General features: G+C 65.5%; 94 protein-coding genes (2 of these 94 cut by a window edge). 52 read left to right on the top strand and 42 right to left on the bottom strand.

The window, feature by feature from the left end; all coding sequences use genetic code 11:
- The 4 genes from ACF07D_RS00985 to ACF07D_RS00970 all read right to left on the bottom strand — a co-directional run.
- A protein-coding gene (locus ACF07D_RS00985; RefSeq protein WP_391503569.1) for a primary-amine oxidase crosses the window boundary here: on the bottom strand, positions 1-1,688 show its 5' portion. 421 nt of this gene lie to the left of the window's left edge; 1,688 of the gene's 2,109 nt are visible here — the first part of the coding sequence; its start codon is at positions 1,686-1,688; its stop codon lies beyond the left edge, outside the window.
- Between the two features lie 121 nt (positions 1,689-1,809).
- Positions 1,810-2,745, bottom strand: coding sequence for a helix-turn-helix domain-containing protein (locus ACF07D_RS00980; RefSeq protein WP_391503568.1), 936 nt, complete (start codon positions 2,743-2,745; stop codon positions 1,810-1,812).
- 79 nt (positions 2,746-2,824) lie between these two features.
- Entirely contained in the window at positions 2,825-4,201 is a 1,377-nt protein-coding gene (locus tag ACF07D_RS00975; protein WP_391503567.1) for an FAD-binding oxidoreductase, read from the bottom strand.
- Between the two features lie 100 nt (positions 4,202-4,301).
- Entirely contained in the window at positions 4,302-5,093 is a 792-nt protein-coding gene (locus ACF07D_RS00970; RefSeq protein WP_391503566.1) for an IclR family transcriptional regulator, read from the bottom strand.
- A gap of 104 nt (positions 5,094-5,197) precedes the next feature.
- Between ACF07D_RS00970 and ACF07D_RS00965 the strand changes: the two genes are divergently transcribed.
- Together ACF07D_RS00965 and ACF07D_RS00960 are read left to right on the top strand one after the other, a co-directional pair.
- Positions 5,198-7,381 carry a malate synthase G gene (locus tag ACF07D_RS00965; protein ID WP_391503565.1) on the top strand — a complete coding sequence of 728 codons (2,184 nt, stop codon included), beginning with the start codon at positions 5,198-5,200 and terminating at the stop codon, positions 7,379-7,381.
- A 312-nt stretch (positions 7,382-7,693) separates the two neighbouring features.
- Positions 7,694-9,073, top strand: coding sequence for an MFS transporter (locus ACF07D_RS00960; RefSeq protein WP_391503564.1), 1,380 nt, complete (start codon positions 7,694-7,696; stop codon positions 9,071-9,073).
- 186 nt (positions 9,074-9,259) lie between these two features.
- Here the strand turns inward: ACF07D_RS00960 and ACF07D_RS00955 are convergent, their stop codons facing one another.
- The 3 genes from ACF07D_RS00955 to ACF07D_RS00945 form a co-directional block, all read right to left on the bottom strand.
- Positions 9,260-9,946: a hypothetical protein gene (locus tag ACF07D_RS00955; protein WP_391503563.1), complete on the bottom strand. Its 687-nt coding sequence runs from the start codon at positions 9,944-9,946 to the stop codon at positions 9,260-9,262.
- 929 nt (positions 9,947-10,875) lie between these two features.
- Entirely contained in the window at positions 10,876-12,768 is a 1,893-nt protein-coding gene (locus ACF07D_RS00950) for a thiamine pyrophosphate-binding protein (RefSeq protein ID WP_391503562.1), read from the bottom strand.
- A gap of 142 nt (positions 12,769-12,910) precedes the next feature.
- A complete protein-coding gene (locus tag ACF07D_RS00945; RefSeq protein ID WP_255809423.1) occupies positions 12,911-13,636 on the bottom strand; it encodes an IclR family transcriptional regulator in 726 nt (241 codons plus the stop codon).
- Between the two features lie 136 nt (positions 13,637-13,772).
- Between ACF07D_RS00945 and ACF07D_RS00940 the strand changes: the two genes are divergently transcribed.
- Positions 13,773-15,680 (top strand): FAD-dependent monooxygenase, encoded by a 1,908-nt coding sequence (locus ACF07D_RS00940; protein WP_255809424.1) that lies wholly within the window; start codon positions 13,773-13,775, stop codon positions 15,678-15,680.
- A 50-nt stretch (positions 15,681-15,730) separates the two neighbouring features.
- On the opposite strand, the gene ACF07D_RS00935 is transcribed toward ACF07D_RS00940, so the two are convergent.
- The gene (locus tag ACF07D_RS00935) at positions 15,731-16,183 is read right to left on the bottom strand and encodes an Lrp/AsnC family transcriptional regulator (protein WP_119282882.1); all 453 of its coding nucleotides are present in this window, start codon (positions 16,181-16,183) and stop codon (positions 15,731-15,733) included.
- 103 nt (positions 16,184-16,286) lie between these two features.
- Between ACF07D_RS00935 and ACF07D_RS00930 the strand changes: the two genes are divergently transcribed.
- Positions 16,287-17,369, top strand: coding sequence for a Glu/Leu/Phe/Val dehydrogenase dimerization domain-containing protein (locus ACF07D_RS00930; RefSeq protein WP_391503561.1), 1,083 nt, complete (start codon positions 16,287-16,289; stop codon positions 17,367-17,369).
- Positions 17,370-17,509: 140 nt separating this feature from the next.
- Positions 17,510-18,412, top strand: coding sequence for a serine hydrolase (locus ACF07D_RS00925; RefSeq protein ID WP_391503560.1), 903 nt, complete (start codon positions 17,510-17,512; stop codon positions 18,410-18,412).
- Between the two features lie 88 nt (positions 18,413-18,500).
- Here the strand turns inward: ACF07D_RS00925 and ACF07D_RS00920 are convergent, their stop codons facing one another.
- Positions 18,501-19,343, bottom strand: coding sequence for a M55 family metallopeptidase (locus ACF07D_RS00920; protein ID WP_255809428.1), 843 nt, complete (start codon positions 19,341-19,343; stop codon positions 18,501-18,503).
- Positions 19,344-19,555: 212 nt separating this feature from the next.
- Here ACF07D_RS00920 and ACF07D_RS00915 point away from each other — a divergent pair, with 212 nt between their 5' ends.
- The 10 genes from ACF07D_RS00915 to ACF07D_RS00870 all read left to right on the top strand — a co-directional run bounded on the left by ACF07D_RS00915 (position 19,556) and on the right by ACF07D_RS00870 (position 32,820).
- Positions 19,556-20,578 (top strand): ABC transporter permease, encoded by a 1,023-nt coding sequence (locus ACF07D_RS00915; protein ID WP_391503559.1) that lies wholly within the window; start codon positions 19,556-19,558, stop codon positions 20,576-20,578.
- Positions 20,575-22,446 (top strand): dipeptide/oligopeptide/nickel ABC transporter permease/ATP-binding protein, encoded by a 1,872-nt coding sequence (locus tag ACF07D_RS00910; RefSeq protein ID WP_391503558.1) that lies wholly within the window; start codon positions 20,575-20,577, stop codon positions 22,444-22,446. Before ACF07D_RS00915 ends, ACF07D_RS00910 begins: the two co-directional genes overlap by 4 nt.
- Positions 22,443-23,222, top strand: a complete 780-nt coding sequence (locus tag ACF07D_RS00905; RefSeq protein WP_255809432.1) for an ABC transporter ATP-binding protein — start codon at positions 22,443-22,445, stop codon at positions 23,220-23,222. Before ACF07D_RS00910 ends, ACF07D_RS00905 begins: the two co-directional genes overlap by 4 nt.
- 139 nt (positions 23,223-23,361) lie before the next feature.
- Positions 23,362-24,957, top strand: coding sequence for an ABC transporter substrate-binding protein (locus ACF07D_RS00900; RefSeq protein ID WP_391503557.1), 1,596 nt, complete (start codon positions 23,362-23,364; stop codon positions 24,955-24,957).
- Between the two features lie 101 nt (positions 24,958-25,058).
- Positions 25,059-26,483 (top strand): serine hydrolase domain-containing protein, encoded by a 1,425-nt coding sequence (locus ACF07D_RS00895; protein WP_391503556.1) that lies wholly within the window; start codon positions 25,059-25,061, stop codon positions 26,481-26,483.
- On the top strand, positions 26,483-27,958 hold the full coding sequence (locus tag ACF07D_RS00890; RefSeq protein WP_391503555.1) for an amidohydrolase family protein: 1,476 nt from the start codon (positions 26,483-26,485) through the stop codon (positions 27,956-27,958). The genes ACF07D_RS00895 and ACF07D_RS00890 overlap by 1 nt, the downstream gene beginning before the upstream one ends.
- Before the next feature lie 61 nt (positions 27,959-28,019).
- Complete coding sequence (locus tag ACF07D_RS00885) at positions 28,020-29,141, top strand: M20 family metallopeptidase (protein WP_391503554.1); 1,122 nt, start codon at positions 28,020-28,022, stop codon at positions 29,139-29,141.
- Positions 29,138-29,953: a GNAT family N-acetyltransferase gene (locus ACF07D_RS00880; protein ID WP_391503553.1), complete on the top strand. Its 816-nt coding sequence runs from the start codon at positions 29,138-29,140 to the stop codon at positions 29,951-29,953. Before ACF07D_RS00885 ends, ACF07D_RS00880 begins: the two co-directional genes overlap by 4 nt.
- Positions 29,953-31,053: an o-succinylbenzoate synthase gene (gene menC, locus ACF07D_RS00875; RefSeq protein ID WP_119282893.1), complete on the top strand. Its 1,101-nt coding sequence runs from the start codon at positions 29,953-29,955 to the stop codon at positions 31,051-31,053. The genes ACF07D_RS00880 and menC overlap by 1 nt, the downstream gene beginning before the upstream one ends.
- A 54-nt stretch (positions 31,054-31,107) precedes the next feature.
- Entirely contained in the window at positions 31,108-32,820 is a 1,713-nt protein-coding gene (locus tag ACF07D_RS00870) for a PucR family transcriptional regulator (protein ID WP_391503552.1), read from the top strand.
- Between the two features lie 83 nt (positions 32,821-32,903).
- On the opposite strand, the gene ACF07D_RS00865 is transcribed toward ACF07D_RS00870, so the two are convergent.
- The 3 genes from ACF07D_RS00865 to ACF07D_RS00855 form a co-directional block, all read right to left on the bottom strand.
- Positions 32,904-34,259 carry an NAD-dependent succinate-semialdehyde dehydrogenase gene (locus ACF07D_RS00865; RefSeq protein WP_255809439.1) on the bottom strand — a complete coding sequence of 452 codons (1,356 nt, stop codon included), beginning with the start codon at positions 34,257-34,259 and terminating at the stop codon, positions 32,904-32,906.
- A 129-nt stretch (positions 34,260-34,388) separates the two neighbouring features.
- The gene (locus ACF07D_RS00860) at positions 34,389-35,324 is read right to left on the bottom strand and encodes a DUF4349 domain-containing protein (protein WP_391503551.1); all 936 of its coding nucleotides are present in this window, start codon (positions 35,322-35,324) and stop codon (positions 34,389-34,391) included.
- A gap of 54 nt (positions 35,325-35,378) precedes the next feature.
- Positions 35,379-36,605 carry an MFS transporter gene (locus tag ACF07D_RS00855; RefSeq protein ID WP_391503550.1) on the bottom strand — a complete coding sequence of 409 codons (1,227 nt, stop codon included), beginning with the start codon at positions 36,603-36,605 and terminating at the stop codon, positions 35,379-35,381.
- Between the two features lie 147 nt (positions 36,606-36,752).
- Here ACF07D_RS00855 and ACF07D_RS00850 point away from each other — a divergent pair, with 147 nt between their 5' ends.
- Entirely contained in the window at positions 36,753-37,214 is a 462-nt protein-coding gene (locus tag ACF07D_RS00850) for a hypothetical protein (protein ID WP_391503549.1), read from the top strand.
- Positions 37,215-37,229: 15 nt separating this feature from the next.
- On the opposite strand, the gene hrpA is transcribed toward ACF07D_RS00850, so the two are convergent.
- Complete coding sequence (gene hrpA / locus ACF07D_RS00845; RefSeq protein ID WP_391503548.1) at positions 37,230-41,180, bottom strand: ATP-dependent RNA helicase HrpA; 3,951 nt, start codon at positions 41,178-41,180, stop codon at positions 37,230-37,232.
- 60 nt (positions 41,181-41,240) lie between these two features.
- Here hrpA and ACF07D_RS00840 point away from each other — a divergent pair, with 60 nt between their 5' ends.
- The 3 genes from ACF07D_RS00840 (at position 41,241) to ACF07D_RS00830 (ending at position 44,127) form a co-directional block, all read left to right on the top strand.
- Positions 41,241-42,077, top strand: a complete 837-nt coding sequence (locus ACF07D_RS00840; RefSeq protein WP_391503547.1) for an aldo/keto reductase — start codon at positions 41,241-41,243, stop codon at positions 42,075-42,077.
- 101 nt (positions 42,078-42,178) lie between these two features.
- Positions 42,179-43,003 carry a serine hydrolase domain-containing protein gene (locus tag ACF07D_RS00835; RefSeq protein WP_391503546.1) on the top strand — a complete coding sequence of 275 codons (825 nt, stop codon included), beginning with the start codon at positions 42,179-42,181 and terminating at the stop codon, positions 43,001-43,003.
- An 83-nt stretch (positions 43,004-43,086) separates the two neighbouring features.
- Positions 43,087-44,127 carry a malate dehydrogenase gene (locus ACF07D_RS00830; protein WP_391503545.1) on the top strand — a complete coding sequence of 347 codons (1,041 nt, stop codon included), beginning with the start codon at positions 43,087-43,089 and terminating at the stop codon, positions 44,125-44,127.
- Between the two features lie 24 nt (positions 44,128-44,151).
- Here ACF07D_RS00830 and ACF07D_RS00825 read toward each other — a convergent pair whose 3' ends face one another.
- Entirely contained in the window at positions 44,152-44,814 is a 663-nt protein-coding gene (locus ACF07D_RS00825; protein WP_391503544.1) for a TetR family transcriptional regulator, read from the bottom strand.
- Between the two features lie 85 nt (positions 44,815-44,899).
- Between ACF07D_RS00825 and ACF07D_RS00820 the strand changes: the two genes are divergently transcribed.
- A complete protein-coding gene (locus ACF07D_RS00820) occupies positions 44,900-46,741 on the top strand; it encodes a hypothetical protein (protein ID WP_391503543.1) in 1,842 nt (613 codons plus the stop codon).
- Between the two features lie 9 nt (positions 46,742-46,750).
- On the top strand, positions 46,751-48,172 hold the full coding sequence (gene argG, locus ACF07D_RS00815; protein WP_119282903.1) for an argininosuccinate synthase: 1,422 nt from the start codon (positions 46,751-46,753) through the stop codon (positions 48,170-48,172).
- Between the two features lie 544 nt (positions 48,173-48,716).
- On the opposite strand, the gene ACF07D_RS00810 is transcribed toward argG, so the two are convergent.
- On the bottom strand, positions 48,717-48,965 hold the full coding sequence (locus ACF07D_RS00810; protein ID WP_042543325.1) for a WhiB family transcriptional regulator: 249 nt from the start codon (positions 48,963-48,965) through the stop codon (positions 48,717-48,719).
- 226 nt (positions 48,966-49,191) lie between these two features.
- Here ACF07D_RS00810 and ACF07D_RS00805 point away from each other — a divergent pair, with 226 nt between their 5' ends.
- Positions 49,192-49,590: a hypothetical protein gene (locus tag ACF07D_RS00805; protein ID WP_391503542.1), complete on the top strand. Its 399-nt coding sequence runs from the start codon at positions 49,192-49,194 to the stop codon at positions 49,588-49,590.
- Between the two features lie 204 nt (positions 49,591-49,794).
- Here the strand turns inward: ACF07D_RS00805 and bcp are convergent, their stop codons facing one another.
- The 4 genes from bcp to aroA are packed head-to-tail and all read right to left on the bottom strand — an operon-like array spanning position 49,795 to position 53,725.
- Complete coding sequence (gene bcp, locus ACF07D_RS00800) at positions 49,795-50,268, bottom strand: thioredoxin-dependent thiol peroxidase (RefSeq protein ID WP_391503541.1); 474 nt, start codon at positions 50,266-50,268, stop codon at positions 49,795-49,797.
- A gap of 39 nt (positions 50,269-50,307) precedes the next feature.
- Positions 50,308-51,039: a hypothetical protein gene (locus ACF07D_RS00795; protein WP_391503540.1), complete on the bottom strand. Its 732-nt coding sequence runs from the start codon at positions 51,037-51,039 to the stop codon at positions 50,308-50,310.
- Positions 51,040-51,072: 33 nt separating this feature from the next.
- A complete protein-coding gene (gene rsgA, locus ACF07D_RS00790) occupies positions 51,073-52,164 on the bottom strand; it encodes a ribosome small subunit-dependent GTPase A (RefSeq protein WP_255809448.1) in 1,092 nt (363 codons plus the stop codon).
- 4 nt (positions 52,165-52,168) lie between these two features.
- Positions 52,169-53,725 (bottom strand): 3-phosphoshikimate 1-carboxyvinyltransferase, encoded by a 1,557-nt coding sequence (gene aroA, locus ACF07D_RS00785; protein ID WP_391503539.1) that lies wholly within the window; start codon positions 53,723-53,725, stop codon positions 52,169-52,171.
- Positions 53,726-53,983: 258 nt separating this feature from the next.
- Between aroA and ACF07D_RS00780 the strand changes: the two genes are divergently transcribed.
- The 6 genes from ACF07D_RS00780 (at position 53,984) to ACF07D_RS00755 (ending at position 59,598) form a co-directional block, all read left to right on the top strand.
- Positions 53,984-55,312, top strand: a complete 1,329-nt coding sequence (locus ACF07D_RS00780) for a GntP family permease (RefSeq protein ID WP_119282909.1) — start codon at positions 53,984-53,986, stop codon at positions 55,310-55,312.
- A gap of 46 nt (positions 55,313-55,358) precedes the next feature.
- On the top strand, positions 55,359-56,675 hold the full coding sequence (locus ACF07D_RS00775; RefSeq protein WP_391503538.1) for a four-carbon acid sugar kinase family protein: 1,317 nt from the start codon (positions 55,359-55,361) through the stop codon (positions 56,673-56,675).
- Between the two features lie 54 nt (positions 56,676-56,729).
- On the top strand, positions 56,730-57,755 hold the full coding sequence (gene pdxA / locus ACF07D_RS00770) for a 4-hydroxythreonine-4-phosphate dehydrogenase PdxA (protein ID WP_119282911.1): 1,026 nt from the start codon (positions 56,730-56,732) through the stop codon (positions 57,753-57,755).
- A 97-nt stretch (positions 57,756-57,852) separates the two neighbouring features.
- A complete protein-coding gene (locus ACF07D_RS00765) occupies positions 57,853-58,650 on the top strand; it encodes a DeoR/GlpR family DNA-binding transcription regulator (RefSeq protein ID WP_391503537.1) in 798 nt (265 codons plus the stop codon).
- Positions 58,651-58,729: 79 nt separating this feature from the next.
- Positions 58,730-59,362, top strand: a complete 633-nt coding sequence (locus ACF07D_RS00760; protein ID WP_255809452.1) for a sigma-70 family RNA polymerase sigma factor — start codon at positions 58,730-58,732, stop codon at positions 59,360-59,362.
- Positions 59,359-59,598: an anti-sigma factor gene (locus ACF07D_RS00755; RefSeq protein WP_121077329.1), complete on the top strand. Its 240-nt coding sequence runs from the start codon at positions 59,359-59,361 to the stop codon at positions 59,596-59,598. The genes ACF07D_RS00760 and ACF07D_RS00755 overlap by 4 nt, the downstream gene beginning before the upstream one ends.
- 41 nt (positions 59,599-59,639) lie before the next feature.
- On the opposite strand, the gene ACF07D_RS00750 is transcribed toward ACF07D_RS00755, so the two are convergent.
- The 9 genes from ACF07D_RS00750 to ACF07D_RS00710 all read right to left on the bottom strand — a co-directional run bounded on the left by ACF07D_RS00750 (position 59,640) and on the right by ACF07D_RS00710 (position 67,655).
- On the bottom strand, positions 59,640-60,128 hold the full coding sequence (locus ACF07D_RS00750) for a YbaK/EbsC family protein (protein ID WP_391503536.1): 489 nt from the start codon (positions 60,126-60,128) through the stop codon (positions 59,640-59,642).
- 30 nt (positions 60,129-60,158) lie between these two features.
- Positions 60,159-61,055 (bottom strand): ABC transporter ATP-binding protein, encoded by an 897-nt coding sequence (locus ACF07D_RS00745; protein WP_391503535.1) that lies wholly within the window; start codon positions 61,053-61,055, stop codon positions 60,159-60,161.
- Positions 61,052-61,858 carry an ATP-binding cassette domain-containing protein gene (locus ACF07D_RS00740; protein ID WP_391503534.1) on the bottom strand — a complete coding sequence of 269 codons (807 nt, stop codon included), beginning with the start codon at positions 61,856-61,858 and terminating at the stop codon, positions 61,052-61,054. Before ACF07D_RS00740 ends, ACF07D_RS00745 begins: the two co-directional genes overlap by 4 nt.
- Positions 61,855-62,703, bottom strand: coding sequence for an ABC transporter permease (locus tag ACF07D_RS00735; protein ID WP_391503533.1), 849 nt, complete (start codon positions 62,701-62,703; stop codon positions 61,855-61,857). The genes ACF07D_RS00740 and ACF07D_RS00735 overlap by 4 nt, the downstream gene beginning before the upstream one ends.
- Positions 62,700-63,656, bottom strand: coding sequence for an ABC transporter permease (locus ACF07D_RS00730; protein ID WP_391503532.1), 957 nt, complete (start codon positions 63,654-63,656; stop codon positions 62,700-62,702). The genes ACF07D_RS00735 and ACF07D_RS00730 overlap by 4 nt, the downstream gene beginning before the upstream one ends.
- 108 nt (positions 63,657-63,764) lie before the next feature.
- Positions 63,765-65,300, bottom strand: coding sequence for an ABC transporter substrate-binding protein (locus ACF07D_RS00725; RefSeq protein ID WP_391503531.1), 1,536 nt, complete (start codon positions 65,298-65,300; stop codon positions 63,765-63,767).
- Between the two features lie 231 nt (positions 65,301-65,531).
- On the bottom strand, positions 65,532-65,921 hold the full coding sequence (locus ACF07D_RS00720; protein ID WP_391503530.1) for a Fe-S oxidoreductase: 390 nt from the start codon (positions 65,919-65,921) through the stop codon (positions 65,532-65,534).
- Positions 65,918-66,766 (bottom strand): arginase family protein, encoded by an 849-nt coding sequence (locus tag ACF07D_RS00715; protein ID WP_119282922.1) that lies wholly within the window; start codon positions 66,764-66,766, stop codon positions 65,918-65,920. The genes ACF07D_RS00720 and ACF07D_RS00715 overlap by 4 nt, the downstream gene beginning before the upstream one ends.
- Positions 66,767-66,818: 52 nt before the next feature.
- Complete coding sequence (locus ACF07D_RS00710) at positions 66,819-67,655, bottom strand: DUF3097 family protein (protein ID WP_391503529.1); 837 nt, start codon at positions 67,653-67,655, stop codon at positions 66,819-66,821.
- A gap of 64 nt (positions 67,656-67,719) precedes the next feature.
- On the opposite strand from ACF07D_RS00710, the gene ACF07D_RS00705 reads away from it, so the two are divergent.
- The 4 genes from ACF07D_RS00705 to ACF07D_RS00690 all read left to right on the top strand — a co-directional run bounded on the left by ACF07D_RS00705 (position 67,720) and on the right by ACF07D_RS00690 (position 71,918).
- A complete protein-coding gene (locus ACF07D_RS00705) occupies positions 67,720-68,790 on the top strand; it encodes an enoyl-CoA hydratase/isomerase family protein (protein WP_391503528.1) in 1,071 nt (356 codons plus the stop codon).
- Positions 68,791-68,847: 57 nt separating this feature from the next.
- A complete protein-coding gene (locus ACF07D_RS00700; protein WP_391503527.1) occupies positions 68,848-70,386 on the top strand; it encodes a PLP-dependent aminotransferase family protein in 1,539 nt (512 codons plus the stop codon).
- Between the two features lie 82 nt (positions 70,387-70,468).
- Positions 70,469-71,146, top strand: coding sequence for a metal-dependent transcriptional regulator (locus ACF07D_RS00695; protein WP_119282926.1), 678 nt, complete (start codon positions 70,469-70,471; stop codon positions 71,144-71,146).
- A gap of 130 nt (positions 71,147-71,276) precedes the next feature.
- Complete coding sequence (locus tag ACF07D_RS00690; protein ID WP_119282927.1) at positions 71,277-71,918, top strand: asparagine synthase; 642 nt, start codon at positions 71,277-71,279, stop codon at positions 71,916-71,918.
- 9 nt (positions 71,919-71,927) lie between these two features.
- On the opposite strand, the gene ACF07D_RS00685 is transcribed toward ACF07D_RS00690, so the two are convergent.
- Positions 71,928-72,257, bottom strand: coding sequence for a GNAT family N-acetyltransferase (locus tag ACF07D_RS00685; protein ID WP_391503526.1), 330 nt, complete (start codon positions 72,255-72,257; stop codon positions 71,928-71,930).
- A gap of 31 nt (positions 72,258-72,288) precedes the next feature.
- Between ACF07D_RS00685 and ACF07D_RS00680 the strand changes: the two genes are divergently transcribed.
- Positions 72,289-72,795 (top strand): hypothetical protein, encoded by a 507-nt coding sequence (locus ACF07D_RS00680; protein WP_391503525.1) that lies wholly within the window; start codon positions 72,289-72,291, stop codon positions 72,793-72,795.
- Positions 72,796-72,945: 150 nt separating this feature from the next.
- Positions 72,946-74,424, top strand: a complete 1,479-nt coding sequence (locus tag ACF07D_RS00675) for an MDR family MFS transporter (protein ID WP_391503524.1) — start codon at positions 72,946-72,948, stop codon at positions 74,422-74,424.
- A 111-nt stretch (positions 74,425-74,535) separates the two neighbouring features.
- Here the strand turns inward: ACF07D_RS00675 and ACF07D_RS00670 are convergent, their stop codons facing one another.
- The gene (locus ACF07D_RS00670; protein ID WP_391503523.1) at positions 74,536-75,486 is read right to left on the bottom strand and encodes a winged helix-turn-helix transcriptional regulator; all 951 of its coding nucleotides are present in this window, start codon (positions 75,484-75,486) and stop codon (positions 74,536-74,538) included.
- Positions 75,487-75,661: 175 nt separating this feature from the next.
- Here ACF07D_RS00670 and ACF07D_RS00665 point away from each other — a divergent pair, with 175 nt between their 5' ends.
- The 4 genes from ACF07D_RS00665 to ACF07D_RS00650 all read left to right on the top strand — a co-directional run bounded on the left by ACF07D_RS00665 (position 75,662) and on the right by ACF07D_RS00650 (position 81,530).
- Positions 75,662-77,422, top strand: a complete 1,761-nt coding sequence (locus tag ACF07D_RS00665; protein ID WP_391503522.1) for a class I adenylate-forming enzyme family protein — start codon at positions 75,662-75,664, stop codon at positions 77,420-77,422.
- Between the two features lie 27 nt (positions 77,423-77,449).
- Entirely contained in the window at positions 77,450-78,643 is a 1,194-nt protein-coding gene (locus ACF07D_RS00660) for a thiolase family protein (RefSeq protein ID WP_391503521.1), read from the top strand.
- 97 nt (positions 78,644-78,740) lie between these two features.
- On the top strand, positions 78,741-79,970 hold the full coding sequence (locus ACF07D_RS00655) for an acetyl-CoA acetyltransferase (protein ID WP_391503520.1): 1,230 nt from the start codon (positions 78,741-78,743) through the stop codon (positions 79,968-79,970).
- Positions 79,971-80,012: 42 nt separating this feature from the next.
- A complete protein-coding gene (locus tag ACF07D_RS00650; RefSeq protein WP_391503519.1) occupies positions 80,013-81,530 on the top strand; it encodes a carotenoid oxygenase family protein in 1,518 nt (505 codons plus the stop codon).
- Between the two features lie 77 nt (positions 81,531-81,607).
- Here the strand turns inward: ACF07D_RS00650 and ACF07D_RS00645 are convergent, their stop codons facing one another.
- A complete protein-coding gene (locus ACF07D_RS00645) occupies positions 81,608-82,594 on the bottom strand; it encodes an NAD(P)H-dependent flavin oxidoreductase (protein ID WP_391503518.1) in 987 nt (328 codons plus the stop codon).
- A 98-nt stretch (positions 82,595-82,692) separates the two neighbouring features.
- A complete protein-coding gene (locus ACF07D_RS00640) occupies positions 82,693-83,373 on the bottom strand; it encodes a TetR/AcrR family transcriptional regulator (protein WP_162921156.1) in 681 nt (226 codons plus the stop codon).
- Between the two features lie 109 nt (positions 83,374-83,482).
- Here ACF07D_RS00640 and ACF07D_RS00635 point away from each other — a divergent pair, with 109 nt between their 5' ends.
- The 3 genes from ACF07D_RS00635 to ACF07D_RS00625 all read left to right on the top strand — a co-directional run bounded on the left by ACF07D_RS00635 (position 83,483) and on the right by ACF07D_RS00625 (position 87,181).
- Positions 83,483-85,120, top strand: coding sequence for an amidohydrolase (locus ACF07D_RS00635; protein WP_255809464.1), 1,638 nt, complete (start codon positions 83,483-83,485; stop codon positions 85,118-85,120).
- Between the two features lie 54 nt (positions 85,121-85,174).
- Positions 85,175-86,554, top strand: coding sequence for a Na+/H+ antiporter NhaC family protein (locus ACF07D_RS00630; protein WP_119282939.1), 1,380 nt, complete (start codon positions 85,175-85,177; stop codon positions 86,552-86,554).
- Between the two features lie 132 nt (positions 86,555-86,686).
- Entirely contained in the window at positions 86,687-87,181 is a 495-nt protein-coding gene (locus ACF07D_RS00625) for a Cpe/LpqF family protein (protein ID WP_119282940.1), read from the top strand.
- A gap of 20 nt (positions 87,182-87,201) precedes the next feature.
- Here ACF07D_RS00625 and ACF07D_RS00620 read toward each other — a convergent pair whose 3' ends face one another.
- Positions 87,202-88,041, bottom strand: coding sequence for a response regulator (locus ACF07D_RS00620; RefSeq protein ID WP_391503517.1), 840 nt, complete (start codon positions 88,039-88,041; stop codon positions 87,202-87,204).
- Positions 88,038-89,273, bottom strand: coding sequence for an ATP-binding protein (locus tag ACF07D_RS00615; RefSeq protein ID WP_255809467.1), 1,236 nt, complete (start codon positions 89,271-89,273; stop codon positions 88,038-88,040). Before ACF07D_RS00615 ends, ACF07D_RS00620 begins: the two co-directional genes overlap by 4 nt.
- A gap of 173 nt (positions 89,274-89,446) precedes the next feature.
- Between ACF07D_RS00615 and ACF07D_RS00610 the strand changes: the two genes are divergently transcribed.
- The 3 genes from ACF07D_RS00610 to ACF07D_RS00600 are packed head-to-tail and all read left to right on the top strand — an operon-like array spanning position 89,447 to position 92,638.
- Positions 89,447-90,469, top strand: coding sequence for a tripartite tricarboxylate transporter substrate binding protein (locus ACF07D_RS00610; protein ID WP_391503516.1), 1,023 nt, complete (start codon positions 89,447-89,449; stop codon positions 90,467-90,469).
- On the top strand, positions 90,466-91,098 hold the full coding sequence (locus tag ACF07D_RS00605) for a tripartite tricarboxylate transporter TctB family protein (protein ID WP_391503515.1): 633 nt from the start codon (positions 90,466-90,468) through the stop codon (positions 91,096-91,098). The genes ACF07D_RS00610 and ACF07D_RS00605 overlap by 4 nt, the downstream gene beginning before the upstream one ends.
- 1 nt (position 91,099) lies before the next feature.
- Positions 91,100-92,638 (top strand): tripartite tricarboxylate transporter permease, encoded by a 1,539-nt coding sequence (locus ACF07D_RS00600; protein WP_391503514.1) that lies wholly within the window; start codon positions 91,100-91,102, stop codon positions 92,636-92,638.
- A gap of 148 nt (positions 92,639-92,786) precedes the next feature.
- Here ACF07D_RS00600 and ACF07D_RS00595 read toward each other — a convergent pair whose 3' ends face one another.
- Positions 92,787-93,464 carry a TetR/AcrR family transcriptional regulator gene (locus ACF07D_RS00595; RefSeq protein WP_391503513.1) on the bottom strand — a complete coding sequence of 226 codons (678 nt, stop codon included), beginning with the start codon at positions 93,462-93,464 and terminating at the stop codon, positions 92,787-92,789.
- A gap of 176 nt (positions 93,465-93,640) precedes the next feature.
- Here ACF07D_RS00595 and ACF07D_RS00590 point away from each other — a divergent pair, with 176 nt between their 5' ends.
- A complete protein-coding gene (locus ACF07D_RS00590) occupies positions 93,641-95,398 on the top strand; it encodes an acyl-CoA dehydrogenase (RefSeq protein WP_391503512.1) in 1,758 nt (585 codons plus the stop codon).
- Positions 95,399-95,481: 83 nt separating this feature from the next.
- Here ACF07D_RS00590 and ACF07D_RS00585 read toward each other — a convergent pair whose 3' ends face one another.
- Entirely contained in the window at positions 95,482-96,417 is a 936-nt protein-coding gene (locus tag ACF07D_RS00585) for a LysR family transcriptional regulator (RefSeq protein WP_391503511.1), read from the bottom strand.
- A 123-nt stretch (positions 96,418-96,540) separates the two neighbouring features.
- On the opposite strand from ACF07D_RS00585, the gene ACF07D_RS00580 reads away from it, so the two are divergent.
- Positions 96,541-98,061: an aminotransferase class I/II-fold pyridoxal phosphate-dependent enzyme gene (locus tag ACF07D_RS00580; RefSeq protein WP_255809471.1), complete on the top strand. Its 1,521-nt coding sequence runs from the start codon at positions 96,541-96,543 to the stop codon at positions 98,059-98,061.
- Positions 98,062-98,256: 195 nt separating this feature from the next.
- Here ACF07D_RS00580 and ACF07D_RS00575 read toward each other — a convergent pair whose 3' ends face one another.
- On the bottom strand, positions 98,257-98,499 hold the full coding sequence (locus ACF07D_RS00575) for a hypothetical protein (RefSeq protein ID WP_119282949.1): 243 nt from the start codon (positions 98,497-98,499) through the stop codon (positions 98,257-98,259).
- 94 nt (positions 98,500-98,593) lie between these two features.
- Between ACF07D_RS00575 and ACF07D_RS00570 the strand changes: the two genes are divergently transcribed.
- Both ACF07D_RS00570 and ACF07D_RS00565 read left to right on the top strand, forming a co-directional pair.
- Positions 98,594-100,348, top strand: coding sequence for a DUF885 domain-containing protein (locus tag ACF07D_RS00570; RefSeq protein WP_391503510.1), 1,755 nt, complete (start codon positions 98,594-98,596; stop codon positions 100,346-100,348).
- A gap of 157 nt (positions 100,349-100,505) precedes the next feature.
- On the top strand, positions 100,506-101,957 hold the full coding sequence (locus ACF07D_RS00565; protein ID WP_391503509.1) for a purine-cytosine permease family protein: 1,452 nt from the start codon (positions 100,506-100,508) through the stop codon (positions 101,955-101,957).
- Positions 101,958-102,120: 163 nt separating this feature from the next.
- Here the strand turns inward: ACF07D_RS00565 and ACF07D_RS00560 are convergent, their stop codons facing one another.
- The gene (locus tag ACF07D_RS00560; RefSeq protein WP_391503508.1) at positions 102,121-103,659 is read right to left on the bottom strand and encodes a DEAD/DEAH box helicase; all 1,539 of its coding nucleotides are present in this window, start codon (positions 103,657-103,659) and stop codon (positions 102,121-102,123) included.
- Positions 103,660-103,840: 181 nt separating this feature from the next.
- Between ACF07D_RS00560 and ACF07D_RS00555 the strand changes: the two genes are divergently transcribed.
- Entirely contained in the window at positions 103,841-107,569 is a 3,729-nt protein-coding gene (locus ACF07D_RS00555) for a TM0106 family RecB-like putative nuclease (protein WP_391503507.1), read from the top strand.
- Between the two features lie 9 nt (positions 107,570-107,578).
- Positions 107,579-108,850 (top strand): pyridoxal phosphate-dependent aminotransferase, encoded by a 1,272-nt coding sequence (locus ACF07D_RS00550; protein ID WP_391503506.1) that lies wholly within the window; start codon positions 107,579-107,581, stop codon positions 108,848-108,850.
- A 146-nt stretch (positions 108,851-108,996) separates the two neighbouring features.
- Here ACF07D_RS00550 and ACF07D_RS00545 read toward each other — a convergent pair whose 3' ends face one another.
- Positions 108,997-109,530, bottom strand: a complete 534-nt coding sequence (locus ACF07D_RS00545) for a hypothetical protein (RefSeq protein WP_391503505.1) — start codon at positions 109,528-109,530, stop codon at positions 108,997-108,999.
- 24 nt (positions 109,531-109,554) lie between these two features.
- A complete protein-coding gene (gene ald / locus ACF07D_RS00540; RefSeq protein ID WP_119282956.1) occupies positions 109,555-110,682 on the bottom strand; it encodes an alanine dehydrogenase in 1,128 nt (375 codons plus the stop codon).
- Positions 110,683-110,880: 198 nt separating this feature from the next.
- On the opposite strand from ald, the gene ACF07D_RS00535 reads away from it, so the two are divergent.
- Both ACF07D_RS00535 and ACF07D_RS00530 read left to right on the top strand, forming a co-directional pair.
- A complete protein-coding gene (locus ACF07D_RS00535; protein WP_119282957.1) occupies positions 110,881-111,363 on the top strand; it encodes an Lrp/AsnC family transcriptional regulator in 483 nt (160 codons plus the stop codon).
- A gap of 155 nt (positions 111,364-111,518) precedes the next feature.
- The gene (locus tag ACF07D_RS00530) at positions 111,519-112,100 is read left to right on the top strand and encodes an isochorismatase family protein (RefSeq protein WP_119282958.1); all 582 of its coding nucleotides are present in this window, start codon (positions 111,519-111,521) and stop codon (positions 112,098-112,100) included.
- A 144-nt stretch (positions 112,101-112,244) separates the two neighbouring features.
- Here the strand turns inward: ACF07D_RS00530 and ACF07D_RS00525 are convergent, their stop codons facing one another.
- On the bottom strand, positions 112,245-113,681 hold the full coding sequence (locus ACF07D_RS00525) for an amino acid permease (protein WP_391503504.1): 1,437 nt from the start codon (positions 113,679-113,681) through the stop codon (positions 112,245-112,247).
- A gap of 262 nt (positions 113,682-113,943) precedes the next feature.
- On the bottom strand, positions 113,944-115,343 hold the 3' portion of the coding sequence (locus tag ACF07D_RS00520) for a sodium:proton antiporter (protein ID WP_119282960.1). The gene runs 337 nt beyond the window's last position; 1,400 of the gene's 1,737 nt are visible here — the last part of the coding sequence; its start codon lies beyond the right edge, outside the window; it ends in the stop codon at positions 113,944-113,946.

Genomic DNA, 115,343 nt, shown 5'->3' with positions numbered 1-115,343 from the left:
GTCGCGAACGCCGCGCGCCCGTGCACGGTCGCCTCTGGCTGCGCCGCGAGCAGCATCTTGCCCTCGGGGATCAGCCAGTACGCGGTCGGCTTACCAACGTAGTTTGTGCGGTGAGCGGAGCGCACCTCCCATACCCGTGATGACAGCCCGTTCGCGATCCGCTGCGCCTCAAGCTCGCTGGTGAGCTGCGTGCTCGTCCAAGTGAACGCGTTGCCGTATGGATTCTCGGGGCCCGTCGGAATCCCTGCCGCCTCGATCTCGTGCAGCGTGTTGTCCTCGCCGTCGATTGCGACATCGAGTCGCACGCAGAAGATGTGCTGGTGCACGGGAGTGAAGATGCCTGGCGCGATCTCGGGACCGTGCGGATTCTCGCTGCCAGGGATCCCGGCGCCGGCGAACACGATGCCTGTGGCCTTCGCTTCCATCTGGATCGAGCCGTCGAGGTAGAAGTACCAGAAGAACCCGTAGTCGTAGTTGCCAATTGTGGTGAAGTAACTCACGACGAGCCTGCGGCTGCGCCGTGTTTCGGCGTTGCCCGCGAGGTCTGTGTGCTTCCAGAGGACGCCGTAGTCCTCTTCGTGCATGCAGACGGCCTGCGGTATGACGACTGGGTTGCCGTGGTCGTCTGGGACGAACGCGTCGAAGTAGTGGATGACGCCGAGGCAGTCGCATCCGAGCGCGAGCGAGTTCGCGTTCTTGCCGAGCAGGTATTCACCCGCGTCGAAGTAGCTGATCCAGTGCCGGCTCACCGACGTGTCGCCGTACGGCACGACCATCTCGGGCACGCTTGCGCGGGTCGCGACCGAGCGATCCTCATCGCCGTCTCGCCACGTGAGCTGGTTGAGCACGAGGCCTTCCTGCTGGTTGAAACCGATGCGGAACTTCCAGTTCTCCCACTGCACCAGGCTGCCGTCGACGGAGAACGACGGGCCCTCGGGCTGGGTGATCTCGATCGGCTTGAGAGAGGTGCGCACCGGGCCCTGCACGTCGAGCGTGTAGTTGCCGTGCTGCTCAGGGACGGGCACGTCGCCCTCGTCGTCGAGCCTGAAGACTCGCCGCTCGGTGAGGTCAACGTGCGCGACGAGGCCCTCGATCGGGTGCGCCCACGGGCTGTCGTTCTCGGAGAACCGCAGGTAGGTATGCGAGCGGACGATTCGCTTGCCGACCTCGTCCTCGCGGCCGAAGAAGCCTGGGGCGAGCGGCGAGCAGAACGCGAGCTCAATGTGCTCCTCGAGCCCTCGGCGGCGCATCGCAGCCTGCCATTCGGGGGAGGCTTTCACGATGTCGGCCGCGTCATCGTATTCCTCGAAGAGGTACTGCGGCTGCCCGTAGGGTGCCTCGCCGTTCGGAATCACGGTGAGCGAGTCGACCTCGCCGCGAGTCACCGAAACGATCGCCTCCGACGCGACCCCCGTCGAGCGTTCGAGGAGCGTTACCCTGATCCTGCGATCCATCGGGTCGCCCGTGCGCCACGAGGCGAGTGCGTCTTTCGCGGGATCTACGGGGAGCATCCTGGGCACCCGTGTGTGCTCGGAGAAGTGGCCGGCATCGACGAGGATCGCGCGCGCCGCGGCGATCTCGTCGCCGGTGAGCGGGTCGAGCGGGTGCCGCACCTCGGTGGGCGTCGTGATCCGCTTGCCGTGCGTGTGCGTGACATCGGGGGCATGAATGCCTGGAACGTGCGTCATTGAAACCGTCCTTGTCGCCGTTGAGGGAGTGAACTCACCTCAGTATCGCAACCGGCCGCTTCGTTGGCTTGGACGTGGGCGCAGCCACGTTGACGGGCGGTGATCGAAGTCACGCCCAAGGCTAGACGCCGCGAAACTCCCGCGGCGAGACTCCGTGGGCCGCCTTGAATAGCCGGCTGAAGTGCGCGGCGTCGCTGAACCCCCACCTCGTCGCAATGGCTGCGACGGTGCGATCGGACAGTGCCGGATCGCGGAGGTCTGCGCGGGAACGCTCGAGCCTGCGTTCCCTGATCCAGCTCGAAACCGTCGTGTCTGCACTGCGAAACAAGACGTGGAGGTGGCGTTTTGAGATGTAGTGCGCGGCTGCGATCGACCCGGGCGATAGCTCGGGGGAGCCGAGGTTGTCGTCGATGTAGCCGCAGATGCGCTGCAGCAGCAACTGGTGCGGGTCGCGCTGCTCTGGCGAGGCGTCAAGCACGTCGGCGAAGAGCGTGCCGAGCAAGTCGAGGCTCGTGTGCGCGAGTTTCGCCCTCACGCCCTCGGCGAGCGGGGTGAGCCTGGCGGGGAACTGCGACAGGTAGGTCGAGACAATCGGCACGAGCCCAGGGTGCTCTTCGGCGAGCGGCGCCGCAATGAGCTGGTCGGTGAGCGATGCGGGCAGCTCGAGACGGTCTTTCGGGAACATGACGATCAGTGTTCTAAACTCGTCGGCGAACTCGAGCGTGTACGGGCGAGAGGTGTCGTAGATTGCGAGGTCACCAGGCCCGATGACGAGCTCCCGGCCATCCTGCACCAGGTGGCCGGAGCCCGACAGCATGAGACTCACCTTGTAGAAACCGGAGCCACCGTCAGCGATACTCGCCGCGGTGCGTTCGACGATGTGCGGGAGCGCAGCGATCTCGGTGAACGCAATGCCGTCGGTGTCGAGCGACTCCATGCTTGCGCTGAATGGCGCGCCGCGGCGCTCTCGCTCCCTCGTGACCTCCAGTGGCACGAACGAACTCGAGACCATGCCCCGGAAAGCGCCGAGGCTTTCCAAGACGGTCAGCCCACTCATGGGGCACAGACTACCCCGAAAATCTCGAAAGACCAGCCTGAGGTGTCGCGGAGTGCTCGACGGCACGCCGTTTCAGCGGTCACCCGTAGACAGCGCCGGGGTTGAGGATGCCCTCGGGGTCGAGCGCGCGCTTGATGCGGCGATTGAGCTCCATGACGTCGGGCCCGAGGTAGTCCGCGAGCCAGGGTTGCTTCATTCTCCCGACGCCGTGTTCGCCGGTGATGGTTCCGCCGAGGCTGATTGCGAGCTCCATGATTTCGCCGAATGCGAGATCGGCGCGGGCGCACTGCGCCGGGTCGCTGGGGTCGGTCACGATGAGCGGGTGTGTGTTTCCGTCGCCAGCGTGGGCGACGACGGCGATCGGCACCTCGCGCCGGGTAGCGATCTCGCTGATGCCGGTGACCAGGTCGCCGAGCCTCGGAAGCGGCACCCCAACATCCTCAAGCAAGAGCGTGCCACGGCGCTCTACGGCAGGAATCGCAATTCGGCGTGCGATGGCGAACGCCTCGCCCTCCTCAGCATCGGATGTCGCGAAGCACTCCGACGCCCCGGCTGCGGTGCAAATTTCGTTCACGCGCTCGATGAGCGTTGCCGCGTGCTCGCCTGGCTCGTCGCACTGGACGACGAGCATAGCTGCGGCGTCGCGGTCGAGGCCCATCCTGGTCTCATCCTCGACCGCGTTCACGGTCTCCCGATCCATGAACTCAAGCATTGCTGGTCGCATCTCAGCGGTGATCCCGAGTACTGCCGAGGTCGCAGATGCGAGGGTGGGAAACGCTGCCACGAGCGTGGTGCGGGCCCCCTGCGCGGGGATGAGGCGCAGCGTCACCTCGGTGATAACGCCGAGCGTGCCCTCGCTCCCGACAAACAGCTTGGTGAGCGACAGTCCGGCAACGTCCTTGAGCCTGGGCCCGCCGAGCGTGACTGCTGTGCCGTCGGCGAGTACGACCGTCATTCCGAGCACATAGTCGGTCGTGACTCCGTACTTCACGCAGCACAGCCCTCCTGCGTTCGTCGCAACATTGCCGCCAATCGAGCAAAACTCGAACGACGAGGGATCCGGCGGGTACCAGAGCCCATGCGCCGCTGCCGCGGCCTTCACCTCAGCGTTGAGTGCGCCGGGCTCGGCGGTCGCGGTGCGCGTGGCCGTGTCGATCGTGACTGACCGCATCCGATCGAGTGAGAGCACAATGCCGCCTTCGACGGCGGAGCTTCCGCCAGACAAACCGGAGCCCGCGCCGCGTGGTACGACAGGCATGCCGGCCGCTCCGGCGATCCTGACCGCCTGCTGGACCTCCGTCGTCGTCGAAGCTCGAACGACGGCGAGCGGGACTCCGGCGTTCGGGTCCCGTGCGCGATCCCACCGGTAGGCCTCCATGGACGCTGGGTCGGTGACGAGCGATTCCGGCGGGAGCGCTGTCGCGAGGGCTGCGAGTGTGTCGGCTGCGTGCATCATTGAACTGCCTTCCATCGTCGGACTCCGGTGTCCGTACCGGAGTGGGGCCGGTTGCGACGGGATGCTAGCAGGCCGCGGTGTGTGGCCGACCCCTTTCGGCCTAGCGCGCGCCTCCGCCGAGGCGGGCGGCTGCGCTCTGCAGCGCTGCGACTACCTGCGGCACCATCTCGTCGGTGATTCGTGCGGCGGGGCCCGAGACTGAGAGCGCGGCTGGAGGAGTTGCGCCAGGCACGGCGACGGCAATGCAGCGGACACCGATCTCGCGCTCGCCGTCGTCGAGCGCGTAGCCGCGCCCACGGGTGTCTCGTAGCTCGCGGAGGAGCTCGGTGACAGTCGTACGCGTTGTGGCCGTGTATTTCGGAAGTCCGGTGGCCTCGAGGATCGCACGCACCCGCGTCTCGCTCAACGTCGCGAGCATCGCCTTGCCGGCACCCGCCGCGTGTGGCAGAACCCGGCGGCCGACCTCGGTGAACATTCGCATCTGGTGCCGCGAAGGTTGCTGGGCGACGTACACGGCGTTCGTGCCGTCGAGCACGACAAGGTTTGCCGTCTCCTGCGAGAGCTCTTCGAGCTCGCGAAGCATGGGCTGCGCGCGCACCGCGAGCTCGGGCGCAGCCCGGTTGCCGAGCGCGATGAGGCCCGGCCCGAGGCCATACTCTCGCCCGGCAGTTTGGCGGGTGTAACCGAGCTCTTGCATGGTCTTCAAGAGCCGGTGGGCGGTGGGCTGAGCGAGCCCTGTGCGCTCGGCAAGTCGCTGCAGTGACATGGGCTCGGATTGCGCCGCGAGGGCCTCGAGGAGCGCGAAGGCGCGCGCAACTGACTGGACTTGGCCGGGCGGCGCCGTGTCGCGCTGCGCCGCTTCAACTTCGGGTTCTCCGATGCGTTTCTCCACGAATTCCATAATACGGAATCAACATTCCAAAACAACCCCGAAGCCCATATGGTTGGGACGGGGCAGCACTGCCCCTGACGCCGCCTACTGAGGAGACCACCCCAATGACCCCCACCGAAACCCGCGCAGGGCTCGCTGTCGCGACACCGATCGTCGAGTTCGCGGAGGAAGCGCTCGCCGCAGACCGAGCTTCGGGAGGCGCCATCACCGATAAAGCGTTCTGGGAGGGGGCTGCTGCGATCCTCGCTGACCTCACCCCCGAGAACGAGCGGCTGCTTGCCCGCCGTGACGAGCTTCAGGCCAAACTCGACGAGTATCACACCGCGAACCCGGGTCAGCCGGAGCCTGCGCAGTACCGGGCGTTTCTCACGGAGATTGGGTACCTCGAGCCGGAGCCGGCTGTTGTTACGGTGACCACCGACCGCGTGGACCCCGAGATCGCACGGCTCGCGGGCCCGCAGCTTGTCGTGCCGCTGCTCAATGCCCGGTTCGCGCTCAACGCGGTCAACGCGCGATGGGGGTCGCTCTACGACGCCCTCTACGGCACCGACGCCATCTCGCGGGAGGGCGAGCTCGCCCCGGGCAACACCTACAACGCTGCCCGCGGGGCGGCCGTCATCGCTGAGGGACGGCGGCTCCTCGACGCGCACGTTGCTCTCGCGAACGGCTCCCACGTCGACGCGACGGGGTACTCCGTCGTTGACGGTGCGCTCATCGTCACGCTGAAGGACGGCAGCCAGAGCGGGCTCGCAGATCCCGGGGCGTTCGCCGGATACCGGGGTGACGCGGCCGCGCCCGAGCGGGTACTCCTCACCCACAACGGGCTGCACATTGACATCGTCGTCGACCGAACGGGAACAAACGGTGCGACCGACGCCGCAGGCATCGACGACATCGAGCTCGAATCTGCGCTCACCACGATCATGGACCTCGAAGACTCGGTCGCTGCTGTCGACGGCGACGACAAGGCACTTGGATACCGCAACTGGCGCGGGCTGATGGATGGCACACTCGCCGAACAGGTATCGAAGGGTAGCGAAACGTTCACCCGCACCGCAAACCCCGACCGTGAGTACACCGGCCCAAACGGTGAGACGCTCGTGCTCCCCGGGCGGTCGCTGCTGTTCGTGCGAAACGTCGGGCACCTTATGCGCACCCCTGCGGCCCACGACGCGGCAGGCGCCGAGGTGTTCGAAGGGATCCTCGATGCGATCATGACAGCTGTCGGATCGCTCGCCGAGCTGCGCGGGTCGGCGAAGGGGCGCAACTCGCGTGCAGGCTCGATGTACATCGTGAAGCCGAAAATGCACGGCTCCGCCGAGGTTGCGTTCGCCGCGAAGCTATTTGGCAGGGTCGAAGAGCTACTGGGCCTGCCGGCGAACACCCTGAAAATCGGCATTATGGACGAAGAACGCCGAACCTCGGCAAACCTCGCAGCCTGCATTGCTGCCGCACGTGAGCGGGTCGTGTTCATCAACACGGGCTTCCTTGACCGCACCGGCGACGAGATCCACACGTCCATGCGGGCGGGTGCAATGCTGCCGAAGGGCGCCATCCGCGAGCAGCCCTGGCTGCCGGCCTACGAGGCACGAAACGTCGCCATCGGCGTCGACTGCGGCCTCGATGGGCGGGCCCAGATCGGCAAGGGAATGTGGGCGATGCCAGACCTCATGGCGGCAATGCTCGACCAGAAGATCGGGCACGTTCGCGCCGGCGCGTCGACTGCGTGGGTGCCGTCGCCAACGGCGGCTACGCTGCACGCCCTGCACTACCACCAGCAGGACGCCTTCGTTGCGCGCCGCGGGCTACCCGCGCTCGCGGCAGACAGTCTTGAGACGCTGCTGACGATCCCGCTCGCCCCCGCTGGGGCGCTCACGCCAGAGATCGTCGCGACCGAAGTTGAGAACAACGTGCAGTCAATCCTCGGCTACGTCGTGCGCTGGATCGATCAGGGCGTCGGTTGCTCGAAGGTGCCGGACATTCACGATGTCGGGCTGATGGAGGATCGCGCGACGCTGCGAATCTCGAGCCAGCTGCTCGCGAACTGGCTGCTCCACGACATCATCACTGCGGAGCAGGTAGACGCGGCGCTTGAGAGGTGCGCCGAGATCGTCGACAGGCAGAACGCCGCAGACGGTACGTACGAGCCCCTCGTGGGCGGCACGGGTACTGCCTACAAGGCTGCCCGCCGGCTTATTTTGGAGGGTGCGACCCAGCCAAACGGGTACACGGAGCCGCTGCTGCACGCGCTGCGGCTGCGCAAGAAAGCTGAGCTCGCAGGCGCGTAGCTTCGAGGATTCTGACAATCTGTTCGCGGTTGCCCCGCACCCCTGGTTTTCGGGGTGCGGGGCAACCGCGTTCTGGTGGCGCTCGCTCGAAAGTGATTGTGAGCAGGCATTTTTGTGCGTGTCTCGTGGCGTGGTCTGAGCTGTGCGTGCTTGGTGGGCGCTGCGGTCGAGGCCGAATCGGGTGACTACGCATGTGGGTTAAGTGTGCTGCAGTGCGGCACGCCGGCCGGGAATCATGTAGGGTGATCCTCGAGCTGTGGTGTTCAATTACCGCACACGCTGTTCATTAAACGACAAAGGAGTCTCCTGGGTATGTCCTCCCACACTGCTGCGCCCACATCGCAGCGCGAGCTGCGGCGGGTCGCCGCCGCCACCGTTATCGGCACCACCATCGAGTGGTACGACTTCTTCCTGTACGCGAGCGCAGCAGGCCTCGTGTTCGCAGAGCTGTTCTTCAAACCTGCAGGCCCGCAGTTCGCAACAATCCTGTCGTTCGCGACAGTCGGCGTCAGCTTCCTGTTCAGGCCGCTCGGGGCGTTCCTCGCCGGCCACTTCGGCGACAAGATCGGCCGCAAGGCGATGCTCGTAGTGACGCTGATCCTGATGGGCGTAGCGACGACGCTCATCGGTGTCCTGCCGACCTACGCGCAGGTCGGCATGCTCGCGCCGGTGCTGCTCATGGTGCTCCGCATCCTGCAGGGGCTCTCAACGGGCGGCGAGTGGGGTGGCGCAGTGCTCATGGCTGTCGAGCACGCTCCCGACGGCAAGCGCGGACGCATGGGTGCGTTCCCGCAGATCGGCGTTCCGATCGGCCTGCTCCTCGCCTCGGGCGTGCTCGCGCTCATGACTGGCGTGATCTCGCCTGGCGACGCGTTTCTCGAGTGGGGTTGGCGCGTGCCGTTCCTGCTGAGTTTCGTGCTCATCATCGTCGGAATTGTGGTTCGCCGCTCGGTCGAGGAGAGCCCGGTGTTCACCGAGATCTCCGAGCGCAAGGAACAGACCAAGGCGCCCGTGCTGCAGCTCTTCAAGCGGCACTGGCTGCTCATCATTCTCGCGGCGCTCACGTTCGCAGGCAACAACGCTGCTGGCTACATGACGACAGGCGGCTACATCCAGAACTACGCGACCACCCCCATCGCTGACGGTGGCCACGTCGGCATGGACCGCACCGATGTGCTGATCGCAGTCGCGGCAGCATCAGTCGTATGGCTCATCATGACATTCGCCGCTGGCGTGATTTCCGACAGGATCGGGCGCAAGAAGACCTACATCGCCGGCTGGATTGCCTTCCTGGCAGTCATCTTCATCCTGTTCCCACTCGTGAACACGGGCAATGTGTGGCTCCTGTTCCTCGGCCTTTCGCTGTTCGCAGTCGGCAACGGACTCACGTATGGTCAGCAGGCGGCATACTTCACGGAGCTGTTCCCAGCCTCCATCCGATACTCAGGCGTCTCGATCACCTACGCGATTGGTGCAATTATCGGTGGTGCGTTCGCTCCGATGATCTCGACGTGGCTTGTCGCAGCGACTGGCACTGCCACCTCGGTCGCCTTCTACATCGCCGGTGTGATGGTCGTCGCCTTCGTCGCGACGCTGCTGCTCAGGGACCGAAGCGACATTCCGCTCGGCCCCGAGCACGAAGAGGTCCAGCAGCAGGGCCACTTCGTGTGGGAGCCTGCCGCCAGGTACTAGCCCCTTCGGGGCCTGGGCCTGGGCTTGGGCGCCCCGCCCAGCCGCCACTCGATAACTTCCTTGCAAGACCACCCCTATCCGACAGTAGGTTTGGGGTGGACTTGCAAGGAAGATCCTCTCTGGCCTGGCGCCCTGCGGCTGCCATGGCGCCCGGTCGGCGGCTTCCTTGACGCCTGGCCTGCAGGTCTACGGGAGCTGTTCCAAGAACCCCCGCGTCTCTGGCTCCAGGAGGGGACTCGGCAGCCCCGGTACCGCAACTCCGTGGGCTTTGAGATGTCTGGCGAAGCGGTCACACGTCAGCACCTCCCGCACGCCCCATCGGATGCCGCGCAGGTTCGTCGTCCCTGCTATCCAGTCGTGCCTTCGCTTCTCGGCGTATAGGAGTTCCGCGGTGGAATGACCGTCGCCCGCAGCTCCAACGTATTTCGATTTGCCATCGCACTCTCCCCAGAAACCGAGTTCGGGAGCGTAGAAGTCCACGAAGTACCGGTTGCCGTTGGGTGCTGGGACGGAGACTTGCGTTTCGACGGAAATCCCGAGCTGAAGAAATCGCAGCCGGCTGATGGTTTCGAGTGGCGATTCGGCCCGGGGGTCCGCGTGCTGTGCGAGCATCCGGACTGCCCGCACACCAGGTCGTCCAGCATGGGCGCGCGATCGGGCCTGCATTCGCGCGCGCCAGCCAGCCACCTGCAGGGCATCGACCTTTCGGCCAGTGGAAGCTGTCTCGTGTAGATGCGCGTCGGCCGCGACCAGGGCGACGCTGAAGGGTTCGGCTCTGGCGAGATCAAAGAGTGTTCGTTCTGGTGAGGTGTGGTGGAACTTGTCCAAGCTGGGAACAGGAGAAGCAGACACAACATCGTCGTCGTTCAGCATTGCCAGGTGGCGATGCCTCGTTGAGGTTGTCTTCCCACTGCCGGGCACCGTGCTCATCGTGTGAACTTGACGCGGGTCACTCGGGGTCCTGGTCAACCACGCCGACCAGACAGGCCACCCATGGATCATGCTTGCGCTGCGGTGGGAGAACACTGGGGCAGAGTGCGATGAACGTTGCGCGGCGACGATTGCGATGGCGTGCTGCAACTCGGGCAATGCGTCGCGCCAGGTCGTCTGGCGCACGTAGTAGCCACGCCGCACTCGAAAGACCTCACCGACTCGTAGCATCAACGCAATGTCGCGCTCCCGTAGCCCACTCCGAAGGAGTTCGTGGGTGCGGATGAGGGCCGTTCCGGCGGTTTCGAAAAGTTGATTGGGAGACATCGAGCGAGCTTGACACGACTCAGGCGGTCGAGGGAGTGTCTGACCAACGCGTGAACAACCTGCTGGCTGCGCCCCTCTGTGCCGGGTTGTGGGCGAAGCAGCGAGAGTGTGACGTCGGTGCTTGTAGGGCTGGGCCAAGCACCAGGACGGTGCCCGGTCGTGCCCGGGTTCTGACTGACCTAGCCCGGGCTCTGCCTGGGCTCCGCATGGACTGCGCCTGGACTCCGCCCGGACTCTGCCCGCACTCTGCCCGGGCTCCGCCTATTCCTGCCGACCTTCCGCGGCCCGACCCCCGCCGACGTCTCCGCCGCGGAGCCCCATTCCCGCACCAGAGCATCATTCCGACGGTTTGTAAGGGGTCCTCCTGCGGGAGTAGGGCTGTTTGGCGGGCCGGCGAGTGGGCTTGGCGGGCCGGCGAGGGGGGCATGGCGGGCCGACGAGGGGGCTTGGCGGGCCGGCGAGCGGGCGTGGCGCGCCGGCGCGGGCGTGGCCGACGGGCGAGGGGCGCGGCGGCCAGGCGGACGGGCCCTTCAGCCGCCCTCGGCCTACTCGGCTGGGACGTCGAGCCCGTTCACTCGCTGCACCTCGCGCTGGTAGTCGGCGACAACCGAGCCGGACACCCGGCAATCCAGCACAATGGTGCCCTCCGCGCCCGCCGCTGTCCACGCACTGAGTGCCTCGAGGGCAGCAAGCGATTCGACGACAACTCCGGTCGCTCCGAGCGCCGACGCGACGCCCGCAAAGTTCACAGTCGAAATGAGCATCGGCGCCTTGTCGAGACCCATCTCTCCGTACAGGTGTACTTCAGCGCTATACGCGCTGTCATTCCACACGACGATGACCTGGCTTCGCGCCGTTCGAATTGCGGTCTCGAGGTCTGCCAGTGCCATCAGCCCGCCACCATCACCCGTGGTGAGAACCACTGTCGAGTCTGGCGCGGCTGCGGCCACCCCGGGTACCGTGCAGAACCCGAGCCCGATTGTCTGGTAAGCGGTGCCGACCATGATCATGCGCTCAGGGGACGCGACGTGCCAGTACATGTTTGCCCAGCCGATGAAGTGACCGCCGTCGCTCGTGACGTGGCGGTCTTCGGGGAGTAGCTCACCGATTCTGGCGGCGACGCCCCGCGGATCGAGGAGGCCGTCGGCGCAGAACTCGCTCCCGCCAGTGGGCCTCGACCGCAGCGTGCCGCCAGGTTCAAGACCAGAGACCGTGTCGCGCCAGCCTGTCATTCGAGGTGTGTCGGCGAGCGCGGCCTGGATCGCGCGCAGCGTCTCGACGGCGCCGCCCTGCAGCAAGTGGTGCGTGATGGGGTGGACCGTCTTTGGGGCGCTCACCTGTTCAGTGTCGATCCGGAGCACCGTGGTGCCCTCCCCGAACAGCTCGCCAAACCGCATGGTGAACTGGTTGAGGCCAGCTCCGACGACAAGTGCGACATCGGCCTGCTGCAGAACTGCCATCGCCTCGGGCTGCCCGAACCCACCCGCGACGCCGAGGTCGAACGTGGTCTCGGGGAAGATCCCTCGCGCGAGGGCTGTTGTTGCGGTGAGTGCGCCGAGCTTGGCTGCGAGCGATCCGAGTTCGGCGGCGGCGCCTGCGAGGTGCGCGCCATGGCCAGCAATGATGAGCGGTCGTTTCGCGCCGAGCAGCGCCTCGGCGGCGGCTTCGATGCGGTGGGGTGCCGGGACCGTTGAGGTTGAGACAATTGCGCCCGGCATCATCGCGGTCGGTGCAGGTGCGGTGGGCGCCGCGGGTTGAGGATCGGTGGCGGCAACCGAGACCGAGAGTTCCGCGAGCACCGCTGGGTCGCTCAGATCGATTTCCGTCGGAAGGGTGGAGTGGGCGGCGGGAGCGTCGTGGGTGCTGGCGGCCGCGCTTGATGCGATTGAGCCCGGGCCAGCGCCCGGGCCGGGGTCCGGCTGAACGACCGCAGCGCCCACGAGGTCGTAGGGGAGTCCGAGCACTACTGGGCGTCGCATGCGTAGGGCGTAGCGGGTGGCCCTGTCGACAGTCTCGTCGACCCCGGCGACTCCGAGTGTGAACAGGCGCACGCCGACGGCGGCGCTCAGCATCTCCTCGTCAACGTCCCACGGGCGCGGCCCGCTTGACGGCGCATCGCCGACGACGACCAGCATGGGCGTGCGCGCCTGTGCTGCCTCGGCGAGGGCCGTCAACGTGTTGGTGAAACCTGCGCCATACGTGGTGGTCGCGATCGCAAGCTTGCCGCTCACGCGCGTGTATGCGTCGGCGGCGGCAACCGTGGCCGCCTCGTGCCTGACCGCTGTATAGCTCACGCCAGCCTGGGTGAGATTGTCAATGAGGTGGGCGTTGCCGTTGCCCATGAGGCCAAAACTCTGATCGGCGTGCCGAGCGAGTGCCTGAGCGGTGGCTGCGGCGAGCGAAACAGGGGTCGACGAACGGGGGTGAATGTGAGACATCTACGAATCCTTCATTGGATCGAGCGGTGAATGGTGACCGTGTATGTCTCGCGAGTGCTCGCAGCAGCGCCCCTTTTTCGGGTGCCTTACCCGGCGAAGCGGGTGGACACTGTGTAGTGTAGCGGATCGCAGCCGCGCCGGCTCAGCGGTAGCTTGCAAGCACCTCGCGTGCGGCGCGGTGCAGGCGCTGGGCGACAGCGTCGACCGATTCTGGCAGTCTGAAATGGACGATCGCGATTGCGGCTGGTGGCTCGCCAGGGATGCGCAGCGGAACGGCGATCGAGGTGACCCCGTCGATGACCTCGCTCTCGCTGAGTGCGTACCCGAGCGCCCGTGCCTCGAGCGCGGCCGGGCTGGTCTCGGCACCGCCGAGAGCCGCCTCGCGTTCGGCAGGGGAGAGTGTCGATTCGATTGCGTGGCCTGGGGCACCGCGGTCCCATGGGTGGCGGACGCCAGGGTTTCGTGCGATGCTCGCGTCGACGTTTCCGGGTTCGACCGATGCGAGGGTGACGATGTCGCCGGCGTCGAGCACGGTGAGGAAAGCGGTCATGCCGAGGTCGTGTGCGAGCTCAGTAAGGACTGGGGCTGCTGCGGTGTTCAGGTGCGGCGCGACGCCGTGTGCAAGCGCAGCAATACGTGGGCCGAGACGGATAAGCCCAGCGTCGTCGCGAATCGCGAATCTGTGGTCTTCCAACGTGCGGAGGAGCCTGTAGGTGTTCGACCGGTGCACGCCGAGTTCTTCGGAGAGGCGAGCGATTGAGATTGGGGATCCCGCTTCTGCCAGTATCTCCAGTGCCCGCAGACCGCGCGCGAGTGTCTGTGACCCCGCGGTCTGGGCCTGCGAACCTGCGGGAGTATTGGGGGCCAATGGCGCTCCTCTGTCTGTATCGGTCGGTTGATGTTGTGCGATGCGTCGCGCGCACATACACTGGTGTGCAGTATTCGAATTTAGTGTTCAAATAGCGAACACGGGGCTCTCGGGCACAATGAAGTGAGGTTCACGCATGCAGTTCCACCATCATGGCTATGTTTCCACGGATCCGCGCGTGCTGCCAGCCGCAGGCGTCGGGCTCGACCGCCCGGATGAGCTCCCAGATGAGGTAGACGTGCTCATTGTGGGCTCCGGCCCGGCTGGGATCGTCGCAGCCGCGCAGCTTGCGCAGTTCCCAAACGTCGTGACTCGCATCGTTGAGCGCCGTGACTCGCGTCTCGTGCTCGGTCAGGCCGACGGCATTCAGGCCCGGAGTGTCGAGACCTTTCAGGCCTTTGGTTTCGCTAGAAGGATCATCGATGAGGCCTACCAGATCACTGAGACGAACTTCTGGACGCCGGATCCTGAGAACCCCAAGCACATCGTCCGCAGTTCGGTCACTGATGACGACCCTGCGGGCATCAGCGAGTTTCCGCACCTCATTGTGAACCAGGCCCGAGTGATCGACTACTTCGCCGAGTATGCGCGCCGGGCCCCGGCGCGCGGCGAGGTCGACTATGGCTATGAGTTCGAAGGACTCGAAGTCGGGGCGGGGGAGTATCCGGTCGCAGTCACGCTTCGGGAGGTCACTGGCCAGAGCGGCGCGGGCATCAACGCCGAGGAGTCGGCCGACGCCGTTCGCGGAAAGACCCGCATCGTGCGCGCGAAGTATGTGATCGGTGCCGACGGGGCGAGCTCGCGCGTGCGGCGCTCGATCGGGGGATCGCTTTCAGGATCGACATCGATGCACGCCTGGGGCGTCATGGACGTGCTGGCGGTGACTGACTTCCCTGACATTCGCAAGAAGTGCATCATTCACTCCGAGGCGGGAAGCATTCTGCACATTCCGCGCGAGGGAAACCACCTGTGCCGGATCTACGTTGACCTCGGAGAGGTCGCGGAGGGGGATGATCGCAAGGTTCGCGATACGCCGCTCGAGGAGATCATTGCACGAGCGAATGCGATCCTCAGCCCGTACACGATTGACGTGCGTGACGTTCCCTGGCACAGCGTGTACGAAGTGGGCCACCGTCTTACTGACCGCTTTGACGACGCGGAAACCTCGCCCGATGGCAAGGGGCGCGTGTTTCTTATGGGAGACGCCTGCCACACGCACAGCGCGAAGGCTGGCCAGGGGATGAACGTCTCGATGCAGGATGGCTGGAACCTGGGGTGGAAGCTCGGCTACGTTCTTGACGGGCGCAGCCCAGAGTCGCTGCTTGCGACCTACTCCGAGGAACGTCGCGTCACCGCCAAGAACCTCATCGACTTTGACCGCGAATGGTCGACGCTTATGGCGAAGAAGCCCGAGGAGTTCGACTCACCCTCGCAGCTTGAGGAATTCTACGTGCAGACGGCCGAGTTCCCGGCGGGTTTCATGACCGAGTACACCGAGTCGATGCTCACTGGCGGGGCGTCTCACCAGGCGCTCGCCTCCGGCTTCCCGATCGGCAAGCGGTTCAAGTCTGTGATGACGACGCGGGTTGCTGACGCGGTGCCGGTGCACCTTGGTCACCATCACCGGGCCGACGGCCGCTACCGTGTGTATGCGTTCGCCGATCGCTCGGGTGAACAGCTCGAGCGCTGGGCTGAATGGCAGCTCGAGAACGATGCCTCGCCGATCAAGCGATTTACCCCCGCGGGCGCAGACCTCGACGCTGTCTTCGATGTGAAGGCGGTGATGCAGCAGCCGCATCGCGAGGTGCGGATCGAGGAGCTCTCGAAGCTCTTCCTTCCGGCGTCGGGCCCGCTCGGCATGACTGACTACGAGAAGATCTACGCGGCGAACCCGGGTGAGGACATCTTTGATCTGCGCGGCGTGAGCCGTGATGGCGCGGTAGTCGTTGTGCGCCCGGATCAGTACGTCGCAGCGGTGCTTCCGCTTGACGCGCCTGAGGCGCTCGCGGAGTTCCTGTCGACGGCCTTCCTCGACCGCCGCTGAGGGGTGCAACGGGTGTGCGGGGCAGCGGCGACGCGCACCCGCGCGCGCCGCTAGAGCAGCTGGTGCTGCCTGCGTGCGATGAGCCCACGGAGCATGATCGCTGTTGACGTGCGGATCACGCCGCGGCACTTCATGATCTCCTGCGTCACGCGGTAGACGTCGTCGGCGTCGCGCGCGACGATCTCAATTGCGAGATCGCTCGGCCCCGAGACGGCGAAGCACTCGGTGATCTCGGGAATGAGTTCGAGGTCTGCGATCATGCCCTCGAGCTCTTCCTGATTCGCCTCAGCCGTAATGCGCGCTCGAAGCGGCCAACCGAGCGCCGGCGGGTCGAGCCTGAGCGAGTTCGCTCGGAGGGCGCCGGAGGTCTGGAGCTTGTCGAGGCGGGTGTGCACCGTGCCGCGCGCGAGTCCGAGCCTGTACGCGATTGCCTGCACTGTGGCCCGCGGGTCGGCGTCGAGGACCGTGAGGATCCGGCGGTCGGTGGCGTCAAGGACATGCATACTGTTCAAGGTAGTCCCACCCGGGTGGGAATTCATCGATCAAAACGATCAATAACTTGGATGCCACTTGTCGGATTCGCTAGCTGTCGATTGAATTCTCGGCATGACTAGTGCTTCTACCCTGACCGTGCCGCCCCTCACCGACGAGAGTGCGGCAACGGTGTTCCCGTTCCTTGACCACGAGAAGGTCAACATCTCGACAGGTGCCCGGTCGGGGCTCACGATTATCGTCGCCGTGCACAGCACGAAGCTCGGCCCTGCGCTCGGCGGCTGCCGCGTGTGGAGCTACAGCGGCTGGGGCGAGGCCCTCGCGGACGCGCTGCGGCTGTCACGCGGCATGACCTCGAAGAACGCGCTCGCTGGGCTCAAGCTCGGCGGCGGCAAGTCTGTCATCGTGCTCGAGCCCGGCCAGCAGCTCACCGGCGAGCTGCGTCGCAACGCGTTCCTTGACCTCGGTGACGCCGTCGAGGCGCTCGGGGGTGCCTATCTGACTGCCGAGGACGTCGGCACGACTGCTGCTGACATGGCCGTCGTGTCTGAGCTCACCGAGCACGCGGTCGGGCTCCCTGCTGACAAGGGCGGCCTGGGCGATCCCGGCGCCTACACGGCCCGCGGCGTGTACTCCGCGCTCCGCGAGACGCTTCGCCGCACGCACGGCAGCACTGACCCGAAGGGACGCAAGATCACCATCGTGGGCCTCGGCCACGTCGGGTCGGCGCTCGCCGAGCGCCTCGCCGCTGAGGGCGCGGTGCTCACACTTTCAGACATCAACGAGGCAAAGAGGGAGCTCGCCTCGGGACTCGGAGCCGACTGGGTCGCGCCAGCGGACGCCCACCGCGTTCCCGCTGACGTGTTCATGCCCGCCGGTGTCGGCGGGATGCTCTCGCCGCAGGTGATTGATGAGCTCGAGGTTGCCGCGGTCGTCGGCCCCGCGAACAACCAGCTCGCTCAGTCTGACGGTGCCGAGCAGCTCGCTGCACGCGGCATCCTCTACGCCCCTGACTACCTCGTGAACGCTGGCGGCGTCCTGTACCTCGGCGCCGAGGGCGACACGATCGACGAGCGCATTGCGCGCATCGACGCGATCGGTGACACGCTCTCGCGAGTGTTCGACGAGGCAGAAGCTCGCGGTATCACCACAGTGGTTGCCGCAGATAACCTCGTGAACGAGCTGCTCGGTAAGTAGCGCTCTTCCACGGGACGTAGGCAACGCACTCGTTCGGCCACAAGCCGAACGGGTGCGTTGTTCTGTGCGACGAAGCACCTCAGGTGCTCTCGTAAGTGCTCACAACTTCCGAGGCCTGGTCGACCACTAGTCTGCTCAGTATGAGCACGCACAATATCGATGAAGATACACTCACCGCACGCATCAATGAGGTCGCCGAAGAGGCAGGGGTGTTCGCTTTCGCGCACGCTCGCGACATCGACACCGGCGTCGAAGTTGGGTTCAACTCAGACGCGCCGACAGCGACTGCGTCCGTGTTTAAGGTTCCGGTGCTTGTCGAGTATGTGCGTCAGGTTGCTGCGGGGGAGCTCGATCCTGCGACGCGCATCCGCGTCTCGCCAGCAGAGGCGACACTCGGACCGACAGGGCTGAGCGTATTCTCGGACGACGCCGACTGGTCGCTGCGCGACATCGCAACTTCGATGATCACCGTCAGTGACAACGCGGCAACAGATATCGTCACGGGACTGGTGACAGTGGATCGCGTCAACGCGACGATGCGCGAGCTCGGGCTGCCGGGTACACAGCTAACCGGCGATTGCGCTTTGATCTTTGAAGAGATCGCGCGAGATCTCGCAGCGGCGGGTATTGGCACGATCGACGGCATGGCAAGCGTCGACTACGAGACCGCTGCGACGTTTACCGCTGCGACGCCCGAAAAGACGAACCGCACAACGCCCCGCGAGGCTGCGTCGCTGCTGCAGCAGATCTGGACTGACGCAGCTGCGCCCGCGGAGGCGTGTGCTGAGGCGCGTCGAATCCTCGGTTTGCAGGTGTGGCCGCACCGGTTGAGCTCCGGTTTCCCGCGCGACGACGTCAAGATCTCGGGCAAGACAGGCACCATCGGCCTGGTGCGCAATGAGATCGGCGTCGTCGAGTTTCCGGGAGGCAAGCGCCACGCGATCGCAGTTTTCCTCCGCGGAAAGACCCTGCAGTCACGAAACCCCGCGGCTGACCGAGCGATCGGCGATATCGCGCGCCTGCTCTCCGACGCGCTGGGGTAGCGGCTCGGGCGGCGGCTTGCAGCCCCGGAGCGCGAACACGAAATGGCCCGGGCCCCGTGAGGGGCCCGGGCCATTTCGTGTGGGGTGGCTAGCGGTTGATGAGCGGCAACATGCCGCGCAGTGACGCCGCAGCGAACTGGTAGCACGCGGTGATGAAGTTCACTGCCTCGCGCGGCGACTGCGCGCTCAGCTTGATCGTGCGGATTGCAGTCCGCTCAGCAGTTGGGATCATCTGCGCGAGCTCGGCGGAGGGGATGTTCGGCATGTCGATCTCAACCTCGATGACCTCGGGCACCGGCGCGAGCTTCAGCGAGCTCGCACCCTCGACCGCCCGCTTGGCCGCGTCGTGGATGAGGCGGCGCGATTCGGTGGGGGAGACGGAATCCGCCGCGTTGTAGCCGTGCGCCTCCTTCACGGTCACCGTCTCGATACCGGGCAGCGAGGTCGAGATGTCGGCGCAGATCACGTCGTCGCCGGTGAGCAGCGCGACGGGCACGCCCACCGCAGCGGCCTGCAGCGCGTTCACGTCTGCTTCTGAGACCGGCTTTCCGTTCACGCGGACCTCGTTGAAGAGCGAAGAATAGGTGTGTGCGATGACTCCTGGCCCGCCTGCGGCCGCGTGATAGCCGATGAACAGCGCAACGTCGTGATCCTTGTCGATGCCCTCGGCCATGCAGTCGACCTTTGGGCTTCCGAATACGACGCGGGCGCGCTGATCGAGATCCTCATGAATGAGGTTATCCATGGTGCCGTGGCTGTCGTTGATTGTGACCTCCGTCGCACCGCCCGCGAACGCCCCCTCGATTGCTGCGTTCGCCTCACCAGTCATGAGCTGCTGCGCGCGTGGGTAGCCGTGACCGCCTCGGACCACCTGGTCCATTGTGGCGATGCCTGCGACACCCTCCATATCGATTGAAATGTATACGCGCATGACAAACCTTTCAGTGGGAATGGGAACCGGCGGCGTCGCACCGTCGCGGAGCTCGTGGCCTCCAATCTCGAAGCATATGAGGTATCGCAATCGGCGTGTTGGTATGCCGGACAGTTTTTGAGCTCGTTGCTTGGCGCGTCCGACAATGCGACGCGATTCACTTCTCCGCAATACTGAATCCAGCAGCTACGACCCAACGGCGAGGAGAGCGCATGCCAGCAATTTCTGCGAGTCCAATAGCGGACACTGATACACCACAACCGCAGAAGCGAGAATCGTTCCTGGCCCGCAAACCCTGGGCCGCGTATCTCCTGCGCCGCGGCGGCTACTTCGTCGTATCGATGTTCGTGCTTGTCACTGTCGCATTCTTGCTGATGCAGCTCATCCCGGGGGATCCCGCTCGTGTGTCCGCCGGTGAAAACGCCTCGCCTGAGGCTGTTGAAGCGCGTCGGGTTGAGCTCGGTCTCGACAAGCCGGTGTTCGTCCAGTACCTCTCGTTCTGGAAGGGCCTCTTCACGGGCGACCTCGGCGAGTCGATCAGCTCGCGCATGCCTGTGATCGACGTCATTATGCAGCGGGCGCCAGCTACCCTCGAGATCGCGTGGTCGGCAGTCGCGATTGCGCTTGTCATCGCGATTTGCCTGGGGCTCACGTTTGGCGCGCTCACGCACGGAGATCGCCGACCCGGTGTCGACATCGGCTTCAATTCGATCACCGCAGTGATTGCACTCATCCCCGAGTTTCTCGCGGGCATCCTGCTCGTCTACTTTTTCGCGGTAACGCTCGATTTGCTGCCTGTCGCGGGACGGGGCGATTTCGCCTCGTATATCTTGCCGGTGACTGCTCTCGCCTTTGGGCCGGCTGCCGCGCTCACCCGGATCGTCCGCGCTGAGACGCTGACAGTGCTGCAGCAGGATTACGTTCGTACGGCTCGCGCCCGCAGGATGTCACCAGTTCGCCTGTACGGAAAACACGTGCTCCCGAACCTGTTGACCTCGACACTCACAATCTCGGGCATGGCGCTCGGAGGCATGATCGCCGGAACCGTGATCGTTGAGAGCATCTTCGCTTGGCCGGGTCTCGGCAGCGTCATCGTGCAGTCCATTCAGGAAAAGGACTACCCGCTTGTGCAGGCGATCATCATCTTCTACGGAGCGGTTGTGCTGCTCATCAACCTTGCTATTGACATGGCGCTGATCCTGCTCGATCCGCGTACCGCATTGGACAAATCATGACGACATCCCAACGATTCCTGCATACGCTGCGGACACCCGTCGGCGTAGCCGCAAGCATCGCGTTTCTCGCGCTCGCCTTTCTCGCGATCTTCGCGCCGATCATCTGGGGTCAACAGGCCTCTGTGACGAACACGAGCCTGATCTCGCAGCCTCCGAGCCCGGAGCACGTCTTCGGAACTGACGGGAGCGGCCGCGACATCTTGCTTCGCACGCTCGTCGCAACTCGGCTGTCGGTCGTAATGGCGCTCACCGCCACAGCAATTGGCATCGTCTGCGGCGTCGTCCTCGGACTGCTGCCGCTCATACTCGGCGGAACGCCAGGTCGGTGGATTGTGGCTGGCATCAATATTGGTGTCGCGTTTCCCGGCCTGCTGCTCGCAATCGCGTTCTCTGTCATCCTGGGTCAGAGCGCCGCGGCCGCGAGCCTCGCGATCGCGATCGCGATGATGCCGAACTATGGCCGCTTTGTGCACAACCTTGCGGCGTCTGTGTGGGGCCGCGACTACGTGTCCGCTGCGCTCGTGCTCGGCGTGCCCAAGCGTCAGATCGTCTTCAGGCACGTGCTCCCAAACATCCGCGATCCGCTGCTCGTGAACGCGACGCTCACTGCAGGCGGAACGCTGCTCGCGTTCGCCGGCCTGTCGTTCCTTGGGCTCGGCGTGCAGGTGCCGCAGTTCGACTGGGGTCGGATGCTGAACGAGGGAATTAGCCGGATCTTCGTCACGCCGGCGGCCGCACTTGTTCCTGGCGTCGCGATCATCCTCGCCGGTCTCACATTTGTGCTCCTCGGCGAAGTGCTGAGCCGCACGCTCAACACGGGTGCGAGGCGTACGCTGTCTGCTCGGGTGCTTCGGAAGCTGAAGCGTGTCAGGCTGCGCGCGGCGGAAGACGCGAAACAGGATCACGCCACCATCGACACTGGCGAGGCAAGCGAGAACGTCCTTTCGGTTCGCGGGCTCAAGGTGTTTGCGCCCGGAAGTGACGCCGAACTGCGCCCGCTCGTCGACGGAGTCTCGTTTGATATCGGCCGCGGCGAGATCGTCGGTGTCGTCGGTGAGTCGGGCTCGGGAAAGAGCCTCACGCTCATGTCGATTGCTGGCCTCTTGGAAGCGCCACTGCATGTCACGGCGCGCTCTGCAAGCTTCGACGGTGAAGATTTGGTGTTGAGCGAAGACGGCCATCCGCGCTCGCTCGACCACCACTTCGGCACCAAGCTCGCGATGGTCTTCCAAGACCCGATGTCGTCCCTGAATCCCGCTCTGCACGTGGGAACGCAGGTTGCCGAGAGCGGCCAGCTGCACCTCTACATGACGCGCGCCGAGGCGAAGGCTACGGCTGTCGCGAGGCTTGAGGACGTCAGGATCCCTGATGCGGAGCGCCGTTACTCGCAGTACCCACACGAGTACTCGGGCGGTATGAGACAGCGCGCGATGATCGCAGCGGGTCTCATGGGTAAGCCGTCGCTCATCCTCGCCGATGAGCCAACAACCGCACTCGATGTGACGGTGCAGGCTGGCATCCTCAAACTGCTGGGGCAGATCAATGAGGAGGACGGCACGGCGATCATGTTTGTCTCGCACGACATCGCTGTGGTGACGTCGCTCTGCACGCGCGTACTCGTCATGTACCGGGGCCGGCTCGTTGAAGACATTAGTGCAGACGAGCTACGGGCCGGGAACGCGGCGCACCCGTACACGCAGGCCCTGATGGCGACGGTACCGACAATGAGTAGCCCGCGTGGCGAAGCGATGGCGTCGATCCCCGATGATGCTGACTTCACGGGGACGTCCCCGATTGGGGTTATCGAGGCGGTTCTCCCGCCGACCGAGGCCATTCGTCTGATTGACTTCGAAGGAGCAGCAAAGTGACGAGTCAGCTCGTATTCGAATCAACTAGCATCACTTATGGTCACGGCTCGTCGCTCTTCACTGCGGTTGACGAGGTCAGTCTTGATCTTCGGGCTGGCGAGGTGTTGGGACTCGTCGGCGAGTCTGGCTCTGGTAAATCGACGATTGCGCGAGCGGCTGTTGGGCTCTCTGAGCCCTCATCGGGGCGGATTCTTCTTGAGGGCACAGAGATCTCGCACGCCCGTGGTGACAGAGTGCGCGAACGCCGCCGGGTGCAGATGATTTTTCAGGATCCGCAGTCGTGCTTCAACCCGAGGCGCACGATCGGGCAGTCGCTTGACGAGGCGCTCGTCGCAGCGCACAAGCGTGATGGTTCTGCTATCCCCGGGATCAAGGCGCGAAAAGACGAAATAGCGAATCTGCTGCGTGCGGTCGCGTTGCCGACAGACACTGCCCAGCGAATGCCGACACAGCTCTCGGGCGGACAGCGCCAGCGCGTCGCCGTGGCTCGCGCAATCGCTGCGAAGCCGGCGGTGATTCTTGCTGACGAGATCACGTCTGCGCTCGATGTCTCGGTACAGGGGTCCGTGCTCAATCTGCTGAAGAAGCTGCAGCGCGAACTCGGTTTCTCCATGCTGTTCATCAGCCACAATCTCGCTGTCGTGCGCCTTGTGTGTGACCGAGTCGCGGTTATGCGTCAGGGCAGTCTCGTCGAGGTCGGAGAGACGCTCGAAGTGATGCACAACCCGCAGCACGAGTACACCCGTGAGTTGATCGCAGCGGTGCCGACGCTGTAGGCCGTCACACTTTCACACTTGCATCACCAAACTGTTCAGGTCAACAGATTGGGAGCGCAGATTTGTCGAGCACGCCGAAGTGCGCGACGTGCACTCCCGAGATGATTGTCACCTGGGCCTCAACACGAAGGAACACACTATGAAGGCGTATAAGATCCTTGGACTTGCTGCTGTCGGGGCGCTGGCCCTGTCAGCATGCACGGGAGGTGGCGGCGGCGCTACCCCAGAGGCTGGTGGCGGAGGGGAGCCCGTCGTTGACGGCACGCTCAACTTCGCGCTGACTCGCGACCCGGGAATGCTGTTCACCCCGCTGAACCCGAGCGCAGTGCTCAGTTCGGTCACGCCGTGGGCGTACGAGTCCCTCGTCTACTTCGACACCGACGGTTCGACCAAGGGCTGGCTTGCGACTGAGTGGGAGGAGACTCCGACCTCGCTGCACTTCAAGGTCCGCGACGACGCGGTCTGTGCAGACGGGACCAAGCTCACCGCTGAGACGATCGCGAACAACTTCCGGTGGATTGCAGACCCGGCCAACAGTTCAACGGCGGTTAACCTCGTCGTGCCTGCCGACGCGAAGATCGAGAATGACGACACGAGCGTCACGATCACGACGACGGAGCCAGACCCGTTCCGCATCACTGCGATTGGTACTATGCCGATCTTCTGCCAGGCCGCGCTCGATGACCCTAAGAGCGTTGCGACCGCGACGAATGGTACCGGCCTGTACGCGATGACCGAGGCTGTCACCGGCGATCACTACACCTTTGAGCGGCGTGACGACTACGCATGGGGCCCTGAGGGGGCTCCGACGGGGGCGACACCGGGCGTTCCCAAGACAGTCGTCATCAGCATCGTCGAGAACGAGAGCACCCGCGCAAACCTGCTGCTCTCGAAGGAACTGAACCTCGCGACAGTGACAGGTCCTGACGCAGACAGGCTCGAAGGCAAGGTTGACGTCTACGCGCAGGGCAAGCTGCTCACAGGCGGCATCCTCTACAGCCAGGCAGCCGATCAGCCCACCTCGGACCGCGACGTGCGCATTGCGCTCACGAAGGCGCTCAACCTCGATGAGCTCATGCAGGTGAGCTCGGCAGGTAAGGGCGAGCGGGCGCAGCGCCTCGCCGTAGCGAACCCGCAGGTTTGTCAGTATGACGCGGCGGGCCCCAACCTTCCGACAACGGACGTCGCTGAGGCTGAGAAGATGCTCGACAAGGCGGGCTGGGTCAAGGGTTCCGACGGCAAGCGCGCGAAGGACGGCCAGAAGCTCGACCTCGAGTTCGCCTGGCAGTCAAAGGGTGCCGAGACAGCATCGACTGCCGAGATGATGGCGGAGCAGTGGGCGAAGATCGGCGTTGGAGTGAACCATCACGGCGCAGACTACGGCGCGTTCATCGAAGAGATCAGCAAGCCCGGCGCGGCGTCGACGCTCGACACGATCATGCTCTCCGCGAACTTCCCCGTGCCGAGCGCCCTGATGACGTATTTCACCGGTGAGACCCCGCCGAATGGCAACAACTTCATGGCGCTCAACAACCCGAAGTTCGACGAACTCGTCGCAGAGGCGAACACGCACACTGGCACCGAGGCCTGCGCGGCCTGGGAGACTGCCGAGGCTGAGATGTACAAGTCGGCCGACTACGTTCCATTCGCGATGACTGCCACCTCGAGCTTCTCGCAAGGCATTGAAGCGTACGGCATCGACGAGTTCTACACGGCGATCATCCTCGTCAAGTAGCACTCGAAACGTGGGCGCCGCATGCCGACTGGCGGCGGCGCCCACGTGCACCACCCAACACTAACTTTCAGGCACACCACACCAGATCACAGGAGTCAACGATGACGAACCCGCTGAGCCCCCCTGCTTTCGACACCGCCCGTTGGGAAGAGTTTCTCGGTGAGACTGCGAGACGGCACCACGTGCCAGGAATCGTCGCAGGCGTGCTGCGCATCGACGAGGCGACGGGCCGCGAGCAGCGGTTTGTCGCAAGCACGGGGCTTGCGAACAATCGCACGGGTGTCGAGACCACACGAGACACCCTCTGCCAGATCGGCTCGGTCACGAAGATCATCACCGCGACGATGATCATGCAGCTGCGGGAGGAGGGCAAGCTCGAGCTTGAGACACTCGTCTCCGAGCTGCTCCCAGACACCCCGCTGTCGACGACGGACGACGGGTCGAAGATTACGATCCGTCACCTCCTCTCGCACACGTCGGGCATCAACGGCGATGTTTTCACCGACACCGGTCGTGGAGACGACTGCATTGAGAAGTACGTTGCCCTGCTGAAGGACGCCGAGCCGCTGTTCAGCCCCGGAACCGGCTGGTCGTACTGCAACTCGGGATGGGTCGTGCTCGGCCGGATCATCGAACTCATCGACGGCCGCACCTGGGACGCCTCGGTCCAGGCGCGTATCAGCCAGCGTCTCGACCTGCACCAGTTCTTGACGCTGCCCGAGCAGATCATGAGCCACCGCTACCAGCATGGTCACACCCGCGAAACGGGTGCGAAAGATTGGGTGCCCGCGCCGACTACTGCGCTGCCTCGCTCGGTCGGGCCTGCAGGCATCATCAACAGCAGCGTCGACGACCTGCTCGACTTCGGTCGATCCTTCCTGCGCGGCGGCCTCGGCGTGGCTGGCACAAACGTGCTGAGCCCGGAGTCGGTGGAGCTGATGGCGCAGGTCCAGGCGGATCTCGGCGACGCAGACGCGCTGTCTCCGCAGTGGGGCCTCGGCTGGATCCTCGACGAGTGGGAGGGCCACCGCCTCTTTTGGCACGGCGGTACCACTGTCGGGAATAAGGCCTGGTTCCAGGTGCTTCCCGATGATGGCGTTGTCATCGTTGTGTTCTGCAACGGCGGAATCGCGAACCGCGCGGGCGGCGAGATTGTGGAGGCCTTCGCGCGCGAGTTTGTCGGCGCCTCCACCGGCGCGGGAGTGAGCCCGTCGGGCCCTGCGAGCCAGGCGGTCGTCAAGGACGAGTGGCTCGGCACGTACGGCGACTTCATCACCTCGGTCGAGGTGTTTAAGACCGAAGGCGGCCAGGTCAAGGCGAAGCTCACCCAGGGCCTCGACCCCAGCTCGGTCACCTCCACGCTCTTCGACATGCTGCCTACCGCGAAGCCAAACCGCTTCGTCTCCCGCCCAGACTCACTGTCGACATGGTCGCAGCTCACGTTCACAACTGTCGACGGTCACCCATGCTTGTACGCTGACATTCGGTGCCTGCGCAAGCGTGACGAAGCTGAAGCTGCAGCCTAATGCAACGCGTCATCTTGCGCGGAGGCCGGGTGGTGGATCCCGGAAACGGGACCGACCGCGTCGCCGACGTGCTCATTGAGGACGGCAAGGTCGCTGCAGTCGGGTTGGAACTCCGTGTCGGAGACGCCGAGGAGATCGACGTCGCAGGCAAGATCGTCGGGCCTGGCTTCGTTGACCTCCACAGCCATGTGAACTCGATTGCGGGTCAACGGTTGCAGGCCCGTGACGGTGTCACGACGGCGCTCGAACTCGAGGCAGGTCTGCTGCCCGTCGAGCTCGCGTACACGAAGGCGATGCAAGAGGGGCGTCCGATTAACTTCGGGTTTTCAGCCTCCTGGGGGATGGCGCGAGCCGAAGTGCTTTCGGGGAGATCAGCAAATGCCGACTTCGCCGAGGGGCTTTCGATCCTTGGAGATCCTGCGTGGCAGGCTGACTCAACACCGGCGCAGCTGCGCGCATGGCTCGGACGCCTCGAGAGCGAGATCGCCGATGGGGCGCTCGGGATCGGAATCCTGCAGGGCTACGCGCCGCGTACTGACCCAGCCGAGTACCTCGCAGTGAACGAGCTCGCGGCGCGCGCTGGTGTGCCGACGTTCACTCACGTACGCGAGATCACTGAGGCCGATCCGACGACGCCGATGGACGGTACCGAGGAAGCCGCACGCGCCGCGATGGAGTTCGGCGGACAGGTGCATCACTGTCACGTGAACAGCACCTCGCGCAGGCACATTGACCGCACGCTCGGGGTCATCGAGCGGGCTCGCGAGGGCGGCGCCGCCATCACCGTCGAAACGTACCCCTACGGCGCGGGCAGCACGGGCATCGGCGCAGCCTTTCTTGCGCCCGAACGGCTTGGCGTCTGGGGGATCTCGCCATCGAGTATCGTCATCGTCGCCACCGGAGAACGGATCCGTGACGCCGAGCACCTTCGGCACATGCGCAAGACTGACCCCGGCGCCGCGTGCATCGTCGAGTTCATCGACGACGAGGATCCTGCGGACCGCGCCCTGCTTGAGCGCGCGCTCGCGTTCCCCGACGGAATCGTTGCGTCGGACGCGATGCAGGTCAACTGGCCAGACGGCACAGTTGACACGCGCGAGTGGCCGTTGCCAGCGGGTGGCACCACCCATCCGCGCACAGCGGGAACCTTCGCGCGCTCTCTCCGCATGATGGTACGCGAGCAGCAGGCTTGGACTTGGCTCGAGGCCTTTCGCCGCTGCAGCTTTCTGCCTGCGCGCGTCATGGACGCGACGACACCGGCTTTTGCGCACAAGGGGCACCTTGGCCTGGGAGCCGACGCCGACATCATCGTGATTGACCCGGATCGCGTGACGGACCAGGCGACGTACCTCGATAGCACCCGGCCCTCGATCGGGATCGAGTGCGTCTTGGTCGCCGGCGAGTTCGTCGTGCGCGACGAAGACATCGTGACTGACGCCTACCCTGGGCGCGGACTCCGCGGTCACCTCAGGTGACACCCCTCATCCTTGCCCCGAGCGGCCACAAGCCGCTCGGAAGACAGAAAGGTCTATCGACATGACACCGCACACGGTGCGACTCGATGACATCGTCGAGACGATTCACACCCTCGTCGAATGCGAGTCCCCCTCAGACAATCACGACGCGGTTGCGACGTCGGCCACGCTTGTTGCCGAGCTCGGCGAAAAGCTGCTCGGAGTCTCACCGGAGCGGATCGTTCTCGACGGGGTGAGCCACCTAAAGTGGAGTTTCGGGGAGACGACTCGGGTGCTGCTCGTCGCGCACCACGACACTGTATGGCCGCTCGGAACGCTCTCGCGGCTGCCGTTCACACACGCTGACGGCGTGCTGACCGGCCCAGGCTGCTTCGACATGAAGACTGGCCTCGCAATGGCGATGCACGCGACAGCCGCGCTCACTGAGCGCGATGGCGTGACGCTCCTCGTCACCGGCGACGAGGAACTCGGCTCGCCGAGTTCGCGATCCCTCATCGAGGAGACTGCGCGCGGCGCGCGCGCCGCACTCGTGCTCGAGGCAGCCGCCGATGGTGGTGCGCTGAAGATTGAGCGCAAGGGCGTCTCACTGTACGAGGTCGTTGTGTACGGCGTCGCCGCGCATGCCGGGCTCGAACCAGAAAAGGGTGTTAACGCGTCGCTAGAACTCGCGCACCAGCTCATCGCCGTCGCGGGGCTCGGCAATGCTGAGTTGGGAACCACTGTGACCCCGACTGTCGCGACAGCAGGCACGACGAGCAACACTGTGCCCGCGCGAGCGTCGTTCAAGGTCGACGTGCGGGCGCGCACGTTCGCCGAGCAGGATCGGGTACACGAGGCTATGCTCGCCCTTCGCCCGGTGCTCGCCGGCGCGCAGCTCGAGGTCGTTGGCGGCCCGAATCGGCCTCCGCTCGAGTCTGCGTCGTCAGCCGCACTCTTCGATAGGGCGCAGGCCGCGGCGGCGACGCTCGGCCTCGAGCCTCTCGAGGGTGTCGCTGTCGGCGGCGCGAGCGACGGCAACTTCACTGCCGGAATCGGGGTTCCGACACTCGACGGTCTCGGCGCTGTCGGCGGCGGGGCGCACGCCGAGAGCGAGCACGTGCTCGTCGCCGCGATCGAGCCGCGCACCCTGCTGCTCACTGAACTCATGACGAGCCTGCTCGACGAACCGAAAGCTGGTGCATGATGGCCGGAGATCGCATCACCGACGAGATGAAGCGCCAGGCTCACCTCGATGCCGAGCGGGCCGCAGCCCTCACCGGAGTGACGGTGCGCGAGATGCGCGGCACTGAGGAGGAGACGCAGGTCATCGACCTGCTCGCGCTCATCTGGGGACGCACGGCCGACAACCCTGTCGTACCGAAGGAAATCATGCGTGTGCTCGGCAAGACGGGAAACTACATCGCTGGCGCATTTCTCGACGGCGAGCTCGTCGGCGCCGCGCTCGGACTGCACTCAAGCCCTGAGCGCTCGACGTTGCACAGCCACATCACCGGCGTGGTTCCGGGCCTCGTTGGCAAGGCAGTCGGCTACGGCATCAAGCTGCACCAGCGAGCCTGGGCGCTCGATCGCGGTATCGAAGCGATCGAGTGGACGTATGATCCGCTCGTTTCCCGCAACGCGAGCTTCAATTTCAACAAGCTTGGCGCTGTGCCCGTGGAGTACCTCGAGAACTTCTACGGACTCATGTCAGACACGATCAACGCGGGCGACTTGAGCGACAGACTGCTCGTCCGATGGCACCTGCTTGACGAGAACGTCTCGCGGCTTGCGGGCGGCGATCGATCTGGCAGTACTGTCCCGAAGGGATTCGCTGTCGCGATCCCTGACGACATCGAGGGGCTCCGCGTCACCGATCCGGACCAGGCGCGGAAGTGGCGCGGCACGATCCGCGAGCAGCTTACCTCGCACCTGAACAACGGCGCCCGCATCGTCGGATTTGAGCGCGGCACCGGCTACATCTTGCAACACGCATCAACTGAAGGAGAACAAGACTGATGAAGATCGAGGGCTTTGAGCTGCGCCGAGTGGGGCTGCCGCTGGTTTCACCGTTCCGCACGTCGTTCAGCACGCAGACCGCGCGCGACATTCTGCTCGTAAAGGCTGTCACCGACGAGGCCGAAGGGTGGGGCGAGTGCGTCACACTCGGCGATCCGCTGTACTCACCCGAGTACACCGACGGCGCCGCTGACATCATGAAGCGCTACTTCATCGAGGCAATTGCGAACGTCACCGACGCGACGGGCGTTGGCCAAGCACTGCACAAGTTCAAAGGCCACCCGATGGCGAAGGCGGCGCTCGAGACCGCAGTGCTCGACGCGGAGCTGCGTGCGGAGGGTCGCTCATTCGGTCGCGAACTCGGCTCGGTCCGAGACGTCGTTCCGTGCGGCGTGTCGGTGGGCATCATGGATTCGATCCCTGAGCTGCTCGACGCCGTCGGAGGCTACATCGACGAGGGGTACGTTCGCATCAAGCTGAAGATCGAGCCCGGCTGGGACGTCGAGGCGGTCCGTGCGGTGCGCGAGCGCTTCGGCGACGATGTGCAGCTGCAGGTTGACGCGAACACGGCGTACACGCTGCGTGACGCGCGCCACCTCGCGAAGCTCGACGACTTCGACCTGCTGCTCATCGAGCAGCCGCTCGAGGAGGAAGACATCGTCGGTCACGCCGACCTCGCGAAGATGCTGAAGACGCCGATCTGCCTCGACGAGTCAGTGACGTCTGCCCAGACCGCTGCAGCGGCGATCCGCCTCGGCGCGACGAGCGTCATCAACATCAAGCCCGGTCGCGTCGGTGGCTATCTCGAGGCCCGACGCATCCATGACCTCGCCGTCGCGGCAGGGGTTCCCGTCTGGTGCGGCGGCATGCTCGAGTCTGGCATTGGACGCGCGGCGAACATCGCGCTCGCCTCGCTTCCTGGCTTCACGCTTCCAGGCGACGTCTCGTCGAGCAGCCGCTTCTACAAGACAGACATCACGGAGCCGTGGGTCATGGAGAACGGCCATCTCACCGTTCCTACGGGACCGGGCCTCGGCGTTGCTCCGATTCCCGAACTGCTCGAGGAGTTCACCACTAGCGTCGAGTGGATCGCGGTCTAACTGTGTGGGCCTCGCTGACGTCAGCGCACGAGAGCTAGCGATATGCTTCCCTTCATGAGTGACAGGCACGAACCACGATTCACCAGGTTCAGTCTGGGACGCGTGCTTGACGACCTCGGGCTCACACTGCTCGAGGTCGTCCACGGGCGCATCGACGATCAGCAAGACATCGGCGGGGTTGTCATCTACGACCCCGTCGATGAGCCGTTGTATCCAGCACATGCAGTCGTGCTCGGCGTGGGGGTGCACGGCAGTGAAGGGCTCGGTGAACTCATCGCGGGTCTCTCCGGCCACGCGATCGCCGCGGTCGTGGTGCGGTCGCCAGTTGAGATCACCGCTGCGACTCGTGCCCTGGCAGACGAGCACGGTATCGTCGTGCTCGGCCTCGCGCGAGGTGCGACATGGACGCAGCTTGCAGCGCTGTTGAGGTCGCTCCTTGCCGAAGACGACGTGGGGGACACCCACGTCGATTCCCTCGGCGGCATCCCGTCGGGCGACCTATTCGCTGTCGCGAACGCCATCTCCTCGCTGCTCGACGCGCCAGTGACGATTGAGGATCGCTCCTCGCGCGTGCTCGCGTTCTCGGGTCGGCAGGAAGAAGCCGACCCGGCTCGCGCCGAGACGATCATCGGCAGGCGGGTGCCGGAGCGATACCGTCACCATCTGACGCAGCAGGGCGTCTTCCGGGACCTCTACCGAAGCGAAGATCCGGTGGTGATCACGCGCATCGAGGCAGAGGTCGACATGTCGACCCCGCGCGTGGCAATCGGCGTTCGCGCGGGGGATGAGGTACTCGGGTCGATCTGGGCGGCGATGGACGGGCCGCTCACCGACGAGCGCAGGATCACGTTGCGCGACGCCGCGAAGCTCGTCGCGCTGCACCTGCTTCGGGTGCGCGCGGGAGCTGACGTGCAGCGCCGGCTTCGCGCTGAGTTGTTGAGCACCGCGCTTGAAGGCGGTTCGGGTGCGAGCGAGGCGCTCTCGCGGTTGAACCTCGCCGGGCAGCCCGTGTGCGTTGTTGCGGCGGTGTTGACTGAAACCGAGCACGGGGGAGCCGCAAGCGCAGACCAGGCGCTGATGGCCGAGCGGGAGCGCTTCGCTGACGCACTTGCCGTGCACCTGTCTGCAATGCGGCCCGGCTCAGCAGTGGCGCTGCTCGGCGACACTGTGTACGGGATCCTCCCAGAGCCGAACGACCCGACGGGCGACCACGCAGTGCGCACGATGGAGGACTTTCTCGACCGTGTCGGGAGTCGGATGTCTGCAGTTATCGCTGTGGGCCCCCCAGCAGACGACATCGGTGGCATCTCGCGATCGCGGGCGTCTGCTCGACGAGTGCTCAGGGCGCTCCTCGAGCCGGCGGCTGGCCAGGCGGTAACACCGCACGAACCCAGTGCTGCGGGGAGCACCGGCGGGCGCTCCCGAAGCGGCGACGTACGGGCGCGCGTCGCGCGACTGAGCGACGTGCACGCGTCGGTGCTCATGCTCGAGCTGCGCGATCTCATGGTGTCTCGTGGCGACGAGTTCACTGGCCCCGTGTCCAGGCTCATGGAGCACGATGCCAAACAAAAGGGGCATCTCGTTGACACGCTGCGTGCCTGGTTCGACCACTTCGGCGACGTCGCGAAGGCCGCAGACATGCTCTTTGTGCACCCGAACACGTTCAGGTACCGCCTGCGTCGAGCAGTCGAGATCAGCGGGATCGACCTCGACAACGCTGACGACAGGTTCGAGGCGATGCTTCAGCTTCGCCTGCTCGAACGCTAGCGAACCGGGCCCCGCACAGCACACAGCACTGAGGGGGTGCGGATCCAATCGGATCCGCACCCCCTCAGTGCTGTGCGAAACGCTTAGCCCGCGTAGCGGAAGAGCTTCTTGTTGGCGAACTCAAGCATGCCAACCTTGCCGAGCTCGCGGCCGTAGCCCGACTTCTTCACGCCGCCGAAGGGCACGTCAGCGCCCTCGAGGCCCGCGCCGCCGATGAAGACCATGCCAACGTCAAGCTGGTTTCCGACCTGCTCCGCGCGCTCGAGGTCGTCACAGATGATGACGGAGCCGAGGCCGTAGGGCGAGGAGTTCGCGAGCTGGATCGCCTCTTCGTCGCTCGATACCTTGTAGAGCTGCGCGACGGGGCCGAAGAGCTCCTGGCTGTAGACGTCCATCGCCGGGGTGATGTTCGTGATGATCGACGGGGTGTAGAGGTTGCCCTCGGGCTCGTTGTTGCCAACGACAACCTCGGCGCCCTGGTCGATCGCACCCTGCACCTGAGCGGTGAGGGTCTTCGTCGCAGCTTCAGACGACATCGGGCCGAAGTCACCGTCGCTGTACGACTGGCCGGCGATAGCGGCCTGGAACTTCTTCGAGAACTCGTCGAAGTACTTGTCCATGACGACGATACGCTTCGAGCCGTTGCACGCCTGGCCGGTGTTCTCCATGCGGCCGCCAACAGCGTGCTCAACAGCGTGGTCGAGGTCTGCCGAGTCGAGCACGAGGAAAACGTCCGAGCCGCCGAGCTCGAGCACGCACTTCTTCAGCGCGCGGCCTGCCTGCTCGGCAACAATCGCGCCTGCGCGCTCCGAACCGGTGAGCGAGACGCCCTGCACGCGGTCGTCGGCGATGATGTCGCTGACCTGCTCGTGAGTGGCGAAGACGTTGACGTAGGCGCCCTTCGGGAAGCCTGCGTCAAGGAACAGCTGCTCGAGCGCGAGCGCCGACTCGGGGCACTGCGCTGCGTGCTTCAGCACGATCGTGTTGCCGAGGATGAGGTTCGGCACGGCGAAGCGCGCGACCTGGTAGTACGGGTAGTTCCACGGCATGATGCCGAGGATCACGCCTGTGCCCTGGAAGCGGAAGAAAGTCTTCAGGCCATCTTCAACCTCGAGGTGCTCGTCGGCGAGCCACTTCTCGGCGTTGTCTGCGAACGCAGCAGTAATCGCGCCCGAGAACTCGGCCTCGCCGATCGACTGATCGAGGGGCTTGCCCATCTCGCGGTTGATGATTGCGCCGAGTTCTTCCTTGCGCTCATCGAAGAGTTCTGCCGCGCGCTTTGCGAGTGCTGCACGCTCGGCAACGGTGGTCTTGCGTGACCACTCCTGGTAGGTCTGCTGCGTCGAAGCGAGTGCTGCTTCGATGTCAGCAGCGGTCGCGTCCGGGTACTCTGCGAGCTTCTCGCCCGTAGCCGGATTAATGACGGCGAAGGTGCCCATATTTGACTCACTCCTTAGTGACTTCGTCGGTGACTGGTTGAGGCTAGTCTTTCACACCTCGATGAGTATCACTAGCGTCCCACGCGCTGCTCTTTTGGGGGGCCTGCAGGGGCGACAGCGATCGAATCGCTAGGAGGTGGGGTCTTCTGCGACTGATTCCGCAGGATCGGCGCTCAGCGGTTTCTCAGGCGTATCGGCGATCCGGGCGCGTCGCCTCCGCCTGCGCAGCGGGATCAAAACGGCCACGGCCACGATCGCGAGCAGCGCGAGCCAAGGAAGCGCGAATCCGAGACCGACGAACGCGCCAACAAAGAACGACCCGATCGACGCGACGCCTGCCTTGAGAGCGTCCCAGAAGGAGGTCGGGCCGCCCCCGGGAAGCGGGCTCTGTTCGCTCAGCGAGACCCAGATGCTTGCCTGGGAGACCTGGCCCTCGAGCGATTCGAGCTGGGCTTTGAGCCCGTCGAGCTCCTGCTGGCGTGCAGAGAGCGCGCTCTCTGCTTCAATAAGCTCGCTCGTCGTTGCGGCGCCGGCCATGAGATCTGTGAGCCGCTTCACCGAGGACTCGAGCGCGGCGACCCGGGCCGCGAGATCGACGTGCGTTTCGGTGACGTCATCGGCGGAGCGGGAATCTGAGGTGACGTCGCCGAGCTTGGAGAGCTCAAGGACTGCCTCGTCGAGTCGCTCAGCCGGGACTCGCAGTGAGACCTCTCCTGTCGTGGCGGCGCCACCATCGCCACTGATCGACTGGGAGGAGACTGAGCCGTCGAGGCGTTTCGCGACCTCGGCAACGTCGTCAGCTGCGGCGCGCACAGACTTCACGGTGAGCGCGAGCGAGGCTGAGCGGATGATTGACCGGCTCTCGCTCTGCACTGCCTCGCGATTGCCGTCGAGCAGACCCGATCCTTGCTCGACGGAAGCGTCCGCGGCAGACGCGAACTCACCGCCGGCCATCGAATCGACTGCGGGGACCCCAGCGACGTCAGATGACGACGCTGAGCATCCCGCGAGCCCGACAGCCACGAGGGTGGCGGCAAGCCCCGCCAGGAATCGCTTGGTATTCATGCCCTAACGATAGCCAGGCGGTGGCAGACTGCGGAAGTGTCGAACCCGTGAATGTTACGGGAGTGGAAGCGTGATCGTGCCGGTCTCGGGAGGCTGCTCGATATCGCGGTCCTTCAGATCGGGCACCCACTTTGTCGTTGCGAGTGCGACGACACCGGCGACGAGGATCAGCCCTGTCGACACGATGATGGCTCCCTGGGCGCCCATTGCGTCGATCGCGACGCCGGCGATTGCGGAACCCGTCGCGACACCGACGAGCTGGCCCGTACCGATCCACCCGAACGCCTCGGCGGTTTCCGAGAACTTGACCGTTGAACCGATCATGCTCGAGATCCCAGCGAATGTCGGCGCGGTGCCGAGGCCGCCGACGAACAGCACGATCGACAACCACCAGATGTTGAGGCTGACGAGGCATGCCGCGGTGCCGATGAGCACGACACCGATCCTGATCGCGAGCGACCACGGACGCAACGGGCGGTGGCCGATGATGAGGCCGCCGACGAGCGAGCCGCCAGCGAACACCGCGAGCACGATGCCCGACTCAATGCTCGAGTGGCCACCTTCGGCGGCTGGCGCGAACGCGCGCACGACGCCCGCTTCGATCGCGGCAAACGACGCCACGAAGAAGAAGCCGATCACTGTCGCGATGATCACGGTGGGGCGCTTCAGCACCGCTCCGAGGCTAGCCTTCGACGGCGGAATCTTGACGACCCCGACAGGGCGGCTCATGATGAACCAGGCGCCTCCGAACAGCATGAATGCTGCGGCAACTGACAGACCGACGGCCGTGCCGAACTGCGCGGCGACAAAGACAGCGATGACGGGTCCGAGTACCCAGATGAGTTCCTGTGCAGCCGCGTCCAGCGAGAACAGCGCCGAGATCTGCTTGCCTGGCACGAGCCGCGGGTACAGGGTGCGCACCGCTGGCGTGATGGGTGGTGTCGTCAGGCCGATCGAAAACGAGATCAGCGCCGTGACAGCCAGCGGCAGGTGCACGAACGCGATCAGCACAATGAACCCGCTGCACAGTACCGACGTGACCCAGAGCACTCGTCGCATGCCGAAACGACCCATGAGGCGGCTCGAGAGCGGACCTGAGATCGCCTGGCCGATGCTCTGGGTTGCGAGCACTATGCCTGCGGCGGTGTACTCACCGAACTGCTCCTGCATGTGCAGCAGCACGATAATGGACAGCATCCCGAAAGGAAACCTCGCGGTGAGCTGCGAGAAAAGAATACGAAAAACGCCCTCATTGCGCGCGAGCTCGCGGTAAATGCCCATCAGGCGATTCTAGTCCTCGCTGGCACCCCAATTCGACTCGCTTCGCCGTTTTGGCACGGTGAATATTTGGGGGCATCGAGAGCCCATGTTGAGGACACCTGCTAGGGTCGGGGCACCAGCTGAGGATTCGTGGAGGAGCGAAGTATCATGCCAGGCATTTCTCGCCCGAACCAGACCTGGGGCCTCGTCACGCTCGCCCTGGCGACGACTCTCACGCTCGCAGCCTGTGCCCCGGCGGCTACCCCCGAGTCGCAGGACGGTACTGAGCCCGCGGAAACGCAGGCAGGTCCCACGGACGCTGCGTTCGTGTGCGGTCAGCTCAACGCGTTGGAGGCCGCCCTTTGGCGTGCGACGATCGACGAGCAAAAGGGTGTGCTGGCGGGTGACGCGGTCGACGCCGTCCAGAACTCGGTGTTCGACGGCTACGCCACGATTATGGAGCGGGCACCCAGCGACCTCGGCAAAGAGGTTGCAGCACTCCGAGAGAGTGCCGAGGCCGACCCTCGCGATCCCGGGGCGATTGAAGATGCAAGCCGGGCGCTGGGAAGCGCGTGCGAGGAGGCCGGTATAGCGATCGCGATACTCGCGCGTCCGGGCGACGGCGGCTAGCACGCCGCACCGCCGTTAGCCCGCGAGGGCCTTCTGGATTCGCTGCAGCGAGACGGCTTCGGCAGCCCGCAGCTGCTGCGCGAACAGGCTGACCCTGAACTCCTCGATGAGCCAGCGCGCCCGCTCAATGTGCGGGGGAGCGTCGATTGGCAGCGGGATCTGCCCGCCGGCTTCGTCGAAGAGCACCAGCGCGCGATCCACATCGTTCTGCCAGGCGCGGTCGCGGCCAGGGTTCGCCTGCAGTGCCTGCATGCGCAGCCTCAGCGCCTCGAGGTAGACGGGAACCCGCTCAAGTTGCGTCGCGCCGGTGCGAGAGACGAAGCCGTCGAACACGAGCCCGTCGAGCTGCTTCGCGGCGTCCGCGACCTGGCCGAGCACCTGGAGCGACTTCGCCTGATCGATAGCCTTCTTCGCCAGGCGAGCCCCGTCGAGCACCTTCGCGGTGAGCGCGATCGTGCCGTAGATCTCGTCGATGAGGCTGCGCGCGTAGTCGTTCGCTATTGCCTCGAAGTCGGCGGCACGCCACACGAGCCCGTCAGGCGCGTGACGCTGAATCACGCGATCCGCGACCGCGAGTGAGACGTCGGCGATGGCGGTGTCAAGGGAACGGTATGGCCCGGCCCCGAGCAGCAACTTCTCCTGGTTTGAGAGGTGATCGCGCACGTAGCTCGCGGGCGACGGGCTCGAGAGCACTACCAGGCGCCTGATCCCGCGCCGTGACGCGCGCCGCTGCTCGGCCTCGCCTGCAACGAGTCCAAGGTCGACGCTCGTGCGCCGATCCACGATTGCGGGATACGCGCGCACGACACCCGCGCTGCCCGACCTGCCCTTCGCGTAGCTCGAATCCACGTGTTTCGGGAGATCTCCGAAGTCCCATGTCGTTGCCCCAGTGCGTTCGAGCTCGCTCTTGGGGAGCGCCGCTTGGGCGACCCGCGCGACGCCCTTCGTTGCCTGCTCCTTGTGCTTCGACTGGAGCTCGGCGAGGTCCTTGCCTGCGCCCACGGTGCGGCCGCGCGCATCGATGACGCGGAACGTCGGCGTGAGGTGTGCGGGCAGTCGCGTCGGATCAAAGTCGCTCGGCTGTACCTGCTGGCTCGTGCGGCGCCTGATCTCGTCGGCGAGTAGCTGGGTGAGCGACGCGTCGGATCCGGCCCCGGCGGCACCGTCAAGCTTGGGGCCTACCGCGCCAAGGAGCGTCCGCGCCCAGTCCGCGGCGGGGACGACGTGCTTCCTGATCGACTTTGGCAGCGTTTTGATGAGCGCTGTGACGAGCTCTTCGCGCATGCCTGGAACGAGTTTCTCGAAGTCGCCCTGCGCGAGGCGGGGCAACAGCGGGAGCGGCACGTTCACAGTCACGCCGTCGTCGTCGCTCGTGGGATCGAACCGGTACTTGAGCTTCAGGGACTGGTCGCCGTGCTGCCACTGGCGCGGGTACTCGGTCTCGTCGACATCGACAGACTCCTCCTCGAGCAGATCCTCGCGCTTGAGATGCAGGTACTGCGGATCCGAAGAACGCTTGGTCTTCCACCAGCCCTCGAAGTCGCGTGTGCTCGCGACGTCTTTGGGAATGCGGGCGTCATAGAACTCGAACACCGCCTCGTCGCCGTCGAGGATGTCGCGGCGGCGGGTGCGCTCCTCGAGCTGAACGAGCTCGCGCCTGAGTTGGTGGTTCGCGCGGTCGAATGCCTGCGGGGAATCCCAATCACCGTCGACGAGCGCGTGCCTGATGAACAGCTCACGCGCCTCGACGGGGTCGAAGCGTGAGAGCTGCACGCGGCGGCCAGTGACGATGGGCACGCCGTAGAGGGTGACGCGCTCGGTCGCGACCGCGGCGCCCTGCTTGCGCTCCCACCGGGGCTCAGAGAGCTGCCGTTTCGCGAGTGCACCGGCGAGCTCCTCGGCCCACTCGGGCTCGACCTGGGCGTTCGAGCGGGCGAACAGGCGGCTCGTCTCGACGAGCTCGACACTCATCACGACCTCCGGCGGCTTCTTCGCAAGCACCGACCCCGGGTAGAGCACGAAGCGTGTGCCGCGCGAGCCGAGATACTCCTGTGCGGGCTTGCGCTTCACGGCGCCGGGTACCTCGCGGCCGCGGCCGGGGGTGCTCCGATCTTGCCTGTCGTCGCGCACGCCGAGCTGCGAGAGCAGGCCGGCAAGTACCGATCGGTGGATGAGCTCAGCGGATCCGCCTGTCGCCTCACGTACCTGGCCCTTGACGCCCGCGGCTTTCGAGAGCTGCCTCACGAGGTCCATCCACTCGCGCACCCTGAGGAAGTTCAAAAACTCCTTCTTGCACAGCCTGCGGAAGGCGCTCGAGGAAAGCTCCGCCTGCTGCTTCTGCAGGTAGTTCCAGAGGTTGAGCAGGGTCATCAGGTCGCCGAGTGGGTCGTTGAAGCGCGCGTGGAACTGGTCGGCCTGCGCGCGCTCTGCGACTGGCCGCTCGCGCACGTCCTGAATGGTGAGCCCGGCTACGATCGCGAGCACCTCAGGGACGACCTCGTGCCTGCGCGCCTCGATGACCATGCGCGCAAACCTCGGCTCGATCGGCAAGCGGGCGAGTTCACGGCCCGTCTTGGTGATCGCGTGGGTCGCGCCGTCAGACGCCGAAGCCCCGTCGCCGCGTTTCGCGGCCCGCCCCCGGCCCGCGGGCCGCACGGCCCCGAGCTCTTCGAGGAGGCCAAGGCCGTCGCGAATACCGCGCTGATCCGGGGGCGTAAGAAACGGGAAGCCAGCGATATCGCCAAGGCCGAGCGAAAGCATCTGCAGGATGACACTCGCGAGGCCGGTGCGCCGGATCTCAGGCTCCGTGAACGCGGGGCGCGACTCAAAGTCCTCCTCGCTGTACAACCGGATCGCGATGCCGTTGCTCGTGCGGCCAGACCGGCCCGAGCGCTGATTCGCGCTGGCCTGCGAGATCGCCTCGATCGGCAACCGCTGCACCTTCGACCGCGACGAGTATCGCGAGATGCGTGCAGTGCCGGCGTCGATGACATACCTGATGCCGGGAACAGTGAGCGAGGTCTCAGCGACGTTCGTTGCAAGCACGATCCGCCGCGCGCCCGAATCCTGGCGGCGCTCGAATACGCGATGCTGCTCAGCCGCCGAAAGCCTGCCGTAGAGGGGGAGGATCTCGGTGCGGTTCGCCGGTCCGCCGCGACCGGCCCGGCCCTGGAGCGCGTCGGCGGCGTCACGGATCTCAGCTTCGCCAGACAGGAACACGAGCACGTCGCCGCGCGACTCGCGCCCGAGCTCGTCGACTGCCTCGCCGATCGCCTCGAACACATCGCGCTCGATCTTCCGAGTCTTCGCCTGCTTGGTCTTCGGGTCGACGACCTCGCGCTCCTCGATGAGCGGCCTGTAGCGAATCTCGACGGGGTACGTGCGACCCGACACTTCGATGATCGGAGCCGGTGTGCCGGTGCGGTGATCGGCGAAGTGCTTTGCGAATGACTCAGGGTCGATCGTTGCCGATGTAATGATCACCTTGAGATCTGGTCGGCGCGGTAGCAGGGTGCGCAGATACCCGAGCAGGAAGTCGATGTTCAGTGAACGCTCGTGCGCCTCGTCGATGATGATCGTGTCGTAGGCCTTGAGATCCCGATCCCGATGGATCGCATTCAGCAGAATCCCGTCGGTCATCAGCCTGATCTTCGTGTCTTTCGAGGCCTGATCAGTGAACCTCACCTGATATCCGACGAGCCCGCCGAGCTCAGTGCCTGTCTCCTCGGCGATGCGTTCGGCGATGGTGCGGGCCGCGATCCTGCGCGGCTGGGTGTGCGCAATTCTCTCGCGGCCAAGTGCGAGCGCGATCTTCGGAAGCTGAGTGGTCTTGCCTGAGCCCGTCTCACCCGCGACGATGACGACCTGGTTGTCGGAGATCGCCTGCTGGATCTCGTCTCGCATCTGCGAAACCGGGAGCTCCTCGGGGAACTCGATGCGGGGTGTAGGGCCTTCGGGGTTCGACATAACAGGATCCATTATCGCGCGAGTCATAGACTGGCACCCATTCGACTTCAAGGAGAGACTGTGGCTGCACTCGAAATCCCGAACATCACCCTGCACGACGGCACCGAGATTCCCCAGCTTGGGCTCGGCGTATTCAAGGTCGACCCAGGCGAAGCGGAGCGGGTCGTCGCCGACGCGCTCGCCGCAGGCTATCGCCACATCGACACCGCCGCGATCTACCGAAACGAAGCAGAGGTGGGGGCCGCGATCGCCGCGAGCGGTGTGCCTCGCGAAGACCTCTTCGTCACTACGAAGCTCTGGAATAGCGACCAGCTGCGAGGCGAGGAGGCATTCCAGGAGAGCCTCGACAAGCTCGGCCTCGATCGTGTCGACCTGTACCTCGTGCACTGGCCGCAGCCCATGTTTGGCGAGGCGCTCACCGCGTGGCGCTCGCTCGTGAAGATCCACGAGTCGGGGCGGGCGACCTCGATCGGCGTTTCGAACTTCGAGATCTCGGACCTCGAGGAGATCATCTCCGAGACTGGCGTCGTGCCGACGGTGAACCAGATCGAGCTGCACCCCCTGCACCAGCGCCGCGAGCTCGTCGAGTACTGCGAGTCCAAGGGCATCCGTGTTGAGGCCTGGGGGCCGCTGGCGCAGGGCAAGTCCGACCTGTTTGAGCGCCCGGCGATCGCTGACGCCGCTGCAGCCCACTCGAAGACCCCCGCACAGGTGGTGCTCCGGTGGCATGTACAGCAGGGTCGCATCGTGTTTCCGAAGACAGTGCGGGCCGAGCGCATGGCCGAGAACGCTCAGATCTTCGACTTCGAGCTCTCAGCCGCCGAGATTGCCGCGTTTGACGCGCTCGACGAGCAGAAGAACTTCGGCTCGAACCCGCACGAGATGGACGTGCGCTAGCAGCGTGCGGGGTGGGGTCCGCCCCGACCCGGGCGTGCCCACCCACCCCATCGGCCCATGGAATTTCAAACGCGGAGACAGGAACCAGGTAGCGTGGAACCATGGACAGCCTGAGCCTCATCGATACCTGGCCCGTCGACAACGCTGCGGTCGCAGTCGTCTCGAAAGACGGATCTGTGCTCGGTACACGGGGCGATCAAGACCGTCAGTTTGCCCTCGCATCGGTCACGAAGCTGTTGACCGCGAGCGCGATTCTGCTTGCTGTCGAAGAGGGAGCCCTCGAACTCGACGACGAAGCCGGGCCCGAGGGGTCGACAATCAGGCACCTGCTCGCGCACGCCTCCGGCCTCGACTTCTCGGAAGACGTCGTGCGCGGCCGCCCCGGCCAGCGCCGGATCTATTCAAACCTTGGCATCGAGGTGCTCGCCCAGACGTTTGCGGAGCGCGCCGACATGCCATTCGAGGAGTACCTCCGCGAGGGGCTACTCGAGCCCCTCGGCATGCACTCCACGAGGCTTGACGGCAGCCCGGCCGCGGGCGGTGTCTCGACTGCGGCTGACCTGTCGCGCTTCGCCGCCGAGCTCCAGAACCCGAAGGTGCTGCACGCAGAGACGATCGCGCAGGCCACCCAAGTCGTGTTCCCTGGAATTGACGGCGTGCTGCCCGGCTACGGCCGTCAGCGCCCGAACGACTGGGGCCTGGGCTTTGAGATCAGGGACTCAAAGACGCCGCACTGGACAGGCAACGCGAACAGCCCACAGACGTTTGGGCACTTCGGCCAGGCGGGTACATTTTTGTGGGTTGACCCAGTGGCTGGCCTCGCGTGCGTAGGGCTGGCAGACCGCAACTTTGGCGAGTGGTCGGCGGAGGTGTGGCCGCCGCTCTCTGACGCTGTGCTTGCCGAGTACTCGCGCACGAACAGCTAGATCCAGGCCCACGAGGCCGACGGCGCGGCTGCCGCACAGGCACACGACGTCGCGTACCTCACCGCAACGCAATGAACGGAGTCATGATGAACACATCAGCAGCGAGCGGCGCGGCACGGCCTGCGCCCATCACCGTCACTATCACTGGGGCCGGCGGCCAGATCGGTTACGCGGCAATGTTCAGGATCGCGTCGGGTGCTCTGTTCGGTCCTGACCAGCCCGTCGCGCTCAGGCTGCTCGAGATTCCGCAGGGCGTGAAAGGTGCGGAGGGTGCGGCGCTCGAGCTCGCCGACTGCGCCTTCCCGCTGCTTGCGAGCGTCGATATTGCGACCGATCCGGATCAGGGATTTGACGGCTCGAATGTCGCCCTCCTTGTTGGCTCGCGTCCGCGCACGGCAGGCATGGAACGGGCGGACCTGCTCGCGGCGAATGGCGCGATCTTCGGCCCGCAGGGGCGCGCGATCAATGACCACGCTGCGGACGACGTCAGAGTGCTTGTCGTCGGCAACCCTGCGAACACCAACGCCCTCATCGCTCAGCGCAACGCGCCTGACGTGCCAGCGGAGCGGTTCACGGCCCTCACTCGGCTCGACCACAACCGCGCGGTCGGCCTGCTCGCAGAGCACACGGGGGCCGCTGTCGCCGATGTTCACGGCGTGACAATCTGGGGCAACCACTCGACCACCCAGTACCCAGACCTGAGCCACGCGACGATTGCGGGGCGCGCTGCGCTCGACGTTGTCGGCACGGACTGGGGTCGCGGCGCCTACATTGACAGAGTTGCGAACCGTGGCGCGGAGATCATTGAGGTGCGTGGCGGATCCTCGGTCGCGTCGGCAGCGAATGCGGCGATCGATCACGTTCACGATTGGGTGCTCGGCACCGCGAACGAGGCTACTGGTGCCGATGGCGTGGCGCCCTGGACGTCGGTGTCGATCCCGTCAACGGAAGCGTACGGCATCCCTGAGGGACTTATCGCCTCGGTCCCGGCCCGTTCGGTCGACGGAGAGTGGCGGGTTGTCGAGGGGCTGGAGATCGACGAGTTCTCGCGCGCGAGGATCGATGCCTCTGTTGCCGAGTTGGCCGCCGAGCGGGAGCAGGTGGCGGCGCTCGGGCTCATCTGATCCTGGCAGCGCGAGTGGCTGCGTTTAGGCTCGTGGCGTCACGAGCGTTGTGAGCTGTCGGCGGATGCGCGTGAACGTTTCGAGGTCGATGACGAGTTCGCCATCTACCTCGCGCACGTGGCGCTGAGCCTCGTCTCCGAGCGCGATTGAGAGGTTCACTGCGAGGCGTGCCTCGGTTTCGTGCGCGACCCCCTCGAGCCTGGCGTCGTCTGGGTGACTGTCGAGCCACGCCGCGAGTATCGCGATGAGCCTCTCGGTGCTCGTGCCGCTGGACCAAGAGATCCGGCTCGTGAGCTCGGGCTCTCGCGAGAAGAGCGCCAGGCGCTTCTTCGTGACTGGGTTATCTGCTTGTCCGCGCACGGACTCCATGACGATGAGCGAGGATGCGACGACGAGGTCGCCGGAGCGCTCTGTCAGGATCCGTGTGGTGAGTTCGGGGTCAAACTCGAGCGGCGAGCCGAAGATTGCCTGTTCGAGCGATGGGAAGTAGTTGAAGAAGGTGCTTCTCGACACCATTGCGGCGGCGCACACGCGATCAACGGTGACGGCCGACACTCCTTCCGCATACGCAATCTCAACGGCGGCGGCCTCCAGTTGCTCGCGCGTGAGTCGCATCTTGCGTTCGCGCAGGCCCTCCGTCATGACTCCTCCTGATTGGGCATGCTCGCCCCGATAGCGGTTGGTCATCCACCCTACTTGACAAAAATATTGGACAGTGTCCATTCTTGTAGTGTGTGCAAAAGGGTTGCACTCGATCGAAGGGGAACGACACATGCGACGCCAATCATCGCGCCATCAAGTAGTGGGGGCGGCGCTCCTTGCGGCAGCCCTTCTCGTGACGGGGGCTCCCGGCGCGGCTCACGCGGTCCAGGGCCAATCTGAAGAGAACATCACGCGAGAGGTCGCGATCCAGGTTTCGATCGACGACGGTTCGACGTCGAGGCCGTTGGCGGGAAGTCGAGTCTCGGTCAGCGGAGTTGACGACGGCACGGGCGACCTGGTCGAAGTGGCCTCAGGCGTCGCAGATCGAGATGGCCTTGCGACGGTTTCGGTGACTGGCCCCGACACGAGCTACATCGTTGACGCCGTGTGGCCGGGCGCGCTTGGCGACCTTGAGAGCGCGTCGTCACGGGCCGAGTTTCGGCTGGGCTCAGAGGAGCCAGTCACTGTGCGCCTCTGGGGCCCGATCAGCACTGTCGCCGGCAAGATTGCGGCGACCGCGAAGGGGACTGCTGTGGCAGACCTCGAAGGCGCGAACCTCGTGCTCGTGAGTGGCGGTGTTGACGTGCAAACGTTGGAGGTTGCGGCCGATGGCACGTTCGCATCGGCGGCCGTGCCGACGAGCTCGGATGCCGACTACAGCGTGCGCTTCGTTCCCCCGACCGGCTACAGGCTCGCTGACGTGCAGCCCGCCAACGACGCATTCGCCCTGCCACGAGTGAGTGACGGCGTCTCCGTCCATTCAATCGAGCGCGCGTTCGAGCTCGTTTCGACGGCAACGACGCCTGACCCGGAGCCAGGCGGGGAGGATCCGGATCTCCTGCTCGCGCCCGGCGCGCTCGGCGGCGACCTGTTCCAGGGTCCTGGCACACCCGCCGCGCTCGGCGCGATGCTCGGCGGCATGTCTGAAGAAGCGCTCGCGGCCCTGCAGGCGGCCACACAGAACCCCGCGGGGGACGGAGTCGTGATTGCGAACGCGAACAGCCAGGTGCTTGGTCTCGCTTTCGGTGTGACTGGCGAGCAGCAGCAGACTGCAAACGGGGTAGTCGGCCCAACGATCGCTGCATTCCAGCGCCCACCAACGCCGAACGTTGACACGCTGAGTCTCGATCTTGAGACAGCACTCCTCGCGGTGCAGTCGCAGCGCGCGAGCCAGCTCAACGCGCAGCTCGCCGACCAGATCGCCGCCGTGCAGCAGCTCAACGCGAAGCTCGGGAGTCTCGCGGCCGCTACCGCCGCCGTGCAGGCATTTATCTCGGCGCCCGGCGAGGAGGCGTTCGCTGCGGCTTCGAAGGCAACGCGTGACGCTGGAGTTTCGCACGCATTCCTCGATGCTCCGGTAGCGGAGCGGCCCGCGCAGGCCGCAGCTCTACTCACGCACCTCAAAGCCGTCACTGATGCGTCGGCAAACTCGCAACAGATGGACATGCTGCGTCTTCAATCGCTGAGTGGTAAGCGCAACGAAACCTTCGACCTCATGAGCGACTTCGTGAAGAAGATGCAGGAGTCGCGTTCGAGCATCATTGGCAACATGCGATCGACGCCGGTGGCGATCGGCTCGGTCGAGTGGGATCGAGGAACGGTCTCGGGCGCCTTCGACGTCTCGGGCGTCGAGCCCGGCGACCACCATCTCATCATGCATTTTGCGGATCTCGGCTACACCACAATCTCGAGCCTCACGCTTGCCGGTGACCCTTCCGGCGAGGGCGCGGGGGAGTCCGAGGTGCCGAGCACGGTGACCCCACCTGCTCCAAGGCAGACGATCGCGGAGACGGGCGGGTCGTCACACGCCGCAGGCTGGGCCTCGGGCGGCGCGCTCCTGCTGCTCGGCGCGGCCGCCGTCGCGCTGGGGCTGCGCCCCGGGGCGTTCACCCGGCGCGTCAAGCACCCGTAGGATAGAAGCATGTCCAAAGTTCTTTCTTCTCTTCCTGTAGGCGAGCGCGTCGGCATCGCTTTCTCCGGTGGTCTCGACACCTCATGCGCCGTTGCATGGATGCGCGAAAACGGTGCGGTTCCCTGCACCTACACCGCAGACATCGGCCAGTACGATGAGCCCGACCTCGACGGTGTCGCGGCTCGCGCCAAGGAGTACGGCGCAGAGATCGCCCGCCATGTCGACGCGAAGCGTGCACTCGTTGAGGAGGGCTTCGTGGCGCTGCAGACCGGCGCGTTCAACGTGCGCTCGGGCGGCAAGACCTACTTCAACACGACTCCCGTCGGCCGCGCCGTGACTGGCACGCTGCTTGTTCGCGCGATGAAGGAAGACGGCGTCGACATCTGGGGCGACGGCTCGACCTACAAGGGCAACGACATCGAGCGGTTCTACCGCTACGGTCTCATGGCGAACCCGTCGCTTCGGATTTACAAGCCGTGGCTCGACAGCCAGTTCGTTGAAGAGCTCGGCGGCCGACACGAGATGAGCGAGTGGCTCGTCGCGCACGGCTACCCGTACCGTGACTCGGCTGAGAAGGCATACTCGACTGACGCGAACATCTGGGGCGCAAGCCACGAGGCGAAGCACCTCGAGTTCCTTGACAATGGGCTCGACATCGTCACGCCGATCATGGGTGTCGCAGCCTGGCGTGAAGATGTCGAGGTCGTCACCGAGGAGGTCTCGGTGCGCTTCGAGGCAGGCCGCCCTGTCGCGATCAACGGCGTCGAATACGACGACCCGGTAGCGCTCGTGTACGAGGCCAACGCAATCGGTGGCCGTCACGGCCTCGGAATCTCCGACCAGATCGAGAACCGCATCATCGAGGCGAAGTCGCGTGGCATCTACGAGGCTCCTGGCATGGCGCTCCTGCACATCACCTACGAGCGCCTGGTGAACGCGATCCACAACGAGAACACGCTCGCCTCGTACCACAACGACGGCCGCAAGCTCGGACGCCTGATGTACGAGGGGCGCTGGCTCGACCCCGAGTCGCTCATGCTTCGTGAGGCGCTGCAGCGCTGGGTTGGCTCGGCGGTCACCGGCGAGGTCACACTTCGCCTCCGCCGTGGCGACGACTACACGATCTTGAACACCGAGGGCCCGAACCTCAGCTACCACCCCGAGAAGCTCTCGATGGAGCGCACCGTTGGCGCCGCATTCGGTCCTGAGGATCGTATCGGCCAGCTCACCATGCGCAACCTTGACATCGCTGACTCGCGTCAGCGCCTCGAGCAGTACGCGGCCATGGGGCTTGTGGGCGGCGCGACCGCTGAGCTCGTCGGCAAGCTTGAGCAGGGCGGCGCTGACGAGATCGCAACAGCCGTCGGCGGCATCGACGAGAACGGCGACGAGCTGGGCCTCGCCGCAGCGTTCGACTCAGGCACGGACTAACGACCTGCTGCCCGCTACGGGCAGCGAACGACGGACACGCAGCTGTGGGCTGCGCGCGGCTGAGGCCGGGCGCAGCCCACAGTCGTATTCTGCGGCGTGCGCGGCGCTCGGGCTCTGTCGTGAAACCTGTGGATGAGAACACCGACACCCCTCGGCGGCGTCCCCGTTCCAGGGAACCCGACCCGGGGCCTGTGTTGTACGACACGGGTCTCGACGCTATTGAGGGGCTCTGGCTCTGTACCGGGTGGGCGGGAAGGCCTGAGCGCGCCCGGGCCTATCCACACGTTGTGCAACATAGCCCCGTTGACCCCACAACGCAACGAGTCCCGGGGCCCCGGCGGGGGGCGGGGGGCGGGGGGGGCGGGGGCGCGGGGGGGGGGGGGGGGGGGGGGGGCCGGGGGCGGGGGGGGGGCCCCGGGGTGGGGCGCCCCGGGGCCTACCCCCAGTTTGGGCAACATCGCCCCGTTGACCCCACAACGCAACGAGTCCCGGCACCCTGTCGGGTGCCGGGACTCGTTGCGGCCGCGTCAGCGGCTCTGGCGCGTTAGGAGGCGCGACGTGCGCGTGCTGCGCGACGCTTGAGGGCGCGACGCTCGTCTTCGCTGAGGCCACCCCAAACGCCTGAATCCTGGCCGGTGTCCATTGCGTACTGGAGGCACATTTCCGTCACTGGGCAGCGGGCGCAGACGGCCTTCGCTCGCTCAATCTGATCCACTGCCGGGCCGGTGTTGCCAACCGGAAAGAACAGCTCGGGATCTACGGTCAGACACGCAGCCTGTTCACGCCAATCCATACTTACCTCCTCTGCGTCGCACGTGCGATGCTCAATCTGTACACGCGCTAATCAGCAAAGGCCAGGTAGCCTAAGAGAGATCGCGCGTTGCCTTTTGTCAACGTGACTGAGAATGCTCACACCGGCGTGCGCGAAACTCTGATGAATATATGGTTCCACGGAATTGAACGAAAGACAATAGGCTTTTTGCCGTAGTTTCAGGAAACGAATAGGTATGGTGACGAATATGCGCTCACGTTCCGCTTGGCTCGCGCTTACTGCGGTGCTTGCCATCGAATTGGTGCTGGGGCTCGTTCTCGTCATCACGATGGTTCCGACGTTTCCGGCAGCGGGGCCAGATCAGGCTGCGCTGATGCCGCTGTGGATCAGCCTGCTAGTGAGCATGATCCTTGCGTGCGTGTGGGTCGCAGCGACTCTCGTCGGGGCTATGCGGCGACAGGGAAGTTGGGTGCGCGGGTCGGCGGTGACGATTCACGTGCTCATGTTCGCCGCAGCGCTCGGTGTGTTTCAGGGCATTCTCGGTACCCCAGCGATTGGCGCGCTGCTGTTGGGCCTCGCCGTCATCGGATTCGCCTCGGCGATCGTGATCGGGAAGCCCGCGGAGCCGGCGCCGCAGGCGGGCTGATCGCTCCGGCCAACGGGGGTCGGGCCTCGAGCCCACCGACGGGCAGAGCGACGACCCGTAGCGGCCGCTGAAGGCGGCATTGACGCCGCGCCGCGTGAACGAGAGATGTCTGACTGGTGCCGCGGCGCCCAGCTGGACGACGAACGCCGCAGCGGCCGGTAGAATCCGGCGTACGCTGCGGCGTGTAACGTGCGGGGCGGCTGGCTAGGCGTCGACCATTTTGAGGATTCGGGCGACGTGTCCGGTTGCCTTGATGTTGTAGAGCGCGCGCTCGATGACGCCCTGCTCGTCGAGAATGAACGTCGAGCGGATGACTCCCTCGACGATGCGACCGTAACTGTTCTTCTCGCCAAACGTGCCGTACGCGCGATGCACTGCGGTATCGGGATCGCTGAGGAGGGGATAGTCGAGCCCGTCACGGTCGGCGAAGCGCCTGAGTTTGTCGACCGCGTCGCGCGAGATCCCGATGACACGGTAACCGGCTGCCTCGAGGGCAGCGGTCGACTCCTGGAACTCGCACGCCTCGGTCGTGCAAGCGGGCGTCATCGCCTGCGGGTAGAAGAAGATGACGAGCTTCGAGCCGCGGAAGTCGCTGAGGGCCCGTTCAATGCCCTCTTGGTCGAGCAGCGCGAAGTCGGGGGCGGGCATACCTGGCTCAAGAATCACACGTTCAGTCATACGCTCAAGCCTAGCGGCGGCAGGTGTCGCGAGTGCTGGCTACTGACCGGGACCCTGCCCGGGAGGCGGCCCCTGCGGCGCGTGGAAGCCCGGTGCGGCACCCTGTGCAGTGGGGAATCCCTGCGCTGGCGGCGCGTACTGACGCGGCACCGCGAACCCTGCGAGGTACCTGTGTTCTTCCGCGAGCTGTCCCTGTTGCAGCGCCCAGAGCGCCGTCACGCCCTGCTGCCCGTAGCCAAGCTCGAGTCGGCGCACACTCAGCGCCTGACCGAGGCCTGCAGCAGGAACGAGCAGCACTCCGACAATGAAGAGGCCGAGCATGGGCAGCCCGTTCGTGAGTCCGCCCGTCGCCGTAAACGGGGCGACGACCGGTGCGACAAGGATGAGCAAGAACCCGATGCTTGGGAGTACAAGCCCGAACCAGAGCAGGGCGCCGACGGAGCTCCCCGCCCCCGGGAAGTGCCGTACCATCCCACGCACTGTGACCCCGCTCGTGACGACGCTCGCGATCATGCAGAGCCAGCCGATGACGGCGAGCATGAGTGAGGGGCCCGCGACGCCTGTGAGGGCGGCGACGCCGATCCCGTATGCGCCGATCAGGATCAGTGCGACACACGGAAACACGATGGTGAATAATGGGCGGGTCAGCGAGACGAGCGAGAGGTAGCCGCGCGCGAGGTCGGGGAGCGGCTTCGGCACGACGACAGGAGGCGCGGGCGCGCCATGCTGAGGTGGTTCGAACCGAGGGGACTGCTGCGGCTGCTCTGACATGTCCCCAGTGTATGGTCGCGCGGTGCTGGGCTCCTACTTCAGGAGGCGGCGGAGCGATTCGACGCGGCGCGCGCCGAGCGCGTCTAACCGGCCGTCGGCGATAGCCAGGTCGAGCTCGCAGTCGGGCGCCCCCTCAGTATGGGAGCAACCCCGCGGGCACGCGTCGAGGAGGGGCACGAGGTCGGTGAAGCCTCGCAGTATCCCGTCGCTCGTGACGTGTCCGAGCCCGAACGAGCGGACCCCGGGGGTGTCGATCACCCAGCCCGATTCGCCGGCTGCTGCTCCGGGGGTTGCCGCACGCAGCGCGACCGATGACGACGAGGTGTGGCGGCCGCGGCCGGTGACCTCGTTGACGTGCCCGGTCGCGCGCTCAGCCTCGGGCACGAGCGCGTTGATGAGCGTTGACTTGCCGACACCCGAGTGGCCGACGAACACGGTGGTCTTACCCGCAAGCGTCTCCCGGATCTGCGACAGCACGCCAGCGGGAGAGTCGTCCTCCCATGCGCCGGGCGCTGAGCGGAAGATCGGCACTTCGAGGGCCGCGAAGTTCTCGAGGAAGGGCTCGGGGTCTGCGAGGTCGATCTTGGTGAGACAGATGAGTGGCTGAATGCCTGCATCGTATGCGGCAACAAGGTATCTGTCGACGAGCCTGACTCTCGGCTCTGGGTTTGCGGCGGCGACGACAATGAGCATTTGCTCGGCATTCGCGACCATGATGCGCTCGACACGGTCGCTGTCGTCAGCGCTTCGCCTCAGCATCGTTGTGCGATCCTCGACGGCGACGATGCGCGAGAGGCTGCCCTCGGCTCCCGAAACGTCGCCGACGAGCTGCACGCGGTCGCCGATCACGATCGCTGTCTTGCGGAGCTCGCGGGCACGCGCGGCGACGACGACACGTTCCGGCGCGGCCTTGGGCCCGCCCTTCACGGAGGGAGTTGCGGGCACGAGCGCGGTGTAGCGGCCGCGGTCGACAGCGGTGATCATGCCGATGACCGCGTCGGCGTGTTCGGGGCGGCGCTTGGTGCGCGGACGGTTCGCCTTTGGGTTCGGCCTCGTCCGCACCTCATGGTCGGCGTACTCGCCGTAAGGGGCGTCGTCCTCGTCGTCAACGGTGAACCAGCTCACGTGCTCAGATCCCTTCGAGGAATCCGCGGGCGAAGCGGCTGAGCGAGCCAGCGATCTCGGCGCCGTGAGCGGCGCCCTCCGAAGCGGTGTCGAGCCCGAGGCTGAGCCCGTCGTGCTCGGCGGCCTCGGCGCCGGGCACGATACCGCGCCAGAGCTCAGGGAACTGGGGGAGCGTTTTCGAGGTGCTCGCGATGTCGTCGATTTCGACCCCAGAGACCAGCAGCCCGATGAGCGCACCTGTCGTCGCAATCCGGTGATCGGCGTAGGCCCGCCAGAGCCCCCCGTGCATCTCGGCCGGGTGGATTGCGATTCCGTCTGGAAGCTCCTCAGCATTGCCGCCGAGGCGATTGATCTCGGCTACCAGGGCCGCGATACGGTCAGTCTCGTGATGCCGGGTATGGCCGATGCCGGTGATCGTGCTCGGCTCGCCGGGCGTTCCGTCTGGCCTTGGAAGCGCGGCAAGCGCGGCGAGACCGACGAGCGTGGGCGAGAGCTCACCCGCGTCGGGCATATGTATGTTCACGCCGCGCAGCTTCCCGGTCCCTGTCACCGTGAGCATGCCGTGTTCGAGGGTGACGGTGCCACCAAACTCGGGGAGGAGTTCGCGCAACTGGTCGCCGACCTGGGTAGTCTCTGCTGGCCAGTGGGGGATCGAAACCGTTCCCCCGACAGCGAGCGCCGCGGCAAGGAAGGGCGCAGCGTTCGAGAGGTCGGGTTCGATAGTGATCTCGCGCGCCTGAATGGGGCCGGGAGCAACCCGCCATTCGCCTGTCGCGGGGGAGTCTGCCTCCACGCCGCGAGCTCGGAGCGCTTCCAGCGTCATCTCGATGTGCGGCACGCTCGGAAGCCTGTCGCCAGTGTGGATGACATGTACGCCCTGCTCAAAGCGGGGCGCTGAGAGGAGTAGGGCGGAGACGAACTGGCTCGACAGCGACGCGTCGACCTCAACCCGGCCGCCCCGCAGGCTGCCCATGCCGTGCACCGTGAATGGCAGCGCACCGCGGCCGTCATCGGAAATGTCGGCTCCGAGCGCGCGCAGTGCGTCGAGCACCGGACGCATCGGCCGCTTCCGCGCGTAAGGGTCGCCGTCGAACGCTACGGGCCCGAGCGAGAGCGCGGCGACTGCTGGCACGAACCGCATGACTGTTCCGGCGAGGCCGCAGTCGATACTCGTCGAGCCGGTGAGTTGCTCTGCTGGGGTGACGCGGAGGTCGGGGCCGTATGGGTTCTTGCCTGGGAGTGGCGTGATCTCGGTGCCGAGGAGGCGCAGCGCCTCCACCATGAGATCAGTGTCTCGCGAGTGCAGCGGCACCCGGAGCGTTTCGGGGCCGTCGGCGAGGGCGGCGAGGATGAGCTCGCGGCCCGTCAGCGACTTCGACCCGGGCAGCGGCACATAGGCGTTGAGTGGTTCGCGCGCGGCGTCCAATTCGGTGCCGGGGTTACCCTCCGGGGTGACGAGCGGCACCGTCGGGGCAGCCCAATGTTCGGCAACCTCGTCGGGCACATCGCCGGAACGGTCGCCGTTGTCATCGTTTCCACGGTTCATCTTTGCAGCCAGCATCAGTTCAGAGCTTACCTGGCTTCGCTGCGCCGGGCGGGAGTGTTCGGCGCGGCACACACGCGTGAGAGGCTGGAGGCATCGTGAACGGGGAGGCGCGGATGGCCGCCGCGCCTGAGCAAATGTGGACCAACCTGCGCGAGGCGAGGCAAAACTGCGCGGGGCGCGCAATTGACCTCGGGTAAAGTTCCCCCTAAGGTGGTCGAAGCGCGCATTTCCTGCGCCATATCTGCGTGTTTCAATTACTTTAAGGAGGTCGATGTGGACCTACAACTGCTTGCCGCGCTCATCGTTGGCGTGGCTGCGATCATTCTCATCATTCTGAAGACCCGCCTCGACGCGTTCCCCGCGCTGCTCATCGGCGCGATCGTCACCGGCCTGGTCGCAGGCGTCGCGCCCGTCGAGCTCGTCGGATTGATGACTGCAGGCTTTGGAAACACGCTCGCAAGCATCGGCATTGTCATCGGTCTCGGCGTCGCGCTCGGCAAGCTAATGGAGGTGACGGGCGCGGCCGACGCGCTCGCACGCGCTTTCGTCAAGCTCTTCGGCAAGGGGCGCGAAGCCCTCGCCATGACGATGACGGGTTCGGTCGTCTCGATCCCCGTGTTCTGCGACAGCGGCTACGTGATGCTGCACCCGCTCGCGCGTTCGCTCGCTCGCCGAACACAGCAGGGCGTCGTGGTGCTGTCGCTGGCGCTCGCGGGCGGTCTCGTGCTGAGCCACACCCTGGTCCCGCCAACGCCCGGCCCGCTCGCGGTCGCTGGTCTGCTCGGCGTCGACCTCGGCGTGATGTTCCTCGTCGGCATTCCGTTCATCATTGTGCTCATCCCGGTCGTGCTGCTGTTCGCCCGGATCATGGGCAACAAGCTCGAGCCCTTCCGCGACCCGAGCATGTTCGCACTTGAGGACGAAGAGGCAAACACGCGCCCAGTTATTGGCGCGTTCCGGGCGGCGCTGCCAATCGTCGTGCCGATCCTCCTCATCGTGTCGAACACGGCCTCAAAAGCGCTCTTCCCCGGGACCTCGCTCGAGGCCGTGACGAGCTTCATCGGTGCTCCCGCGATTGCCCTGCTCATCGGCCTCGTGCTCGGCGCATACACGCTGCCGCAGCGCGGCACCGAGCGCAAGGAAGTCGTCGGCTGGCTGAGCGAGGCAGCGGCCTCCGGCGGTCTCATCATCTTCATCACCGGTGCGGGCGGCGCGTTCGCGAATGTGCTCACCGAGTCTGGCGTCGGCAGCAACCTCGCTGACGGTGTCGGTATGCTCCCGCTTCCGCTGTTTCTCATCCCGTTCCTCGTTGCCAGTGTGCTCCGCGTTGCGCAAGGCTCTGGCACCGTGGCGATGATTACCGCCGCGACGCTCGCAGTTCCCCTCGTCGAGGCGGGTACCCTCAACCCCGTGCTTGCAGCAATGGCAGCGGCTTGCGGCGCGTTCCTGTTCTCGCACTTCAACGACTCGTTCTTCTGGGTCGTGACGAAGTTCGCGGGTCTTTCAGGCACGAAGGCGATGAAGGCCTGGAGCGGGATGACCACCACCATCTGGGTCGCCACCATCCCGCTGCTGTTCATCCTGTGGGCTATCGTCGGCTAGCCCCGGCCTCGGACTGATTTTCACCGGCTTCGCAGAAGGGCACCCTTTGACTACTTCGAATCCCGTTCTCGTGATCGCGGACGACCTCACCGGCGCGAACGCGTCTGGAGCGCGCTTCGCCCGCGCCGGCCTCCGGTCGGCAACGGTGACGTCGAAGGCGCTCGACGGGCCCATCCCCGGGTTCGACGCGCTCATCGTGACTACCGACAGCCGGCATGTGCCCGCTGCCGACGCGGCAGCCAGGGTGCGCTCCGCCGTCGAGGCGATCCCGGGCGCGGAGTTCGTGGTCAAGCGCACCGACACGACCCTGCGCGGGAACGTCTCGGCGGAAGTCGCCGCGGTGCTCGACGCAGTGCGTGCAGCGCATCCGGGGGAGCGTGTGCGTGCGCTCGTCGTGCCCGCTTATCCGACATCCGGGCGGACGACGGTTGACGGCGTGCAACTGCTCGACGGGCGTCCGCTCGAGCAGACCGAACTGCGGTACGACGTGCACAATCCGATGACGACCTCGATCGTCGCGGACATCCTTTCCGCGCAGCGACCGCTGAGCTCGCGGCACGTGTCCCTGCGCACCGTCCTTGGGGCGGCGCTCACGGAGTCGCTTGTCGCGGGCGACGAGGATCTCGTTATCTGCGACGCGCTCGACGACGGGCACATCCAACTCATCGCCGCAGCCGCTGCGCAGGCGACTCGGGAACACGGGGTCCGCTGGGTGACGGTTGACCCCGGCCCCGCAGGCGCATTTCTCGCACGAGCGCTCGAACTCGGTACGCCCGAGCGGGCGGACGAGCCGCCACTGCTCGCCGTCATCGGAAGTGTCACCGACCTCTCGATCACGCAGGCGGAGTACCTCGCACAGAGCGAACTCGTTCGCGTGCTCGAGGTGGACTCACTGCGGCTCGCGGGAGAACGCGAGGGCCAGTCGGGCGCGGTCGATCCCGTCGACCAGCTCGCGGGCGAGCTGCGGCAGCTCATTGAGGCGAGCGCGTTTCCCGAGCAGATTCTCATGCGCGTGCAGCCTCCAGCGATCGGCGGTCACCTGTCGCCAGCTGGACGGGAGCGGTTGCCCGGGCTGCTCGCGGCTGTGATGCTTCGCGCCCTTGAAACGGCGCCCGTCGCCGGCGTCTACAGCAGTGGCGGCGACATTACCGCGGCGATCCTCGATGCCGCGGGGATTCGCGCGTTCGAGGTCATCGGCGAGGTCATCCCGCTCGCTGTCTACGGCACCGCGATCGGCGGCACGCTCGACGGGGTCGCCGTCGTCACCAAGGGCGGCCTCATCGGTACCGAGGTCACGGCCGAGGCCTGTATGAACCAGCTCCGCACCCTCGCGGAACGCACCTTTGCGCGGGCGGATCGCTAGCGCCACGCGCGCAGCACGCCCTGCACACTTCACCAACATCCATCTGGAGGAATCATGACCCGTCACACACTCGCACTCACCCTCGGTGACCCTGCAGGTATCGGCCCCGAGATCGCCGTCCAGGCGGTGCTCAACGCCGCCGGCCCCGCGGGCCCGGCGCGCGCTGTCATCGTCGGCGACCCTGTCTCGGCGACCGCAGCCCTCACCGTGCTCGGGCTCGACGCGACGGTGCGCACAGTTGCGTCGTGGGACGATCTCCCAGCCGAGGAAGCCGGGGTGATCGACGTGTTCGACATCGGCGTGCTCGGTGACGAGCCAGTTGTCTGGGGTGAGATCTCGGCCCGCGCCGGCGCCTCCGCGGTGCGCGCCATCGAGGTGGCAACCCAGGCTGCCCTCGACGGCAAGGTCGCGGGCATCGTCACCGCGCCCATCAACAAGGAGGCCATCTGGGCCGCCGGAAGCGAGCACCTCGGCCACACCGAGATGCTCGCCGAGCTCACCGGTTCCTCGCGCTCGAACACGATGTTCGTCGCGCGCGGTAAGAAGATCTTCTTCGCCACTCGCCACGTGTCGCTGCGCGGCGCGCTTGAGCGGATCAGCACGGAACTTGAGGTGGACGCGATCGACGAGGCGCTGCGCGCGCTCAAGGTCTACGGCACCGACGAGCCCCGCCTCGCGGTCGCAGCCATCAACCCGCACGGCGGCGAGAACGGCAAGTTCGGCACGGAGGAGATCGACTTCATTCGCCCGGCCGTCGCCGAGATGCAGGAGCGCGGGCACAACGTCGTCGGGCCGATCCCAGCGGACTCGGTCTTCCACCAGCTGTTCACGGACCGCTACGACGCGGTGCTCTCCCAGTACCACGACCAGGGACACATTCCGGCGAAGACGATCGACTTCAATGGGACGATCTCGGTGACGGTGGGCCTCCCGATCCTCCGCACGTCCGTCGACCACGGCACCGCATTCGACATCGCAGGCAAGGCAATCGCTGACCCCGGCACGATGATCTCCGCCTACCTTTCGGGCGCGGAGTTTGCTCCGTTCGCTGGCCGCATCCGCGAGGACTTCAACCGATAGTTGCCAGGCGCGGAGCGCGGCGGCACCCTGTACGAGCAGATAGGCTGGCGGCGATTGCAGCCATGCAGCGCCGCACGCGAGAGAGAGGCCATCGAACATGGGGGAGACGCCCGCGCTCCGCGGAGAGTACCAGCACACAAAACGGCGGCGCGAGCGCCTCGTTGAGCTCGTTGAAGCTGGCTCGGGCAGCGAGAACGTGCACGCCCTCGCCGATGAGCTCGACGTCTCGGTATCAACGGTGCGGCGCGATCTCGCTCACCTTGAAGCCGACGGGAAGCTCGCGCGCACCTACGGCGGGGCCATGGGAGCCGGGCGGCTCGACCGGTCCTGGCAGGTGAAATCGACCGAACACCAGGACCGGAAGCAGGAGATCGCGCGATACGCCGCGACGAAGGTCTCGCGCGGCATGACCGTGCTCCTCGACTCGGGAACGACTGTCGCAGAGGCGGCCGCCATCCTGGGCACCCGGCCAGACACCCAGCTGGTGACGAACGGGCTAAGCTCGCTGCTCGCGCTCGCCGATTCAGATGCGGACGTCACTGTGCTCGGCGGTAGGCTGCGCCGCCCGAGCGAGTCAATCATCGGAGCGGCGACGCTGCAGATGCTCCAGCACCTCACCGTGGACGTCGGTTTCCTTGGGGCCGAAGCCCTGCACCCGACGCGTGGGCTCAACTGCCCTGAGATGGACCAAGCTCTCGTGAAGCAGCTCATGTCTGACAACTCGAAGCGCACGTGGGTGCTCGTCGACTCAAGCAAGCTTGAGCGGGAGGCACCGTTCTCATACTGGGCCCCGGTTGCCGCAGGCTGTGGCGTCATCACCGACTCGCGCGCAACCGATGCTCAGCTCGCGCCCTTCGTTGACGGCGGGTGGACCGTCGAGATCGCACCGGAATAGCCAGGGCCGGGCGCCGATGACCTCCCCGACCCCGGCACGTCCCCAGGCCGGCGGCGCCACTCCCCGGTAGGCTGGGTGTGTGAATAGCAATGAGCAGGCGGCGAGCGGCGACCTTCAGGCCCGCTTCGCCGAAGAGGCGTTGCCGCTCCTTGACCAACTCTTTGGCGCCGCGATGAAGATGACGCGAAACCAGCAGGACGCTCAGGACCTCGTGCAGGAGACCTTCTTGAAGGCATTCCAAGCGTTCTCCTCGTTCGAGCAGGGTACGAACCTCAAAGCGTGGTTGTACCGCATCATGACGAACAGCTACATCAACACGTACCGCAAGAAGCAGCGCCAGCCGTTCCTCGGCGCCGTGGAGGAGTTGGAAGACTGGCAGCTCGGTGGAGCCGAATCAACAACGGCCATGGCGTCGCAGTCTGCTGAGGCGGAGGCAATCGACCGCACCCCGGATTCGGTCGTCACGACCGCCCTCAATGATCTCGCCGAAGACTTTCGGATGGCCGTCTACCTCGCAGACGTTGAGGGGTTCAGCTATCAAGAGATCGCCGACATTCAGGGCGTGCCGATCGGCACGGTCATGAGCCGACTGCACCGTGGGCGGGCAAAGCTCAGGCAGGTCCTCGGGGAATACGCCAGGGAACAGGGCGTTGGACTTGATAGAGCCGACACGGCAACACAGACATCAACCAAGAAGGGAGCCGCGCGATGAGTGACTGCGGGTGCGACAAAGCCAAAGCCAATATTTATGAGTTGCTGCGCGGTGAGCTGTGCGCAGAGGAATCAGCCCCAATTCGTGAGCACCTCGAGCACTGTACCGACTGCCAGAATGAAGAGAGCGTCTGCGCGCGCTTGACCACCGCGGTTCGCCGCGCATGCGAGGAAGAGCGCGACGGCGCCGCGCCGGCCGACCTGCGCGACGCGATTCTCCGCGGCCTCACGGTCTAGCCGGGGCTCGCGGCCCTGCCCGTTCGGGCGAGGGACTCAGCCTATGCTTCGTCGCGCCAGCCTGTGCAGACGTCGACCCATCCGAGGGCGTCGCTCAACTCCTCGAGCTCCGCGATCGTGAGCTCGACGGCTGAGTTTGCACTGCCAGCTGCCGGAAATACCGTGGCGAAACGTCTGAGTGACTCGTCGAGGTAGACGCGCGCGTCGTCGGGGTTCGCAAACGGGCACACGCCGCCAACTGGGTGGCCCGTGAGCTGTTCGACGTCGTCGAACTTCAGCATGCTCGGCTTTGCCCGAAACTCACGCTTGAACATGCCGCCGTTGACCTTCGCGTCGCCCGCGGCGACGACGAGGATTGCGCCAGGCACGTCGGTCGTGCTCGCAAACGCGAGCGTCTTCGCGATGCGGGCGGGCTCCGTCCCTGCCTGCTTGGCGGCGAGCTCAACTGTGGCGCTCGACTCGGCAAACTCGAGGATGGCGCCTGTCCAGCCCTGCGCGAGTAGGTCAGCGCGTACGGTGTCGATGCTCATATCTGATCCTCCGATTCCTGCGGTGTTGGCTTAGCCGCGCCAGGTCGTATCGGGAAGCTGCAGCCGCGATGCGACGAGTTCCCTGGTGTACGGGTGCGTCGGGGCTGCAAGAAGCTCCGCGGTAGGGCCGTCCTCGACGATCCTGCCACCCTGCATCACGATCGTGCGCTCCGCGAGCTGCGGGACGATGCCGAGGTCGTGTGTGATCGTGACGAGGGTGAGCCCGAACTCGGCCCGAAGCTCGGCAAGAAGCCCCAAGACGCGTGCCCGCACGAGCACGTCTAGCGCGCTCACCGGCTCGTCGCCGACGAGTAGCTCCGGGCCGTGCACGATCGCACGGGCGACCGCGATACGCTGACGCTGCCCTCCTGAGAAGGCGTCGGGGTAGCGGGTTGCGGCGCTCGCTGGCAGCCCGACGCGTTCGAGTACCGCGCGAACCATTGCGCCGTGCTCCCCCTGGATTCCTGCGCCCTCGAGGGACTCCGCCACGGACTGTTCGATTGTGCGGCGCGGGTTGAACGACGAGTACGGGTCCTGGAAGACGAGCCCTGTGCGGCGTCGCAGCCAGCCGAGGTCGCCCGATGTCGGGTCGACCTCCCGGCCCGCAAACTTCACGGTTCCCGCGGTCGGCTTGCTCAGTCCGAGGAGCTGCCTGATGAGGGTTGTCTTACCCGATCCCGATTCGCCGACGATCGCGACGCTCTCGCCGCGCTCGATTGTGAGCGAGGCGCTGTCGAGCGCGCGCACGACTTGACCGCGCTCGAACAGCTTCCGCGCGGGCGTGCGAAACTCCTTCGACACGTTCGCGAGCTCGACGAGCGGGTGCCCGGCCTCGCGCGCGCGTTCAGCCGCGTCGGGAAGGTTCAGCTGCCCCGTCCAGGGGGTGCTGCCCGTCCACTGCGCCGCGGGCGGTGTCTGCTCATTCATGCAGTTTCCCCTCCCGCTGCCGCGATGAGCGCCCGCGTGACCGCGTGGGTCGGGCGCTCGAGAATCTCGCGCACGCTGCCCTGTTCGATGATCTCGCCGTCGGCGAAGACGAGCACGCGCTCTGCAACCTGGTTCACGACGGCGATGTCGTGGGTGATACAGACGAGTGAGCACTCGTCACGGTCGGTGATCTCGGTGAACAGCTCGAGGATTCCCCGCTGCACTGTCACGTCAAGCGCGGTCGTCGGCTCGTCGGCCAGCAGTAGACCCGGAGACGCCGAGATCGCAGCCGCGATCGCAGCGCGCTGTCGTTGACCGCCCGACACCTCGTGTGGGTAGGCCCGCACGATGCGTTCAGGATCGCGGAGCCCGACCTGGCGTGCGAGCCTGAGCGCCGCCTCCCGCCGCTCCCCGCGGTCGAGATGGTAGTGGAGAGCGAGTGCCTCGGTCATCTGGACGCCGAGCCGACGAAACGGGCTGAGAGCGGTCTTCGGTTCCTGGAACACCATTCCGATGCGGTCACCTCGGACCGCAGCGAGCTCGCGGTCCGACAACCCCAGCAGCTCTCGGCCGTTCGCCCGCACCGAGCCGCTCACTATCGCCTCGCGGGGGAGTAGGCCAGCGATCGCGAGCGCCGTCATCGTCTTGCCCGAACCGGACCCACCTATGATCCCGAGGCGTTCACCAGCCTCGAGGCTGAAGCTGATCCCGTGCAGGATCTCAGTGCCGCCAATGGCTACTCGGAGATCTTCGACAACGAGTTCCGTCGCGCCAGTCTCAAGCTGATCGTGCTGTTCGCTCACCTGGGCACCTCCGCTGTCTCGTCGGCTGGGTCACGCATGTCGAGAGCGTCGCGGAGCTGGTCGCCGAACAGGAAGAACGCGAGCACTGTCACGGTGATCGCGAGACCTGGCCAGACCACCGTCTCCGGGTAGATCGACACGAAGCGCTGAGTTGAGGCGAGCATGCCGCCCCATGATGGAACGTCTTTCGGAGCACCGAAGCCGAGGTAGCTCAGGCTCGCCTCGGCGAGCACGGCGGTCCCCATCGTCCAGGTGACCTGCACAATATAGATGGGAAGCACGCTCGGAATGAGGTGGCGAAACAGGATCCGAGTACGAGAGAGCCCTGCAACTTGAGCCGCGACAACGAAGTCAGCGCCCTGCACCTGTCGAAACTCGGCGCGCAGCACGCGGCCCATGGAGACGCCAAACGCGATCCCGAGCGCGGCGACGACGATCGGGATGCCGCTGCCGAAGACAGCAGTGAGCATGATCGCGAGCAGCGTCGTTGGGAAAGCGACGAGCACGTCGATACCCACGGCCACGACTTCCCTTACTGGGCGCTTGCCGAGGCCGCCGAGGAGCGCGAGCAGAAAGCCGATGACGCTCGCAAGCACGCCAGTTCCGAGCGCAACCCCAAACGAGACGCGGCTGCCAGCGAGGAGGCGCGACGCGATGTCGCGGCCGCTGCCGTCTGTGCCGAGCCAGTGCTCGGCCGAGGGCGGCAGCCAGACATTTCCTGTCGCGTAGTTTGGATCCTGAGGGAGCCAAAAATAGTAAGCGATCGACACGCACGCGACGAGGGCGAGTACGACAACCGCGAAGACGCCGACGGGCCTTCGCAAGACTTTTCGGAGGGTCTTCATTCCTCACCCTCCGCTCGGAGCCGGGGGTCGATAATGCGGTGCACTACGTCGACGAGAGCCCCCATGACGAGAATCACGGAGGTGAGTACCAGGAGTGTTGACTGGACCTTCGGGAGATCACGCTCGCCAACATCCGAGACAAGCATTGTGCCAAGACCCGGCAGGCTAAACAACTGCTCGACAACGACGGCGCCGACGAGCAGCGCCGCGGCCTGGAGTCCAAGCATCGAGATGATCGACAACCCGACCCCGGGAAGGCCCTGCGTGAGGAGAGCGCGAAGGCGCGAGTTTCCCTGCGACATCGCGGTGCGTACGTGGTCAGCGTCAAGCGCGCGCAGCGTTGCGCTGCGCACAAGTCTGAAGAGGATCGCACCCTCAATGAGCCCAATTGTGAGCGCAGGCAGCACGAGCGATCTGAACGCCTGGAGCGGTCTCTCCCAGCCGTCGAGCGGGAACCCCTGAGAAGGAAGCCAGCCGAGCCAGGAGGAGAGGACAAGCGTGCCGAGGAGTCCCGCCCACACGACGGGGATCGCCGACGCAAGCACGCTCGATGCAGACACGAGCTGGCCGAGGGGCGTCGAGTTGCGGTACGCCGCAAAGACACCGAGGGGGAGCGCGACGAGAAGCACGACCGCGAGAGACATGATCGTCAGCGGAATGGTGACCTCAGCTTTCTCGGCGAGCTCCGCCGAGATCTCAGTCCCTGTGACAACCGAATGCCCGAGGTCGAAGCGCAGCACGCCGCCGATCCAGTCGACGTACTGAGTGAACAGCGGGCGGTTCAGACCGAGCTGCTCGCGCAAGTTCTCAACCTGGGCTGGGGACGCCTGGGTGCCGCCGATGACCTGGGCGACGTCGCCTGGAAGAATTCGCAACGTTGCGAAGATGAGCACGCTCGCGACGAGCCAGGCGAGGGCCAGGAGTCCTGTGCGGCCAATGATGAATCGCGTCACGTTCCGAGACTACTCATTCTGGGGCCTCCTGTGTGCGTTGGGACGAGACGTGTTCGGGCCCAGAGAGCGCGCCATAGGCGGCCTCCAGGCCCGAGCGGTCGAGACTCGCTACTCGTCGATCGAGACTCCGGCGAGGCTGACTCGGGCGTTGGTGTTCACGCTCGGGAAACCAGTGACCTTCGTGCTGATGACATTTGTTGGGGTGTAGTTGAAGAGCCACTTCGCGGGAGCGTCGTCCGCGATAACGCGAGCTGCGTCCTCGAGAAGCTTCGCTTCGGCGTCCACGTCGGTACTTGCGAGCGACTCGGCGTACAGGCGCTGCACCTCTGGGCTGTCATAGCCGAAGTAGTAGTCAGGGTTCGCGTAGTTGCCGAGGTCGCGCGCCTCTGCGTGATCAACATAGCTGAGGTCAAAGTCGTGGTTCGAGTAGACGTCGTTCAACCACGTCGGGAACTCAACAGGTTTCACCTTTGCCGAAACGCCGACCTCGGCGAGCTGGCTTGTCACCATGTCGAGCGCTGCGGTGTCGTAGAAGTTCGGCGACGTGATTGTGAGGCTGAGGTTGGACTGGCCGGCCTCTGCGAGGAGCGCACGCGCAGCCTCGGGGTCGTAGGCGTTCACATTGGTGAGATCGACATATCCGGGCTCAAGCTTTGTGATGGGGCTGCCGAGCTGCACAGCGTCGCCGTTTTGCGACGCGACCAGGGCTTCGCCGTTGATTGCCATGCTGAGCGCCTTGCGCACACGCGGGTCGTCGAAGGGGGCACGGGCGCTGTTGTACGCGAGCGTAAAGACATCGGCGCTGTCTGCACGAACCATCTCGAAGTTCGCGTTGCCCTCGAACTCGGCGCGTAGCGGCGAGAGCAGGGCCGTGTGCACGTCAATGTCGCCGTCCTTCAACGCGTTCACTGCGGCGCGGCCCTCGGGGAAGAACCTGAAAGTTGCGCGGTCTACGAGTGCTGGCTCGCCCCAGTAGTCAGCGTACTTGTCAAGCGTGATGCTGTCGCCCTGCTTCCACCTGGTGAACGTGAACGGGCCGGTGCCGTTGGCAGAGTTTTGGAGGCCGTCGGTCGAACCGCCTTCGAGAATGACGCCGGCCGAGCCTGCGAGCTCCCAAAGCAGCCGCGAGTTTGGCTGTTCGAGCACGATGCTCACGGTGTTGGCGTCGACCTTCTCGACGTTCGCGGCGAACCCGACCGAGTCGGTCGTGAGTGCCGTCGAAAGCGAGGAGACAACGTCGTCGGCAGTGAGTTCGGCACCCGAGTGGAAGGTGACGCCCGAGCGCAGCGTGAACGTGTATTCGAGCCCATCAGAGCTGACCTCGGGCATCTCTGTCGCGAGAACAGGAACGATGTCGGCGATGCTGCCTGCCTCGATGCCAACGAGGCCCTGGTAGACGTTGTCGATGAGGACCTGGCCGGTTGCGACGCCTGCGTCGTTTCTCACATCGAGGCTCGTCGGCTCGAGAACCAGCCCGACAGCGAGCTCTTTTCGCGAATCGCCGTCGGCAGTCGGGCGGGTGAGTGCGAAGTACGCGGCGACGGCGGCGATAAGGCCGACAAGGATGATGACGCCGATGACGATGGGCGTCTTTGAGCGCGTGCGCTTCGTGTACGTCGGCGACTGCGGGTTCGACTCACTCACGGTGACTCCTCGGGTCGATCTGCTCTGCAGATAGGGCTGTATGGGAGCCTGCGTTAGCTCATGGCGAACGCAGACGGGATCAGCGCGGGCGTGGTGCGCACTGAACGCCTGCGCTTCGCTGCGCGGGTGTCGAGGATCGAGACTACGCTGGGCGCACTCGAAGTTGCGTAGCGACGACGACCTTGTTGCAGTGTTGTTACGAACCGCGCGGTCGGTTCCTGCCCGCGGAGGCTAGCGGATGTAACCGCCGTCGCGAAGCCCCGCCTCGACCTCGAACCTGTTGACGAGCGGGTCGCGGCCGGCGAGGAAGTACAGCAGTGGCATCGCGAGGCCATAGCGGCGCCACTGACTGCGGTGGACCTGCTCGTGCCTGAGGATTGCTGGGCTGACATTCGCGTCGGTGAGATAGCAAGCCCCGACGCAGCTGCCGCCTCTGCCAAACGTCCAGCGCGGCATGCCACGAAACACCCACAGCCCGTCGATGCGCTCGACGGCTCCCGTCGACCAGATGCTGCCCCAAATGAAGCCGACGGCAGTGGCGTAGGCGTACCCGAACCATGCGAACGGGAGATTGCGCCGCGCGCTCGGGCGCGAAACCGCCTCTTGGGCGTCACCTGTCACTTGCTGCCGCCTGACACGAGGGCGGCGAGCAAGCGCAAGACCGTCGGAGAGTCGTCTGAGGCGATGTCTGAAGTGGCTGGCGCGAACTCGCAGATCGCGGCACCCGCGAGTGACGCCTCGGCGACGGCAGCGCGCACGGCAGCGGCGAGATCGGCGACTGCGAGGCCGAACGGCACGGGGGAGTGCACGGCCGAGAACTCGGCAGGGTCAAGTACATCGAGGTCGATGTGTACGTAGACGCTCGTCGCCCCAACCTCGGCGAGCCAGCCGCTCACTGCCTCGGCGGGGCCCTCGGACGAAGCTGCGAGGCGGCGGATGCCGAGCTCGTCGATCGCATGCATTTCTTCAGGATCGACCTCGCGCGCGCCAACAAGAAGCACGCGGCTCGGCGCGACAGGATGCGTGGCGTTCAGGTCCGCTATGCCGAGGCCGAGCGCGTGCCTCAGCGCCATCCCTGAGGCGGCGCCAGAGGGCGACGTGCTCGGATGCTGCAGATCTGGGTGCGCATCGAACCAGATCACGGCGACGTCAGGGTCGCGCTCGACTGCGCGGTCGAGGCCGGCGAGCGTTGAGGCGCAATCGCCGCCGAGCGTGATTGCTGGCTCCTCTGCCGTGCGCAAGATCTCGCGGGCCGCGTCGCGGGCAGCGACAACCGAGCTCAATCGTGCGACTGGCGTCCCGAGCGCATCGCCCGCCTGCTGCGGCACGGCAACGTCGAAGCGCGCCGCTGGCGGCAGGTCCTCCCTGAGGTGTGCCGCACCGTCAGTGATCAGCATCGCGCGCGAGGACGAGGAGCCCTGCCATTCGGGCATCAACAAAAAGATCGATTTGGTCGGCTCAGCCATCGCACCCACCCTTAGCTATGTGATTCCCTCAGCCTACGCCGGTGTAGCTGAGTCAGTGCCCGACAGATACAAAATCGATGAGTTCCTCGACGCGGCCGACGAGCTGGGGCTCGAGGTCGCGGAAGTTTCGCACTCTGCCCCTGATTCGCTGCCACGCTTCGGCCGTGTCGGCGAGGTCTTCAGACGGCCACCCGAGCGCGCGGCAGATGCCCGTCTTCCAGTCAATGCCGCGCGGAATCTTCGGCCACACGGTGAGCCCAAGCCGTTCGGGCTTCACCGCCTCCCAGATATCGATGTAGGGGTGACCAACGATTCTGACGTGTTCTCCGTGCGGCCCTCGCGCGATGGCCTCTGCGATCCTCGTCTCTTTCGAGCCCGTGACAAGGTGGTCAAGCAGCACGCCCGCTCGGCGCCCCGGGCCCGGCTTGAACTCGGCGAGCACCTGCTCGAGATGATCTGCGCCGTCGAGTAGCTCGACAACGATTCCCTCAATACGCAGGTCGTCGCCCCAGACCTGCTCAACGAGCTCGGCGTCATGCTTGCCCTCGACAAAAATTCGGCTCGGCATTGCGACACGGGCCCGCTCGAGCGGCGCCGCGAACGATCCAGACGCGGTGCGCCGGCGCGCTTGGGACTTCTTCGGCGGAACAAACTTCACGGGCTTGCCATCGACGAGGAACGCGTCTGACAGCGGAAACCCGCGCACCGCGCCATCGAAGTCTTCAAGCTTCAGCACGCCGTCGCGAGCGTCAACGACTGCGCCGCAGAACTCGGTCAGGCTGTGCTCGACGACGAGACCCTTCGTAAGCTCCACCTCGGCGCGCTCTACTGGCCCGCGGCGTGGCTTCATCCGGGCGATGGGGTCGTTGTCGTAACGGTTGTCGAACACGACACTGAGCCTAGCGAACGCGGGCCGCCGTGCGCCGCAGATACTGGGCTGCTACCGTGGCGATATGAACGCTGAAGTTTCTGAACCGCTCATCCTTGTTGCCCGCGAAGGCGCGGTCACGCGAGTGACGCTCAACCGTCCGAGGGCGATCAACGCACTCAACACCGAGATGTTTGCAGGGCTTGACGCCGCGCTTGACGCAGCCGCAGGCTCTGCCGCCATCGTGCTTGACGGCGCGGGGGAGCGTGGCTTCTGCGGGGGTGGGGACATCAAACAGATCGCATTTGGCGGCGACCCGAGGGCGCTGTTCGGCGCCGAGTACCGGGTGGACAACCGCATCAGCGCGTCCCCTGTCCCTGTTGTCGCGCTCATGGACGGCATCGCAATGGGCGGCGGCATCGGGCTTGGCGGCCACGCCGCGTTCCGCGTGGTCACCGAACGCTCGAAGCTTGCGATGCCCGAAGCGCGCATTGGGATCATGCCCGACGTCGGCGGACACTTCCTGCTTGCGCGGGCGCCGGGAAGGCTCGGCGAGTACCTCGCGATCACCGCGAACGAGATGGGTCCTGCCGATGCGATCGCGCTTGGATTTGCAGACACCCTCGTTCGCAGCGACAGGCTTGACGACCTGCGGGCTGCGCTTGCCGCAAGCGGCGATCCGGCTGCGACGCTCGCCGAGTTTGCCGAGCCGGTACCCGACGCGCCGCTCCTGGCCGTGCGCGAATGGTTTGATCCCATCGCCGACGCGGCGCTCACGAGCGTCGACGCGGTGGCGGACCCTGTCGGAGCGACCGTGGCACTGATTCAGGCGCTTGAGGCGAGCCCGCTGCCCATCGCGGCCGAGACCGCGGCACTCGTTCGCGGCATGTGTCCGGTCTCGCTCGTCGTGAGCGTCGCGCAGATTGCGCGGACGAGGGCCGAGGGTCTCACCGTCGCCGAGGTACTGGAAGACGATTACCGCATCGTGCCCAGGCTCGCTGTGTTGCCAAACTTCGCTGAGGGCGTGCGTGCGCAGCTCGTCGACAAAGACCGCAACCCGAAGTGGGTGCCCGCGCGAGTCGAGGACGTCAACCGTGACGAGATCGCCGCGATCCTTGCGCCCCACGACGCTGGGCAGTCTGGCCTCGGCCTGTAGCGGGCGGGAGCTGGCTGCGACGCGATCTGGGCCGCGCGGCCGAGCTACCCTAGTGGAATGACAGTGGAGCACGATCGGTCAGCTCGACCGGGCGGCCGTGGGCGGCCCCCGCGAGGGGCCCCCAGGGAGGTCCCCGTTGAGCTCGACCGCGAACTCGAGACGCCACTGCCTGTGCAGCTCGCGGCCGCGCTTCGCGAGGCAATCGACGCTGGGACGCTGCGGCCTGCAGAGGCAGTTCCGGCGACCCGTGAGCTCGCCCGCCGAATCGGCGTGGCGCGCGGCGTCGTCGTCGCGTCCTACGAGCAGCTCATCGCAGAGGGCTACCTCGTCGCGACTCACGGGCGCGGCACCGCCGTGAACCCGCAGCTTGAACGCATGTCTGCCCCCGCTGGCGGGCGAAGCGACGCGCAAGGCGCGAGATCCGGATCGGCGCCCGGCGTTTCAAGCAATCGGAATGCCACCGGCACCCCTGGCGCGGACGACGGAGTGCTCGGCCGCGCCCCGCTCGCTCCAGGCGAGCCGATCCCGAGCGCGATCAACAGCCCGGCGTGGCGTGCTGCCTGGCGGGAAGCGGCGGCTCGGGCCCACGTCGTCGCCCCGGCGCTCGGAGACGACAGGCTGCGCGCCGAAATCGCAGACCACCTGCGCAGAATGCGCGCCACGGCGCGGTCCGCGGGAGACGTCATTGTGACCGCAGGTACACGCGAGGGGCTGGGCCTGCTGCTCACCGCACTCGGCACGACGCGCGGGCGCGGCCTTGTTGTGGGCGTCGAAGATCCCGGTCTGCCCTCGCTGCGCGGCGTCGCTGCCCGCCACGGCGCCCGCATCGTCGCACTCCCTACAGATAGCGCGGGGCTCGACACCGCGCGCCTCCCCGAGGGTGTGCTCGACCTCGTCATCGTCACGCCGAGCCACCAGTACCCGCTCGGCGGCTCCCTTCCGCTGGTCCGCAGGCGAGAGCTGCTCGACTGGGCGGGGCGGGGCGGCGTTGTGGTCGTTGAAGACGACTTCGACTCAGAGCTTCGCTTTACAGGCAGCCCGCTCCCGACGCTCGCCGCTCTTGACGACGACGTGGCCGGCTCAGTCGTGCTGCTTGGTACGTTCTCCCGCACCGTCGCGCCATCGTTGTCTGCTGGCTACATGCTTGCCCCCGCAGGGATCCGCGCGCTTGTTGAACCGGTGCGCAGAGAACTCGGCGGCCCCGTGTCGTCGGTCGTGCAGGTCGCCCTCGCGCACTACCTCGCAACGGGGGAGCTGCGCAGGCACACCGCTCGCTTGCTTCGCCGCTACGCCGAGCGCCGTGACCTTGTTTCGGAGCGGCTCGCCGGGACACACGGGGTGCGCGTCAGGCCGATGGACGGCGGTCTGCACGCAGTCATCGAGTTCGTTGGGCAAGACCCCGCGGACCTGCGGGACAGGGAGGAGGCGGTTGTACGGCTCACCCGCAGAGCCGGGCTCGGCGCTGAACCACTCGGCGGATATTGGCAGCGCAACGGCGCGGGAATGGCTGGGCTCGTGATCGGGCTCGGCGGGCCAGACGATGTCGCATTTGACGAGGCGCTGCGCTCGCTCGCCGCGGTGTTGAGGGAAGCCTAGCCGCCAGGCGGCACCGAAAGGGGGCGGCGCTTATCGCACATCAGCCTGTGGGTGCTCGAACGTGACGCGGTACGCTTGTCGGGTGAGCGTTGACAACATCACTGCGAGTATGCAGAACTACCTCAAAGTGATCTGGAGCCTGGCCGAATGGTCAGATACCCCGATTACGAATTCGGCGATCGCAGAGTCGGCTGGGGTGCGTCTCTCCACAGTGTCTGATGCGCTTCGTAAGCTCGCCGACTCCGGTCTCATCGACCACCAGCGCTACGGCACCGTCACCCTCACCGACGAGGGGCGTGAGCTCGCCGTCGTCATGACTCGCAGGCACCGGCTCCTCGAGACCTTCCTCGTTCGCGTGCTCGACTACTCGTGGGACGAGGTGCACGACGAGGCCGACAGGCTCGAGCACGCAGTCTCCGACGAGATGGTGAATCGGATCGACCGCGTACTCGACTACCCGACCCGAGACCCGCATGGCGACCCGATCCCGAGCGCGGACGGCCTCGTACACAGGCCAGCGGCCCAGTTGCTTACCGACATCGCCGCGCCGTGCCGTGTGCGCGTCGAGCGGATCTCTGACGCCGACCCAGAGATGCTCCAGTACTTCGCGTCCCGCGGCATCATCGTCGACGCCGAACTTGCGTTGCTCGAGGGCGAGCCGTACTCCGAGACGACAGCTGTCGAGGTGAACGGATCGGGCACGCATGTGCTGCTCGGCAAGGCCGCCTCAGATTCGGTCTGGGCCTCACCCCTCGTGTGAGGCATGCCGCCACAGGCGTGCTTTGGCTGTGCCAATTGGGGCACCCCTCACTGATACGTTTCGTAAAGGAATGCTTCCCCGCGCACGGCGATACGAGATAATAGGAAAAGTGTCTTGAGAGGAGGCGGAGTTGGGCTGGTTTTCCAAGCGTAAGCGGCAGGCGCAGCCGCCGCGCCGCCTCCCGAAGCGCGTGCTCGCACCCGTTGAAGAAATTGTTGAGCAGGGCCTGCTCGTTGCCGACGTCGCCGTGCGCATGACCGTGAAGAACGCGATCATTATGAACGCGCTCAAAGAACACGCGGACTACGACGAGGCCCAGATCTTTGAGATGGTACGTGACTCGCTGAACGAGCTCGCCGCCGAGCGCGAGCGCGACGCGAGACATATCTCGCGGGTCAGGGGTGAGATCAAAGACACAGGCCGCAGCTCGTGGAGTGAGACCGAGTACGGCAACAGCGACAGCCGCACGCTGCGGCACCGGCAAGAGGTGTACGAGCAGGTCGCGGCCGAGCTTCGGGCTCGAACCGAAAACGATGAGTACCTGCGGGCGACCGTCGAGCGGGCGCGCGGGCTCGCGTGGTCTGAGATTGGCGACTCGCTCAAAGAGCGCGCGAGCCATCCGTACTACAGCGGTGGGCACGACGATGACTACAAGGACCATCGCGACGAGCGCATTCAGCAGCTCATCGAGAAGGATCTCACGTCGCTCATCAAGCAGCAGAGCCCGAAAGCGAGCCTCAAGGACCGGATCAGGCTCAAGAGCTCGAAGTAGCCGGCTCCGTTACTCAGACGTGTTGAGTAGTTCGGGGTGCTTCGCGAGGTAGCCCTCGATGAACCAGCACGACGCCTCGACGGTGTGTGCCTGCGCGACTTCCGAGCTGAGGGCGCGCCTGGCAAGAAGGCCAGAGAGCCCGGTGCCTCGCAGCGAGTCATCGACAAGGGTGTGGTCGAAATCGACGACACCCTCGCGCGGGAACGAATAGTGAGCCTCGCCAACGAGTTTCGGGCCAGACTCGTCCGCGCGATAGATCGCGAACCGCTGCGCCTCGGGCTCATGGGTGATCGTAATGCCGGCCTCAGCCGCGTCTGCCTCAGTCAGGTATCTCGCCATGCTCGTAGCTTAACCCCGTTATCCTGAAAGGGTGCGAGCAAGATTTCTTCTAGGGGCGGCGGTCGTCGCTGTGCTCGCGCTCACGGGATGTTCGGCCCCGGAACCCGAGCCCGAGGAGCTGACAGTGTCGGCCGCAGGGGCCCGCTATCTCGATGCGGTGTGCCCAGTGAACCAGGTCTGGGACAACGTTGACGCAGCGCTCGACCGGCTCCGCCTGGCCGTCGCCCGCGGTGATTCGGCTGACACCGGCCCCATTATTGTCGAACTTGAGACGCTGCAGAAGAGCTCGGCTGCCGCTGCGGAACGCCTCACTGATCCGGCTGTCGCATGGCCCGACAAAGCCGAGGCGGCGGTTGCCGCAGTCGCCGAGACACTTGAGGCTGACGCGCAGCAGGCAGCGGAGGTCGCTGGGCTCGACGCCGACGCAATCGCCGGGTACTCATGGGAGGGCGGCGGAACGATCGCTGGCGCGGCTGCAGATACGCGCGCCGCGCTCGGGCTTCCGGCCGATGCCGGAGCGGCCTGCGCCGAACGCTAGGCGCCTACTGGGTCCCTAGCGGGAACACTGGTTTTTAGGGCTCGCGGGCACTGCGATGGGGTGCGATGCTCTGAGATACCAACTGTTCGCCCGCATTTGAGTCTCTGTGGGTGTGTTCGGTGGCCGCAACGGGCGTAGAATATCCCTCCTATGCCAACTTCAGACGACGCTTCAGAATTCACCGAACCTCACGACCCCGCAGAGCGTGCATTCGGTCCACGCGAGCGCCTTGCAATCTGGCTTCTCCTCGGATCGGCGTTCGTCGTGATCCTCAACGAGACGATCATGGGCGTTGCGCTCCCAGAACTCATGCATACCCTCGGCATCTCCGCGTCGGAAGGACAGTGGCTGACGACCGCGTTCTTGCTCACCATGAGTGTCGTGATCCCGATCACGGGCATGCTTATTCAGCGAGTACCAACGCGGGCGCTCTTTATTGCCGCAATGTCGCTCTTCAGCGTCGGCACACTCGTCGCCGCGCTCGCGCCCGGCCTCTCGATGCTTCTTGTCGGCCGCGTCGTCCAGGCCTGTGGCACGGCGATCATGATGCCGCTGCTGATGACCACGGTCGTGACGCTCGTTCCCGCAGGCCAGCGCGGGCGAATCATGGGCCGAATCTCCATTGTGATGTCTGTCGCGCCAGCGCTCGGCCCGACAGTTTCGGGCATGATCCTCGAGGTGCTGAGCTGGCGTTGGCTCTTCCTCATCGTGCTTCCAATTGCTGTCGTCGCGCTCGTGTTGGGCGGGGCGAGGATGCCAAACGTTGGCGTGCGGAAGCGCACCACGATTGACGTGCTCTCCGTAGCGTTGTCGGTGCTGGGCTTTGGTGGGCTCGTATTCGGGCTGAGCGAGATCGGCAGTGCTGCGAACGGAAACGCGCTTGTTCCGCCAGCGATCCCAGCAGGGGTCGGTGCGGTCGCGCTCGCGCTCTTCATCTGGCGCCAGCTCGCACTGCAGCGCGCTGACAGGGCGCTACTCGACCTGCGGACCTTCAAGAGCCGCCCGTACGCGCTCTCCGTGATCCTGATCGCCTGTGCGGCGATGGCGCTGTTCGGTTCGCTCATCCTCGTGCCGATCTACGCGCAGAATGTGCTGGGACTTACGCCGCTGCAGACAGGCTTGCTCTTGCTGCCAGGCGGCCTGCTCATGGGCCTGCTTGGCCCGGTCGTCGGGCGAATCATTGACGCCAAGGGCATCAGGCCGATGCTCATCCCAGGCACGATCATCACGGCCCTCGCACTGCTCAGCATGGGACTGTTCACTGAAACAACGACAGTCTGGCAAGTACTTGCAACCCACCTCGTGCTCAGCGTCGGACTCGCTGGAGTGTTTACGCCGCTGTTCTCTGTCTCGCTCGGATCGCTACCAGTCGAGCTCGCCTCCCACGGTAGTGCGATGCTCTCGACGGTGCAGCAGGTCGCCGGTGCTGCAGGCACGGCGCTCTTCGTCACCGTGATGACCCTCATCTCGGTGTCCTGGGCAGGGGGCGACCCGGCCGCGGTTGACGCTGAGGCGCTCGCTCACGGCACGCGTGTCGCGTTCATCATCGGCGGTGTGATCGCCTCGCTCGGCGCGATCGTGGCCCTGTTTGTGCGTGAGGCAGAAGCCGAGCAGCGCTCGGTCGCGTAGACATCGCGGAGCTGCGGTCCGCTGCGCTTGGCCCGAGTATCGCGGGCCGAGCGCAGCTACGCTGTCCGGCCGCCAGGCTTCCTGCTCGAAGGGCGGGGAGGACACCTGGAGCTAGGCGCCAGACAGGTCGACCTCATGACCACGAACGGTGGCTCGGCAATGGTCGCACACAAACACGCCACGGAACTCGTCGCCACACGTTTTGTGAGTGCGCTTCAATACCGCGTCGTCTGCTGGGCTGCGCCACCGCTCGGACCAGTCAACTACCACAGCAAGCACGGGGAACAGGTCGCTACCCTTTCGTGTGAGACGGTACTCCGACCAGTCCGGCCTATCCGTCAGCTGTACCTGTTCGAGGATCTCGCGGTCGCAAAGTGCTGCAAGCCGCTCGCTCAGCACGATCGGTGGTGGCCCGAGGAACGCCTCGAAGTCGCGGAACCTGCGCACGCCTGCGAACGCTGCGGCAACGATGACCGCTGACCACCGATTGCCAAAGACAGTCATTGTGTCGGGGTAGAACGCTGACGACTCGGTCCGCCCTCCGCGAGTGGCGCGCCGACGAGTCTGTGCGCCTGGAGTTGACCGGGCCCAGCCTCCGGCGGGGCCCCATGACAGGGAAACGTTCTCGGGGCAGGCTTCTTCGCCGCATGAATGGCAGCAGTAGATAGGTGACATTTCCTTGCCGCACGTCAAGTGGCGGATCGGGGGAGTTGCATAGCTGTGTGAAGTCACCCACCTGCGCTCCCACGTCCAGATTGCGAGTAGAAGCTGCCAAATCGAGGAACCCTTGGGGGTGAGAAGGTACTCCGACCGCGCTGGCCGGGCTTGATAGATGTGGCGCTCGAGGAGGCCCTCGTCGACGAGCCGTTCAAGCCTTCCGCTGAGCACCGCGTGAGATATTGGCATGCGATCGCGAAAATCTGAGTATCGCGTCGCGCCTGAGAGCGCCACACGGAGCAGAAGCAAAGTCCATTCGTCGCCGAGCAGACCGAAAGTGACACCCAGGCTGTTTGGCTCGAGCGTTCCCGATTTCGAAGCACTACTGCTGGCCGTGTGGGTCATGGCTTTAGGTTACCGCCAGGGGTGCGGCGCGTACTAGAGGGATGGACCTGCGCGGTGATTTATGTAAACCCTTGCCTCACTCTGTTAACTGCAGTAACCTCTCGTTCAAGGGTTCGCGGACATCGGCGTCTTCGCGCCCCGTACGAGCGCTACCGGACCGGCAAGGAGGCCACCGATGAACACACTCGCAGGCGGACTGCATGAACAATCACGCGTCGACGATTTTGTATCGAGAGGCTGGTGGACAAGCGAAACGATTGACGGACTCTTCTGGCGGCAGGTCGAAGAACGCTCGGCGGAACTCGCCGTTGTCGACCCGCTCAATCGGGTGTCCCTCGACGGTGAGGCGCCGCGTCGGCTCACCTGGGGTGAGGTCGGTGCCGAGGTTGCCTGGCTCGCGGCGCGGTTTCTCGAACATGGAGTGCAGTCGGGTGATGTGATCGGCATGCAGCTTCCGAACAGTATCGAACAGCTTGAGGTCTATCTCGCCGCGTGGACCATCGGTGCAATCGTCTCGCCCCTCGCGATGCAGTACCGGGAATTTGAGGTCACTAACGCCGCGAACGACGCGGCGTTTGATGCATACGTGTGTGGGGACAGCTTTGGGGACCGGCGTATGGCCGAGGAGATCTCTCAACTGCGTGAAGCCGTACCGTCTCTACGTGTTGTGTTCAGTATCGGTCGCGCTGAAGTTCCGGCGATCCCCGGAATCGTACGTCTCGCTCCGCAGCCGGCGGATGCGGACGAAGCGGTAGCAATCGAGGGTTTCCGAGCATCGCGCCCGAACGATCCGAATGAGTGCGTGACGATCTGTTGGACCTCGGGTACCGAAGGGCAGCCCAAGGGGGTGATGCGTGCGCACTACGACTGGTTGAGCTTTAGCTGGGCCGTGATCGACGCCCTGAAAGCGGCTGGCTCCCGCGATCAGGGAGGTGCCGGCGAGCTGCAGGAGCTCGGTGCTGACGACGTGCTCTTGAACCCGTTTCCGCTGATCAATATGGCGGGGGTCTGTGGATTCCTGTTGCCGTGGCTGAGGACCGGCTGCGTGCTCGTGCAGCACCACCCTTTTGACGGGCCCACGTTCTTCGCGCAGGTCGCCACTGAGCGAGTGACCTGCACGATTCTGCCACCTGCGTTGCTCTGGATGCTGCTGAACAACGATGAGCTCCTCGCCAAAGTTGATCTATCGAGCCTCACCCGCATCGGGTCAGGGTCTGCACCACTGCAGCCGGCGATGGTGCGTGGGTGGCAGGAGCGGTTTGGATTGCGAGTTATCAACTTCTTCGGCTCGAACGAGGGAGTGTCGTTGCTGTCGAGTGGTGAGGATTTTCCCGACCCCGACGAGCGGGCGAACTACTTCCCGAGGTACGGTGCCGAGGGCACAACGTGGGCGTCGCGCGTGTCAACGTGGGTGCACCACAAGCTTGTCGACCTCGAGACCGGGCAAGTAATCACTGAGAGCGGGCGCCCAGGTGAGCTGCACATCAGCGGCCCGCAGCTCTTCGGGCGCTACGTGAAGGCTGACAGCCTCGCGAACCCCTTTGATGAGGAGGGGTACCTGAAGACAGGCGATGTCTTTGAAATTGCGGGCGAGCGTAACCAGTTTCTGCGATACGTGGATCGAGCGAAAGACCTCATCATTCGCGGCGGCATGAACATCGCTCCGGCTTCCCTCGAACAGCTGATCACCGAGCATCCGGCAGTTCTTGAGGTTGCTGTCGTCGGTGACCCCGACGAGATGCTTGGTGAGCGCGTCGCTGCGATTGTCGTGCTCCGACCGGGAGCCGAGCTCTCACTCGACGAACTAGTCGAGTTTCTTCGTGCGCGCAAGATTGCGTCGTTCAAGCTCCCCGAACGACTTGCGGTAATCGATGCGCTCCCGCGCAACCCAGTTGGAAAGGTGTTGAAGCGAGAGCTTCGACTTGCGGCCGTATAGCGGAGGCGTGAGCGACAGGAGGTGACTATGGTTCGGGATGCTCTGATCTTCGACGCGGTGCGAACGCCGCGTGGACGTGTGCGTCGCGAGGGTGGAACGCTCTCGGACGTTCCTTCCTATGAGCTGCTCGCCGGCCTGCTCACAGAGCTGTCGCGCCGAGGGCTGCCCGCCGAACTTGTCGACGACGTCATCGTCGGTGTCAGCACCCCTGTGGGGGAACAGGGGGCTGACCTTGCGCGTGTCGCAATCTCAGCGGCCGACTGGCCTGACTCAGTCAGTGGCGGGGTGGTGTCTCGAATGTGCTGTTCGGGCCTTGACGCGATTGCGTCTGGCGCTGCGCAGGTGTTGAGCGGAGGCGGCGAGCTTGTTGTGGCTGGCGGAGCCGAATCGATGTCGCGAACGCCGATGTTTGCCGACAACCCGGCGTTCGCGCTCGACGAGGATCTCGCAGACGCGACCGGATTTGTGACGATTGGTGTGGCCGCCGATTTTATGGCCGCGCGATTCGGTATTTCACGCGCTGAACTCGACGATTGGGCCGTCCGCTCGCACGCGCTGTCGCTCACCGCGAGCGTCCCAGCATCGGTTGTCGCAGTCGAGCGCGATGGCGAGACCTTGCTTGGGCGCGACGAAGGTGCGCGACCCGGACTGAGCGCGGCGGCACTAGCTGAGCTTCCCGCGCTCTGTGGATCAGACCCGACCTGGGAACGCGCCCTCTCGCGGTTCGCGTTTGAAGGTCTCGAAAGCGCACCCGCCGGTCGCCACACGGTTGCGACGGCGCCGCAGCTCGCTGACGCGGCCTCTGCAGTGCTGCTCGGAACCGCTGCGGGGGGCCATGCCGCCGGGTTGAAACCGCGGGGGCGGATCGTCTCTTGGGCGCATGCCGCGGTGCGTTCGCCGGGCCTGTGGGCCGGTGAACACGCAGCCAGGAAAGCTCTCGCCCGCGCAGAACTGGGCGTCGGTGACATTGCAGTGGCCGAACTCAACGAGTCGTTCGCAGTTACTCCAGTGTTGCTGGGGCGTCAGCTCGGCATAGCCCCCGACCTCGTCAACGCGCATGGCGGGGCGCTAGCGCTTGGTCACCCCCTTGGGGCGAGCGGTGGGATCCTGCTCGCGACTGCGATTGAACGGCTCGGAGCGGTCGGGGGTGGCTACGGACTCCTCGTGATCCCAGCCGCGCTTGGTCTCGCGACCGCGGTTGTCGTGGAGGCGTTCGGGTAGCGCACGGAGCGGGGGCGGCACATTGAGGCATGTGTATGCAGTCGTTGAAAGCTCTGTTAATTGAAGTTATTGAGTCCTGATTTGAAAGGAGCGTCGAATGCCAGGGAACAACGTGTGGGTACTTGGCGGGTACCAGAGCGACTTCGCCCGAAACCTGAGTCGCGAGGGTCGCGGCCTTGCCGAGCTCACCGCGGAGGTGACCGACGGGGCGCTCGAAGGCGCCAAAGTTGACGCTGAAGAAGTCGGCGTAGTGCACGTCGGCAACGCGTTTGGGGAGCTTTTCGCCGACCAAGCGCAGCTCGGCGCAATGCCAGCGACAGTGGGAGAGTCACTCTGGGGTGTGCCGGCATCGCGCCACGAGGCTGCGTGTGCCTCGGGAAGCGTCGCCGCGCTCGCCGCGATTGCTGACCTTCGTGCGGGAAACTATGACGTCGCCCTCGTTGTGGGGGTGGAAGTCGAGAAAACAGTCTTAGGTGCGCAAGGCGCCGCGTTCATGGGAACCGCGGCATGGACGGGGCATGAGGGCGAAGAAGCCACATTCATGTGGCCATTTATGTTCGCGGCTGTGGCTGACGAATACGATCGGAGGTTCGGGCTCGACGACGCACACCTGCGCGCCATCTCGCAGCTCAACCTCGGCAATGCAAAACGCAACCCACTTGCGCAAACACGCGGCTGGGACGTGCCAGACCTTCTAGCTCACGGTACCGACGACGAGCTCAATCCACCAGTCGAGGGGCGTCTGCGGCGCTACGACTGCAGTCAGATGACAGACGGCGGAGCCGGAGTCGTGCTCGTGAGTGACGCCTACTTGCGCGATCACCCAAGGGCGCGGCCCCTCGCCCGGATCGCCGGCTGGGGCCACCGCACGGCTGGGCTCGGACTGAAGCAAAAGTTCGAGAAGAGCGCGGGGGAGCCCTATGTGTTTCCGCATCTCAAACGCGCCGTTGACGACGCGTTTGGCCGGGCCGGTGTCGACCTCACGATGTTGCACGGCCTCGAAACCCATGACTGTTTTTCAGCAAGCGAATACGTCGCAATTGATCACATTGGACTCACCGCCCCCGGTGAGTCCTGGCGCGCGATTGAGGATGGCTCGATTGAGCTCGGCGGGCGGTTTCCAATCAACCCAAGCGGCGGTCTCATCGGCGGGGGACATCCCGTTGGGGCAACGGGGATTCGGATGCTATTCGATGCCGGAAAACAAGTGGCAGGTGCCGCTGGCGAGACGCAAGTAGAGGGAGCCGAGCGCTTCGCGACTCTGAATTTTGGCGGCTCAACATCGACAACCGTTTCGTTCGTTGTCGAAGCTGCTCCCGGCCGCTAGATCAACTGCTTGTACACCCCAGGTCAAGAAAGAGGAAACACCATGGACGTTGAAATTGTTGGACGACTGCTCTCGACACTTCCGGAGGAGGATGACCACCCCTACCGAACCGGCCCGTGGCGGCCGCAAACAACGGAGTGGAAAACAGACGACTTGGAGGTCGTCTCAGGTGAGATTCCACACGACCTCGACGGGGTGTACCTGCGCAACACTGAAAACCCTGTCCACCCGTCGCTGAAGAACTATCACCCGTTCGATGGTGACGGCATGATCCACGTTGTCGGGTTTAGAGACGGCACGGCGTTCTATCGCAACCGTATGATCCGTACCGACGGCTACCTCGCAGAGCAGGAGGCGGGACAGGCGCTCTGGGCTGGGATCGCCGAGAACCCGAAGCTCGCGTTGCGTGAGGATGGCTGGGGTGCCCGCGGCAGGATGAAGGACGCGTCGAGTACTGACGTCGTGGTCCATCGTGGGATGGCGCTCACAAGCTTCTACCAGTGCGGTGACATGTACAGGCTCGACCCTTTCTCGGCGGAGACCCGCGGCAAAGAAGACTTCAACGGCGCCTTCCCGTTCAAGTGGGGAGTGTCCGCGCACCCCAAGGTCGATGACAGGACAGGGGAGATGCTGTTCTTCAACTACAGCAAGGAAGCGCCCTACATGCACTACGGCGTGGTGGATCAGCAGAATGACCTCGTGCACTACGTCGACGTGCCGCTGCCGGGAGCGAGGCTGCCGCACGACATGGCGTTTACCGAGAACTACGCGATCCTGAACGATTTTCCGCTGTTCTGGGACGAGGAGGCGCTCAAGCACGGTCACCATGCGGCCCGGTTTCACCGGGACATGCCGAGCCGATTTGGCGTCATCCCGCGGCGCGGACAAACGAGCGACATCCGGTGGTTTGAGGCCGAGGCAACCTACGTGCTGCACTTTGTCAATGCCTACGAAGAAGGCGATGAGATTGTCATTGACGGGTTCTTCCAGGGGGACCCAGAACCGAAGGACACGGGTCAGGGGAGCAAGTGGGAACGCGCATTTAGGTTCCTCGCCCTTGATCGGATGCAGGCGCGGCTCCACCGTTGGCGACTCAACCTTGTCACTGGCAAGGTGCGTGAGCAGCAGCTGAGTGACACGATCACTGAGTTTGGCATGATGAACGGAGACTTCCAGACCGATGACTATCGTTACGCCTATGCGGCGACAGGGAAGCCAGGGTGGTTTCTGTTCGACGGCCTCGTGCGGCACGACCTTAAGACCGGCAGCGAGGAGAGATACAGCTTTGGAGATAGTGTCTTTGGGAGCGAGACTGCTGTCGCTCCGAAGGTGGGTGGTACAGCCGAAGATGACGCATATCTTGTCACGATTATCAGTGACATGGCTGCGGACGCCTCGTACTGCGTCGTGTTCGATGCTGCTCGCGTGAGCGATGGGCCGGTGTGCAAGCTCAAACTGCCCGAGCGAGTCTCGAGCGGCACCCACTCGACCTGGGCTGCCGGTGCGGAACTGCGCCGCTGGCGAGAGGACGACAACGCTGCGTCTGCGGTCGGTCTGTAGCCTTCGGTCCACCTGTCATCGCGCGGAAGGGCGCTGCGGGGCGAAGGGGGCCTTCTCGTGGGAAGGCCCCGTTCCGGCTACCGCGACTGTGGGCCAGCGGTTCTCGCGAACAGACGCTCGGACGCGGCTCGGTACTCGGCGCTCAGCGTTTCGACAACAGCGGCAGCGGGTGTGACAGCGTCAATGATCTCAATGCCCTGACCCGCTGCCCAGATGTCACGCCACCTCCTCTGGACGTTGCCTGCCGCGTTGTAGTTTGGAGCGTGACCAGCTGGGTGAGCGTTGGAAATGTCGATTCCGTTGGCTTCAAGGCTCGGCCGCAACCACGAGGCGTTCGCACCAGTGATGGCTGCTGTCACGACGAGATCATCGGCCCCGTGCTCAACGACCATCTCTTTGTATGCGCGAGGGGCCATGCTCTCCTCAGTGGCGAGGAACCGCGTGCCAACGTAGACAAGGTCAGCTCCAGCGGCGATCGCGCCGGCGACGCCCCAGCCGTCGCCGATACCTCCGCCGATGATCACCAGGCCGCTGAAGAACTCCCTGACGCCAGAGACAAATGCGAAGGGTGACAGGTGGCCGGTGTGGCCGCCCGCGCCCGCGCTCACACAGGCCAGTCCGTCGGCGCCGGCAGCGACCGCTTTTCGTGCGAGGGCGATGCTGACGACGTCAGCGACGACTATGCCGCCGTAGGCGTGGACTGCCTCGATGACTGGGGCAGGCGAGCCCAGGGCCGTAATCACGATCGGGGGCTTGTGCTTCGCGAGGAGTTCGATGTCAGCTGAGAGGCGCTCGTTGCTGCTGTGGGTAATGAGGTTCAGCGCCCACGGGGCGGGGGACTCGCCCTGGGTCCGCGCCTCGTCAAGACGGGTGCGAATCTCCGTCAGCCACTGGTCGAGTTGCCCTGGGGTTCTGCAGTTGGGGGCTGGGAACGCTCCGATCGCTCCCGCCCGGCAAGTTGCGACGACGAGATCGGGGCCCGAGATGAGAAACATCGGAGCCGCGATCACGGGTGTCACGAGCTTCTGCACGACGTCCCGGTGGAATGAGTCTCTGTTGAACATGCGCCTCCTTGCGCTCATTACTTCAGTTCACAGAGTAAGCATATCGCGTTGACGGCTCTGTCGACAGTGGTCACGAAGCGCTTGGGCGAGGCGGCTCGTCAGTGACGAGCAGGGCCTGGCTCTCCAGCCGCGACAAGCCCCGCAATGAGTGCCCTGAGGCCAAACTCGAAAGTCTCGACTGTCACAGTTGTCTGAAGCTCTGCGGCGTGCGCGCTCGCACTCTCTTCAGCGCTCGTGAGGTTTGGAGCAAGCTCGGGGTTGTTGACCGGGCGGAGGTTGTCGGCCGGCGCCAATGAGTCGAGCGCTGAGCCGATGACGAACGATTCGATCGCAACGATGGCGGGCACAATCCGCTTCTCGGGGTAGCTGTCGCGGCGCATTGCTGCGGCGATTCGCTCATAATCAATGATTGATTCTGGCTCATCGTCGACGGGCATAGTCGCAAGAGCGGCGATGATTCCCGGGTGCGCCCCGAAGGTGTCACGGTATGCCCGAGCCCAGTCTGCGATCGCGACGTGCCATGGGCGCGATTCAAAGCCATGGTCGCCGACGCGGCGGGTGAGTTGACCGCGCATGCCAGCGATGAGCTCGTCCTTGCCCGCGAAGTAGTGGTGCAGGGCTGACGGGCGGACCTCGAGATTTCGGGCAAGTGCAGCGAGTGTGAAGTCGCCACCTTTCACGTCCGCGAGCTCAAAAGCGGCGGCGAGAATTCGCTCTCGCGACAGGATCGCCTGGCGCGGTCGGCCCGCTGGCCTGTGGGCTTCTGGCGCCGTTGTCATTGCACATCCTTCTTCTGCGGGGTTGCAGACCTTATTGAATCTGCGTAAATTAAAGTTGCTCCGCGTCTCACTCGAGGATACGGGGTCACACGAACCGAGGGGGACCACCGTGGGAGAAGCGACTGCCGACCTGATTATTGCGGGTGCGCGCGTGCACTCACTTGTGGCCGGCGACGCCGATCTCTCGCCTCGCTCAATCGCGATCGCTGGCGGTCGCATCATCGCGGTGGGGAAGCCCGATGAGATCGCCGAGGCCTTCAGCGGGCCGAACACTCAGATCGATGACGCGAGCGGATCTACGATCACTCCCGGCCTGATCGATGCACACCTGCACCCGATCCAAGGCGTGGAGCTGTGCCAGGGGGTTGATCTCGGAAGCGTGCGCGATCTGCGCGACCTCCGAAACGCGCTCGGTGCTGAGGCAGCGAGGGTGCGCGCGGGCTCCGCTGGGGGGTGGGTCCGCGCGTGGAACCTCGATTACGCCGTGTTTGACGGCGCACCGCTCGACTCCCGCTTCCTTGACGACGCCGTCGGCGACCTGCCGGCGATGGTGTTCTTCTTTGACTTCCATACTGCCGTCGCGAGCGCAGAGGCGCTGCGGCTTGCGGGAATCACGGGCGCCAGGGAATTCGACGACACTTCCGTGATCGTCGTCGACTCGTCGGGCGTGCCAACCGGAGAACTCCGAGAGGACAGCGCCTACCAGCCGATCCTCGAGATTGCCCCAAAGCCGACCCGCGACGAGACACTCGAAGCGGCCCGTGCGACATTCGCGAAGATGCGGCGCTCGGGCCTTACCGGCGGCACCATCATGGACGGCAACTCCGAGACGCTCGACCTGCTCCAGGCTCTCGACACCACTGGCATGGGGCTTCCAGTTCGCATCGTGAGCGCAATGGACATCAAGCCGAGCTACTCGGCGGAGACACGAGCTGCAATCAAGGCGCAGGTCGACCGGGGCGGGAACCGGTGGCGCGGCGGCGTCATCAAACTCTACGCCGACGGTGTCATTGACACGGGGGCTGGCTGGCTCTACGAGGCCGACGCCGATGGGGCAGGGCTCACCGGGTTCTGGCCGAATCAGGCAGACTTCGCCGCGACAGTGAAAGAGTTTGCGGAAGCCGGGTTCCAGATCGCGACGCACGCAATCGGCGACCGTGCTGTCGGCGAGACGATCACCGCGTACGAGGCCGCCGGGCCCATCGCCCGTACCGGAGTGCCGCACCGCATCGAGCACCTCGAGACGCTCACCCCTGACGACGTCGAGCGCCTGGCAGCGAACGGCATCACTGCGTCGATGCAGCTTCCACACATGCAATGGCGCATCGCCGACGGCAGTGACGAGTGGGCGAGACGGCTCGGACCCGAGCGCGCAGCCCGCGGCTGGGCAGCTGGCTCCGTCACGCGAGCGGGCGCGCCACTCGCCCTTGGCTCCGACTGGCCGATCGCAGACCTCGATGCGCGCATCGGCCTTGCCTGGGCTATGCTTCGGCGTGCCCCCGGCGACACGGACGGGTTCGTCTACGAGCCTGAAGAACGACTTTCCGCCGCCCAAGCGCTACACGGATACACCCGCGGTGCAGCGCTCGCGCAGGGCGACGACGACCTCGGCATCATCCGTGCCGGTGCTCGTGCAGACCTCGCCGTGTGGTCTGCGGATCCCCTCGGGGTGTCAGGCGACGATCTCGCCACACTCCCCGTCCGGGCAACATACCTTGACGGGCTACGCACGTCGCACGTCGAATAGTCTCACCCCACACCACCCAACCGAGCGGCACCGTCGCTCCCTCGAAAGGCCACCGTGGTCCAAAACACTGCTCTGGCGCTGCTGCCAGTCCTTACCGTCCTTGTCGTGTCGGTGCTCACCAAGCGAGCACTGCTCGGCCTCTTCTCGGGCGCCATCGTTGGCGCAATCCTCATCGGTGGATGGGGGTTCTTCGACTCGCTCGTCGGGCTCGTTGGCTCCTCCCTGTCGAACGAAACCGTGCACTGGCTCGTGCTGGTCGTCGTATTGTTCGGCATCCTCATCGCCTACTTCAACGTGTCGGGGGCCGTCAGCGACTTCGCCAAGTGGACGGAGCGGTTCGTGAACTCACGCCGCAAGTCGCTGCTGCTCACCTGGCTGCTCACGATCGCGCTGTTCATCGACGACTACTTGAACGCGCTCACTGTGGGCACCTCGATGAAGCGTGTCACCGACCGCTACAACGTGCCACGCACCATGCTCGGCTCTGTCGTGAAGCTCACGTCAGCCCCGATCGCGATTGTCATCCCGTTCTCAACCTGGGCGATCTTCTTCTCGGCGCTGCTTGAGCAGGATGGCGTGACCGTGAACGGTTCGGGCTTCGGCGCATACATCGCTGGTCTGCCGTATGTCTTCTTCGGCTGGATCGCGCTGATCGTCGGCCTGCTTCTCGCCCTCGGCGTGCTGCCCCTGGTTGGGCCGCTGAAGCGTGAGCAGGCGCGCGTCGATCTAACGGGCGACACGCTTCCCGAGGGGCTGACCCCCGAGGAGCGCGCCTTCGAACTCGCTGAAGACGGCTCCGAGGGCAAGCGCCCGCTGCCGTTCAACTTCCTCATTCCGATTATCACCCTCGTTGTCGTGACGATTCTCACCGAGGTCGACATCGTGAAGGGCGCCGCAGCTGCCGTCGTCGTCGCAATCATCCTCTATCTCGTGCAGCGCCGGATGACATTCAAGGACGTCGTTGAGCAGGCGTTCGAGGGCATCATGAGCATGGCGTACGTCATGGTGCTGTTCGTGCTCGCCTTCATGGTGCAGCAGATCAACATGGATCTCCAGCTCGCCGACTGGGTCATTGGTGCGACCGAGCCAATCATGAACGGCGCCCTGCTGCCCGCGATCGTGTTCCTCGTCTGTGGCCTCTACGCGTACGCGACAGGCGCGTTCTGGGACCTCGCCGCTGTCATCACACCCGTCGTACTGCCACTTGCAATCGCTGTTGGTGTCGACCCGGTGCTCGCAGGCGCAGCGGTCTTCTCGGGTGCCGCACTCGGCTCCACGACATGCCTGTACGGCGACGGCATGATCCTCGCGTCGAAGTCGGTTGGCGTGAAGCCTTTGAACTTGATGCTCTCGATCCTGCCGTACGCAGGGTTTGCCGCAGCGCTGTCGTTCATCGCCTACCTCATCGCAGGGTACGTCTCCTTCGGCGGCTAAACGCGCGCCTCGCCAGCGTGGACAGAGTGCCCCGGCCGCCCAGGCGGCCGGGGCACTCTGTCGCCTGGCGCCAGATTTCGGGGGTTGATAGGTTGGAAGGAGACCTCAGTCATCCACCATCGGAGGCCCCGCATGCCCGCGCCCGCACTCTCGTCGTCGACTCTCGCGCAACATCTGAATGCCCGCAGCCAGCGGCGCCGGTTCGGGGCGGCAGTCGCCGCAGTCGCGGTCGCAGCCGGGCTGCTGACGGCGTGCACATCGCCTTCGTCTGCCCCTGAGCCGAGCGATCCGGCCGGTGTTGTCGCGATCCCCGACACCGCTGCGGCCGGCCAGATCGAGTGGGCGCTCGGGCTGTTGAACGCCGACACCGACATCACCGTCGATCAGCTTGAAGGCCGGTTCACGAAGGAGTTCCTCGCTCAAGTGCCGGCAGAAGACCTCGCGGCCCAGCTGAACGAGGGCGTACGGCCGCTCAAGCCGTTCAAGACGACTGACTACGCCGACGTGAGCGAGGTCGTCGGCGCGGCGCGCATCACTGCGGCGAACGCGGAATCGTTCTCGCTTGAGGTGCGGGTCGAACCAGATGGCACGATCTCCGAGATGCTGATCCGCCCCGCAGGCAAGTAGGGGCCGGTAGGTAGCGGTCGCTAGGCGCCTGGCGGCGGAACCAACCGGTAGAGCACCTCGGGCCGGCCGCGCTTGCCATACCGGTGGGACAGATCGATCGATCCAATGTCAACAAGGTAATCGAGGTAGCGTCTCGCAGTCGCCGACGACACTGCGCACGCTGCGGCGAGTTCGGCGGACGTGAGTGGAATTATCGGATCCAACGCATCGATGATCTCGGTCAGCGTGACGTGCGAGATCCCCTTGGGCAGGCGTGCGCCAGGCGCCTGGGAGGTCAGCCCGGCCCGCCCGGCCCGCCCGGCCTGACCGGCGCCGCCCTGCACAGCGTCGGCCTGCCCACCCGCGATTCGCTGCGCTCCCTGGTGTTCCCGCCGCGCCTGGACGCTGCCGGTAGACAGCAGTCTGTCGATCTCGCCCTGCGCGAGCGGAAGCTCCCGGGCGTCGTGAGGGCGCGCTTGGCCTCGCGCGAGGTCGCTGCGGTAGACCCGTAACCTGCCGAGAAGCGCCGACTCTGTGAACGGCTTGACGAGGTAGCCGACAACCTGGCCTGCGAGAGCCTGGCGCACCGTGACGCGATCCTGGGAGGCGCTGATGACAAGCACGTCGGGCGACGCTGGTCCGAGCGTGCGCACACGGTTCAGCACTTCCACCCCGCTAATGTCTGGGAGTCGCATGTCGAGCAGCACGAGATCGACCTCGCCGTGCACGATGTGCTCGACCGCGGCCAGCCCGGTACTGACAGCGGCGACGACGGCAAAGCCCGGAGCGTTCGCGATGAAGCGGCTGTGCAGTTGCCGCGCGCCAGTGTCGTCGTCGACGATGAGCACCCGGGTGTCTGGCCCGGTGCGGGGAGCGGTCATCTCGCCTCCATCGTGAACCTGAACCGGGCGCCTCCAGAGGCAGACCGACTGACCTCGACAGTCCCGCCGCGGCCGGCGACCGTGCGTCGCACGAGGTCGAGGCCGATGCCACGGCCGGTGCCCGTGCGATCCGACTTTGTCGAGACACCACGTGTGAAGAGCCGCTCGATGTCGGCGGCCGGGATCCCGTCACCGTCATCAGAGATGTCGCCGTGAAAGACCCCGTCGACCTCGGTCAGCGCGCAGAGCACGACCGTCGCGTGTGCCTCTCCGGCATTCCTGCAAAGATTAGCGACAACAAGGACCACCTCCTCATCAACCTCGCTCGTGACCGCGAATTCGGCTTCCAGCCTGGCCCCGTGCGCTCCAAGCTCGGCGCGCAGCGCATCCACTGTCGCTCGGAGAAGTGGTTGGGTGCTCAGACTCGCGCCGTGGGCCGTCGTGGTGACGGGGGAGACCCCCTCGATGTAATGCAGCGCCTCGCTTGTGTCGCCGTGAGTGACGAGCCCGTGGATGACGTGCAGCCTGGTCACGAACTCGTGCGACTGTTCCTGCAGCGCGGCAGCGGTGCGCCGCAGCCCCTCGTGCTCACGCGCCTCCGCATCCAACCGACGGAAGCGGCGCTCGAGCAGCGCTGCCACCGTCGAGCTCAGCAGCGTTCCCACCACGAGCGCGCCGAGCGCCCATGGGAGGAGCCGTCGGAGCGCTTCCGACGCGTCGTCGGCGATGCGGCTCTCAAGGATGCCGACCGAGAGCGCTCCGATGATCTCTCCGTCAGTGGCTCGAACGGGCACCTTCGCGCGCAGCGTGCGCCCAATAGTGCCCGTCTCCGTGCCAAGAAACGTCTCGCCGGCGAGCACCGACGAGTTGTCTGTCGAGACGCGCTTGCCGCGCTCAGCCGGGGTCGGGTGGGTGACGCGGATGCCGCGCTCATCAGAGATAACGACATAGTCGACGCCGGCGGCCCGCTCGATCACGTCGGCGAGCGGCTGGAGCTCGGCGGCGGCCGCGGAGACATCCGAGTGGACGAGCGCGAGCGCCGAGCGCACCTGGGTGAGCTCGGCGAGGCTCGACGCCACACTCGACACGCGTTCGCCGGTGGTCTCGCGGATACCGCGCTCTTGCACGGTGTAGGCGATGCCAGTAGTGAGCACGACGACCGCGACCACAATCACTGTCGGAGCGAACAGCATGACAAGCCGCGCCCCACGGGCAGTGAACTTCTTCGCCACCGTCGCTACCTCCTTGTCGACGCTTCAGTTTAGACCGGTCGTGCATCCCGGGGTCCGGCGCACTGTGAGCATCAAAGGTGTCAAATGCGTCCGGCCTGCCAGCAGCGAGGCCGACGTGTCACTGTTGGTGCCGAGTACGGCGCACCGGCGCCCTCACAAAGGAGTGAAAACCCGTGGAAGAACCTTCCAGCGCGGCAGAGCCGCGCGAAGACACACGGCGGGCGAGGCCCGCCACGAGGCTCATCGGTGGCGTGATCGCCGCGGCCGCGATCGGCGTCGCCGCCTTCGGCTCCATCAGCGCGGCGTCTGCTGGGCAAGATATTACGTCGTCGCTCACGATCGTGGCCCCCGCGGCCGCCGGTGGCGGCTGGGACACTGTCGCCCGCGAGATGCAGCAAGCGCAGCGTGCGAACGGCCTCACCGCGAACGTGCAGGTCGTGAATATGCCAGGCGCGGGCGGAACGATCGCGCTCGGAAACATGACTCGGTTCGAGGGTCGGGCGAACACGGTACTCGTCGGGGGCACCGGGCTGCTTGCGGCAACGATCCAGTACGACTCGACCGCGACGCTTAATGACGTCACACCGCTTGCGGTGTTGTTCGACGAGTACGACGTCATTGTCGTGCCCGCTGACTCGCCTTACGAAACGCTCGACGAACTCGTCGCCGCGTGGCAGGAAGACCCTGGGGCGGTGCCCTGGACCGGCGGCGGATCCTTCGATCAGCTCGTGGTGACCGACCTCGCCCTTGCGGCGGGTATCGATCCCGTCGACACCACGTACATTTCCTCGGACGGCGGCGGCGAGGCTGTTGCGGCGCTGCTCAACGGGACGGCTCAGGCTGCCGCCGGAGGGTACCCGGACAACATCGACCAGATCGAGTCCGGCCGTCTGCGGGCGCTCGCGCTCATCGCGGAGGAGCCCGTTACTGGCATCGACATTCCGACGGCGCGCGCGCAGGGGTACGATGTCACGCTCGCCAACTGGCGCATGCTTGCGGCGCCCGCCGCGATTACCGACGAGGAGACGGCGCAGCTCACCGAGCTCATCGAGGATTCGGTCGCCACCCCGGAGTGGTTGGCCGCGGTCGACCGCTATCACTGGAGCGAACACTTCATGGTTGGCCCCGACGTCTCGGCATTCCTCGAAAACGAACGCGGGCGCATCACGCGACTCTACGAGGAGATGGGGCAATGAGTTACTCACACAATCCGACGGCGATGTCCGCCGTCATCGGCGAAGAGATTTCGCTGACGGCGGCGAAGGATCGAGGCCGGGCGCTGCTCGTGCAGCTCATCATGCCGGCTGTGCTGCTCGCGTTCGCAGGGTACCTCGCGGTCGGCATGCTCACCATGCGGGTGCCCGAAGGTACCGCGTTCCCAGGCCCGAGGTTCTTTCCAGCGCTCATCGCCGGTGGGCTCACACTCTTCGCGGTCCTGCTCGCGGTCGCTGCGCTACGTGAGCATCAGCGCGCGGCGACGCAGGCGGATGCTGGAGATCCCGCGATTCTCACCGGTGAAGGCGCCGATGTCGAGGAAGGTGACGCCGAGGAAGGCAGTGCCGAGCATGCCCGCGCGGTCAGGATCGACTGGGCGTCCCTCACGTGGGTCATTGGATCCTTCCTCGCGTTCACCATCGTGCTGCCATACCTCGGCTGGATCATCGCCGCGGCGCTGCTGTTCTGGGGCGTCGCGCGCGGTTTCGGCGCACGCAGGCCGCTCGCGATCCTCATCGTTGGCCTCACGCTGAGCTCGATCGTTTACATCGCATTCGACATGGCGCTCGGGATGTCGCTCCCGTCTGGCGTTCTGGGCTGGGAGTTCTGACATGGAAACACTACAACTTCTGCTAGACGGCTTCGCTGGAGCCCTGAGCCTGCAAAACCTGCTCTGGGTGCTCATCGGCTGTGTCCTCGGGACCGCGGTCGGCGTATTGCCTGGCCTCGGGTCATCGATGGCAGTCGCGCTGCTGCTGCCGGTCACATTCTCGCTCGAGCCGACAGCAGCGTTCATCATGTTCGCCGGCGTGTACTTCGGTGGCCTGTTCGGTGACTCGACAATGGGTATCCTGATGAACACGCCGGGCCAGGCGTCGGCGATTGCTTCGACGTTCGAAGGGCACAAGATGGCGCTCAACGGGCGCGCCGCGCAGGCCCTCGCGACCGCGGCAATCGGCGCGTTTATCGGCGGTATCGTGGCATCGGTCGTCGTCGTCTTCCTCGCGCCGGTGCTCGCCGACTTCTCAACAAGGTTCGGCCCAGCAGAGTTCTTTGCGCTCGCAGTGTTCGCCTTCGCGGCGACATCATCCGTGGTGACCGACAGCGCGGTCAGGGGTCTCGCGTCGCTCTTCATCGGGCTGGGGATCGCGGTCATTGGCATCGACGGTGTCTCCGGGGCGCCCCGCTTCACGATGGACTCGCCGAACCTGTTCGACGGCATTTCGCTCGTCACCGTCACCGTCGCCGTCCTTGCGCTCGGCGAGGTGATCTACGTTGCCTGTCTCGAACGGCACGTCTCGGGTGGCAAGATCATTCGGCCCAAGGGTCGGCCGTGGCTGTCACGCGCCGAGCTTCGCGAGGCAGCTCCGGCCTGGGCGCGCGGCACTGCGATCGGGCTGCCCTTCGGAGTGATCCCTGCCGGCGGCTCCGAGATTCCCACATTCCTCGCATACGGGCTCGAGAAGCGGCTCGACGCCCGGCGCGCGCAACCGAAGTTTGGCACCGGCGCGATCCGCGGCCTTGCGGCCCCGGAGACGGCCGGGAACTCGACAACTGGCATGGCGATGGGCGCGCTGCTCGCGCTCGGCCTGCCGATCTCGGCGACCGCCGCCATCATGCTTGCTGCGTTCAGACAGTACGGGCTGCAGCCTGGTCCGCTACTGTTCGAGCGCGCCCCCGATCTGGTGTGGGCGTTGCTCGCTAGCTTCTTCATTGCGATGATCGTGCTGCTGATCCTGAACCTCCCGTTCGCGATGCTGTGGGCGCGACTACTGCTCATCCCGCGACCCTACTTGTACGCGGGGATCACAGTGTTCTGCGCGTTCGGCATCTACGCTACGTCGGGCTCTACATTTGATCTGCTCGTGCTGCTCGGCGTCGGTATCGTCGGATTCTTGATGCGGGCGCTCGACTTCCCGATCGCGCCGCTCATCATTGGCATGGTGCTCGGCCCGCTCGCGGAGACGAGCCTGCGTGATGCCGCGATGAGCGCAAACGGTGACTTCTCCGTGCTCGTGCAAGGTCCAATCGTGCTCACGCTCTACGGGCTGCTCGTGCTCGTGCTCGGCTTCGCGGTGAGCGGGCGTATCCGGGCGCGCAGGGCCAGGGCGCGTGCTGAGCGTTCACCGGAGGAGGCGGCACTCCGCTAGTCCCCGGCGTCTCGCCAAATCAAACATGCTGCAGGATTCGTGCGCTCTGACCGGGTCTGAGCGTACGAATCCTGCAGAAGCTTGTGTCGTTTGGGTGCGTGGAGACGATCGTGGGATTGGAGCCGCGTCAGCGACCACTCGGCGCAGCTCACCGCAGTTGCTCTGAGATTCTCCCCAGCACGTCGTCGGGGGAGGCGCCCACGTCGAACGTCGCGACGACGATCCGTGAGGCGCCGCGCTCGCCCCCAAACCAGGGCGCGAACCTGCCGATCAGGTCGGTGAGCTCACGCTCGAGCTCCTCGAACGCATGATTGTCGCCGAACTTCATCCAGCGGCGTAGCGCTGCGTTGTGGACCGCGACGACGGCCGCGGCAACCGCGATTGAACCCCAGTCGGGGGTGCCGGGTGCTGCGACGCGCGCCAGGTAGCGCTGAAACATTCGCTCGTAGCGATGGGTGATGACGAGCTCGCGCTCACGCAAGAGTGGTGTGCTGCGGAGCAGCTGGGAGCGCATCCTGGCCGTCACTGGATCGCGCGTCAGCACCCGCGACACCTCCAGCGTGCCCTGCGCGATCGTCGCAGACGCGCTGAGATCGGACGCGTCAAGCTGCTCTTGCAGCTGGCTCAGCGCGAAGTCATGATCGGCGAACACGACGTCTTCCTTGCTGCCGAACCGTCTGAAGAACGTACTGCGGCTCATGCCGATCGCGTCTGCGAGGCTACTCGTTGTGGTCTGCTCGTAGCCGTGCTCCGTGAGGTAGCGCACTGCCGTCGCCTGCGGCGAGTCAGGTGCAGTGTGAGTATTCGCTGTGTTGAGGGCGCCCATGGGGGAAAGTTAGCACAGCGGTGAAACCCGGTGCCGCATACGTTTCGCTTTCGTGGTGCGGAAGTTGTCGTGTGCTCGAGTCGAGTGGCCTTGATTTGAGACTCAGTCTCAGGCATACTTCTGAAGACGCGCCGCGACCACTGGCGCCCAGGACGACAAACGATGGAGTGTCGAGTATGGCAATCGCAAATTTCGCCCAGCAGACTGTTCCCGATGCTGAAACCTACGTGCCGCCTGTCGCGGACTACGCGTTTCTGCTCGGTGAAGCATTCGGCACTGATGTTGTGGCCAGGGCCACTGGCAACGCACTGAGCGCGGCTGACGCCGGCGACGCACTTGAAGCCGCGGGTGAGTTCGCGGCCGAGGTGTTCGCGCCGCTGAATCGCTCCGGTGACCAGCAGGGCGCTCAGCTTGTCGACGGCAACGTGCGCACGCCCGAGGGGTTCCGGGATGCCTATAAGTCGTTCGCTGAGGCCGGCTGGGTGTCGGCATCGGTCGCCGAAGAGGCGGGGGGAGATGGCCTCCCCGGATCAGTCACCGCTGCGCTCTCAGAGTTCTGGAATGCCTCAAACGCCGCGTTTGCGCTCTGCCCCGCGCTCAGCCACGGCGCGATCCGCGCGATCCAGGCGAATGCATCAGACGAGCTCCGCGCCGCCTACCTCCCGAAGCTCGTGAGTGGCGAGTGGACGGGCACGATGAACCTCACCGAGCCGCAGGCCGGTAGTGACCTGGGCGCCGTGCGCACGATGGCGCGCGACAACGGTGACGGGAGCTGGGCCGTGAGCGGCCAGAAGATCTTCATCACCTGGGGCGATCACGACGTGGCAGACAACATCGTGCACCTCGTGCTCGCGCGCACGGAGGGGGCACCTGAGGGGCACCGCGGTCTGTCGCTCTTCGTCGTGCCAAAGTTCGTGCTCGATGCCTCGGGCGCGCCCGGTGAACGAAACTCGGTCGTCACCGTCGGTCTCGAGCACAAGCTCGGAATTCACGCGAGCCCAACCTGCGTGTTGCAGTTTGAGAACGCGACAGGCTACCTCGTTGGCGAGCTCAACCAGGGCCTCATGGGCATGTTCGTCATGATGAACGAGGCGCGCGTCGGAATTGGTGTTCAGGGCCTCGGGCTCGCCGATCGGGCGTACCAGCGTGCGTTCGCGTACGCGCACAACAGGGTGCAGGGCGCCGTCATCGGGCTTCCTGCAGGCACCCCCATCGCCGGGCACCCTGACGTTCGCCGCCTGCTCGTGTCGATGGCGAGCCGCATCTCGGCGATGCGTGCCTTCTCGGTGCTTGTCGGCGACGTCCACGACCGGGCTGAGACCGATGGCACCGGGGCGCTTGCCGAGTTGTTCGTTCCGATCCTGAAGTCCTGGCTCACCGAGCAGGCCGTGCACATTTCCTCCGACGCCGTGCAGGTGCACGGTGGCATGGGCTTCATCGAGGAGACGGGCGCCGCCCAGCACTTCCGGGATGCGCGCATCATGCCGATCTACGAGGGCACCACGGCGATCCAGTCGAACGACCTTGTCGGGCGCAAGGTGCTCCGCGACGGTGGGCAGACCCTCGGGCAGGTGTTCGAGATGATCCGCGAGCAGATCGCGGCACTGTCAGCGACTGGTGACGCGCTCGCCGCCCGCGTTGCAGAGCGCACCGAGCGCGCCGTTGTGGCAGCGGAGCGTGCAACTCATGCGCTGCTTGGGTTCGCATCGAGCCCACGCGACGCCTACGCAGTGTCCGTGCCGTTCCAGGAGTTGCTTGCAACGCTCGTCGGTGGCTGGATGCACGCACTGATGGCGACCGCCGTCCTCGCGCACGGGGAGCGCACTGCCGACGACGCGCGACGTCTCGAAGAAGCGGACTTCTACAGTGCGCATCACCTCGTCCAGGTGCACGCGCTTGCGGAGACTGTCGCCGCGGGCGAGATCGGCGAGTAGCCCACCTCTCGGGGCGTAAGCTGCGCCTGCCCGGCCGCTCCATCGGGTGCGGGCGGGCAGGCGTCGCTCCGTGGTACCTGCCGCTATGCCTGGCCGACGTGCCGCGAGTCAAGAGCGCTGATTGAGCGCCTCACCGCCTCGGCGAGCTGGCGAACCGCGGCGCTTGGGCCAGCCTGGCCAGCGGGTGCCGCGAGCAGCAGCTCTCGCGTGAACCGTGCGTCGGCGATGGGTCGCAGAACCACGCCCTCGGGCACGCTCGATTTCATGAGTGTTGGCACCAAAGCGACGCCCATATTCGCTGCGATGAGACCGAGTACCACAGCGTAGTCGTCGGTCCGCACCGGAACTGTGAGCTTTACGCGAGTCTCGTCGAAGAGCTCGCGGACGAGGTCGTCGAGGGTGTCGCCGGGTGTTGAACCCATCACCCAGTTCTCGCCGCCGAGCTGCAGGAGCGCCTCCGTGTCGAACTCCTCGACGTGTGCCAGCTCGTGATGAGCCGGAAGTGCGAGGAGCATCGGGTCAGTGAATACGTGGGTTGTGTGTACCTCTGAGCGCAGGGGGAGGGCATAGCTCCCAGCGGCGTAGACGAGCGCTGCGTCGAGCGTGTGCTGGTTGACGCCGCCTACGAGGGGCATGACCTCTGCGAGGGTGGCATCGAGTTCGATGCCAAGCTCCGAAAGCCTGGAGGCGATGCCAGGCAGGATCCGCGCGGCGGCGGTCGGGAAGATCCCGAACCGTAGTCTGACGTGTCCGAGCTGTGCGAGGTCGCGCACGTCGGTCAGCGTGCGGTCGGCGAGTCCGAGGATCTCTTTGCCGCGCTCGAGCATGAGTAGGCCCGCGTTGGTGAGGCGGGAACCGCGGCTGCTGCGCGACGTGAGTTCGGTGCCAACGAGCCTGTCGAGGTTCTTGAGGTGATAGTCGACTGTGGGCTGACTCCACCCGAGCCTGGAGGCGGCGCGCGCGACGGAGCCCTCTGCCGCGACGGCGCTGAGCGCTTGGAGTTGGCGAAGGTCGATCACATGTGCTCCCGGAATAGCTGAGGCCAAGGCGAGGAATTTAGCGCCCTGATACATACAGTATATGTCACTAGGGAGTTGAATCGGGGGTTCTCCAGGCACCGGCGCAGGGCCACTATGAAAGGTATGCCTATTGAGAATCATGTGACCCAGCAGGACGCCCCCTACGCGTCCGCCCTCGAGCGCTTCGCGGACGCGGGGCCGCAGAGTTTGATGGTGCCTGGGCACGGCTGTGCGCCAGAGGCCGGAGGCGAGCATCTCTCGCGCCTGTTTGGCGAGCGTGCAGTGCAGCTCGATGTGCCGCTCATGCTCGACGGCATCGACCTCGGACCTGGCTCGCCGCTCGCACAGGCACTCGAACTTGCTGCTGACGCCTGGGGCGCTCGTCGCACGTGGTTCCTGACGAACGGGGCGTCGCAGGGCAACCGCACCGCGGCCTTCGCGGTGCGGGGCCTCGGCGAGCGCGTGCTCATGCAGCGCAGCTCGCACTCGAGCTTCACCGACGGCGTGCTGCTCGCAGGCCTCATCCCAGCGTTTGTCGCCCCGAACGTCGACCACGACCACGGAATCGCGCACGGTCTCACCCCTGAGGTGCTCGACGAGGCGCTCACGACCGAGGCCGAAGCTGGCCGCGGAGTGCAGAGCGTCTATGTTGTCTCGCCGAGCTACTTCGGCTCGACGGCTGATGTGGCAGGCCTCGCGCGCGTTGCGCACGCGCACGGAGCTGCCCTCATCGTCGACGGCGCGTGGGGCGCGCACTTCGGGTTCCATGAGGATCTCCCTGACTCGCCCGTCCGCCTCGGCGCCGACCTCGTGATCTCAAGCACCCACAAGCTCGCGGGCTCGTTCACCCAGTCGGCGATGCTGCACATGGGCGACACTGAGTTCGCAGATCGGCTTGAGCCGCTCGTGAACCGCTCCTACACTATGACCGCGTCGACCTCCGCGAGCGCGCTGCTCATGGGCTCGCTCGACTCTGCACGTCACGCGCTGATGAACGGCAAGGAGCAGATCGGCCGCTCGATCGAGCTCTCCGAGGAGTTCCGTGAACGTCTGCGGGCGAGCGAACACTTCACGGTCATCAGTGATGACTTCGGGGATTTCCCCGATATCGTGAGCGTCGATCCGCTGCGGATTCCGATCGATGTGAGCCGTCTAGGCCGCAGCGGTCACTGGGTACGCGACCGCATGATCTCTGAGCACGGCGTGTACTTCGAGATGTCGACAGCCACGACAATCGTGGCCGTCATCGGCGCCCTCGCCACCCCAGACCTTGACAGGGTCATGGCCGGTCTCGAAGCTGTCGCTGAGGAGGCAGTCGCGGGCAACGGCGGGCCAAGCGAACTTGGCGCGTTCCCCGAGCTGCCAGAGGCTGGCACGCTCCGAATGCTGCCGCGCGCGGCGTTCTTCGCCGAGAGCATCCTCGTGACGGCTCATCAGGCGATCGGTCAGATCTCGGCCGACACACTCGCGGCGTACCCTCCTGGCATTCCGAACCTGGTGCCTGGCGAGGAGATCACCGAGGAGACAGTGACGTTCTTGCAGGCAGTTGCCGCCTCGCCGACAGGCTACGTTCGCGGCGCTGCAGACCCGCTCGTTGCGACGTTCCGCGTCGTCCGTGACCCGCTAACGGCAAGCGCCAACTAGTACTACGACCCGGTCAGGCCGGCTTGCGCGCTGGGAAGCCTCGCAAGCCGGCAGGCCTGATGTCTGCCGGCCCGGTGGACTACGCCGTGCACAGACGCCACCCACCACCGGTGGCCGAGGCTCGCAGCCGCCGCTTCCGGGTACAACAAAGGGCGGGCCCGGCAATTGCCAGCACCCGCCCCGTGCGCGAAAGCGTTAGGCCTTCTTCTTGTTCTTCTCGAAGAGGTTGCCGATCAGCGTCGAACCGACGAGCACGACGCCGAGCAGTACGATGCCAACGATCGAGATCGCAACGACGTCGACGGGCTGGCCAGCTGCCGAGAACGGTGCGTGCGTGTCGACCTTCTCGACGCCCTCCGACGCGAACGCGGGCGCGCTGACCAGAACGGTAGCGAGCGCGACAGAAGCGGCGGTTGCAATGCGTGTGCGGATCTTCACTGTGTCTCCTCAGAAATCTGTGAGCGCACGGCATCCTGCCGCGCACCCTCCTATTCTGCCCTATTTTTCGACGGCGCGTGGATAAGCTCTATTCATGAGTCTCGAACGCGAAACTACAGCCATTGACAAGATCGCCGAGGATTGGGTCGATGCGCTGACTGAACACGATCCGATCACTGGCAGCTACATTGGGCGCGAGAGCGCACACGCCCGTCTGAACGACTTCTCGCCTGCGGGCAGCGACGCTATCGCAGGAGTCATGCGCGACACCCTCGTGACGCTCCGCGAGGCGACCCCGGCCGACGACGTCGACAGGGTGACGAAGATCGACCTCACGGCAGAACTCGAGCTGTCGCTCGCGCGCCACGACGCTGGCGAGGAGCTGCGAAATCTGAACGTCATCGAGTCGCCGAGCCAGCAGGTTCGCGACATCTTCGACATCATGCCGAGCGACACCGAGGGCGACTGGGCGAACATCGCTGCCCGCATGGCGGCGGTGCCCGAGGCGATGCGTTCCTACCGCGAGTCGCTCGACGCAGGGGTGGCGCGTGGGTTGGTTCCGGCGCTGCGCCAGGTGCGAGAGGTTGCCGCCCAGCTGCGCCGCACTGCAGGGATGTCGCCGCTCATTCAACCACGCGGCGCCGTGCCAGACGGTGCGGCACCGGCCGCGGGGCCGAGGGGGTTCTTTGCGGAGCTCGCCGAGCGCGCGGGGGAGTCCGTCCCGGAGTCGCTCCGTCAGGATCTCGAGAAGGCCGCCGACGCAGCCTCTGAGGCCTACGCTGGTCTCGCCAACTTCCTGGATACGCACCTCTCGGCGCACGCTCCCGAGACCGATGCGTTTGGACGCGAGCGCTACGAGCTCGCCTCGGAGGTCTTCCTTGGCGCGAAGGTCGATCTCGACGAGACCTACGAGTGGGGCGTAGAAGAACTTCGCCGCATGGTCGACGAGCAGGAGCGCATCGCGGGGGAGATCCTCGGGGAGAAGCCGCGCCCGGGAGTTGTTGCCGACGCGATCGCGCACCTTGACGGCGACACCTCGCGCAAGCTACACGGCACCGATGCGCTGCAGAAGTGGATGCAGGAGACGAGCGACCGTGCGGTCTCCGAGCTTGGAGCGACCCAGTTCGACATTCCCGAGGAGATCCGCACCCTCGAGTGCATGATCGCTCCGACGCAGGAGGGCGGGATCTACTACACGGGGCCGTCGAGCGACTTCTCACGCCCCGGGCGCATGTGGTGGTCGGTACCCGAGGGGGTCACAGAGTTCGACACGTGGCGGGAGCTCACCACTGTGTATCACGAGGGTGTTCCTGGCCACCACTTGCAGATCGGCCAAGCTGTTGTGAACAGCGGAACGCTGAACGAGTGGCGCCGTCAGCTCGCGGGCAGCTCAGGCAACGCCGAGGGCTGGGCGCTCTACGCTGAGCGCCTCATGGAGCAGCTCGGCTACCTCGATGACCCCGCGGACCGCCTCGGCATGCTCGATGGCCAGCGCATGCGCGCTGCCCGCGTCGTGCTCGACATCGGCGTGCACCTGGGCAAGCAGCGCCCAGACGGCGGTGGCGTCTGGGACGGCGAGTACGCCTTCGAGTTCATGGCCGAAAACGTGAACATGAATGATAGCTTCGTTCGCTTTGAGGTGCTCCGCTACCTCGGGTGGGCGGGCCAGGCGCTGTCGTACAAGATCGGGCAGCGCATCTGGGAGGACCTGCGCGACGAGGCGAAGGCTCGTGCGGAGCAGAGCGGCGGAAAGTTCGACATTCGTGACTTCCACCGCGAGGCGCTCAAGCTTGGCGTCACGAGACTCGACACGCTGCAGGCAGCTATGCGCGGCGAACTCGCGGGCTAGCGGCTGCGGCTGCCGTCACAGCGCGGCCCGTCATCCACCCCACATGGGCGGTGGTTGGCGGGCCGCGTTTTATGTCTGCCGAGATCGGCGCAGGTCTGCAAAGATTGTCGCGAAGGGTGCTCCACGGGGGAGCGCTCACCGTGTCACGGAGGCAATCGTGTCCAACGAAGAACCAACGCCCTCGCTCATCGAGCGCACGGGTATCGAGATCGTGCCCGAGGGTGCACGCAGCGCCAAACCGAGGGACCTGTTTTGGCCGTGGTTCGCGGCAAACGTCTCGGTCTTTGGCATGTCGTATGGCTCGTTCGTGCTTGGCTTTGGCATCTCGTTTTGGCAGGCGACGGCAGTATCGATTATTGGCATCGTCGTATCGTTCTTTCTGTGCGGCCTCATCGCCATCGCGGGCAAACGAGGATCGGCACCGACAATGGTGTTGTCGCGCGCGGCCTTCGGCGTGCACGGCCAGAAAGTACCCGGCATTATTTCGTGGCTGACGTCAATCGGTTGGGAGACGTTTCTTGCGATCATGGCTGTCCTGGCGACCGCCACGGTGATCACGCAGCTTGGGGGTGACGGCGGCGTCGCAGTGAAACTCATCGCAGCGATTGTGGTTGCCGCGCTCATCGTCGTCGCGTCGGTGCTCGGGTACCACACGATCATGAAGCTGCAGTCGATCCTGACATGGATCACCGGTGCTGTGACGGTCCTCTACATCATCCTCGCGGCCCCGCACATCGATCTTGCCGCGGTACTGGCGATTCCCGCTGGGAGCACCGGTAACGTGATAGGCGCGCTCGTCATGGTGATGACCGGCTTCGGCCTCGGCTGGATCAACATTGCTGCCGACTGGTCGCGCTACCAGCGCCGTGATGCCTCCGACGGGTCGATCATCCTGTGGAACACTATTGGCGGCGCGCTTGCGCCCGTGATCCTTGTCGTCTTCGGTCTGTTGCTCGCCGGGTCAGACCCGGCGCTCATGGACGCCGTCGGAAACGACCCGATCGGCGCCCTCGCGACGCTGCTGCCTGTGTGGGTGCTGATCCCGTTCCTGCTCACGGCGGTGCTCGCGCTCGTCTCGGGCGCCGTGCTCGGGATCTACTCGTCGGGGCTCACGCTCCTGAGTCTCGGGATCAGGATCCCACGCCCCGCGGCCGCCGGAATCGACGGGCTGATCCTCACAGCGGGGACGATTTGGGTGGTGTTCTTCGCCGAGGGGTTCCTTGGTCCGTTCCAGAGCTTCCTCATCACGCTCGGAGTGCCGCTCGCGTCGTGGGCAGGGATCCTGATCGCCGATATTCTTCGCCGCAAGCGCGACTACGACGAGGTCGCCTTGTTCGACGCCCGCGGCCGCTATGGCTCGTGGGACTGGCTCTCGGTGGCAATCTTCGTTGCCGCCTCGGCGATCGGCTGGGGCTTCGTGACGAACGGCTTCGCCGCCGACGCCCCCTGGAACAACTGGCAGGGCTACCTGCTCGGATTCATCGGTGGCAAGGACGGCGAGTGGGCCTACGCGAACCTCGGCGTGTTCTTCGCGCTCGTGCTCTCGTTCGTCGTCGCCTGGTTCGCGCGTGCGGGGAAGATTCATCGGCAGGAGATGATCGGGCGGTAGCTGCCTGCCTCAGCGCCTGCCTCAGCGCCTGGCTCAGCGCCTGCCTCGCCGAGGCGGTGGCTTCCGCTGCTCAGCCGGTGCGGCCTCATTGCGGTTGGCAGTTGTGGTCGCCTCAGAACATCTGAGGCGACCACAACTGCCAACTCGGGAGGCGCGTCTGGGGTTAGGCGCTGCGCTGGCCGCCACCCTGGCGGCGCTGGCCTCCCTGACCGCCCTGGCCGCCTGGCCGAGCGCCGCCGGGGCGCCCGCCCTGACCGCCGGAGCGCTGCCCCTGGCCGCCCCGCTGCCCCTGGCCGCCCCGCTGGCCGCCCGAGCGCTGTCCGCCCTGGCCGGCAGCTGCCGAGCCCTGGCCTCCGCCGCCACGGCGGGACCGCTTGCGCTTTGCGTTGGCTCCCGTTGAGGATCCTGACCCTGCAGGATTGTGGCCCGCAGCGCGCTGCTGTGCGGCCTGCGCCTCAGCACGGCGCTGCTCGGTGAGCTTCGGGTCGACGCGCGGAGCAACCTCGCCGATGAGCTCGAGAACCTCGCGGTTGACGCTCTTCGCCATCGGGTCGACCTGCAGCGGCGTGACGTTGATCTTCGCCGCGCGCATGAGCTGGCGCATCTCGCCACGCTGCTCGGGGAGCACGATCGTGACGACGTCGCCCTCATTGCCAGCGCGAGCGGTACGGCCTGAGCGGTGCAGGTACGCCTTGTGCTCGACAGGTGGATCGATGTGGACGACGAGGTCAACACCGTCAACGTGCACACCGCGAGCCGCGACGTCGGTCGCGACGAGCACCTTCGCCTCGCCCGAGACGAACTCGGCAAGGTTGCGGTCACGGGCGTTCTGCGACAGGTTGCCCTGGAGCTCGACCGCTGGAATGCCGGCGGCCGTAAGCTGCTTCGCGAGCTTCTTCGCCTGGTGCTTCATTCGGGTGAAGAGGATGCGCCGGGTGGTGCCACTCGCGAGCGCCTCGATAAGGGCGTCCTTCTGGCCCTTGCCCGACACCTCGAAGATATGGTGCGTCAGCTGCGGCACGGGGGACTCGGCCGAATCGACAGAGTGCATGACGGGGTCGTGCAGATACTTCTTCACGATGTTGTCGACACCGTTGTCAAGGGTCGCGCTGAAGAGGAGGCGCTGGCCCTGCTTCGGGGTCTTGTTCATGATGCGCGTGACGACAGGGAGGAAGCCCATGTCTGCCATGTGGTCTGCCTCGTCGAGCACGGTGATCTCGACGCCGTCGAGCGTCAGTACTCCCTGCTTGAGCAGGTCGTCGAGACGGCCAGGGGCAGCAACGACGATGTCAACACCGGCCTCGAGCGCGACCTCCTGGCGGCGCTGCGGCACGCCTCCGAAGATTGTTGTGACCTTAAGCCCGACGGGATCGGACAGCATCTTGAGCGTCTCGGCGATCTGCGTGACGAGTTCGCGGGTCGGTGCGAGGACGATCGCGCGGGGCCGCGACGGGCGGCGCTTCTTCGCTGCCTCGCCCGCGGCGATACCAGCTTCCCCGCCTGCGAGGTTCGCCGCGATCGGGATGCCGAACGCGATTGTCTTGCCCGAGCCAGTGCGGCCGCGGCCGAGAACGTCGCGCCCCTTCAACGTATCTGGGAGGGTGTCGCGCTGGATCGGGAACGGAGCTGTCTTGCCGTTCTTGTCGAGTGCATGGGCGATGGGAGCGGGCACGCCGAGGTCGGCGAAAGTCTGAGTGGTCACGCGGTGTTTGGTACTTCCTGCGTTGGTGTGGGTCATGGAGGATTTCCCCCGGTAGTGTCAGTCTACTTGGCTCCCCTGTGGAGAGGCGGAAGCGAGCGGCCAGCGCACGCCGACGGCGACTGTCGGCGGCGCACGGTACCGTCAATGTGTACAGCAGGAGCTGCGACGGAAAAGAGGAGCAATGTTCGTTCGCGAGACCGAGTCAGGGCCGCTCGTTGTGACGAGCGCGAGCGACCTCACCGCGGCGAGCATGTGCGAGTTCGCGTTCCTGCGACGGGTCGACGTGAAGCTCGGCAGGGCAGTCGTCGTGCCACCAGACGACGACGTGATGCTTGCCAGAGCCGGGGCGCTTGGCGACGAACATGAAGAGCGTGTGCTGTCAGAGCTTCGCGAAGCCTACGGTGAAGGCCGTGCAGGCGAGCCTGGCGGTGTCGTTGAGATTCCGCGGCCCGCCGCGATGACACCTGACGCGCTCGCCGCTGTCGCCGCAGAGACAGTGACTGCCCTTGTCGGAGGCGCGAAAGTCGTGTTTCAAGCGACATTCTTCGACCCTGAGCAGCGGCAGGCGGCCCCCGAGCACGGCGAGCCAGCAATTGCGTTTCTTGGATTCGCAGACTTCCTTGAGCTGCGCGATGACGGGAGCTACGAGGTCCAAGACACGAAGCTCGCTCGCCGAGCTAAGGTCACCGCACTCATGCAGCTTGCCGCGTACGCCGAGCAGCTCGATCGCATCGGGGTTCCTGTGGCGAGCGAGGCGACGCTGATTCTCGGCTCAGGAGAGCGCACCTCCCACAAGATCGGAGACATCGCTCCCGTGTTTCGTCGCCGCCGGGCTCGCTTGCACAGGCTGCTGCTCGAAAGCTTCGCTTCGGTGGGGCCAGACGGTCGGCGGGCGAGCGCCCCCGGCGTTGCCTGGGGTGCTGACGGGATCAGCGCGTGCGGTCGCTGCGAGGTGTGCGAACCCGAGATTCAAAGATCCCGTGACCCGCTCCTCATCGCCGGACTGTACCCCCGTCAGCGGGAGGCCCTCGTCTCGGCTGGCCTCACGACGATTGACGCCGTCGCCGAGGCGCTTCCCGCGATCGAGACTGGGGCGCTCGCGGTGCCCGGGCTCACTGATGCGGCCCTCGAACGCATCGCGCTGCAGGCCGCCGTACAGATCGAGACAGAACAGACGGGGTCGGGTGCTGGAGTTTCAGCCCCGCCGAGTTTCAGAGTTGTTTCCCCGACGTCACTCGCGGCGCTTCCCGCGCCGAACCCTGGTGACCTGTTCTTCGATTTCGAGGGCGACCCGTTCTACAGGGAAACCCGCGACGGGACCGCTCACTGGAACCTCGACTACCTGTTTGGCATGGTCGACGAGCGTGAGGAATTCACTGCGATCTGGGCGCACACGCTGGGTGAAGAGCGTGCAGCGCTTGAACGCTTCATCGCGTTCGTACGTGAGCGGCGTGAACAGTACCCCGGCATGCGGATCTACCACTACGCGAGTTACGAGCGCACCCACCTGCTGTCGATTGCGGCGCGCCACGGTGTGTGCGAGGCAGAGGTTGACAAGCTGCTGCGCGAGCACGTGCTCGTCGACCTGTATCCGATCGTGCGGCAGGCGCTCAGGGTCGGATCGCGTTCGTATTCGATCAAGAAGCTCGAGCCGCTGTACATGGGCGCAGAGGTGCGTGCGGAAGACGGGGTGGTGAACGGCGCGCAGTCAGTTGTTGAGTACGCAGAGGCCGCCGCACAGCTCACCTCTAGCGATGCCGTTGAACGCGCTGCCGGGCAGCGCCGGCTTGACGACATCGCTGACTACAACAGGTACGACTGCGTGTCCACGCTCAGGCTGCGAGACTGGCTCCTCGGGATCGCGCGCGAGCATGGGGTTGCGCCGACGAGCCCAGACCTGTTGGCGGGGAGCGGTGAACCACCAGTCGAACTCAGCCTGCTCGGTGAACAGCTACGTGAGCTCGCTGAGGCAGAGTCAGATGCCGCGGCCCGCACCGCGCTGAAACTCGCAGCCAGCGCTATCGACTATCACCAGCGTGAGCAGAAATCGTTCTGGTGGGCTCACTTCGCGAGGCTCGTTGATCCCGTCGAAGACTGGGCAGACACGCGTGACGTTGTCGTCGCAGACGCCGAGGCGAGTGAGGTGCCAGAGGAGTGGCACAGGGCGCCCCGAGCGCGGGTCGAGCGGCGGCGCGTGCGGCTGCGCGGCGATGTCGCTCCGGGGAGCATGCTGAAGCCCGGAACGCAGATGTTCGCACTGTACGAACACCCCGCGCCGTTCCCGCAGTGGGGCGGGGCGCCCGGGGCGCGCGCCGCGCGCCAGGTCGAGGTGATCGAACGGCACGAAGACGGCGTCACGATTGAGGAGAGACTCCCGAACGATGCTGCCCCATTTGCGACGCTGCCGATCGCGGTGACGCCAGGGCCGCCGCCGCCCGCAGGGCGACAGAAAGGCGCGATCGAGGAGTGGGGCAGTTCGCTCGTCGCCGCGAAACTGCTCGGGGAGACGCCCCGCGACCCCGTCTACGCCCTGCTCACCCGATCACGACCGACGCTGCAGGACGGCACCGGGCTCGTCTCGCCGAGCTCTCCTGAAGCGCTCTCTGCCGGCGGCAGCGAAGATGCGAGGACGATCGGCGCCGTGCTCGCAAGTCTCCGTGGACTCGACGAGGCAGCCCTCGCCGTCCAGGGGCCACCTGGAACAGGGAAAACGTACCTTGCAGCTCGGGTCATCCGACAGCTCGTCGAACGAGACGGCTGGCGTATCGGCGTTGTCGCGCAGTCTCACAAGGTCGTCGAGAACGTGCTCGAGGGCGTGGTTTCGGCTGGGCTTGATGCGAGGCTTGTCGCAAAGGTGCCGCAGGGCGGCAAACTCGCGCCAGGGACTGAGCAGCCCGGCTATACCGTACTTCGCCGCGACGGCTATGCCTCGTTCGTCGACGGGCTCGCGGGTCGCGGGGCCGTCATCGGCGGTACGGCATGGGATTTTTCAAACGAGGATCGCTTCCCGAGGCGCAGCCTCGACCTGCTTGTCATCGACGAGGCGGGGCAGTTCTCCCTCGCGCCGACAATCGCAGCGTCAGTGTCAGCACAGCGGATTCTCCTCCTTGGTGACCAGCAGCAGTTACCGCAGGTGTCGCAGGGCTCACACCCCGAACCTGTCGACCAGGCGGCCCTGTCGTGGCTGCTGGACGGCGGCGAGACGATGCCAGAGCAGCTCGGATACTTCCTCGCGGAGACCCGCAGGATGCGCCCGGAGCTCACCGAGGTTGTCTCTGAACTCTCATACGCAGGCAGGCTGCACGCGCACCCGAGCACACTGGATCGATCAGTGTCAGGCGCGGACGGTCCCGGTCTGCACTGGCGGCCAGTCGAACATCGCGGAAACTCGACGAGCTCGGTCGAGGAAGCCGCCGCAGTGGTCGCGACAATTGAGCGGCTCCTCGGCATGCGCAACACCCCGGCTGCTGTGCTACGGGAGGCAGACCGTCGCGTGGGCACCAAGGAAGCCGGAGCCGGCAGTGCGGGTCTCGACTGTGGCGGTTCTGTCGTGGGGCGCCCGCTCACTGAGTCCGACGTGATCGTCGTCGCCGCCTACAACGCCCAGGTCGAGTGCGTGTCTGAAGCCCTCGCCGGAGTTGGGCTCTCAGGTGTCCGGGTGGGAACTGTCGACCGGTTCCAGGGGCAAGAGGCTGTGATTTCGCTCGTGACGCTCGCCGCCTCGAGCCCCGAAGACGTGCCGCGCGGGCTCGAGTTCTTGCTCATGCGCAACCGCCTCAACGTGGCGATCAGTCGGGCGCAGTGGGCGAGCTATTTGTTCTCGGCGCCGAGCCTCGGCGACGGACTTCCGACCTCTGCTGAGGGGGTCGCGGCGCTTTCTGGTTACCTCAGACTCACCGAGCGCGGGTAACGTGGAGCCATGGTAAAGGTTCCTGGCCCATTCAAGACGCCGCCGTCGATCACGCTTGACCCGAAGCCGCTCGCAGACGTGCCCGGCGCGCCGCTCGCATCACCTTCCGAGTCCGCTCGGACGCCGCGGAGCGCCTCTCGCCGTTCAGAGATCCCAGTCTTTGAGGTCATGCAGATCACCGACGAGGTGGCACGTCGGCGGCACGCGGGACACGACGTTGTCTCGCTGTGCGCGGGGGAGCCGAGTGCCCGGCCAGCCCCAGGCACGCTGCAGCCAGCTGGGTATACGGGCCCGCTCGGCACCACCCCTCTCCGGGAGGCAATCGCCGGCCACTACCGAGACTGGTATGGCGTCGAGATTGACCCCGGGCGCGTGGCAGTGACGACAGGCTCCTCGGGCGCGTTCCAGCTCGTGTTCCTTACCGCCTTCGACCCTGGCGACAGGGTCGCCCTCGTGAGCCCCGGGTACCCCGCGTACCGGAATATCCTCACAGCGCTCGGAGTGCACGTTGTCGAAATCGCGACGGGGCCCGAGACGCGGTATCAGCCGACGCCCGAGCTTCTCAGTGAGGCGGTGCGCGAACACGGCGAACTTGCCGGCTTGATCGTGGCCTCGCCCGCCAATCCGACTGGAACGATGCTCGCCCGGGCAGAGCTCCAGGCACTGACCGAGTGGTGCGCGGCGAACGGAACGCGGTTCATCAGCGACGAGATCTATCACGGGATCACGTTCGTCGATGCTGGCCCAGACTCACGCGGCGTGAGCGCAGCCCAGCTCGACAGCGAGGCCATCGTCATCAACTCGTTCTCGAAATACTGGGGCATGACGGGCTGGCGACTCGGCTGGGCGCTCCTCCCCGAAGACCTCGTCGCCCCATTCGAGGCGCTCGCGTCGAATTTTGCGCTCTCGCCCCCTGCTCCTGCACAGGAGCTCGCGATGCGGGCGTTCTCGCCAGAGACTTACGCTGAGCGGGACAGCATTGTCCAAGGGTTCGCGAAAGCACGTGCGCTGATCCTTGAGGCTGAGTCCTCGCTCAACTGGGGCACGGCAGCGCCGTCAGACGGCGCGTTCTATTACTACTCCGAGCTTGGGCCGCAGCTGGAACGCTTCGAGAACTCATCGTCGTACGCTCGGGCACTGCTTGAAGGTGCCGACGTCGCGGTCGTTCCAGGCGGCGACTTCGACCCCGTCGCCGGGCATCGCGCCGTGCGGCTCTCGTATGCTGCAGGCGAAGCGGCGGTCGCGGAGGCACTCGACCGCATCATTCGCTTCCAGGGGTAGAGCGGGGCCGGCTCAGTTGCCGTTCTTTGGGCCGTAGGTATGTGAAAGACGCAAGATATGCCGGGACCTCAGGGGCCTGGCATATCTTGCGTCGATCGCAGGTGGTGTGTGTGGTGGCGCAGCGCGGTGAACTGCAGCAGCGCAGCCTACTTCAAGCGGATCGGCGTTCCAGCCGCGATCCCGAAGCGGGCCTGCAACGCATCGGTGATGGTTCCCGCAGTCTTCGGATCGTTCATCGGGGCGGGGGCTGCGCCGAGTGCCGCCACAACTGCAGCTCCACCTGGAAGGTCGAGTTCGATCGCGGTGATGGCCGAGGCGAGGGGCCCCTCGAGGCCAGCAACCGCGCGCGAGATCGCTGAACGGACTGCCCGCGTCAGCGCCTCGATGTCTGCCGGGTCGATGTGCTCTGCCGAGTCAACTGGTAGGGGCCCGCCAACGGCGCGTGGCCGACCAAGCTCAACCTCGCTCCGCGTATAGGTGACCCCGTCACCCGTGACGACCTCGGCGATCGCGGTCGACCCTTCCGGCGAGGTGACGAGCCGCACGAGCACGTCGAGCTCGTTCGAAGTTGAAACGGGGCTCGACGAGGCGCCGGCAAATGGCAGCGGAATGCCCGAAGGGGCGCCACCGTGATCGTGCTGATCTGGTGACGCCCCTCCGAAGGTGAACTTAAGATCCATAGGATCCAGAGTACTCCTTAGTGATTACGCGTTTGCTGCGAGAACCTCGTCGACTGCCTTGAAGGGCAGCTCGGGGAACGCGTCAACGACGCCCTTGAAGGTGATGACACCGTCGTGAGCGTTCAGGCCCTTTGCGAGTGCCTCATCGGCCTGCAGCGCCTTGACCCAGCCCTTGTCGGCGAGTGCGACGACGTAGGGGAGGGTTGCGTTGGTGAGCGCAGCGGTCGAGGTCTCGGGAACCGCGCCAGGCATGTTCGCGACGCAGTAGTAGATCGAGTTGTGCACCGGGAAGGTGGGATCGTCGTGCGTGGTCGGGCGCGAGTTCTCGAAGCAGCCGCCCTGGTCGATCGCGATGTCGACGAGTACCGAGCCGGCCTTCATCTGAGCAACCATCTCGTCGGTGACGAGCTTCGGTGCCTTCTCACCCGGGATGAGGACCGAGCCGATGACGAGGTCAGCGTCCTTCAGTGCCTCGGTGATGTTGTGAGCGTTCGAGGTGCGGGTCTGGATACGACCGTTGAACTCGTCCTCGAGCTGCTTGAGGCGGGGGATCGCGATGTCGATCACGGTGACCTCTGCGCCCATACCGTACGCGATGCGTGCAGCCTGCTCGCCTGCAGCGCCGCCGCCGATGACGACGACCTTGCCACGGCGGGTAGCGGTGACGCCACCGAGGAGGATGCCGCGGCCGCCGTTTGCCTTCATGAGCGAGTATGCGCCGACCTGCACCGAGAGCCGGCCAGCGACCTCAGACATGGGGGCGAGGAGCGGAAGGCCGCGGTTCGCGAGCTGCACGGTCTCGTACGCGATGGCGGTGGTGCCCGACTTCACGACTGCCTCGGAGAGGGTCTTATCTGCCGCGAGGTGCAGGTAGGTGAAGAGCACCTGGTCCTTGCGCATCTTGTCGTACTCGGAAGCGATGGGCTCCTTGACCTTGAGGATCATGTCGCTGTCAGCCCACACCTGGTCGGCCGAGGGGACGATCGTCGCGCCTGCGGCTACGTACTCATCGTCAGTGATGGCCGAGCCGAGGCCGGCGCCAGCCTGCACGAGTACTTCGTGGCCGCGGCGCTTGAGTTCGAACACGCCCGCCTGCGTGATGGCGACGCGGTTCTCGTTGTTCTTGATTTCGGTGGGAATACCGACGCGCATGATCTTCTCCAAATAAATGCGTAACGGGTGTGTAGTTTGCATCGCGGTATCCGTTGAAGTTCGTCCACAAAAGGGTCGAAACAGCGGATGTGGCGCGATAGACTTGAAGTATATTCGATATCCGCAGAGGTTTGGTGAATTCTCTTCGGAATCAGTTGTTGAGCCCGCCGCACATGAAGTGGAAGAGGAAATTCACGCATGGAATCGAAGAATCTTCGCCTCGAGAACGATCTAGACGCGGTTGACCGCAAGATTATGGAAGAGCTGCAGGCGAACGGTCGGATGACGAACGCTGAGCTCGCCGAGCGTGTCGGCGTGGCTGCATCGACGTGCATCGCTCGCGTTCGCAGTCTTGTCTCCCGCCGCGTCATCACTGGGTTTACCGCCGCAGTCGATCCGCGAGCAATGGGACTCGACCTGCAGGTGCTTGTCAGTGTCACAGTGCGGTCAGGCGCGCGGCAGCGCATCGCCGAGATGAGTGACGAACTGCGGGCGCTGCCAGAAGTTATGCAGCTCTTCTTCCTGGGTGGCGTTGAGGACTTCATCATTCACCTCGCCGCCCGCGACTCGGACCACGTGCGCGACTTCGTGATGGAGAATCTGTCCGCGCACCCAGCGGTGTCTTCCACTCGCACAAGCATCGTCTTCAGCCACCACCAGAACCCCGTTCGCCAGCCATAGGTGACGCCCGCAGCTCGGCCGGAGGCGGGTACGCCACCGCTGTGGCGCGCTCGCCCAGACCCGGCGTAGGCTGGAGAACGGTCGCCGCAGATCCGCGGCCGACCGCTGAATCACCAGCCGCCGGGCAGCCGGCGGGAAATGAGGGGTGGATCGCCGTGTCTCGTGCGCTACTGATCGTCGACGTCCAGAACGACTTTACGGAGGGCGGGGCGCTCGGAGTCGATGGCGGTGCGGCCGTCGCGGCGGGCGTGACCGAGCTGCTTCGAAACGCTCGCGAGGCCGAGCAGTACTCCCTCGTCGTCGCGTCGCGAGATTGGCACGACGCCGACAACGACAACGGCGGGCACTTTGCGGCGCCGGGAACTGATCCTGACTTTGCTGGGACCTGGCCTACTCACTGCGTCGGTGGGACCCCGGGCGCCCAGTATCACCCGGCGCTCGACATTGATCGCATCGACGTGCATGTTCGAAAGGGGATGGGCGAGCCCGCGTACTCTGCGTTCGAAGGGGTCGCGGGCGACGGCCGGACGCTCGCGGTCACGCTGCGTGAGGCCGGCGTCGACGAGCTCGACGTTGTCGGTATCGCGACCGATTACTGTGTGCGCGCCTCGGCGCTCGACGCGCAGGAGCTCGGCATGCGCGTTCGCGTTCGGGGTGACCTCATCGCTGGAGTGGCGCCTGAGACCTCTGTCGCCGCCATTCGCGAGCTTGCCACTGCAGGCATCGAGATCCTGTAGGGAGCGGCGGCCGCGCCGCGCCGCGCAACCCCCCCACCGTGCAGTGCCCACACTGGGGAGTGCCCGGTGTGGGGAGTGCCCGCACCGGGGAGGAGTCGCCGCGCGCAGCGACCGCCGCGAGGACGTGTCTGCGAAGGATCGCAGCTAGTCAGTCACCTGCTCCGGAACGTCGACTGTTGCGGTGAGTGGCTCGCCGTTGCGCACGAGGCGGCGCTTGGTGATCTGCCAGGCGACCGCGAGCGCGACGAACCAGACTGGCGTGAACGCGAGCGGCAGCCGAGTGTCGGCAGCGAGCGACAGCGTCACGAGGATGAACGCGAAGAAGGCGAGCACGATCCACGGGGTGACGCGGGCGAGCGGGGTGCGGAACTTGGAAGTTGCATGCCGCTCCGGGTGCTTGCGCAGGTAGCCAATGAAGCTGATCGCGATCATGCTCCACACGAAGATGATGAATGTGGAAGCGACAGATGTGACGAACGTGAACGCCTCGATGACGCTCTCTCCGAGCAGCAGGATCGGCACGACCGAGAGCACGAACACTGTCGAGAAGAACACCGCACGACGTGGAACCCCGCGGGCATCGGTGAGAGCGAAACCCCGGGGAGCGTGGCCGTCGCGAGCGAGCGAATGCATCATGCGAGTGCCCGAGTAGAAGCCCGAGTTCGCGCTCGATGCAGCTGACGTGAGTACGACGAGGTTGATGGCGAACGCCGCAGCTGCGAACCCTGCGTACGCGAACGTCGTGACGAACGGACTCTGATCGGGGTCGAGCTTGTTCCAGGGAGTGATCGCCATAATCACGGTGAGCGCGCCAATGTAGAAGATGAGCACGCGAACCACGATCGAGTTGATCGCGCGCGGGAGGTTGTGTGTGGGATCCTTCGTCTCTGCAGCGGCGGTGCCAACGAGTTCGACGCCGATGAATGAGAAGATTCCGAGCTGGAAACCGAGAAGGAAGCCGCTCGCGCCGAACGGGAACAGTCCGCCATGCTCCCACAGATGCGTGAGTGACGCTGAAGTTCCGGTGTCGGGGTTCTTGAATCCGCTCACGAGCAGGAAGACCCCCGTCGCAATGAGCGCGAGGATCGCGACGATCTTGATGAGCGAGAACCAGAACTCGAACTCGCCAAAGAACTTCACGGGCTGCAGGTTTAGCAGGACGAGCACGGCAGCGGTGATGAGGGCTGGTACCCAGTTCGGGATGTCGGCGTTGGTGTATGAAACGTAGCTCGTGATCGCGATGATGTCTGCGATGCAGATCACGATCCATGTCACCCAGTAGGTCCAAGAGACGAAGAACCCCGCCCACGGCCCGATGAGGTCTTTCGCGATGTCGCCGAACGTCTTGTAGTTCAGGTTCGAGAGCAGCAGCTCACCAAGCGCCCGCATGAGCAGGAACATCATGCAGCCGATGCCCGCGTAAATGAACAGCACGGAGGGGCCGGTCAGGCTGATGACCTTTCCAGAACCGAGGAACAGGCCGGTGCCGATCGCCCCGCCGATGGCGATGAGCTGCAAATGTCTGTTCGTGAGTCCGCGTTCGAGGCCGTCGTGAGCGTCTGCGGGGGCCTGTCGGGCCATTGGGCGTGTTCCGTTTCTCTGAGCTGCGTCGGGGTTCGCCGGGAGCGCGTCTCATCGTCACACGGCCACACCGACATATCACTGCGCGGTCACACGCAGCGGCATAAGAGGCCGGACGTGTGGGCACGCGCGTCACACACGCTAGCAATCGGCATGCGCGCGGCGCTCGCCGCTTGAGCAAACCTTGAGACTTGAGTGGCCTTTCGGGCGCCTGTCGAAGTTGCCGGCGGGGATACCGCTGGGCCGGGTCGCGGGGCTCCGGCTACTCTTCGGCCATGGGCGAGAGCCGCGCCTCCTGGGCGTCGAGTGCGAGCCCCGCCGCGCGAAGCGCCTGCGAGCTGTAGCGGCCGATCGCGCGCTCCTCGATGAGTGTTGCGCGCTGCGCTTCGAGTGCGATTCTCGTCAGCCGCAGGTATGCCTCGGCGGGGGTTTCCGCGGCTTGTACCGGGATCGCCCCTGTCTCGTGGAAGCGCAGGGCGAGCGGCCCGAGTGCCGCTTTCGTTGAGATCTTCGCGCGCTGCACGACGGTGTCTGGCGTCATCTGCCGGTTCGGGTCTTCGCTCTCGACGGTGAGCTCGTCGTCGATCGCTTCGAGCCCCGCGTCAACGAGGTCGTGACTGAGTGCCCGAACCTCAGTGTCGTCAGCTCCCGACTTCACACCGCGCGGCCACAACCACCGAATGACAGCCGGCAGCGTGAGGCCGTGGAGGAGGAGCGTCGCGACCGCGACAAGGAATGCGATGAGAATGATCTGCGGGCGGTACGGGACATCAGTCGAGATCGACTGCGCGGCGGCGAGCGTCACGACGCCCCGCATGGCGCTCCAGGTGAGCACTACGCCGTCACGCCATCCAAGTTGCTGCTCGAGCTCGTGCTCGAGGTCGGCCTTCGCTCGGTCCTGCATGAGTTTCAGGCGGCGCTTGGCCCGCTCGTCGTCAGCGCGGCCGTTCTTCGCGAGGCGCGCCTCCATCCGCGCCAGCTCATCGCCCTTTGCTTTCCTGCGCCTCGGTTCGCCGCGCATGAGGAACACGAGCGGCACGACGAAGAGTGCGCGGGTGACGATGAGCAGCAGCACGAGCGCACCGGCGATCAGCGCGACGTGACCCAGGTGGAACGTCGAATCGGTGACCTCGTTCACGAGCACGTGCAGCTGCAATCCCATGATGAGAAAGACGCCGTTCTCCAAGATGAACTGCACGGTCCGCCAGTTCAGCCGCTCGTTCGTTCGGGCGATCGCGCTGAACCGCCGAACCGAGTGATAGCCGGTGTACAAGCCCGTTACGACGACCGAGAGCACGCCTGAGGCGCCGATGACTTCGGCGGGGATGAACGCAACGAATGGGACGACAAACGACACGAGCGTGTCGTGAACTGGATTGTTGAGCCTGGCGCGGATCCATACGGTGAGGAAGCCCATCAGGAGTCCGACAGCGATCGCTGCGACGACCGAGAACACGAATGCGCCAGCCGCCTCCCAGAACACGAAGCTGCCTGAGACAGCCGCGAGCGCGGTGCGCAGCAGCACGAGCGACGTCGCGTCGTTCACGAGGCTCTCACCCTCGAGGATAGCTACGATGCGCTCGGGCAGCCCGAGTCGCTTGCCGATCGAGGTTGCGGCGACGGCGTCGGGTGGGCTGATGACTGCGCCGAGCGCGACGGCAG

Source organism: Leucobacter sp. NPDC015123 (assembly GCF_043080205.1).
Classification (GTDB): Bacteria; Actinomycetota; Actinomycetes; order Actinomycetales; family Microbacteriaceae; genus Leucobacter; species Leucobacter aridicollis_A.
The sequence above is the reverse complement of the archived record's forward strand: the minus strand, read 5'-3'. Positions and strand labels throughout refer to the sequence as shown.

Coding starts and splice junctions, on each gene's coding strand:
- ACF07D_RS00980 (WP_391503568.1), bottom strand. CDS start 2,745: ATGAGTGGGCTGACCGTCTTGGAAAGCCTCGGCGCTTTCCGGGGCATG.
- ACF07D_RS00975 (WP_391503567.1), bottom strand. CDS start 4,201: ATGATGCACGCAGCCGACACACTCGCAGCCCTCGCGACAGCGCTCCCG.
- ACF07D_RS00965 (WP_391503565.1), top strand. CDS start 5,198: ATGACCCCCACCGAAACCCGCGCAGGGCTCGCTGTCGCGACACCGATC.
- ACF07D_RS00960 (WP_391503564.1), top strand. CDS start 7,694: ATGTCCTCCCACACTGCTGCGCCCACATCGCAGCGCGAGCTGCGGCGG.
- ACF07D_RS00955 (WP_391503563.1), bottom strand. CDS start 9,946: ATGCTGAACGACGACGATGTTGTGTCTGCTTCTCCTGTTCCCAGCTTG.
- ACF07D_RS00950 (WP_391503562.1), bottom strand. CDS start 12,768: ATGTCTCACATTCACCCCCGTTCGTCGACCCCTGTTTCGCTCGCCGCA.
- ACF07D_RS00940 (WP_255809424.1), top strand. CDS start 13,773: ATGCAGTTCCACCATCATGGCTATGTTTCCACGGATCCGCGCGTGCTG.
- ACF07D_RS00935 (WP_119282882.1), bottom strand. CDS start 16,183: ATGCATGTCCTTGACGCCACCGACCGCCGGATCCTCACGGTCCTCGAC.
- ACF07D_RS00930 (WP_391503561.1), top strand. CDS start 16,287: ATGACTAGTGCTTCTACCCTGACCGTGCCGCCCCTCACCGACGAGAGT.
- ACF07D_RS00925 (WP_391503560.1), top strand. CDS start 17,510: ATGAGCACGCACAATATCGATGAAGATACACTCACCGCACGCATCAAT.
- ACF07D_RS00920 (WP_255809428.1), bottom strand. CDS start 19,343: ATGCGCGTATACATTTCAATCGATATGGAGGGTGTCGCAGGCATCGCC.
- ACF07D_RS00915 (WP_391503559.1), top strand. CDS start 19,556: ATGCCAGCAATTTCTGCGAGTCCAATAGCGGACACTGATACACCACAA.
- ACF07D_RS00910 (WP_391503558.1), top strand. CDS start 20,575: ATGACGACATCCCAACGATTCCTGCATACGCTGCGGACACCCGTCGGC.
- ACF07D_RS00900 (WP_391503557.1), top strand. CDS start 23,362: ATGAAGGCGTATAAGATCCTTGGACTTGCTGCTGTCGGGGCGCTGGCC.
- ACF07D_RS00895 (WP_391503556.1), top strand. CDS start 25,059: ATGACGAACCCGCTGAGCCCCCCTGCTTTCGACACCGCCCGTTGGGAA.
- ACF07D_RS00890 (WP_391503555.1), top strand. CDS start 26,483: ATGCAACGCGTCATCTTGCGCGGAGGCCGGGTGGTGGATCCCGGAAAC.
- ACF07D_RS00885 (WP_391503554.1), top strand. CDS start 28,020: ATGACACCGCACACGGTGCGACTCGATGACATCGTCGAGACGATTCAC.
- ACF07D_RS00880 (WP_391503553.1), top strand. CDS start 29,138: ATGATGGCCGGAGATCGCATCACCGACGAGATGAAGCGCCAGGCTCAC.
- menC (WP_119282893.1), top strand. CDS start 29,953: ATGAAGATCGAGGGCTTTGAGCTGCGCCGAGTGGGGCTGCCGCTGGTT.
- ACF07D_RS00870 (WP_391503552.1), top strand. CDS start 31,108: ATGAGTGACAGGCACGAACCACGATTCACCAGGTTCAGTCTGGGACGC.
- ACF07D_RS00865 (WP_255809439.1), bottom strand. CDS start 34,259: ATGGGCACCTTCGCCGTCATTAATCCGGCTACGGGCGAGAAGCTCGCA.
- ACF07D_RS00860 (WP_391503551.1), bottom strand. CDS start 35,324: ATGAATACCAAGCGATTCCTGGCGGGGCTTGCCGCCACCCTCGTGGCT.
- ACF07D_RS00855 (WP_391503550.1), bottom strand. CDS start 36,605: ATGGGCATTTACCGCGAGCTCGCGCGCAATGAGGGCGTTTTTCGTATT.
- ACF07D_RS00850 (WP_391503549.1), top strand. CDS start 36,753: ATGCCAGGCATTTCTCGCCCGAACCAGACCTGGGGCCTCGTCACGCTC.
- hrpA (WP_391503548.1), bottom strand. CDS start 41,180: ATGTCGAACCCCGAAGGCCCTACACCCCGCATCGAGTTCCCCGAGGAG.
- ACF07D_RS00835 (WP_391503546.1), top strand. CDS start 42,179: ATGGACAGCCTGAGCCTCATCGATACCTGGCCCGTCGACAACGCTGCG.
- ACF07D_RS00830 (WP_391503545.1), top strand. CDS start 43,087: ATGATGAACACATCAGCAGCGAGCGGCGCGGCACGGCCTGCGCCCATC.
- ACF07D_RS00825 (WP_391503544.1), bottom strand. CDS start 44,814: ATGACCAACCGCTATCGGGGCGAGCATGCCCAATCAGGAGGAGTCATG.
- ACF07D_RS00820 (WP_391503543.1), top strand. CDS start 44,900: ATGCGACGCCAATCATCGCGCCATCAAGTAGTGGGGGCGGCGCTCCTT.
- argG (WP_119282903.1), top strand. CDS start 46,751: ATGTCCAAAGTTCTTTCTTCTCTTCCTGTAGGCGAGCGCGTCGGCATC.
- ACF07D_RS00810 (WP_042543325.1), bottom strand. CDS start 48,965: ATGGATTGGCGTGAACAGGCTGCGTGTCTGACCGTAGATCCCGAGCTG.
- ACF07D_RS00805 (WP_391503542.1), top strand. CDS start 49,192: ATGCGCTCACGTTCCGCTTGGCTCGCGCTTACTGCGGTGCTTGCCATC.
- bcp (WP_391503541.1), bottom strand. CDS start 50,268: ATGACTGAACGTGTGATTCTTGAGCCAGGTATGCCCGCCCCCGACTTC.
- ACF07D_RS00795 (WP_391503540.1), bottom strand. CDS start 51,039: ATGTCAGAGCAGCCGCAGCAGTCCCCTCGGTTCGAACCACCTCAGCAT.
- aroA (WP_391503539.1), bottom strand. CDS start 53,725: ATGCTGGCTGCAAAGATGAACCGTGGAAACGATGACAACGGCGACCGT.
- pdxA (WP_119282911.1), top strand. CDS start 56,730: ATGACCCGTCACACACTCGCACTCACCCTCGGTGACCCTGCAGGTATC.
- ACF07D_RS00765 (WP_391503537.1), top strand. CDS start 57,853: ATGGGGGAGACGCCCGCGCTCCGCGGAGAGTACCAGCACACAAAACGG.
- ACF07D_RS00755 (WP_121077329.1), top strand. CDS start 59,359: ATGAGTGACTGCGGGTGCGACAAAGCCAAAGCCAATATTTATGAGTTG.
- ACF07D_RS00750 (WP_391503536.1), bottom strand. CDS start 60,128: ATGAGCATCGACACCGTACGCGCTGACCTACTCGCGCAGGGCTGGACA.
- ACF07D_RS00745 (WP_391503535.1), bottom strand. CDS start 61,055: ATGAATGAGCAGACACCGCCCGCGGCGCAGTGGACGGGCAGCACCCCC.
- ACF07D_RS00735 (WP_391503533.1), bottom strand. CDS start 62,703: ATGAAGACCCTCCGAAAAGTCTTGCGAAGGCCCGTCGGCGTCTTCGCG.
- ACF07D_RS00715 (WP_119282922.1), bottom strand. CDS start 66,766: ATGGCTGAGCCGACCAAATCGATCTTTTTGTTGATGCCCGAATGGCAG.
- ACF07D_RS00705 (WP_391503528.1), top strand. CDS start 67,720: ATGAACGCTGAAGTTTCTGAACCGCTCATCCTTGTTGCCCGCGAAGGC.
- ACF07D_RS00700 (WP_391503527.1), top strand. CDS start 68,848: ATGACAGTGGAGCACGATCGGTCAGCTCGACCGGGCGGCCGTGGGCGG.
- ACF07D_RS00685 (WP_391503526.1), bottom strand. CDS start 72,257: ATGGCGAGATACCTGACTGAGGCAGACGCGGCTGAGGCCGGCATTACG.
- ACF07D_RS00675 (WP_391503524.1), top strand. CDS start 72,946: ATGCCAACTTCAGACGACGCTTCAGAATTCACCGAACCTCACGACCCC.
- ACF07D_RS00670 (WP_391503523.1), bottom strand. CDS start 75,486: ATGACCCACACGGCCAGCAGTAGTGCTTCGAAATCGGGAACGCTCGAG.
- ACF07D_RS00665 (WP_391503522.1), top strand. CDS start 75,662: ATGAACACACTCGCAGGCGGACTGCATGAACAATCACGCGTCGACGAT.
- ACF07D_RS00660 (WP_391503521.1), top strand. CDS start 77,450: ATGGTTCGGGATGCTCTGATCTTCGACGCGGTGCGAACGCCGCGTGGA.
- ACF07D_RS00655 (WP_391503520.1), top strand. CDS start 78,741: ATGCCAGGGAACAACGTGTGGGTACTTGGCGGGTACCAGAGCGACTTC.
- ACF07D_RS00650 (WP_391503519.1), top strand. CDS start 80,013: ATGGACGTTGAAATTGTTGGACGACTGCTCTCGACACTTCCGGAGGAG.
- ACF07D_RS00645 (WP_391503518.1), bottom strand. CDS start 82,594: ATGTTCAACAGAGACTCATTCCACCGGGACGTCGTGCAGAAGCTCGTG.
- ACF07D_RS00640 (WP_162921156.1), bottom strand. CDS start 83,373: ATGACAACGGCGCCAGAAGCCCACAGGCCAGCGGGCCGACCGCGCCAG.
- ACF07D_RS00625 (WP_119282940.1), top strand. CDS start 86,687: ATGCCCGCGCCCGCACTCTCGTCGTCGACTCTCGCGCAACATCTGAAT.
- ACF07D_RS00620 (WP_391503517.1), bottom strand. CDS start 88,041: ATGACCGCTCCCCGCACCGGGCCAGACACCCGGGTGCTCATCGTCGAC.
- ACF07D_RS00605 (WP_391503515.1), top strand. CDS start 90,466: ATGAGTTACTCACACAATCCGACGGCGATGTCCGCCGTCATCGGCGAA.
- ACF07D_RS00600 (WP_391503514.1), top strand. CDS start 91,100: ATGGAAACACTACAACTTCTGCTAGACGGCTTCGCTGGAGCCCTGAGC.
- ACF07D_RS00595 (WP_391503513.1), bottom strand. CDS start 93,464: ATGGGCGCCCTCAACACAGCGAATACTCACACTGCACCTGACTCGCCG.
- ACF07D_RS00590 (WP_391503512.1), top strand. CDS start 93,641: ATGGCAATCGCAAATTTCGCCCAGCAGACTGTTCCCGATGCTGAAACC.
- ACF07D_RS00580 (WP_255809471.1), top strand. CDS start 96,541: ATGCCTATTGAGAATCATGTGACCCAGCAGGACGCCCCCTACGCGTCC.
- ACF07D_RS00570 (WP_391503510.1), top strand. CDS start 98,594: ATGAGTCTCGAACGCGAAACTACAGCCATTGACAAGATCGCCGAGGAT.
- ACF07D_RS00555 (WP_391503507.1), top strand. CDS start 103,841: ATGTTCGTTCGCGAGACCGAGTCAGGGCCGCTCGTTGTGACGAGCGCG.
- ACF07D_RS00550 (WP_391503506.1), top strand. CDS start 107,579: ATGGTAAAGGTTCCTGGCCCATTCAAGACGCCGCCGTCGATCACGCTT.
- ACF07D_RS00545 (WP_391503505.1), bottom strand. CDS start 109,530: ATGGATCTTAAGTTCACCTTCGGAGGGGCGTCACCAGATCAGCACGAT.
- ald (WP_119282956.1), bottom strand. CDS start 110,682: ATGCGCGTCGGTATTCCCACCGAAATCAAGAACAACGAGAACCGCGTC.
- ACF07D_RS00535 (WP_119282957.1), top strand. CDS start 110,881: ATGGAATCGAAGAATCTTCGCCTCGAGAACGATCTAGACGCGGTTGAC.
- ACF07D_RS00525 (WP_391503504.1), bottom strand. CDS start 113,681: ATGGCCCGACAGGCCCCCGCAGACGCTCACGACGGCCTCGAACGCGGA.